Raw genomic sequence first — 112,709 nt, forward strand, 5'->3', positions numbered from 1 at the left:
TATTAAACGCCGATCGCGAGAACGAATAAGGCTGGAGATTCTAGCCGACGAGCCACATCGTTTGGTTGCTGCATTTTCCAGTTAATTCAAATGCGTGATGCCTATTGGTGGCGTTTGCTACCGAATGCCGGGTTTTTCCGATATGTTGTCAAAGCATGAGTACTTCGATCCTCGAAAGGGAACCTCCTCAGCTGAGAAGAGGCTATCGAAAAGCATTTTGTCTCTCGCCAAGGCGGCGTAGGCTTTATACGTTGGTTCATATCGACCGCGAGCGACGGCATAAAGCATCAAGTCTGCTATCTGCATCAGGCGCGTTTCCTTGTTCTTGAAGTCGAACTCCGAAATACGTTGCGAGAAGTCGGTAGGCTGCAGCGGCGCATATTTAACCGAATTGGACTTGTCGAAGGGCATACCTTTCACCTGAACCTCATCAACGTAGCGTTCAATCAGACGGTCTTCCTTTCCGCCGCTGCGCTCGACATAGATGTGAAGTTTGGTGTCCAGCTGAATAGCGTAACGAACCGCTCGTTCGACAAGGATTGGGAATACAGTTTGGCATAGTTTCCATTTACTGTCTGGAAATTTTTCCTTGTACCGGGCCACGTAACCAGGTCGATGCACAGTCGACGCAAGTGCGTGCAGCCCGGGAGAACGCATCATTTCATGAAGATCTGCAAAGAATTCTTCACGCCTCGCACCGAGCCTCGCAATCCACCGAAATGGACCGGATGCGTTTCTGATTTTTACGGAATGAAGTGGATAGTCGATGTTCCATTTCTTGCAGAAATGACCGTATTTCGATTTAGCAGCAGGTTTGTCGCTCTCCCGAATAATCACCCCGCCAAGCGCGAAGTAGTCGAATTTTGGGATGTCACCAGGGTGTCTCGTGACAAACCTGCTCCCTGAGTCATCTACGTATAGGTAGAGTTCGTTTTGATCAGTCAAGCGCTCAGCCCCGGCCCTGTCGTTGCCATCGGTAAAGACCAGAAAGTTTAACGTTCGGAAAACTCGACCGGAAATCGGTCGAGCGGCCGGACCTCGCAGACTACGCTGGACGGTCCCTGCCTTTCCACGTTCTCGGTCGTCCGCGAAGGCAAGCCGGACCTCCTGGCATTCGGTGGGGCAGTCTTTCGCGAGACGAGCGCAGATGCGTTGCAGACCGCCAGCGCTTTGCCCTCGACTTTCTGGTTGCAATGGGCGATGACTGACAGTGTCGGCGCGCGCGTGCTTGCGCGTAGGGGTGCTGTTGACGATCACTGCCAATTCCGGGGAGGCATTATATGCTACTCAGCCTCTTCTGCGGGGCAGGTGGACTCGACCTGGGATTCGAGGCCGCAGACTATGAAATTGGGCTGGCTTTTGACCTCCGTGTCGACAGCATCGGCTCCTACAATCACAACCGAACGGGCACGAAGCGTGGGCATGTCGGGGATGTCTCGAAGCTGACTCTCGATGAGCTCGACCGGCTGCACCAGGGCACCTTCGAGCCTGAAGGTGTGATTGGCGGCCCTCCGTGCCAGAGCTTCAGCCGCGCCAATACCGTCTATCTCGAGGCCGATCCGCGGCATTCTCTACCGTTGGCATACGCCCAGCTTCTGAAATCGCTCAATCAGCGCAAGCCAGTGAAGTTCTTCGTCATGGAGAACGTGACAGGCCTGATGAGCGACCGGCACGCGCATCGACTCCGACAAATAGAGACGGCTTTCGAGGATGCGGGCTTCTCACTAACCCGCACGGTCCTGCTGGCGACCGACTACGCCACGCCGCAGATACGCGAGCGGCTCTTCGTGGTCGGGCTGAACCGCGATCTATACGGAGAGGCGGCCTGGTCGCCACCAGCCAAAGTAGTCAGCGCAGAGGGGCGACGACCGGATGTCCGGGGTGCCATCGGTGATCTCCCGGATGCCACGTTCTTCGACCGCGACCTAAAGCCGGCCGATATTGCCCACCATCCCAACCACTGGTGCATGCGGCCGAAATCACCGAAGTTCACAACACCAGGTGCCCTTCGGCCAGGCGATGGCCGCAACCGCAGCTTTAAGACGCTAGACTGGCAATCACCAAGCCCAACGGTCGCATACGGCCATCGGGAGGTGCATATCCATCCGGACTGCCACCGCCGTCTGAGTGTTTACGAGGCGATGCTGCTCCAGGGTTTCCCCAAGAAGTACGAGCTCCTCGGCAGTCTCTCCTCCCAGATCATCCAGGTGAGCGAGGCGGTGCCTCCTCCGGTCGCCGCGGCCGTCGCAGCCTCGGTACGCGCGCAGGTCGCGGAGCTGGATGCAGAGATCGTGGGCAGCCGATCTGGGAAACAGCGCGCGCGGGGTTGAATCTGCTTCTCGCCACTTGAAAATCTAAGGCTCATTGCCGAGCTTTGGATAATGCAGGTGATCAAGAACGTGCTCGACGACCTGGCTCGTCGAAAGATGATGGCGCAGTTCAGATCGAAGGACACTAAGCCTGAGGTCATAGTGCGTCGCGCACTGCATAGGCTCGGATACCGCTTCCGGCTGCATCGCCCCGATCTTCCCGGCACACCGGACATAGTGCTCCCCAGACATCGGACCGTCATACTTGTGCATGGCTGCTTCTGGCATCAGCACAGCGGCTGCCGGGATGCTCGAATGCCCCGCACGAGGCAGGACTACTGGTCCGCGAAGTTCCAGCGCAACAGCGAGCGAGATGCCAAGATCGCCGCTGACCTCATGGCGCTAGGTTGGCGGGTCCTCGTCGTTTGGGAATGCGACGCAAGGAAGCCGGAGCTGGCAAGCTCCCTAGCCTCCGCGCTGGGAGGCACCTCATGCCACGCTGGATATGCCGTGCAAAAAGAGACTCCGACTGCTTGATGTGCTTCGCACTAAGCCGCATCGACTTCCAACCAGCCGCGGTATCCAGCGGCGCCATCCACTTCGTAATGCGCCGACCGTAGCAGATCTGCGGATTCGACCGTCAGAGACTCGAACAGCTGAGTCTCGCGCCGGAGCATCTCGTCGAGATCGAATAGTTCGCCGGTCGCCTCAAGCAGGCGTAGCCCATGGTCCACTTCGTTTGCGACGGCGATGTCAGTGCCCCCGCCGACCAAGCGATAGCGGTCGCGCGCAGGTGCCTGCACGACATCGCAGCGGAAGCCGAGCGACAGCATGTCGGGATGATCCGGAACAACCGCGTAGAAGCACCCCGGCAGCATTTGAAGGGTGCGCTCCGGATGAGCCGCTCCGACAAATCGCAGCAGCCACTTGCCGAACCCGAGGGCGAATAGGTGCATAAAGGACCGCGGGTCCAAGGTGCCTGGATCGGCGAGCACGGCACGCAGCCTGTCGCCCTCAGCCCGCAGCAGCTCTCCAGTCCGTCGTGCGAACTCGTCGCTCGCCTCCACATTGTCCAAGATGGCCTCGATCAGCGCGGCAAGGTTTTGGGCATCGATACGGTCCGGCACCACGCGTGTCGTGACAAACAGCAGCCATGGATGAATCGCATTGGTCAGCTGCAACTGGATGACCTCTGCGAGCGCGTCGATCACGGTCGTGCGTCCCGGACCGGCCGCGCGCAGCGCGATGTGATCGCACAGATCGATGTTCACCGCATGAAAGGGTCCGCCGCCGTGCACCTCAGCGTATGCAAGCGATTTCTGGTTCGCGATAGATTCGAACCGTTCGCGCAAGATCGTCGAGCCGCTGTGAATCCGCGCAAGACCGCGGACTTCACTTTCAGCGATGTTTAGCTGCACGTCGTCTGCCGACCCCCGCCGCACCGAGTTGAGGCCGGTGAAGCGGAGATCGAGGCCCGCCTGCTCGCATGCCTCGCGGAGCACGCGCACGTCCAGGAGATCCTCGCCAGGCAGGCTCAGGTAGCGCACGGTCCTCGCGTCGTCCGGAAAGTGGGTCTCGCGCAGCATGCGAAGAAGCGAGTCGTGCCACTGGTATCGCCGGACCCACTGCTTGCGCGGGCGGTGCCAGGGCTTGAAAGGACGCTGAGGAGGCTCCTCAACGGTCGGTCTGCGCAGGATTCGACCGAGAATTTCGTCGTCGTCGAACTCCTCCATCAGCGCTGGTCCCCGAATACTGCCATGATGTCGGCGACAAGCGACTGCTGTTCCTCCCACGAGAGGCTCTCTAGCAGGCCCCAGGCGGTCAGTACCTTCACCAGCGCTTCGAGCTTGGCATTCTCGATGACACTGCCGCGAGCCGCAGCCTCGGCCTCGAGCGTGTCAGTGTTGAACACCAGGATGCCGCGCTCCCGGTCCGAGAGGAGTGCTTGGCCGCCCGGCGCTAGCCTGATCTCAGGCGGAGGCTCGGCATCCGAGCCCTTTCGGTCGCGCCAGACCCGCTCGACAAGGTTCTCAAGGCGCGAGACACGATGACCGGCCGCGGCCGCTCGCCGAGCATCGAGCAGCTCCTTGTTGAGCTGCTTTAGCCTGTTCGTCGTCTGGCGGACGGCGAAATGCACCCATTTCTGGAGATATTGATAGTGCGGGTGGCTGTAGTTGAACGACTCGCGGTCAATGTTGAGCGCGGCATCGAGCCCCTCCGTGATGAAGACCTCCGACATGAGCTGACGCAAACGGGTCAGTTCGGAAACCTGGTAGCCCAGGAAGGACGGATCGAAAAGGACGCCGCTGGCGTTGTTCACGCGGACGAGGCAGCCGTTGTTCTCCTTAGGAGTGATTTTCTGGTTCCAGTATAAATACGCTTCGAAAGACAGCGCCCCTCCACCGATATCGGGCGGGACTGCTCCCAGACCGGATGTCACCTTGCCGAAGAACATCAGTGGGCGGCCGATCTCGCTCGTGCCGTGGAGATCCCTGTCGAAGGAGATCGGGCGCAACAGCTCAACATCGTCGAGGATGACCCGGAACGAGCCGACTGGATCAATGATGCTCGTCAGCCCAAGCCGCTCCCCGATTGTCTCCGTGCCCGTCAGCTTCACCGGCTCCGCCGACTTGCTTGTGAAACTGTAGAAGCCGATCCCATCGTCCGCCGTCAGCTCGAACGGATGCCGGTCAATGTAGCGGACGGGCACCGCCAGGCTAAGCAGCCAGATCATTCCGAGATAGTGATCGAGAGACTCTTCGATGTTGGGCGTAGCTTTGCGCGTGCGGACCTCTTGGCGGACCGCCGCATATAGCTTCCGGAACCTGGCATCCGGATCATCGGATGGGTCCCATGGCAGCTGCGGCTGCTCGAGATAGACATCGGCGTCGTCGCGTGCCACGCGCCCGATATGGTAGCTCGGTGGCATCGGCGGTGCGCCATCCACATCCCCGTCTTTTGCGCGGTCGAGCAAGGTCCAGCGGTCCAGGCCCTGGAGCAGCTCACGTGCCTGTGGCGTAAGCTCCATCAGGACGATCTCGGTGCCCTGCGTCTCGATGTCGGCCGCAGGTTCGCTTGTGATCGCGACGGTTCCCGTCTCGAAGACCTGGTTGTCGGAGTCGGCAGCGAGCATCTCGTCGGTGTGTGTCTTCAGCACGACGACCGCTGAGGTCCGGAAATCGTCGCCGCGACGCTTGGTGATCATCTGGAAATGCTGGGTCAGCTGTGCGACCGAGAAGAGCCCAATCCCGATCTTTCCAATGAGCCGCCGCCCACCGGGAGAGAGCGTTGGGTCTGATAGGTTCGCAGTCCCCAGGCGCTTGCCCTTGGATGTCCGCTTTGAGCTGCCGCCGATGTGGGTCACGAGATCGGCCAGGACCTCGGGCGACATGCCGAGGCCGTTGTCTCGGACGACAATACGCTCGAAGCGCGGCGCATCGGTCTGCAGGATGACCTCGGTGGCATCCGCGTCGTAGGCGTTCGAGATCAGCTCGCGGAACGCAGACGACGGCCGGCGATAGATGCCGTCAGTGACGCGTGCGAGCACGCGGTCGTCGACACTGAGCGTCGTCTTGACGACCTCTCCGCTCTCGCGGCCACGGCGTATATCAAGCGCCAGCTGTTCAGCGCGATCCTGCATCAGTCCCCCCATCCCGCTGGGCCGTGCGGCGGCCGCATGCGACCCGGCGGGTGCCGTTTTGACGCGCACCTCGCGCTGTGTCCAGCAGTATCAGATTGGCCTCCTGATCGCCATGAACGTCGAGCGGAACTCGACGGCCAGGCCGTTCTGCCTGCCAGCGGTTTCGGCTGCGCTCAGCGCAGGATGGGTCATGCCTTGACGGACATCCCAGAGCGGATGTCCGATCACGATCGCGCGGCTCCCGGCGACGACCGTCTCCAGCCCTGCGAGGGTCGTGCGCAGCGATCCCGGAAGCGCGCCATGCACTCGGTCTGCGGCATACTGCGCAACTCCGGCCCAATAGGAAGGCGAAAAGTCGATCGGAGCTCCCGCAACAAGGCAAAGCCGCGCAACATCTACCGCCAAACGCCAGTCCAAGATGCTATGGTAGGCTAGGTTTCCGTAGTCCCGCATGCACTCGTGACACGATGTCTGGCACACCGTGCCATGGTCGTGTGGGCCGGCCATGACTTGGAACCGGCCGAGGAGGCCGGGTCCAAGCACATCCTGCAGCACCGCCTCAAACTCGGCAGGGGCTCCCAGGAAGGTGCTGTAACCGGCGCCGTTCTCAAGCGTATCCGAGAGGAACACCTGGCCGACGACGTTTCCCGCCGCAACTGTTGTCCGCAGTCCGACCTTGAGCTCGCTATCGCTAACATCCAGGCGTACCGCCGCAGCCCGCCTCAGCAGGAACCCGAACGAGTATAGTGCCGCCCGGCCCTCGACACGCAGCGGATCGGCAAACACGCCGGATGGCCACACGTTGACCCCGGCCACGAGAACGTCGGTGCGGCTTATTGCAGCCAGAGCGCGGCGATCGGGGCCTCCCGTAGGGGTCCGAGGCGTTACGTTGACTTTGCTAAGTGCCTGACGCGTCGCCCAGGTCTCGTCCCAGAACCTCTCGAACTCGAAGAGCTGGCCGTTGTTGTCGTTGATCACGTGGACCGTCTGGCCGCCGCTGTGGATGCCGAAATTGCAGTGGGGCGCGAGGGGAGGGCCCGCCAGGCCAAGCTTCGGCCGCGTTGCGCGCGGTGTCCACTCGAAGGTCCCATCGTAATCGCGCTCGGACCCGAAATGGGTACGGAAGCCGCGGGGCTCCGAGAGATCTACAACTTGATACTCGGTGCCTCCCGCGCCGCAAACTATGCAGGTGAGCGCGGGGACGGCGGCTGCGTCGATCGACTGGCACCGGCGGCAGATGCCAGTCGGTATCGGCGGCCCGAGCGGATCCGGCATCTCTGTGGGAATTCCGCCCCTGAGCTGATAGTCGACCACGCCGATTGCCGTGTGGATCATTCCCTCCTTAACGGTCTCCGACCCGGGGGCGAACTGGCTGATCGCGAGATCGAGGGGACGATCGATGATGTCGGCTGGCGGAAACTGCCCCCGGCCAGGGCGGCCATGATAGAGGTAGCGCGTCCTAGTCGGGAAGCCGAACATCGGAAGGATGCCCGCGTTGGCCAGGCGCTCGCTGAGCTGCGTCTGCACGAGGTGCGGGCTAGCAACGGCAGCATCGATCTCCATGACGAGGCCCGTGGCCACCCATGCCACCAAGCTGCCCTGTTGCGTCTGAAGGGCGGGAGCGGCCTGAAGAAGCACGCTGCAGATCGCGGATATCCTGGCTCCGTTGGCACCGATCCAGGCGGAGACCTGGGCACGGACAGTCGAGCCAGCCCCGCCACCAAGTGCGGGCCGCATCCATGCTGCGGTTTCCCCAAACTCCCCATGGACGCTATCTCCGGATGCCGTCGGAAATAGTCGTAGCGCCGCGAACGCCTCGCGGAGAACTTCTTTCGCCAGGACGCGCCGGACTATCGGCTCCACCGTGAGGTCGACATATGGCTGGGGCGGCGGATCGGCCGTGATCTTCTCGGGCCGCTGGAAGTAGTAGTCGTCATGGCTCCGGCCGCGGCAGAGCGTCAGAGCGATGGAGAGCGCAGTGCCGCGGCGGCCGGCACGACCGACTCGCTGCTGATAGTTAAACCGCAGCGGCGGCATATTGGCCATCATGACTGCGAGCAGCGCTCCAATATCGACACCAGCCTCCATCGTCGTGGTCACGCTTAAAAGATCGATGGTGTCGACGAGCTCAATTTCCTCAGGAGCAGGAAGGCAGGCACCTTGGAAGAGCCGTTGACGCGTGCGCGCCTCGGCTTTTCCGGTCTGTCCCGTCATCTCTTCGCAATTGAGGCGGAAAAGGGGTCCCGCGTCCCGCGCCAGAAACAGATAATAATCCTCCGCCGTCGCGCCGGCCCCGAGAGGCTGGGGTCCTACCAGCCGGCCCTGGCAATCGGTGCATACCGATCCACTCGGATGGAGATGGATGCGTCGGCAGGCAGCGCATTCCCACGATCCTGCGACAGGACGGGCGATCCGCAGGCGGTTCGGCTGGATCAGCCAGCTTGTGACTAAGCCGCCATGGGAGAGGCGTGTCTCAACCGCCGTCACCAGAGCTGCCGCAGACCTGCCATTGACCCTTGCGACCTCGTCCAGATAATCCCGGACGAACCCCGGCGCGGCCGGTACACCCTGCGCGGTGTAGGGCTCGCCATCGATGCGGCGGCGCTCGCCAAGAAGCCGAAGCGTGCTGTCTGCCGCTTGGACGACAACTGCGTCGCCGTCTCCTGGCGCTCCCGATCCGACGGCCGCGTGAGCGATCTGAAGCGCTTCCAGTCCTCGGCGTCCCGAGGCAAATATCACGTTCAGCACCGCTGCATGGGCGTTGCGGCGCAGCCGCCTAAGATGGTCATCCTGCTCGACCGACAGGCCTCCAGGCAACGGCGAGGGCGGCGAGGTTGTCCAATCGAAGAGCTCCCGCCAGCTTCCCGTCTGCCGGCTGGGATCGGTCCAGAGGCTGTCCTGGGCGTATCCTCCCGGATTGATGCCTGCTGCGAGAAGACGGAGCTCTGCATCGCGAAACAGATCGCCCACGAGAAAAGGACCCGCAGTCAGGGCTAGGATCGCTGCCGCCGCCTGTGCGAAAGTGGAGCCGGGCGAATAGGGGCACTGCTGCCCCGCCAGCGGGCCAGCTGCGGACGCGATGATCATGGCATCGTGCGGCGAACTTAATAGGAAGGCAGCCGCCGCGGCCGCCTCCTGCGGCGTGAGGTTTCCGCCAGCGGCTTGTCTTTGGAAGGCTGGGGGTCCTTGGCCAGCCACTTCCAGCGCGTCCACTACGGCTTGGCGAACTGCGTCGAGATGGTGGGCTTGGCGCATGCCGGCTGAGAGCTTGGCCGCGTCCTGCCGGCTATCGGAGAAGACGACCAGCTTGCGGTTCTCCTCGCTGCCCGGAGGAGCGATGTCGCGCAGGAGCGAGTCTGCAAGAACTTGTGCGACCTTCTGGAAACCCGTCCGCTGACCTCGGATTGGTGAGCCCACGTTGCGGCCTGCCCAGTCCGCGTCGCAGCGCGGGCAGCGGGAGGGAAATGCTCCCGGTGTCGGCGGAGCTGCACCGCCAGCACGCTGCGGCCGGTGCTGGGAGGGAACGTAGTAGACATGCCCATTGCCGGTCACGCCCGCTGTCAAGATACCCGAAGCCGGATCCAGCCGTGCCCGCCGCCATTCCCGCGGGACGTTTCCCTGTCTCCATGCCGCCGACCGCGGGGTAAGCCCGGCGGAAGGCCAGAACACCGCGTAGTTGCTGTAGTCGCGCTCCGCGCCGGCGCGGTCCGGCACTTGCTCGAGATCGGGAAAGTCCGGTGTCAGCCGCCACTGGTTCGGATTGTTGGTGCCGCCGCGATATCCGCCCAGGAATACCTCGCCGCAGGGCTCGCAATAAAGGAGCTCAAGCACACGCGAACCGCATCCGCACCCGGAGGCCGGAACGTGATGGAGCGCTCCGACAGGTGGCGCGTCAGACCGAGGCGCGGTGTGTCCGCAGGCGGGATCGGCGCAGGCCCAGAGGCCTTGCACGTTCCTGAACATGATGTGGGCGCGAACCGGCAGTAATGGATCGCCGTTAGGGAGCTCGGCGCTGGCGAGTGCAGTCACCAAGCCCTCTGCCGCGGCCGCCGCTGTCTGCCGGGTCTCGGCAGGGAATAGCCGTGTGCCTACATCGGCGGTCTGTCTTGGTTCCAGTCTGCCAGAGCCATCGTCGGATCTACAGACCGATCGCAGAGCATCGGCCGCCTCGATGCGCGCGAGCGTGCGGCCAAGCCTTTCCCCGGCCTGGAGGTGGCCGTTCTGGCTGACCCCGATCGCGACTTCGAGCGCGCCGGCAGCTCCGTCGATCCCAATCGACGCGACTGCCGCAGGAAACGCGGCAAGCGCGGCCGCGTGTGGCGCGATGGATGATGCCGCCGTCGCTGATAGCGGCCGCCGTGAGCCGCCGATCACAGCGAATCGCGACCTGTCGCGGCCGAAGAATCCGTGTAGGTAGCCGCGCCCTGCGGCATCGTCAGAAAGAGAAGCGGATGACGCGATAATGCGGAGCTGATCGTGATTGGGATGAAGCCCGAGCCGATCGAGCAAGACCCGTAGAAGGTACGCGACCTCGGTTCCAGGGGTGCCGCGGTAAGTGTGCAGCTCGTCGATGACGAGATGGAACACGTTGCGCGCGTCGAGGCTGAGCCAGTCGCGGGTGGCATCGAAGATGGGTGCCTCGACACCTCTCATCAGCATGATGTTCAGCATGCTGTAGTTCGTGATCAGGATGTCAGGCGGGCTGTCTTGCATATCCCACCTCGACCACATCTCCGCCCCGTCCATGCTTTGGAAGAAACGGGCAGCTTTGGGTGATCCGGCGACGGCGAGTGCATCCCGCTCAAGCGATGCGAGCTCACGCCGCAGCTCCCCTTCTTTGCTCGCGGATGACGGATCGCCCGAGATTGGCGTGCGACCAGTGTAGCGGCCAAAATAGAAACGGTTGCCCCGGCGGTGACCGTCGAGCCAGCTTTTCGCATGGTCGCTGTCGAAGCCCAGGCGGAGGCGGACGAGCTGGTCCTCCGCCAGCGCGTTCAGAGGATACATGACCAATGCGCGCATCGCGGGCGGGCGCGTTGCAGGATTCTCGTGACCTCGCTGGGAGATCCGCGGGTGGTATCGCTGTCCTTGCGGGCCGTCGTGGTTCCACCAGTCGTGCTCGGCCGATGGGGTCCCGGGCGCTCCCCAGCCCGCGGATTCGGCAACAAGCGCGGTGGCGATCGGGAGGAGGAAGCATTCGGTCTTGCCAGAACCCGTACCGCTGGTGACGATGACATCCCTCTGCTTTCGCATCGACTCATCAAGCGCGTCGAATTGGTGCTGGAAGAGCTCGCGGTCGGCCCGGAAAAGGCCCTGTGACACGAAATCTGATATGTCGGTGATGAGTGCGGGCGGGAGGAGACCATCGAGAATCTCGGCCGCCGTGGAAGTGAAGTTGCGGCCGCTCATTGCGTATGGCGGTGCCGGCTCGATAAGCGGTCGGCGGTAGAGGCGCCCATCGGCATCGAGAAGCGCGCGGCGCTCGGCGACTAGGCTGTCATAGCGGAGGTCGAACGGGCTATCGAGGTAACGCAGATAGGTGTCGCGCATGCGCTCGAAAATCGAGACCGGGTTGGTCATCTACTTAGCTCCCTCTCCAATGTATCGCAGGGCGGCAGACACCGCCGCGGCAACCGGGGCGGTCACCCCAGTGTAAACAAGCTGTCGCTCGGCGACCGATGGCAGGGAGCCGGAGCAGATTGTCAGCGCGCGATCGATGAGGCCTGGCGGCCGAAGCGTGACAGGAAAGCTGGCGGTACCCTTGGACAGGTCGAGCCGCAAAGCTCGCTGGTGCCGGCCCAGGACCCAGAACTTCGCCACGGCGGGAGGCGCTTCGCGTGAGGTCCCGCCGTGCCTGAATATATGGCGGGTGCCGTAGTCGGAGCTAAATCGGAACAGGCCGCGGTGCGCGCTCCCGGCTTCTGCCGCTGTGGAGGCGGTCCACGCCATTTGTGATCGGGAGAAACGATACACCTTCCATCCCCCAATGGGCAGCGCCGTCTCTGGAAAGCTCGCAGGCGGAGGGGCGCGGAATGCCGCCAGCACCGCCAGCGGTGCGTTCCATTGCACGGGGATGCCGACTTCACGTGCCAAGCTGATCAGCTCTCCGGCCGATACCGCCTCGACGCGCACTAGATCGGGTGCCCCTCTCAGCGGAGTAGTGGACATCTTTCCCCCTGCTGCAGAAACCAGGCTCGCGAGGAGCGCGTCGCTGCGGGCGCCGCAGAGGATTGCGGTCGTCGGCATCGCGGGATCGCCCGCGGCAAGCGCGGGTGGTGTCATGCGCCATCCGCCTCCGGCCGCCGGGCCAAACTCGCAGTGTGCCAGGCTGCCGAACGCCCACATTGCCCGATAGTGCGCCGCAGGCCCGCCGCGCAGCGCGGGAAGCAGCTCTGCCGCTTTCCGCTTGAAAGTGCTATCGCTACCGGACGCAACCGCTGATGCCCAGAGAAGCAGATCGTTCATCGCGGCCGCCTTCGCTTTCTCTTGGCGACCGCCAGATATTGGTCCCACAGCCGCCGCTCCGCAGAACCATGCGCTCCAGCGCGTCCGACGGAGCACACGGTACGTGCCCACTGGATGATCGCAGCCGCCCCGGCATCGGCCGCCGCAGAGGGCGCTAGCGGCGCGCCGATCAGAGCAGGTTTTGAGTTTCGCATGCCTGCAGTGCGCGCCAGAAGCCATACCGGAGCGAATTCCGGCCGAGCGACGTAGATGCCTCCGACCGCCGGCCGGAAGCTGCAAATCTCGCCAGGCATCGCGCCGATGAGATGCGCGTAGGGATCCGTTTGGAAGTACTCCTTTCCGTTCGCCGAGGCGAGCGCGCCTGCCAGAGCTGTCTGGCCATCCCACGCGGGCCACCAATCCCAAGCCATGGTGCCCGGTTCGATCTCGTAGGCGGCGGTAATGCCGCCGTATTCAATTCGGTGACTGCCTAGGCGGTCCCAGCCCTCCGCGGTCCAGGTGCCATCGCCCTCGATCGACGCGGGACGGCCGTCGATACGCACGGATTCGCCAAACTCCAGGAGCCCCAGCAAACGGATTGAAGGCGGGTGTCCCTCCAGCCACGTTCCGCGAGCAAGCCGCAGTCCTCCCGGCAAATCGATCGAGACGGCGGGCAGCGGATCGAGTGCATGTAAGATCGCCAGGCCACCCTGGGGAGCTGAGGGCCGCGCAGGGCGGATCCCGCGCCAGCAGAGCCAGCCGGCCGGAACTCCCGGACCATCGATCCTAGTGGGAGCGTTCCCACCTGTGGCCGCGATCTGAGCGAGTGCCACGCCCGCGAGCTCGTCCCTGCAGACGACCACGTTCTCGCGCCCGATCGCTACACGAGGCTGGCTGACGAATCCCGCGACGCTCGGATGCTCCCCGAATATGTGGATCTCGCGTGATGAGCGGTGCCACCGAACGGGGAGCCCAATGGCCTCGATTGACAGCCCTTCCGAGAGGACACGGGCACCATCCGCTAATGCAAGCGGCTCAAGGAGGCGGTCGTCGAGCGCGCCCAGCCAAGTCTCTTCTCCGCCTTCCAGTACCTCGACTTCTTCAGCCCCGGCCGGCTGCCGTAGCAGCGCGCTCAGTTCGATCCCCCAGTCTCCTGGGCCGAACAATAGCCGAAGGTCCGCTTCCAGATCCTGATACTCCCGCTCCGTGTCGCCAGAGGGAAGCCGGGGCTCACGCCTGATCCGCGACCGCTCGAGTCTTGGGCGGTATATCGGCGGCCGGATAGGCCCGGGCTCCGGGCCATATTTTCCCACGCCAGGCGCAGGGGCGGACCGCTCGGGCCCTGAGGACGTTGCATCGTCGACATCTGAGCCTATCTGCACACGCGGGGCCTCGATGGCATCAGATTCGAGATCGAATGTCATCACGGCCGGAATACCGTCGTCCGGTGGGGCAGACGGGGCCAACGCGGTGATGCCGATCCGCTCATTGGGCGGGGCATCGGCATCTAGAGTATCCCCGGCCGTTCCCATTCCGGTGATCGCGGTTCCCCCGGCATCTCCGAGTATCAGTTGGCCTAGGCCGCTCGGGGGGATGATGGTGTCGTCCTCATTGGCTCCATCGGGCCAATTGCACCGGGATGCCGGGTCGCTCGCTGGTTCTTGGCCCGGCTCATTGGCGCACCCGTCCAGGTAGGCATCGGCCGTGTCCGGAGAGGGGGACAGGATTTCAGGTGCGTCAATGGTAGGCGGAGCGGCCGAGTCGACGGCCACAAGCGCGCCGAGGCAAGCCTCCTCGTTTGCGATCTCGGCTGTAACAAGAGGCGGGGCCCTTTCGGCGCATGCGGCCCGTGCGATGCCTGCAGACTCGGCTGGGGGCGGATGGGCTTCAACTGCAGGCCGGGGGCCCTCCGGCTCCTGTGGCAACAGGGATGCCGCGGCCTCGGCGGCATCACGTCCTTGCCTCCCAGTCTCTGCTTCCGCTGCCTGAGCCAGCTCCTCACCGGGCGCGCTGTGAGGGGATTTGTTGGGGACGTGCTCTCGGGCGGCATTTATCGGCTTCGCGTCGGTGGAAACGATGCTGGCCGATGCCATGTCTCCCATATTGGAGTGCGCGGTGGCGGACACGCCAGCGATCTCGGCGACATTGCCCATGCCGTCCGGTTCGCCCCGTGCCATCCCCATTGCTGATGGCGGCTCGAGCGGACCTTCAGGCCTCGCTGCCGCCGACACTTCGACCTTGCGGGCCGGATCCGGCGCTAGCGGCACCGTTCTCCGGCCGCGAAAGATAGTTAGCGTGCGACGTAGCAGCGCTCCAGCGAAACGGCTGGCCGAACGGAAGAACTCCAGCACCCGTTAGCTCCATGCCTCGGCGGGGCAGGACAGCGCGAGCTGCAGGATGGCAGGTGCCGGGTGGAATCGTCGAAGTTTTGTTGCGGCATTTCCCTCTGGCATCCTCGACGTTCCGGCAGCCTTCCCCCAAACCCGAAGCACAACCTAACGCAAACCTCCCATCGCGCAAGACTACTTGGACATTACTTGCTGGGTAAGCAGCCAAAACGCCCGTGAATTCGGTCTTCAATCCGTTCACCAGTCTTGGTGGAGCAAGGCGATTGGGTCGCGCGCGAGGCGATAGTTCACGCCGCACTTTTTGCATCGCCAGACTGCCCTGAAGCTGTTTCTGGCTGGACCCGGAGTAGAACTTGTGCAGTCTCAGGATCGTGGCAGGGGGAAGGGCGAGGGAATTAATGTCTACAACGATGTGCGATCTGGCTAAGACGCTGCCGCTGCTGATCGGCCGTCTCCTAGACCGGGAGACGAAACTTAAGCGGGGGCGGTTCCGCGAGGAGACGATGACCGACATCTTCACCGGCGCACTTGCGGCATTCGCCGGACCCGAGCTTATCATCCAGTATCCCGATGAGGCCATGACAGGCGGTGACCTTGATCTGCGGTTCTGGCACGTAGCTACTGGGCACGAGCTCCAAGTGAGGATACAAGCCAAACGCCTCAGCGCCGCCCGCTACGCCAAGAAGGCGGTGAATATTCTGCATCGCTCCTATCATGAGTTGCTGCACAAGCCCCCGCGGGCGGTCAAGTTCCAGTTTGAGACCCTTCTCGAGGCCCCCGCGCCTTGGGTGCCGCTTTACATGTTTTACAATCATCAATCTGCGGCGGATGACGGCTACTTCGCTAGTGCCGTCCCGGCGGTGAGCGGGGTGAACCTGGCCTTTGCAGCCGATATCGCGCAGGAACTGGCGGCAAAGCTCAAGGCCGCGAAAGCCACTCCGAAGTCGGTGAAGCATCACAAGCGGCTGAGCCATCTCCGCAAGCACCTGTTCGGTCTGGAGGCAATACTCTGTCCGAGTGGCAACTGGGAGGGAGCTGGCGTGCCTTCGCCGGACCTAGTCTTCGCCTCCCTTGTCAATCGCTGGGAGATAGGACGGACGAAGGACGAGGAAAGTGCCTTGCGCATCCGGTCAGACCCATCGCGTGCCTCTTTTGACGGGGGCACTGGACAGCGCATTTCCGATGGGCCTTCCATAAGGGTGGATCATACGCTCAAACGTCCGGTAGTGACCTTCATCTCTGGCCGGACCGGCGACAGCCGCACCCCCGTCATCACCGACCGCTCCAAGGGATAGCAAGGAGAGCGGCTACTTGTTGGAGCTTCGTCCCGATGAAGAGGACGGATATCTCCCCAATTGATTGCCGAGAGAGACCCGCACGTCAGCACGCTGATGGCAATGGCAGAACGAATTGCTGAGCGGAGAAGGCGAGAATCTGACCAGCCTCTCCCCGGTGGTCTCACGCCTTCCACATGGTTGAGCGTAGTAAGGTCTGCATGTGTTCCGGCAGGTCGAGTTCGCCTCGCGCCTCGATCTCCAATAGGTATTCGGCCTTTGCCAGGCGATCACCTCCCCTGACCGCCGGGTAAGCACACAGCGCCAGCAGGGCCTTTTCCTCTGCTTGGCTCGCTCTGTCGCGGTCGAAGATGCTTCCCCCGATTTCGTAAACAGCCTTGCCAAATACGGCGTATGCTACCTTGTGCGTCTCTATCGGGTCGCGCAATTCGCTGGACGGCTCCAGTTCTTGCCGCATGGCCTCTGAGGTGATCGCCGTTGCTGTGACCGTCGAGGCGACTACAGCGCTGCCGGAGTGGAACAGCAATACGCGGCGGCTGATCTTGGACGTGGTGGCTACTCCTTTTCGATCAACGGCAGTGAATCTGGTGTCACAGGAAATTGTAACACGAGGGCTCGCGCATTCACGTCAGGATGGTGAACATTGTCGCCCTCGGTCGTGCCATTCGACCAGTACCTCGGCGGGTGTTATTGGCTTCGGTCATAACCGGGCTTCCGGTTAGATACTCGACGAAGCCAAGGGTCCAGAATTGTCTCGCCCGACCCCAGCGCCTTATTTGTCATATTATCTCCGGCAGGAGGGTATCGGAGCGCTTCTGCCCACTTACAAAATGGTTGAAAGAACTTACTTGCGATTTCCAGGTCTGATCGCTTGCAATGCCTCGTCTTAGTCATTCGGAGCTTGATGCGCTTGGCAGCAGGTTGCGTTGAGCAAGAGATAGCTGGCGCACGAGTCTGACTGATGCAAAGAATGTCGATGAATTGTGCCGCAATTTGAGGGTCGATTTGCCGTCTCTAGTCATCGACAGCAGCATGCTGCAATCGCAGGAATTGCGATCGTATCTTCAGGGGAGTCCGCGCAACTTCGCGGTGCTCGCCGACTATGCCTGGATCGAGATCTACAAGCAGCAAACGGTGGAAGCCATCAAACACGGCCTGTCCGTCGTAGGCGACTTCCCCGATCAGCTGATCCTGCTGCGCGCCAACGGCCAGATAATCCAGCTCGACCCGACGGAGCCGTACTTGCGTGAGCGTATGCAGTTCAAGGGAGCAGCGGACAGCATTCGTGAGATGGACGCTATATTCAGAAGCGCCACGGTCGATGATGCTGCCGTCTTGAAGCAAGTCCACGGTCACTGGAATTTTGCGAACGGCCTGCTTCCCGAGCTGATTGAAGGTGCCGTCGAAATTGCGGCGTCTCTGCCCGAAATGGAAGAGCAGATGTTCACCAAGGCCGAAATCCGCATCATCAGGACGAGCAGGCAATATCCGGCCGCGATGATGGAAACCATTTACGGCGCCGCCATGCAGATGTGGGAGACTCTCGCACACGCATACGGCCTGCCATGGCAGGACCTTGGAGACAATCGCATCGCTCGATCCTATCTCTTTCGATATGCGCTCGGGCTCATCATTCATCTGCTTTGGTGGATCAGCAGCGGCAGCCAGCCCGTCAGGCGGATGGACAGGATGAGCAATGACATGATCGACCTGAGCTTCTGCGTCTATGCCTCTTACTTCGACGGCTTCATGACCGCCGATGAGAAAGCGCGTTGGATCCATGCAAACTTGGTCGCTGCCTTGGAAGCCATATCGCGCACAGATGACGCTACCTAATCGAACTTCGTCTAGGTGCGCCATCTTTCAGGCGCTGCCCCGTTCGCGCGCAGGCGGGAGCTAGTTCCGTGGCAGCTTGTGAATTTCAATTCGCACGGGCCCGCCGCGATCACAGCTGGTACAAAAGAGCGCTCTTTCGACCGTGCTCAACAACGCGCCTTTGCCGTACCGCCTAATGAGGCCTGCCGTCTTGACCTGCGCGTGATGGCCGCAGTTCTTGCACCACGCCCGGAGCGTGTGCCATTCCCGCAGGTCTCCAAGCGAAACGTCGAGACCAGCGTGGACACTGCCGTCGACAATCGCCTGGGGCTCGACGGGTGTGCCGCCTGGCGTCAGGAGCTTCTCCATTACATGGCGGCTGTTGTAATGGATCAGAAGCATGCCTGGCCGCCGCCGTATTGCCGCCTGCCAGGCGGCTTGGCTGACCGAAGAATCGGGAGAGCGGCTGATCGTCTCCACGAGCTCCTTTTCCTCGCGGTCCCAGACTTCGATCCGGAAATTGTCCTCTGCCGTCTTCGCCATGGCTTCGCCGATCGCCGTCTTTCAACGGGGTCCACATGTCCCTTTTCCGCTCTCCGAGATCGTGACGAATAAAGAACATTTTCCCGTCTGGTCAAGAGCCTCTTGACTCTTTTGTTCCGTTTTTGTTCACTGTCGGACGCACAGTCAAAGGAGGCGAAAATGCCGCTTCGGTTGGTCATTGAAAGTGCGTCGCATGAAGAACTCGCTCGCGGGGTAGCCGAGGCAGAGGCCGTTTTTCAAAGCTCTGGGATTTCCTACGAGGATGCCGCAAGCGGCATGCTCGCGGTCGAGCTATGGGACATGAGGGGATTTCCCGAAGACGCGGAGCCGACTGAGGAACAGGATGCGGCGGCCAGCGTCTGGTTCGAGGCCGAGCGCGCCGCCTGCGAGGCATGCTGCGCTGGATGGCCGGAGGACAAGGTCGTTCGAGCTCACAGGGTTTTAGGGATCGGTCCCGTCGAACCGAAGGTGAAAACTGTCAATCTCGCGACTTGGCCCGACAGACAGCGGCGCTACCGGGAGATCGTTCAACGCCTTGAAACGGCCACCGGTCCCGACCGGCAACTCGACGTCGACGTTTGCTATGTCATGGGGTGGATCAACGAACCGGGCACGCCGGAAGAAGCCGTTGAATTGGGTCTACCTTATCTCACGGGCAGTTTGCCCGATGTAGCCGAGATTACCGAGAAATCCCTTCCCGGGTGGAAGGTCGAGATCGACCAAGATCCCTGTGATGCCCGCATAGTCGAGCCCGAGCACGAAGAAGGCAACGATTACGATATGAGCGTTGCCGCGTGGCGCTGTCCGGATGGCTATCAGCACATGGAGAAGCCGCCGGCCAACACGGCGATCGCGCTCACGCTGGCGGCCATGCGCTTGCAGGCTGATAGCTTTCTGCCCCAGGCATGGTGAGACGAAGCCGCAGTATTCCGCCGCCGTCGATCATCGATCGAGACATGCCGCACCAGGTCGCCCTGCCGGACGACATCTGCACCGACCGCAACTACACCCTCATCACCCGCTTTCTACGGGAGCGCGGCCTGAAATGCCGGACCAGGGCGGTGATTGCGGCTTGGGAAGACGGCAAGCAGGAGCAATGAAGATTGCACTGCTTCGCTGATCGCGAAGCCGCGGCGGCCTTCCTTCACCACTTCGGGGGCATCATGTTCGATCCCAAGCGAGACAGGGAGAACGGGCGCGCCCGCGGCGTCTGGCATCGCAAGGGTGCCTACGAGCGCATTTTGGAAATCGGACCGCTCAGTGTGACGGAGGCTCTACGCAACTGATCTTAGGGACGTTCGGGCCGCACCGTCTCCACCGACAGCGACCCGGCCGGCAGTGGTCGCAACAGTTCGCTCTCCGATTTCGATAGATCAAGCCACGTCGACCAGTTTTCGGGCTGGAGGACCACAACTTGTCGATTGTGGTAAGGCGCGACATCCGGCCCCGGATCGATCGTCAGCATGGTGAACGTGGGCGGCTTGTTGCCGGTGGCCTCGCGCCAAAGGCCTGCGATCGCCAGGAAGGGCGCGCCGTTTAGCGTGAAGCGGTGCTTCGCCTTCGGATATTTCGTCCCGGTGAATTCAAAAAACGCCGATGCCGGCACCAGGCAGCGCTTGCTGTTGGCGAACTGACGTCCTTCTGAGCGGAAATTGAACACCGGGCTGCCTTTTGGGCCGGTCGGCGGAAACCCGAATGTCATTGATGCCAGTTCGATCGCATCGCCAGCTGCGCGCATGATCGGCGCCGGATCGTTGATGCGAATATCGTCGGCCTGAGGGAGATCGAGTTCGGTTTGATGTGCCGAAATCTTCAATGCCAGCGAGGCCATCATCCGGCAATATTCTGCCCAGGCGACGTGCTGCTCATAGTCATTGCACATGCTATCCCCTAACAAAGAAACACGAGCGGGCCCATTTTATCATGGTGAGCGCTGCAACTGCTAGGCGGATTTCCGTGCGTGCTTCGCCTTTGGCCGGCACTCTATGCCTGCCGCGGCGAGGCTCTTCTCGAGCACCGCAGGCAGATCGACAACGTTATTGTTGGGTTTCGGCGCCGGCTTAGGCGGCTCCTTGCCCTTGCGCTCGGCATCGATCATCGCGATCAGCGCATTCTCGTAGGTAGCCGACCAGCCGAACCGCATGTCGATGCCAGCGAGAAAATGAGGGGAGCGCTGACTCTGTTGAGTGGCAGATAGGCACTCACTGCGACAAGTGGCTCAAAGGCAGCCCCCGATGTAGGGTGCCGCCAGCAAGGCGACCTGCCTTCCCGAAAGGCTTCCCTTCGTGGCTGCGGCGATCGCGACAATCGCACTCCACACGTCCGCTATCGCGACGAGTTCAACCACCTTGGAGCCGATACAGTCCATTGCATCTACCAGTTCGTCCCCACAAAGACCAATAAGCCGCGCTGCGCGATTGAAGTCCATTCGATCCGCGACGCACGCATCGCTCAGGAAGACCTCCTGCCATGACGCGTCGGTCAGCCGCGATTCCGCTGCCGCCCCCATGGCCGCAATGATCATCTTCGCGCGCCCTGAAACGGTTCTCTGTTCGGCCGTGCCGACGCCTAACAGCCGAGCGTTGAGTTCATCCGCTGAAACTGGCCCGCGCCCCGGGTACGCCTGTTGGTAGGCCGATTGCAGTTCTCGAGACGCGGCTGGCCCATAGCAGATCGCCCCAGAGTTCAGCACGATCCTGCCGTCCGCGCTACGCCAACTGGGCCCGGTTCCGATTTCGATGCTGTGGACTGCTTGATCGAAAGTGAAGCCCATGTCCTCGGCGGTGAGCAGTCGGCCGACCGCATGGCCCGCTTCGTGCACCGCCGTGACACGATCAACAGTTCTCGTTCGCGCCTGCGCTTGCGCGGCGCGCCTGGCATTCCGGTTCATGGTGTTCTCCCGTGCTAGCGAGCCAAGCCGTTCTTCTGGTTTCTGACCGACTTGCCAAAAAAATGCTGACGTCGATTTCCAGAACGCGCAATCCCAAAGCTCCTTTTCGACAGCACGCTCGCTTAGTTGCGCGGCGTTCCGGCCCCTTCCTGGATGAGATAGTCGACGACGAAGATCGCGTCCTCGCGGATTCGGTGGACCGTCGCGGCGATGCCAAACGCGCGGGCGGCAAATCCGGATCGCTATCAGCGGCAGGATCGTGGTCGCTGTTGGCAGGCTTCCGCCATACCCGCCGCTAGCCGAGAACGAGCGCAATTGGGCCGACAATGCGGCCGCATTCCGTTTGAGCGTCTCGCATTCCCAAACCACGAGCACGTCCCAGCCTCCTGCCCGGAGTCTCTCGATACGGTCGAGGTCCCGCGCGACGTTGCGGCCGATCTTCGCATCCCAGTATTCGCTTCGGCTCGCCGGCCGTCTTCCCTTGCCGCAGTCGTGGCCGTGCCAGAAGCAACCGTGGATGAACAGCGCCTTTCGTCGCCCTCGAAACACGACGTCAGGCTTGCCTGGGAGTTCGGCCGCGTGAAGGCGATACGTGTAGCCCATCGCATGCAGGAGACCGCGTACCGCCATCTCCGGCTTGGTATCCTCCCGCCGCACGGCCCTCATGATCCGACTGCGCTGCTCAGGCGTGAACGTGTCCATCAACGTTAGATACATCCGTCCAGCGCGTACGCAACCGCATACGCAACCTCGGCCTGACGTCAATCCGCATGCCCATCCGGGATGGCGAGGTTGTCCCGCTTTCACCGATATCCGTACGATGAGCCGAAGGGGTGACGGCGCTTTCTCAGGCGTCCCATGCCATCTATAACCACCGTGCATGCGGGGGGCGGCTACAGCGTTATTTGAGTTACGCGCCGCCCCCCGCACACGCAGGTCGGTGTCGCCTAGGGGAGAAGGTGCCCAGATGGAATCCGTTGGTCTGCTTGGGTTTGAGGGGAGTCAGAGGCATAGGAGATGGGCGACAGATTCATGTAGGGGAGACAAGGCTTCGACACCAAGGCGATGCGCACCATCGTCCGCCTGCGCAAGAAGGACCAGGCCGAGCGCCAGGAGGAGGATGCCATCCTCGATCTGTACATGGCCGCGCTCGGCATGGTGTAAGGAGACCGTTTGGAAACTCTACTCCGGCGGCTACCTGATGGTGTTTTCCGCGCTCTGCAGCGCCGCGCGTCCTCCTGGACGCGCAAAGGACGCTGCAGTAATTTTTACTTGGCGCATGATCCTTTCCGAAAATCGACTTCGATTTTCGGGGTCATGCGCAGGCTCACGGACCCAAGTGTCCGCTGCGCTACGGTTCTCGAAACCACCACCATATGACTCGCCGGAGCGAATTTCGAAACGGTCTCGGCCAGGATGTGCGGGACACCCGGCCATGAGTGAGTTCGACTTCGGTGGCCGACGGGCCTCGGAGTTCCGCCACCGCGGCTTCTGGACGCAGTTCGCCGAGCGTCACCCGGAAGAGAGAGCCCGGCTGGCGCGGCGCGGGCCCTGGTTCTGGCAGCGCGGGCTGCCCGACTTCGCCCTGGTCCTTTCCATGTATGTCGCGCCGGCGCAAAACCATGTCGGCGTGTTCTTCGGCCGCAACGAGAAATTCGGCGCCACGCAAAGCTGGTCGCGGCTGAAGCCGTTCCAGCCGGCGATCGAAGGCCGGCTGAGGCTCAGGCCGGAGCAGAGTTGCGAGGGCCTCGGCATCAACTCGATGTGGCGGGTCAACTGCTTTGCCGAGGACAACTGGCCTGCGATGGCTGACTGGCTGGTTACGGAATGCTCGCGCGTCGAGCGCGCCGTCGTCGAGGTGCTGGGAGACGACGGGCGGCCGCAAATCTGACGACTCCGCTCGTGCCTTGCTGCCCGGCTTCAGTTTGATCGCTCATCATGGCCAATTTCGTCCAGCTCCTGCTGCAGAGCCAGTCGATCGAGAGATCCTATCGGCAGGTTTACGAACAGTGCGATGCGGTTGCTCATCATGCGAAAGGCCTCGGCGAAAGCAAAATGCCGCTCGGCTTCGGTGCCTTCGGCCTTGGCCGGATCCGGTACCGCCCAAAGTGCCGTCATCGGATGGCCGGGCCACACCGGACAGCTTTCATTGGCCGTGCTGTCGCAGACGGTGAAGACGAAGTTCATTTCCGGTGCGCCGGGTTTGGAAAACTCGTCCCAACTTTTCGACCTGGCGAAGGACGTGTCGTAGTTCAGGCTCTCCAGCAGCTGCAGCGCATGGGGGTTGACGGTTCCCTTCGGCCGCGAGCCGGCGGAATAAGCCTTGAAGCGGCCGGCACCGAGACGATTGAGAATGGCCTCGCCCATGATCGACCGGGCCGAGTTGGCGTTGCAGAGAAAGAGGACATTGTAGACATGGTCGCCCATTGCGAACTCCTCCGTGTTTGCGCTGCAAATGACAGAATATGATGAGTGTCACAGTTCTGTGATCGTACACGCTTTGACGGCAGATTTCTGCATTGTCAGCGCCGAATTTCGTGGCGTCCTGCCGTCGATACGCGGCCGAAACCTTCGGCGTTGCACTTAAGCGAGGCTCGATTGATGAACGAGGTTGATCCATCGGGCGCGGTGCCCAGGGGAATCGGCGACAAAACCGGTTTCTTCCGTTCGCGCTGGCGCGGCACCGTGCCGCTCGATCGCTTGTTCTGGCGCGACATGGTCTTCGTAGCCACCACTATCAGCATCGCCTCATCGGTGGCGGCACTTGTCCTGCTCAGCCTGAAGCTGCCGCTTGTCCTGGTGCTGGCGGTGCATTTCGCGCCGGTGCCTTACAACATCTTCCTGACATGGGCCGTGTGGCGGACGGCCGAGAAAGTTGGCGGCGCCAAGGCTTCGCTCGTCATGCTGGGGTCGGCGCTCTGGCTGATCGCGACAGTCGTCGTCTGACGCGGGCTGCCTGCCTATGAAAAAGGGCGGCCGGAGCCGCCCTTCGCAGGAAATGTCGACCGGGCCCTGTTCAGGCCGCCGGCTCGAATTTCAAGGCCACGCCGTTGATGCAGTAGCGCAGGCCGGTCGGCGGCGGGCCATCCTCGAAAACATGGCCGAGATGGCTGCCGCAACGGGCGCAGTGGCATTCGGTGCGGACCATTCCGTAGCTGCGGTCGACCGTGGTCTCCACCGAGCCCGGGACCGGGTCGTTGAAGCTCGGCCAGCCCGTGCCGCTCTCGAACTTCAACTTGGATTCAAACAGCGGCTGGTCGCAGCCCGCACAAGAAAAGGTGCCGGCGCGCTTCTCGTGGAGCAGGGCGCAGCTTCCCGGCTGCTCGGTGCCATGGCCGCGCATGACGGCATATTGCTCCGGTGTCAGCCGGGCGCGCCATTCGGCATCGGTGCGGGTGACGGGGTAGGTGTGGGTGTCCATTTGATCTCCTCAGCCTTGGCGGCTCGTTATTGGTTGCAGCCTCATATTCGCGTCAACATAGGCATTTGTTACACGCCTGCCCAGCACCGATGTGTCCCGAGGCTCAGTGCTTCCTTGAAAGCTGCTTCGTCGCGGCCTCAAGCCCGGCGAGCGTCAGCGGGAACATGCGGCCGCCGAAGATATCGCGGATCATGGCGATGGAATGGGTGTAGCCCCAGTTCTTTTCGCTCTCCGGATTGAGCCAAACCGCGTTCGGCCATTGCTGCAAGAGGCGGCCAAGCCAGACGGCGCCGGCCTCCGGATTCCAGTGCTCTACCGAACCGCCGGGGTGCGCGATCTCGTAGGGGCTCATCGAGGCATCGCCGACGATAATCACCTTGTAGTCCGGCCCGTATTTGTGGATGAGATCGAAGGTCGGAACCGTCTCGGCATGGCGGCGTCGGTTGTCCTTCCACACGCCCTCATAGAGGCAATTGTGGAAGTAGAAATATTCAAGTTGGCGGAACTCGGCGCGGGCGGCCGAAAACAGCTCTTCGACGCTCTTGACATGGTCATCCATCGAGCCGCCGACATCGAAGAACATCAGAAGCTTCACCGCATTGCGGCGCTCGGGCCGCGTCCGCACGTCGAGATAGCCGTGCTCGGCCGTGGCATGGATGGTGCCGGGCAGGTCGAATTCTTCCTCAGCACCCTCGCGCACCCAGCGGCGCAGCCGCTTCAAGGCGATCTTGATGTTGCGGGTGCCAAGCTCGACCGCATCGTCGAAATTGCGGAACTCGCGCTTGTCCCACACCTTGACCGCGCGGCGGTTGCGGCTTTCGTGCTGACCGATGCGCACGCCTTCGGGATTGTAGCCATAGGCGCCGAAGGGCGAGGTGCCGCCGGTGCCGATCCATTTCGAGCCACCCTGATGACGCCCCTTCTGTTCCTCGAGCCGCTGTTTCAGCGTCTCCATCAGCTTGTCGAAACCGCCAAGTGCTGCGACCAGCTTTTTCTCTTCCTCGGTCAGGTGCTTTTCAGTTAGGCGGCGCAGCCATTCCTCGGGAATGTCGGCGACATCGACGGCATCCGGGCCGCCCAAGGCCTCGACGCCCCTGAAAACATGCCCGAACACCTGGTCGAAGCGGTCGATGTGGCGCTCATCCTTCACCAGCGCGGTGCGGGCGAGGTAGTAAAAACCCTCGACATCGTAGTCGACCAGCCCGGCTTCCAGCCCCTCCAGCAACGACAGATATTCCCGCAGCGAAACGGGAACACGTGCGGCTTTCAGCTCGAGGAAGAAGGGGATGAACATAACCTATCCAACAAAGAGGAAAGTAGGCAGGACGCGAAACCATCGTCTGGCGGGCAATATGGGGAAGTCGATAAGGTCCTGGCGACCGAGCAGCAGGAGTTCCCGCAGGAAGCCGCCTCTCTCCTCCCGGTGGTTGCGATAGGCAGCCGCCAGCTCGTTCAGTTTAGCAGGCGTTTGCACCACCTCATCAGCTATGTTGTCACCGATTGCCCCCGCGACGGTGGAAACCGAGTTGGTCAGTTCGCTAAAATGTTCCGGGACGCAAAGAATCCGTTCGGTGTGCCCGAGTTCGTGCAGTTCGTAGTTCAACTGCCGACACAGACCATCCAGATGAGCATACTGATAGCGTGGATGAGCTGGGTCCAACAGGAATGCAACCTCCCTGCAATCAACGTCATGCGACAGATTGCCGAAGCTATACACCCAAGCCTCGGGATTGGCAGGTTCCCGTTGCCGCCACTCCTGCCAGAGAGGTCCAATCAGGCGCCGAAACGCTTGTTCGGGCAATTGCCAGTTGTCCGGTGCAGGCCAACTATGCCAACAGCCTTCAATTGCACCGATGAGATGCCGGACGACGGACAGTCGAATCTCGAATGGATCAGATACTATCTGTTCGATAAAGGCATCAAGTTGCGCGAAGGACTGCTTTCTTAGCCCGCGCTCCCGCAACTCGAGATATCCGATATAGCTGGCATAGAGCGGCTGGAACTCGCTTTCCTGCAAGACCGCGCTTATGTGTTTCAGAGCCTCAAACCGGTCAGCGTTCCAGATCAGCCTTGCGCGCTCTGCCGGCGATTTCATCAGAGCAGATCATACTCGATGAAGCCGGTGCGGCGCGCGACACGGTCGTAGAGCTTGCGCGCGGTGGCGTTGGTCTCGTGCGTCATCCAGTAGACGTTCTTGACGCCAATCTTGCCGGCCTCCTGCTTCACGGCTTCGATCAGGGCCGCCCCTATGCCCTTACCGCGCACATCCGGGTCGGCGAACAGATCCTGCAGGTAGCAGTTGTTTTTCTCCGACCAGCCGGAGCGATGGTAGAGATAATGGGTGAGGCCGACAGCCTTGCCGTCGAGCGTTGCGATAAAACCCTTCGGCTCGAATTCGCCTTCCGTGAACAGCCGTTTCCAGGTGAGGGCGTAAACCTCTTCCGGCAGCTTCGTCTCGTAGAAGGTCAGATAGTCGGTCCACAGGCGGCGCCAGTCGGCGTGGTCGGATTGCGCGAGCGGCCGGACGATGATTTCGGACATTTCTGGTTCCCTTCGATGCTTCGGCCCGAAGCTGCGTCAATGGCCGCTTGCCGGCAACGGTCCACAGCGTGGGAAAGCGCTGTTGCTGTCAGCCTAGCCCTGCCGTCTCGCCATGAAGGCAAGGCGCTCGAACAGATGCACGTCCTGCTCGTTCTTGAGCAGCGCGCCGTGCAGTTTCGGCAGGGCGTTCTTCGGGTCGGCGCGTAGATCCTCAGGCGCGGTGTCGTCGGCGACCAGAAGCCGGATCCAGTCGAGCGCCTCGGAGGTCGACGGCTTCTTCTTCAGCCCCGGCACCTCACGGATTTCGTAGAACTGGGTCAACGCCGCCCGCACCAGGTTCTGCTTGATGCCGGGATAGTGCACGTCGACGATTTTGTGCAGCGTGTCGACGTCGGGAAAGCGGATGTAGTGGAAGAAGCAGCGGCGCAGAAAGGCGTCCGGCAGTTCCTTCTCGTTGTTGGAGGTGATGATGACGATCGGCCTGACGGCGGCGCGGATGGTCTCGCCGGTCTCATAGACGAAGAACTCCATCCGATCGAGTTCCTGCAAGAGGTCGTTGGGGAACTCGATATCGGCCTTGTCGATCTCGTCGATCAGAAGCACGACCTTCTTGCCGGCGGCAAAAGCGTCCCAAAGCTTGCCGCGCTTGATGTAGTTCTTGATGTCGTTGAACCTGCCATCGCCGAGCTGGCTGTCGCGCAGGCGCGATACGGCGTCATACTCATAAAGGCCTTGCTGCGCCCGCGTCGTCGATTTGATGTGCCATTCGATGAGCTCCAGACCAAGTGCCGCCGCAACCTGGCGGGCAAGCTCCGTCTTGCCGGTGCCCGGCTCGCCCTTGACCAGTAGGGGCCGCTCCAGGGCGATCGCCGCGTTGACCGCCACCATCAGGTCCTTGTCGGCGACATAGGCCGCCGTGCCTTCGAAACGCATCTTTGCTCCTCGGTTCGTTCCGGGCGACCGTAAGGATGCGGCCCTGCCGGCGCAAGAGTGGGCAGGTGATGGCGAGCCGTGAGAACCGCAGGGAAAGAATGCCAACTCTCTGGTGCTCAGGGCACCATCGGCCTATATTGGACGAGACGGTCTGCGCTTCCCGGCAGGAGACACTTTTCCCCGGGGCCTTAACGATCCTTAGGGAGCTGTCCCTGGGAAGACCCGTGGGTTTTCTCACACGGCGCCCACCTACTTTGTAGGCACCCGGGATCGACCTCTCCACCGGTTGTGTGGATCGTCACCTACCGAAAAGGCCATATTGGGCGGATTTTGTCGTCGCGCCACTTTGTGCGGGCTCACGAATGAAAAAGTTCGCTCCGCTGTTTGTCGTTTGCGCATGATCTTGTCACCGAACCGCTGACACTTCGGTGGATCATGCGGTAGAAAACGTCGCTCCTAAAACTCCATCCAAATCTGACCTTTTCTACCGTGGTTACATGACATCCTTAAAAGACCTGAAAAAACAGCTGCGCAAGGAAGCACTTGGACGCCGCGATGCGCTCAATGAATTCTGGCGGGTGGAAGTCGCGCTGGAAATGGCCGAGACGGCGCGCGATCAGATTGCCTTCGAGCCCGGCCAGGTTGTTTCCGGCTTCTGGCCAATGCGCTCGGAGGTTGACGTGCGGCCGCTGATGTTCGCCATGCGCGAGAAAGGCGCGAGGCTTTGCCTGCCTGCCATTCTCGACAAGACCACCATCGTCTTTCGCGAACTGGTGCGCGGCGCGCCGATGGTCGAGATGGGCTTTGGCACGGTCGGCCCGCACGAAGAGGCCGAGGTGCTCGACCCCTCGGTGATGCTGGTGCCGCTCGCCGCTTTCGACAAGCGTGGCCATCGCATCGGCTATGGCGCCGGCTATTATGACCGTGCCATCGCCAGGCTGGTCGACAAGGGAAAGCCGCCGCGGCTGATCGGAATTGCCTTCGACTGCCAGGAGGTCGCTCTGGTGCCCGACGAAGACCATGATGTCATCATCCCGGAAATACTCACCGAGAGCGGGTTGCGCCGCTTCACGCCAGAATTGTAGATAGTTCTTTGGAACGCATGATCTTTGCCGAAAAGTCATGCAACTTTTCGGGATCAAGCGCAGATGAGACTTCTCTTTCTCGGCGACATGGTCGGCAAGACGGGCCGCACGGCGGTATGGGAACAGCTGCCCGGCCTGATCTCCGACTTCAAGCTCGATTTCGTCATCGTCAATGGCGAGAACGCCGCCGGCGGTTTCGGCATCACCGAAGAGATCTTTCGCGAGACCATCGCGGCCGGCGCCGATGTCGTGACCACCGGCAACCATGTCTGGGACCAGCGCGACGCACTCGCCTTCGCGCCACGTGAAGAGCGCTTCCTGCGGCCGTCCAATTTTCCCAAGGGCACGCCCGGACGCGGCTCCGGCGTTTACATCGCCAGAGGCGGCGCGCGCGTGCTGGTCGCCAACATCATGGGCCGGGTGTTCATGCATCCCGAACTCGACGATCCGTTCCAGGCTGGCGAGCGCGAGCTTGCCGCCTGTCCGCTCGGCGAACAAGCGGATGCGGTGGTCATCGACTTCCACGCCGAGGCGACCTCGGAAAAGATGTGCTTCGCGCATTTTGTAGACGGCCGCGCCAGCCTCGTCGTCGGCACCCACACGCACCAGCCGACCGGCGATCACCAGATCCTGAACGGCGGCACCGGCTACATCTCCGATGCCGGCATGTGCGGCGACTACGATTCCTCGCTTGGCATGGACAAGGAGGAGCCGCTCAACCGGTTCCTGTCGAAAGTGCCGAAAGGGCGTTTCGAGGCAGCGACCGGACCGGCGACATTGTGTGGTGTCGGCGTCGATATTTCCGACCGCACGGGACTGACCGAGCGGATCGCGCCGTTTCGTCGCGGGCCGCGGCTCGAAGAAACGGCTCCGTCCTTCTGGTCGTGATATTGATATGCTGGAGTATAGTACCTAACTGGCGACGAAACTGCTCTAGATCGCAGAGGGGACGACCTCCATGCAGCTCGTTGAATTCCTGGCGCCGCATTTTCAATTCATTTCTGATCCAACCGCCTGGGTCGCGTTATTGACGCTCGTGGTGCTTGAGATTGTACTCGGCATCGACAATCTGATTTTCATCTCGATCCTGACCAACAAGCTGCCCGAGGGGCAGAGGGCCCGTGCCCGCCGGCTCGGCATCTCGGCGGCGCTGATCATGCGGCTGGTGCTGCTCGCAACCATCTCGATCATCGTCCAACTGACGACGCCGGTGTTCACGGCGCTAGGCCATGGTTTCTCCTGGCGCGACCTGATCCTGATCGCCGGTGGCCTGTTCCTGGTGTGGAAGGCGACCAAGGAAATCCATCACACCGTCGATCCCGAGGATCACCAGGACGCGATGTTGGGCGAGACGCTCAAGATCTCGCTTGCCGGTGCGATCTTCCAGATCCTGCTGCTCGACCTCGTCTTCTCGATCGATTCCATCATCACCGCCGTTGGCATGACCGACGAGATCGTCATCATGTACGTCGCCGTGATCGCGGCAGTCACAGTGATGATGCTGGCCGCCGGGCCGCTGGCGGACTTCATCGCCAGGAACCCGACCATCGTCATGCTGGCGCTGGGATTCCTCTTGATGATCGGCATGACGCTGATCGCCGACGGCATGGGCTATCATGTGCCCAAGGGCTACATCTACGCGGCGATGGGTTTTTCGGCGCTGGTCGAAGGGCTCAACATGCTGGCGCGCAGCCGGAAGAAGTCGAAGTCCGGCGGCGGACACTGAGTTTTGAGTGGGTTGTACGCTCAGCATCATCGACCGGCTGAATCGCATCTCGAAGGCTGAACGCGACCGGAAAATCTCCGGATTGGGGGAATGTCGCGGGTTCTGTGCCCCCGCGCCATGGCGCGGCTGGACGAATTGAGCCGATTTATCTATAAGCCGGCCATTCCGAGATAGAGTGCCCTGCGTCCTGACGGACACGCCAGAGGCGTTCTGAAATTTGTATCAGAGCATTTTGCAAAACGCCCGGTGGAGTTCACCTGGCTGCCGATGCTCTAGCCGAACACGACAGGGGTGCCATGGCTGGCCATTCACAGTTCAAGAACATCATGCACCGCAAGGGCCGCCAGGACGCGGTGCGGTCGAAAATGTTTTCCAAGCTGGCGCGCGAAATCACCGTCGCCGCCAAGGCCGGTACGCCCGATCCGGCGATGAACCCGCGCCTGCGCCTTGCCGTCCAGAACGCCAAGGCTGTGTCGATGCCGAAGGACAACATCCAGCGCGCCATCAACAAGGCGTCGATGGGCGATGCCGAAAACTACGAAGCCGTGCGCTATGAAGGTTATGGTCCCGGCGGCGTGGCGCTAATCGTCGAGGCGCTGACCGACAACCGCAACCGTTCGGCCTCCAATGTGCGTGCAGCCTTCACCAAGGCCGGTGGGGCGCTCGGCGAAACCGGTTCGGTTTCATTCATGTGGAACCGGGTCGGGGAGATCTACTATCCGGCCTCCGCCGGCAGTGCCGACAAGGTCATGGAGGCGGCCATCGAGGCCGGTGCCGATGATGTCGAGTCGGACGAGGAAGGCCACACCATCTACTGTTCCTTCGAGAATCTCGGCGAAGTGTCCAAGGCACTGGAAGCTTCGCTCGGCGAAGCGGAATCGGTAAAGCCTATCTGGCAGCCGCAGAACAATGTTCCGGTCGACGAGGAACGCGCCCAGTCGCTGATGAAGCTGGTTGCCACGCTCGAGGACGACGACGACGTGCAAAGCGTGTACGCCAACTTCGAAGTCGACGACGAGACCTTGGCCAAGCTCAGCGCGGCGTGAGCGACCAGGTATGAGCGGAGCTCAACCTGGGATGAGCGAGAAGCCGCTGCCCGCCATCCGCATCACCTATTGCACGCAATGCCAGTGGTTGCTGCGCGCCGGCTGGATGGCGCAGGAGCTGCTCTCCACCTTCGGCACCGATCTCGGCGAAGTGACGCTGGTGCCCGGCACTGGCGGCATCTTCACCATCTCCTGCAACGAGGTGCTGGTCTGGGATCGCAAGCGCGACGGCGGCTTTCCCGATGCGGCGAAGCTGAAGCAACTGATGCGCGACGTCATCGACCCCGACCGCGATCTCGGCCATTCCGATCGCAAGGGCCACAAGTCAAAAGACCCCACTTAAGCTGCGTTGATATTCAGGCGATGCCGGCCTGCAAATTATGGTTTCCCGCGCTTCCGATGCTCGCGTACCCAAGTGACCTGAATCTCAACACACCTTTCTGCCCTCACTGCCATGCGAATATGAAGCAGCCCAGGGCGACGATGGCGGTGACGGCGCGGACGTGGTTCCACATCACCCAGTCCCTGAGATAGCCGGTCCAGACGGCGCCGCCATTGCTGCTGGCCGGATCGACAGCGGCCAACGCATCGTTGAGCGGTACGTTGAAGACCATGGTCACGATCGGATTGCCGACAAGATAGATCAGCGCGCCGGCGAGCAGCCAGGACGAGCCCGGCTGGCTCCAGCCGACGACCGCGCCGGCGATGAGCACGAGGCAGACCAGTCCGGTGCCGAAAAGTGCCGTCATGAAGGTTGGCGTGATGACGGTGATGTTGATCGAATTCATGGCGGCAATGCCGCCCGCCGCCGGGAGGCGGGCGAGCGCCGGCATGACGAAATTGGAAAAGGCGAAGAACACACCGCCGACGACGCCGGCGCCGATCGCGGCGATGAAGGTGAGGATGGGGAGAGATTTCGCGATCATGTCAGTTGCTCCAGATTTGGGTGGCGGCGGTTTCGGTTGCGTAGGCGGCGAAGTCTTTCCGGCGCGGCCGAGCACGCGCTGGACGCCATCGGTGAGTGTTGCGGTCACCGAGCATTTGCGCTTCAAAACATGAGCAGTCCTCATATTTGCAAAACGTGATAAACCCTCGTATTTTGCGAGTCAAGCGATCTCCGGTGATAGGCGTTTGTTGGAGACAGTCATGGAAGGCATACCGGCCAACGAGCAGATCGCTTCACCGCGCCGGGCGCCGAGCCAGCAGCGCAGCCGCGAGCGGGTCGAGCGCATGTTGGCCGCGGCCTCGGCGCTGATTGCCGAGCAGGGCAGCGATGCCATGCGAATGGGTGAAGTGGCTGAACGGGCAGGGGTATCGATCGGCTCACTCTACCAGTTCTTTCCAGACAAGCGGGCGATCGTCTGGGCGCTGGCCGAGCGCTACACCGCCGAAAGCCAGGCCTGCATCTCGGCGACACTCGCCGGCGTCAGTGACGCTGAAGGGTTGCGACGGGCGTTTTCGGAGTTGGTCGATATTTATTATCGGCTGTTCCTGGCCGAGCCGGTGATGCGCGACATCTGGTCGGGCACGCAGGCCGACAAGGCGCTGCGCCAACTCGGACTCGCCGACAGTCGAGCCAATGCCGAATTCCTCGTCGCGGTGCTGAAGCGCTTACGTCCCGGCGCCGATCCGGTCTCCCTGGAGACCACCGCGTTTCTGGTCTGGCAAATGGGCGAGGCGGCGATGCGGCTGGCGATCTCCGTCGACCGCGAGGAAGGCGACAGGCTGGTCGCCGCCTACAAGCGCATGGCACTCAGGGAATTGCTGGGCGAATAGACAGTTGAGCTTCCTATCGCGTTAACAGTTGGCGGAACCGCCAGGGGCGGCGCTCCTCTCCCCGTATAGTGACGGGGAGAAAGGAGTTCTGCCCAACAAAAAACCCGCCACGAGGGCGGGTTTCTCGAATTCTGCAGGCGCAACTGGCTTAGAGGCCGAAACCTTCGAAGCGCTTCTTGAACTTCGACAGGCGGCCGCCGCGGTCGAGCAGGGTCTGCTGGCCGCCGGTCCAGGCCGGATGGGTGGTCGGGTCGATATCGAGATTCATCGTATCGCCTTCCTTGCCCCAGGTCGAACGGGTGATGTATTCGGTGCCGTCGGTCATGACGACCTTGATGGTGTGGTAGTCGGGATGGATAGCGGTCTTCATGGCTCTGTTCCTGGCTTGCCGGCGCGGCGGACGGGCATAAGCCTGCGTCGATGCGCCCCTTTTTAAAACTCGAAGCCGCAGCTATTGCAGAGCCACGGCTTCTAAAACGGTCGGCGTGCCTATACATCAGCCGAAATTGAATCACAAGGCCGCGGCAAGCGCATATTGAGGCGCATGCATCACAAGGCGGCTAGAGGAAACACCGGTATGGCGCAAACCAGCAGCGCAGAGGAGCGCAGACGCTCGCTCAAGCCGCTCCGGCGCCTGTTCCCCTATATCGGGCACTATCGCACGCTGGTCGTCGGCGCCGTCATCTCGCTGGTCATCGCGGCGGCAACGACATTGACGCTGCCGCTGGCGGTAAGGCGGATGATCGATCACGGTTTCTCCTCGCCCAGCACCACCTTCATCGCTGAATATTTCGCCGCATTGGTGGCGATGGCCGCGGTGCTGGCCGCGGCATCGGCAGGCCGCTACTATTTCGTCATCACGCTCGGCGAGCGCGTCGTCGCCGATATCAGGCGCGATGTCTTTGCCCATGTGACGATGCTGTCGCCGTCCTTCTTCGACACCGCCCAGTCGGGCGAGATCGTGTCGCGGCTCGCCGCCGACACCACACAAGTCAAATCGGCGGTAGGCGCAACAGCGTCGGTCGCGCTGCGCAACGTCATCCTGGGCCTTGGCGCTGTGGGAATGATGGTGGTCACCAGCCCGAAACTATCCGGCCTGGTCATAGCAGCCATTCCCATCATCGTGCTGCCGCTGGTCGCCTTTGGCCGCTCGGTGCGGCGCAAGTCGCGGCAGGCGCAGGACACGCTTGCGGACGCGACAGCCTATGCCAGTGAGCAGATCGGCGCGGTGCGCACGCTGCAAGCCTTCACCAACGAAAATCTGGTCACCGGGCGCTTCTCCGGCGCGGTGGAGGCTGCGTTCGATGCGGCGCGCGCCTCGATCTTCGCGCGCTCGTTCCTCACCTTCTTCGCCATTTTCACCATCTTCTCGTCCGTCGTGGCGGTGCTGTGGTTCGGCTCGCGCGACGTGCTCGCAGGCAATCTGTCGCCGGGCACGCTCGGGCAGTTCCTGCTTTATTCGGTGTTCGCCGCCGGGGCGCTCGGCGCGCTGTCGGAAGTCTGGGGCGAACTTGCGCAAGCAGCGGGCGCGGCCGAACGGCTGACCGAGATCCTGGCCGAGAAGCCGGCGATCCAGGCGCCGGCCGAGCCGAAGCCGCTGCCGGCGGTCGCCAAGGGCGCGATCGTCTTCGACGACGTCTCCTTCTCCTATCCGGCAAGGCCCGACCGCGCAGCCGTCCACGGCCTGAGTTTTTCGGTCAAGCCCGGCGAGAAGGTGGCCATCGTCGGTTCCTCGGGGGCCGGCAAGAGCACGGTGTTCTCGCTGATCCTGCGCTTCTACGATCCCGAAACCGGCAAGGTCATGATCGATGGCGTCGACGTGCGCGAGGCCGCTCCGGTTGCGGTGCGCGAGCGCATCGCCATCGTGCCGCAGGATGTCACCATCTTCGCGGCCAGCGCGCGCGACAATATCGGCTTCGGCCGCCCGGGCGCCAGCGAGGCCGCGATCGAGGCGGCGGCCAAGGACGCGCTGGCCGACGAATTCATCCTCAAGCTCGAGAACGGCTACGACAGCCAGGTCGGCGAGCGCGGCGTGATGCTGTCTGGCGGCCAACGCCAGCGTGTGGCGATCGCGCGCGCCATCCTGCGCGACGCGCCGATCCTGCTGCTCGACGAAGCCACCTCGGCGCTCGACGCTGAAAGCGAGACGCTGGTGCAGATGGCGCTGGAACGGCTGATGCAGGGCCGCACGACCATCGTGATCGCGCACCGTTTGGCGACAGTGCTGAAGGCCGACAGGATACTGGTCATGGATGGCGGCCGTATCGTCGAGGAAGGCACGCACCAGAGCCTGGTCGCCAAGGGCGGCATCTATGCCCGGCTGGCCAAGCTGCAATTCGAGACCGGCGCCAGCGCTTTCAGGGGCGCGGCGGAATAAGGAATTTCCGATAACGCTCAGTTCGCCTCGGTTTCGGCGTAGCCGAAATTGTAACTCCAGGAGGCGTTGTCGGCCATCTTCCTGCGCGACTTCAGATAAGGGCCGATCTCCTTGGCGGGAACCCGGTCCCCGATCGCCTTGAAAAACCAGTCGACCTGAAACTCCGTCGGCGCGCTCGACCAGCGCGCCTTGAAGGCGACAAAGGGCGTGATCACGTCGTTGGACTTCTCGGGGCCGACAAACTCGGCCTTCAGGTTGTGGACGGTACACTGATGGCGCTTGAACATCGGACTGCCGAGCCAGACTGGGCCGGTCCTGCCGACCATATCCGGCTCCGGCAGATTGCTGATGCCGACATCGGCCTTGAGCGGGAAGTTCTTGATGAGATCATCGGCATCGAGATCGCCAGCGGAAAGCTCGTAGGATTCGACCGTCGTGACGATGTTGCGGTCGCGGTCGTCATCTGTCGACAACGGCGCCAGGCTGTTCATGCCTGGATACTGCCGGTTGTAATACTGGAGATAGTCATCGGCGAGCTTGGTGGCGGATGACGAAACCAGCCTGTAGCGCATGCTGTCGGCATCCGCGCCGCTATAGGTCGTGCGCACCGTCAGCTTCAGCGCTTCGCCCTTGAGTTTGGGAAAGTCGAACGCCTCGCTGACGAAGGTGGTAGGCTCGAAAAGCTCCTTGCGCTCCATCTTTTCCATCCGCGCGCTACCGGCGACAATCGGCAGGGCGAAGCCATAGTCGGGTGGAACGAGATTCTCGGCCCTGCCGCCCTGCAGGTAATTGTTCGCGTCGATCCAGTAGACCTGGCTTTTGATCGTTGCCCTGACGATGACGTGATCGAAGGCACGGATGGTCGGCACCATCTCGCCAAGTGCCAGCCCGCCGTCGAGATCGGTCAGGGCCGGATCGGCCTGAACGCCGAGGCGGCGCAGGCTGGAGGCGAGAAGCAAGGCCTTGTCCTTGCAATCGCCGAAGCCGCTGGCGATCACCGTGCTCGGACTGCGGGGAATGTAGGAGCCGCGGCCCATGGACAGGCTCACATAGTGGATGGTGTCCTGGACCAGCCGCATCGCATCGATCCGGGCGCCTGGGGTGCCCTTGTGGATTTCGGTGTCGGCCATGGCCGGCGCGCAGAAAATCGCCAAGGCAATCAAGACGAAAAGCCGTGTGATCGCAGAAGATGTCACCGGAAAGCACCCCAGCCCGCATGATCCGCAAGTCTCGCAAGACACTGTCGGATACCACCAGTGATAGAAAAGTAGAGGCGATCCCGCAAGGCTGCCGTCCTGCAAGGATGCCTCATTGCATTCCTGTTCGACGGCAGCCGCCGCAGGTCAGCGCAAGCGGGATGGCACGACGGCCGATCTTATCCGCCGTAGCGCTGCTTCAGATGATTGACGAAATACACGGCGTTGAGCCTTTCGCCGGTGGCGCGTTCGAGCAGGTCCGGCGTCGACCAGCGCGACCCCTGCGACCAAATCTTCCTGCGGCGCCAGTCATTGATGGCCGCGAAATTCCCCTTGGCAAGGTCGTCGTCGGCGGAAGGATGCTCCCGCCTCAGCGCGGCCCATTGCTGCGCCGCCATCATCGCCCCCAGCGTATAGGAGGGGAAGTAGCCGAAGGCGGCACCCGGCCAATGGACGTCCTGCATTGGCCCGTCGGCCGGATTGTCGATGGTGGAGAGACCGAGATAGTCGCGCATCTTGGCGTCCCAGGCTTCCGGCAGTTCGGCAACCTCCAGCCCGCCCGAGACCAGCTCCTGCTCAAGCTCGTAGCGCAGGATGACATGCAAGGGATAGGTCACCTCGTCGGCGTCGACGCGGATCAGGCCGCGCTCGACGCGATGCACATGCGGCAGGATGTCGTCGAGCGACCAGGCCTCGCCGAGATGCTTTTCCACCACCGGCAGCGCCCAGCGCCAGAAGGCAGGATTGCGGCCGATCTGCTTTTCGACGAACAGGCTCTGGCTTTCATGCACGGCCATGCCGCGTGCCTTGCCGAGCGGCCAGTGCGACCATGCTTTCGGCAGGTTCTGTTCGTAGAGCGCATGGCCGGTCTCGTGCAGCACGCCCATCAGAGCCGACAGGAAATCCGATGTCTTGTAACGGGTGGTGATGCGCACGTCGCTGGGCACACCGCCGCAGAAGGGGTGGTGCGACACAGACAACGAGCCGTGCGTGAGGTCGAAACCGACCGCCGCCATCATCGCAAGGCCGAGTTCGCGCTGGCGATCTAGCGGATAGGTGCCCGAAAGCGGCTTCAGCGGATGTTTGCGCAGCCGCGCGTCCTGTATCGCCAACGCCTCCGGCACGAACCCTTTGAGGAAGGCTTTCAGGTCGGCGAAGACGGGGGTGATGTCGGCGGTGCGGTTGCCGGGGTCGTATTGCTCCATCAGCGCGTCATAGGGGGCTAGGCCGAGCACGTCGGAGCGCAGGGCCGCTTCTTCGCGCACCAGCGCCACCACGCCCTCGAGCGCCGGCTGGAAGCCTGCCCAGTCGTTCTTGGCGCGCAGGTCGCGCCACAGTTGCTCGCAGCGCATGCGTGCGGTCGTGAGGCGTTCGACGAATTCGACCGGCAGGCAGGTCAGGTTGGTATATTGCCGGCGCAACTCGGCGAGAGCCGCGCGCTGCTCGTCGTCGAGCGCCTCGCTTTCGGCCGCGGCGATCCAGTCGGATATTTCCGGCGCGGTCGCCCTGGTGTGGTACATGCCGGCAAGTGCCGCCATCGCCTCGGCACGCTTCTCACCACCGCCGACCGCCATGTGGGTCGCTTCGTCGGCGCCGAGGATGGCAAGCGCGTGCTCGAGCGCTTCGAGCTTGTGGCCGAGGTCGTCGAGTTTGTGAAAGGACATGGCGGCTTCCGTGGTTGAGGACGGCGCGAAAAGACACCAACGCAAATGCGTTGGCAACCCTCAGATGCCGTCCGGCGGGTGCTCCTTGCACGGTCTATGCCGTGCATGAAATGCTGCCGGCAACACGGGAAGGGGAGCATATGATCGGCAACATAGTGGTCGGGCTGGTGGCCTTGCTCCATGTCTACATCGTCTATCTCGAAATGGTGCTCTGGGACACGCCGCGCGGGCACAAGACATTCCGCCTGACGCCGGAATTCGCCAGTGCCTCGAAGGTGCTCGCCGCCAATCAGGGCCTCTACAACGGTTTTCTCGCTGCCGGCCTGATCTGGGGGCTCTATCTCGGCGCCGCCGGCTTTCAGATCAAGGTTTTCTTTCTGCTGTGCGTGGCCATTGCAGGCCTCTACGGCGGCGCAACGGTCGGCCGCAAGATCCTGCTTGCCCAGACCGTGCCGGCGGCGATCGCCCTGATTGCGATCTGGCTCGGCTGGTGAGGAAAAGGACGCCCGCGGGATTGGGGTCCCGAAGGCGCCAGGTGGTCCCTTCCTCTTGGACCTTTGCGAACAAGGAATTCCTCAGCCGTTCGGATAGTTCCCGCCGTCGGCGCCGTCGCCGATCATGAAGCCGCTGCCGGTATCGACCCTCAGCCTCTGGTCGACATTGTCGAGACGGCGCAGCAGATCATGGTATTGGGCGGCCGGTATCCTGCCATGATCCGATGCGGCGATCCTCTCGGCCGCCTGGCTGATGCGGGCGGTGCGCATTTCCAGGCGTTCCGCCACGGCCGGGGTGATGCTGTTGGCGTCCCTGGCGTCCACAATGCCCTGGTGGACACCTTGTACCTGTCCGATAAGGCCCTCGATGCGCGGGCCGGTCATGTCGGTCGGATCGGTCGCGTCGAGCGCGCCCTTGTGATGGCCTGCGGCATAGGCGCCCGCCAGCGGGGCGGCGATGAGAATCGCGGTGAGGGTTGCAATCTTGAGAGATGCTGAAGAGCGCATGACGGCGCCTCCTTTTACATGGGAAGGGAGCGGTCTTGCCACTCCGCGTCCCGGACGCGGGCCGTCCGGTTCCGTCGCGTCGCGATGGGAGGCATCGCCGGCGGTTCTCGGCCCTGCGCAGCAAGCTAGGAGCGCTCCGGTGCGAAGTGTAATTAAAAAAAGATAATCTTTTCAGCCCTTGCCGGATTCAATGTGCGCGCTAGAGTTGAGGCGGTGAACAAGTTCGCGTGACTTTTAAGTGATGAGTAGTCACCGTTCGGTGAGCTTCAGTTCAATGCGGCGGTTCTTGTTGCGCGCCTCGTCGGTATTGGCGGGATCAAGTGGCTGGAATTCACCGAAGCCGGCGGCGACCAGCCGGTTGGCCGGCACGCCATTCTCGATCAGGAACTTGACCACCGAGGTCGAACGCGCCGTCGACAGCTCCCAGTTGTCGCGGTAGCGGCCAGTACCCGAGAGCGGCTTGTTGTCGGTATGGCCGTCGACACGCAGCACCCAGTTGATCTCGGGCGGGATTTCCTTCTGCAACTCGATGATGGCGTCGGCGAGTTTCTTCATCTCGACCTTGCCGGCGTCGTTGATCACCTCGGAGCCGGTCGGAAACAGCACCTCGGACTGGAAGACAAAGCGGTCGCCGACGATGCGGATATTTTCGCGGTCGGCGAGGATTTCACGCAGGCGCCCGAAGAAATCGGAGCGGTAGCGGTTCAGTTCCTGAACACGCTGCGCCAGTGCCACGTTCAGGCGGCGGCCGAGATCGGCGATCTTGGTGTTGGAATCGCGGTCGCGGGTCTCGGAAACGTTGAGCGCATCTTCCAGCGCTCCGATCTGCTTGCGGAGCGCGGCGATCTGCTGGTTGAGGATCTCGACCTGGCTCAGCGCCTGCTGACTGATCTGGCGCTGGCTGTCGAGTTCGCCCGACAGGGCGACCGCGCGCTGGTTGGCCGCGTCGCCGGCTCCCGCGCCTTGTGCCAAAAGCTGCTCGAGCCGGCTCTTTTCCGCCTGCGCCGCCGAAAGCGACGCCTGCAGGTTGGCCAGCGAATCCTCCTTGTCCTGCGTCGTCGACCGCTCCAGCGCCAGGAGCTGCGTCAGTTCGTTGATCTGCGAGTTGAGGCGGTTAAGCACGGCGTCCTTGCCGGAAATCTCGCGGCCGAGCAGGAACTGCGCCAGCACGAAAACGGTGAGCAGGAACATGATCGCCAGAAGCAGCGTCGACAGCGCGTCGACAAAGCCCGGCCAGTAGTCGATGCGGCGATCCGTACGCCGGCCCCTGGCGAGCGCCATGTCAGTGCACCCCGGGCTTCTTCAGGGCATCGGCGATCTTTTCCAGCGTGTTGCGCATCGCCTTCTGCTCGTCTGACTGGGCCTCGACCCAGTCGCGCATGATCTGCTGCTCGGACCGCATGTTCTTGACCAGGCCGGAAATGCCGTCGGCGAGATTGGCCATGGCGGTGGCGACGCGCGGGTTGGAGCCGCCGCCATTCTCCTGCAGGCTGCGCAGCCGCTCCGACAACAGACGGATTTCATCGGAAGGTTCGGCCTTGGCAGGATCGGAGACGACGATATCGGACGACAGATCGGTGACCGAGGACAGCCAGTTCTCAAGCTCGGTGTAGAAGCGGGTCTGGGCGCGGCCCGCCTGCAGGTCGAGGAAGCCGAGCACGAGGGAGCCGGACAGGCCGAACAGCGAGGACGAGAAGGCCGTGCCCATGCCGGCCAGCGGCGCCGACAGCCCCTGCTTGAGGGATTCGAGCACCGCGGCCGCGTCTCCGGTGCCGGGATCAAGCGATTCGATGGTCTCGCGGATCGAGCCGATCGTGTTCAACAGGCCCCAGAAGGTGCCGAGCAGGCCGAGGAACACCAGCAGCCCGACCAGGTAGCGCGAGGTGTCGCGGCTTTCGTCGAGGCGCGTGGCGATCGAATCGAGCATGGTGCGCATCGAAGAGGTCGAGAAGGCCATGGTCGCGGAGCGGCCGATCATCGCTTTCATCGGCGCCAGCAGCACCGGTTCGGTCGTCTCCGAGCCGGCACGGAAGGAGTTGACCCAGCGCACCTCGCGAAACAGCCGCCCGACCTGGGCGAAGGCGAGCAGGATACCGACCACCAGCACGCCGATGATCAGCCCGTTGAGCCCGGGATTGGTGACGAAAGCCGTCGAGACCTGCCGCGTCAGGATGGCGGCGATGAAGGCTACGATGGCAAGGAAGATGACCATGGTCAGCAGAAAAACCTGCGGACTCGACAATTTATGCGGATCGTAGATCAGTACGTCGGAGCGCCTGCCCATGCCGAAGGATCTGAGAAAAGCCATCCGTGCCCCGTTTCCGATGCCGCTGCCGCCGATCACGTAGTTCGCGACTCTAAACGGAATTGTGACCAAATTGAATGGCGCTTGGCAATATTGCCTTGGCGCAAGTTTGCAGCTCGGAAACCGAATTTGGTTTCCAGGATCAAAGGCGGTTGATGACCAGACAGTCGACCATGGCCGCCAGATGCAGGCCGGCGCCGGTGACGACGAAGCCGTGCCACAACGCGTTGTGGAAGCGTAGCCCTTTCCAGGCGAAGAAAATGACGCCGCAGGAATAGACGACGCCGCCGGCGGCGATGAGCACGATCGACGTGGCTGGCAACGTTTCGACCAGTGGCTTGACCAGAATGATGCCGCTCCAGCCGATGGCGAGATAGAAGCCGATCGCCAGCCGGTCGAAGCGGCCGGGGAAAAACACCTTTATGGCGATGCCTGTCGCCGCCGCGATCCAGACCAGCGCGATCATCCCGCTGGCCAGCGGCGAGCCACCGAGCTGGGCCAGAAAAGGCGTGTAGGTGGCGGCGATCAGAAGATATATCGCAGCGTGATCGAAGCGCCGCAGGACCCATTTGACCGGTGAGGACACCGGCCACAGATTGTAGATCAGCGACACCGACAGAACGGTGAGCAGCGAAACGACATAGAAGGCGGCGGCGATGTATTCGCCCGGCCCGACCCGAAACGCCGCCAGCGCCAGCAGTGCCGAGCCGGCCGCGATCGCCAGCACGATGCCGACAGCGTGGACGATGCCGTCGGCGATCATCTCGGCGCGCGAATAGTGCCAGCGTCCGATGAACGGAATATCGGGTTGCGGCGGTGTGTTGGTCATCTCACGTCCTGTGTCACCCCGTATCTGGGAAACCGCCGGACAGTATTTCAAGCTTTGTTTGCGGTTTTGCGACTGCGGCGCTTCAACGCGGCGGCAGCGGCTTTTTCACCGTCTTCAGCAGCGCGCGCTGGATGATCTCGTTGCCGGCGACGACCGAACCGTTGTCCAGCATGTCCTGCCCGCCATCCATGTCGGAGACGAAGCCGCCCGCCTCGCGGATCAGCAGCAGGCCGGCGGCGATATCCCAGGCCGACAGGCCGGTTTCCCAGAAGCCGTCCATACGGCCGGCGGCGACATAGGCGAGATCGAGCGAGGCTGAACCAAGGCGCCTGACACCGGAGACCTCGGCCATGACGTGGCGCAATTCAATCAGGAAATTGCCGTGCTGGCCGCGCCCCAGATGCGGCACGCCGCAGCCGATCACGGCGTCGACCAGCTTGGCGCGGCCGGCGACGCGCAGGCGGCGGTCATTCAGGAAGGCGCCGCCGCCGCGTTCGGTCGTATAGAGCTCGTCCATGGCCGGATTGTAGATGACGCCGGCAACGATCTGGCCCTGGCGCTCCAGCGCGATCGAGACGGCGAAAAGCGGAATGCCGTGCAGGAAATTGGTGGTGCCGTCGAGCGGATCGACGATCCAGCGGTGCTGACTGTCTTCGCCGGCGACCGTGCCACGCTCTTCCATCAGGAAGCCATAGCCCGGGCGCGCCTTCGACAATTCGGCGAAAACGATGTCCTCGGCCTTGCGGTCGGCCTGGCTGACATAGTCGCCCGGACCCTTCATCGAGACCTGCAGGTTCTGGACCTCGCCGAAGTCGCGCGACAGCGAGCGGCCGGCCTTCATTGCGGCCTGGACCATGACGTTGAGAAGGGCTGAGCGTGCCATAGAGTTTCTTCCTGCTGCCGCGCTTTAAACTTTGTCCTGATGCATGTCGGTGACCCAAAACCGGGGCCACTTTTGGGCGACATGCATCAGTCGGCGCGGCGCACGTAAGTGATTTCGTTGGTGTCGACGATGATGCGTTCGCCGGCGCCGATGAAGGGCGGCACCAGAACGCGGATGCCGTTTTCCAGCACCGCTGGCTTGTAGGAGGATGCCGCCGTCTGGCCCTTCACCACGGGATCGGCCTCGGTGATGGTCAGCGTTACATAGTCGGGAAGCGAAATGCCGATCGGCCTCTCCTCGTAGAGCTGCACCGTCACCATCATGCCGTCCTGCAGGAACGCGGCGCGGTCGCCGACGAAGTCCTTGTTCAGCTCGAGCTGTTCGTAGCTTTGGGTGTCCATGAACACCAGCGCGTCGTCCTGCTCGTAGAGGAAGGAAAAATCCTTGAGATCAAGCCGGATCTGCTCGACCGTCTCGGCTGAGCGGAAGCGCTCGTTAAGCTTGGTGCCGTTGATGAGATTCTTCAGCTCGACCTGGTTGTAGGCGCCGCCCTTGCCGGGCTTGACGGTGTTGGTCCTGACCGCCACCCAGAGTCCGCCATCGTGCTCGATGACGTAGCCGGGACGGATTTCGTTGCCATTGATCTTGGCCATGATGGGATGATCCGGGAATGAGACGGTCGCTGGGAAAAAGCGATTTCGGGCTCCCAAGACCACAAAACACCCGAAGAGGCAAGGGAGCGAGCGGGCAGGGAGCGGCGCCGTGCGGTGCACGGGCCGTCAGGGCAGGCGATTTGCCTTCTGCAGCGCCTGCTTGGTCTGGTCGTCGTCCAAGCCTTGCAGGAAATCGTCCATCTCGGAATCGATGAGGCCGGCGCGGCGGGCGACGATGTACCAGGCGCCGGCCAGCACCAGATCAGGATCGGTGCCGATGCCTTGCATGTAGAGTTTCGCCAGGCGGTTCTGGGCGGCGACATTGCCGCCCTCGGCGGCCTGCTTGGTCCAGCCGAAGGCAGACTTCAGGTCGCGCGGGCCGCCGCGGCCCTCGATCATCCAGGCGGCGAGATCGATCTGCGCGGTATCGTAGTTCTGCCGCGCGGCCTGCGCCAGCAGGCGCCTTGCCTGGGCGTCGTCGTGCGGCTTGCCGCCGACGCCGTTGGCATAGACCTGGGACATGGCATATTGGGCATCGGCGAGGCCGGTCGCGGCGGCGCGTTCATAATAGGAGACCGCCTTGGTCAAGCCAGCATCGCCGGGATCCTGCTGCACCAGCATCTGCGCGAAATTGAACTGCGCCAGCTGGTTGCCGGCTTCGGCGGCCGCCTGCATCAGCGCATAGGCCTCCTTCGTGTCCTTCTTAACGTAGCGGCCGTCGAGCAGCATCAGCGCATATTGGAACTGCGATTCCGGCACGCCCTGCTCAGCGGCGCGCGCATACCATTTCGCGGCTTCGGCCGCGTTCAGCGGGACACCCAAGCCACGCGACAGGATCTCGGCCACCAGCGTCTGTGCCGCCGGATCGCCGTTCTGCGCCCGCGTCAGCGCCAGATTGTAAGCGGTCTTGTAGAGCCCGCGCTGGAAAGCGCCATAGGCCGCGTCCGCGGGCTTCGCCCCGAAACGGTCGGGATTGATGCTGTCGGCCGAGGGCAGCGGTGCGGGCTCCGCCGTGGTGGCGGGCTGCGGCAGCTGCTTTTCGATCGGCTTGTCGGTGTGCACGCCGGTATCGGGCTTGGGCTGCGGCAAGGGAATCGTTTCGGCGGCGGCGGCCTGGATCATGACCGCCGCAAGCAGGGCCTGAAGGGAAAGCCTTGCCTGGGCCACATTAATCCTCGAAGCGCGGCGCGGTTTCGTCGAGCAGCGCATTGGCCTCGGCGATCGCCGCTTTCGGATCGACGCCTTCGGCGAACACCGCGCTCGACAACGCGACGAACTCGGCGCCGGTGGCGGCCACGGTCGCGACCGACGCAAGGTCGGACCCGGCCATGACGATGCAGGGGATCTGGATCATTTGCGCCCACCACTCACCCAGTGACAGGTTGCGCGGATGCGGCTCCGGCTTGTTGTCGTAGCCGAAGCGGCCGAAGAAGATGTAGTCGGGCCTGGCTTCGCCGAGCTCGAGCGCGTCGTCGCGCGTCTTGGCGCCGCCGGCGCCGACCATCATCTTCGCCTGGAAATGCCCGATCGTCTCGGCAAGCTCGGCCTTGGAGACCTCGACATGGATGCCGTCGGCCTGGACACGGCCGGCGATGCGGGTATCGCCGGCGATGATTACGGCCACGCCCGCGGCCTGTGCCGCCGGCACGATCCGTTCGGCGAAAGCCTGGAAGGAGGCTTCGTCCATGCCATTTTCGGGCAGGATCAGCGAGGCGACGTCGCCGCCGTCGAATGCCGTGGCGATGCGGTCGGCCGGCACGCCGGGCGGCGCGATCAGCACGATGCGGCAGCGATTTGGGGGCGTTGCGTCGTTCATGGTTCTTCGATCCCGGGTTTCGCCTATGCCGGGCGAAGATGGTTGGATTGCGGCATAGAGCAAACTGCCCGCTTTGAACAGGCGGACAGTCAGGATCGCGATCTTTGGTCCGCCGGGCAGCCGGCGTAGCGCCTTACTTGGCCGGCCCCCGGGATCGAGGTGGACGGTTTCGAAGCCCCTCAGGGTCGCGCGGCTGTTCGCGCGCTCGATCGGCGACCTCGACGGCATTTTCGATCGTATCGCCGACGAGGAGACCAGCACCGCCATCATCAAGGCGCAGCCGATCCGGCGGCGGCCGCCGCTTGAGGCGGCATCGGCCTCGCGGTCTTGACTCCGCACGGCCGTGGTGGAAATGGGCGACAGGTCCATCAGATGATTGTCTGAAGAACGAGGGAGACATGGCGCAGAATATCTACGACCAGCCGGATTTCTTCGCGGGCTACAGCCAGCTTGGCCGGTCGGTCGAAGGCCTGGACGGCGCGGCGGAATGGCCGGCGCTGCGCGCGATGCTACCTGACGTCGGCGGCCTGCGGGTCGTCGACCTCGGCTGCGGCTTCGGCTGGTTCTGCCGCTGGGCGCACGAGCATGGAGCCAAGGAGGTCCTGGGGCTGGACCTGTCGGAAAAGATGCTGGCCCGGGCGAGGGTGGCCGGCCCGGATGTCGGCATCACCTATGCGAGGGCCGACCTCGACCAGCTCAGCCTGCCACAAGACGGCTTCGATCTGGCCTACAGCTCGCTTGCCCTGCACTATGTCGAGGACGTTGCACGCCTGTTCGGCACGGTGCATCAGGCCCTGTCGCCCGGCGGCCATTTCGTCTTTTCGACCGAACACCCGATCTTCATGGCTCCGACCAATCCCGGTTGGTCGATCGATGCCGAAGGCCGCAAGACGTGGCCTGTCGACCGGTATCTGGTCGAAGGCCCTCGCGAGACCGACTGGCTGGCCAAAGGCGTCGTGAAACATCATCGCACCATCGGCACCACGCTCAACACGCTGATCCGGGCCGGATTCACGATCGCGCATGTCGAGGAATTCCGCCCGACGGACGCGCAGACCGCGGCAAGGCCGGAGTTGATGGAAGAGCTGGAGCGGCCGATGTTCCTGCTGGTGTCGGCTCGCCGATAGGACGGTCGGAGCATAAGGGCGTCACCGGTCCGGCGGGCCGCTACTTGCATTTGCGGTCGCCCGGCTCAAAATTCTCGGCTATTCAGGCGTTGACGCGCCTTCCCTCCAGACCAGTCCCTCCCATGTCAGGCCTGCTTCTCGATCCGTGGTTCTACGCGGCCGCCATTCCGGCGGTCATTCTGGTCGGCCTGTCCAAGGGCGGCTTCGGCGGCGCTGTCGGTTTCGTCGGCGTGCCCTTGATGGCGCTGACCATGCCGCCGGTGCAGGCGGCCGCCATCCTCTTGCCGATCCTGTGCCTGATGGACATCGTCTCGGTGTGGACATGGTGGGGCGTCTATGACCGCAAGATGCTGGTCGACATGATGCCGGGCGCCGTCATCGGCATCGGGCTCGGCTGGCTGACGGCCGCACTCGTCACCGAGGAGGCGGTGCGGCTCATCGTCGGCGGCGTCGCCATCATCTTCGTGCTGCGCTGGCTATATTTGCAGTTTCGCCATGGTGCCGACCATGCGGCCGAACCCAACCGGGTGGCCGCCGCTCTATGGGGGACGGTCGCCGGCTTCACCAGTTTCGTCGCCCATGTCGGCGGTCCGCCCTTCCAGGTCTATGCCTTGCCGATCCGGCTCGATCCCAAGGTCCTGTCGGGTACCGCCGCAATCTTCTTTGCCGCCACCAATGCACTGAAGCTCATCCCCTATTTCGCGCTCGGCCAGTTCGATACCGCCAATCTGACGGCGTCAGCGGTGCTGATGCCGTTGGCGCCGCTGTCGACGATCGCCGGTGCCTGGCTGGTGCGGCGCATGCGGCCGGAGATCTTCTATCCCTTCACCTACGCGACGGTGGCGGTCGTGGCTTTGAAGCTTTTGTGGGACGGGATCGCCGGCCTGCTTTAGACGTCCCGCGGCTATCAGGCGGCGCTTGGCACCATGCGCCGCGGCCGGCCAAGCGCCAGCGCGGCACCCCCGGCAAGGACCAGCACCATAGCCGCCAGGATGGCGACATCGTGCAAGGTCGGCTTCAGCACCATATCGGTAACGATGACCAGCATCACCGCATAGTCGAAGCGGGCGGCGCGCAGGATGCGCTGGCCATGGGCAAGTGCTGCCGGCGTGACGCCATCTCTGGCGATCATCGCGGCCATGCGGTCGGCGGTCGGCTTGAAGACGAACATGCCGATGCAGAAAGTCGTGGCGTAGCCGGCAAGACCGATCAGGACCCACAATTCGGAGAAGCCGACCCAGAACCCGCACATGGTCAATCCGAAGGCCAGCGTCAGCATCGACATCGGCGCGAAGAAGCGGTTGCCCAACTCGCCCGTGGCGCGCATCGCCTGCAGCGTTCCCTGGATGTTTCCCGCCCGATCCGCCAGCGTCGCCAGCACCATCAGCGTGAAGCCGCCCCCGACCCACAGGGTCGCCGAAACAATGTGCAGCAATTTGATAATGGAATACCAGTCCATGATTTTTCTCCCAGGTGCAAATGCAATGGTAAAGGGCGCCGCGCGCCATCGCGCTCGTCCGCCGCCCCCGATGGCCAAGCGTTTAGCGCCGCGCCTGTTTCGGAACGATGTCGTGAAAAAACTGGCTCTGTTTCAGCTTCGGCAACGTAAGAAGCGCCGATAGGGCGAACATGCCGCCCGCTTTCTGTTATTGTGAGAAGCATCGGGAGGGGTAGGCGCGACATCGTCCAGAAACATTGCCGATGCTAATGCGCCGATGCCGGCAGCCCGGTGGCGACAGAAGTCGCCTGACGATCAACTCATTCCCAGCTCGGGAAAAGGCAATTCGGGGGACTAAATGCAAGGGGTAGCACGGAATTTCTTCACGCTGGCCGTCATCTATGCGCTGTGCGGCATGGCGCTTGGCATCCACATGGCGATCAGCGAGGACCATGGCCAGATGCCGGCCCACGCCCATGTGATGGTGGCCGGCTGGCTGATGTCGGCGGTCTTCGCGTTCTTCTATCATCTGTTTCCGGCAGCCGGGCAAAAGACGATCGCCATCGTCCATTTCTGGCTGACCGCGATCAGTGGCATCGGGCTGATGATCGGCCTTTACATCCTGCTTGCCGGAAATCCGGGAATCGAGCCGCTGCTGGGAATCGCCTCGATCGGCTTCTATGCGGGCATGCTGCTGTTTGCCTTCATCGCCTTGCCGGTGGTCTGGAAGAAGGCCTGACCGGTGCCTGGCGGAGCCTTGGAATTGTGCTGTTACGGCACAGGAACCAGGCATTCGCTCAAAAAACATCAGTGCCGTTAAAGGTTCATTAAGCTTTACAGGCGTTTACTATGAGCATCCAGTGATCTGGATTCTTACCGAGTGGTTGGAGCCACTTTGTTTGACGCCTCCCTGTTAAACTCCTGAGAGCCGCCTTATCCGCGGCTCTTTTTTTGTCCGCCGTCCGGCGGCACCCAGCGCGGCCGATCACTGTTAACCTTCTGTTAAACATGTGCTTGCCTTCACCCCCGGTGAAGCGCATTTTCAAGCTTCAGTCATATAGGGTCCCGGGTGTATCGGCAGTGAGCCGTATCGGCCGGTTGCAAGTGCAGGGGCGTATCAATGAACGAGCCTTCGAAGGGCAGCGCGAAAACCGTGAAGCTGGCGGAGCGCCGGGTTTTTTCGCACTCCTTCAAACCGCTCTACCAGGAAGGCATGGGGCTGGTCGAACAGGCGGCGGAATATCTCGACGGCAAGGGTCGCGTCGAGGCCAAGAAACTGTCGAGGCTGGCTGCTACGCTCTACGCGGCCGAATCGATGCGGCTGACCACGAGGCTGATGCAGGTTGCCTCGTGGCTGCTTTTGCAGCGCGCGGCCAATTCCGGTGAGATGACCCGCGACCAGGTCGCTTCGGAAAAGTCCAAGGTGCGCCTCGACACGGCTTCCGCCCACGACGAAGCAGCCGGCTGGGCCGAATTGCCCAAGGATTTCCTCGACCTCGTCAACCGGTCGCTGCGCCTGCAGGCGCTGGTGCGCCGCATGGATGATGAAATCTATGGCGCGGGCGCCGTGATCGACATGCAGCCAATGGCTCGCCGGCCCAATCCGGTTTCGGACCAGATCAGCCTGCTCAACACCGCCTTCGCGCGCAACTGATACATCTCCGGAAACAGTCTCTACACTTTGGTTGCCGTTTCCGGTTTGTTCACATTTCGCTGGCATCGCTGTCCGCCCAAGGGGTAGATTGGTCGGATGGGGGACGCGATTCGCATCATCGGTATCGATCCGGGGCTCAGGCGCACCGGCTGGGGCATCGTCGAGAGCCTCGGCAATTCGTTGCGCTTCGTCGCGTCCGGCACCGTGCGGTCCGAAGACAAGGCGGCGCTGGCGACGCGGCTCTGCCAGCTGCATGACGGGCTTGCCGAGATCCTGCACCAGACCATGCCGCACGAGGCGGCAGTCGAACAAACCTTCGTCAACAAGGATGCGGTAGCGACGCTTAAGCTCGGCCAGGCGCGCGGCATCGCCATGCTGGTGCCGGCACGGGCCGGCCTTGTCGTCGCCGAATATGCGCCCAATGCGGTGAAGAAGGCTGTCATCGGCGTCGGCCATGGCGACAAGAAGCAGATCCATGTGATGGTGAAAGTGCTGCTGCCGAAGGCTATCTTCGATACCGAACATGCGGCCGACGCGCTGGCCATCGCCATCTGCCATGCGCATCACCGGCAGAGTGCCGCCTACCGATTGGCGGCATTGGCATCATGAGAGGCCATGGCCAATGATCGGCAAGCTCAAGGGGACGCTCGATGAGATCGACGAGGACCACTGCCTCGTCGACGTGCATGGGGTCGGCTATGTCGCCTATTGTTCGGCGCGCACGCTGGCCACGCTGCCTCCGCCCGGCGAAGCCGTGGTGCTGTTCATCGAGACCTATGTGCGAGAAGACATGATCCGGCTTTATGGTTTCCAGTCGGCGCTGGAGCGCGAGTGGTTCCGGCTCCTGATGAACAATGTGCAGGGCGTCGGCGCCAAGGTGGCGCTTGCCATCCTCTCGACGCTGACACCTGCCGATCTCGCCAATGCGATCGCCCTGCGCGACATCGCCATGGTCAGTCGCGCGCCCGGCGTCGGCAAGAAGGTGGCGGAACGCATCGTCACCGAATTGAAGACCAAGACGCCCGCTTTTACAGGTGCCGCCTCGGGCACGATCGGCCTGAAGCAGGAACTCGGCGAAGGCGTGGCGCCAGCGCCGATCACCGACGCGGTCTCCGCGCTGGTCAATCTCGGCTATTCCCGTGACATCGCAGCCAATGCGGTATCGGCGGCACTGAAGACGGCGGGCGAGGGTGCGGACGCATCCAAGCTGATCCGCTTCGGGCTGAAGGAACTGGCGCGGTGATTGCTTGAAAGGCAAATTCCAGCTAGAACGCATTTGGTAAGTAGTTTCTCGGAAAGTAAGAAAAATGGGCGCGTATGCAAGCCTGACATCGAAAGGCCAGCTTACCATTCCAAAGGATGTCCGTGACGCTCTGTCGCTCAAGACGGGTGACATGATCGCTTGGACGGTCATGGACGGCTATCTGATCGGAACGCCGCGCAATCTCGACTTTGCCGACCTCGCCGGATTCCTGGGGGATCCGCCAGGTGGCCCGGCATCGCTCGAAGAAATCGATGCCGCGGTGCGCGAGGCTGTCGGACGGCACGTTGTTGGAGATGAGCCGAAGGGCGGGAATGAGGGCGCGTGACGTCGATAGGTATCGATACCAACGTTTTGCTGCGAATGGTGCTGAACGATGACGCTGAGCAAAGGGCGAAAGCTCTCGTTTTCGGCAACGGTCTCAATGAAGACAATCCGGGTTTTGTCAGCCTGATCGTCCTTGTCGAGTTCAACTGGTCGTTGATTTCACGCTACAAGCTGCCCAAAGAGCAAGTTCTGACTGCGATCCAAAGGCTGCTAAAGATCAGGACACTGGTTTTCGAGGACTTCGATGCCATCGTGGTCGCACTCGAGAGATCCAACATGCCCCAGGTGGACTTTGCCGATGCGCTGATCGCCGAGCACAACCGGAATCTGGGCTGCTCTCACATGGTCACGTTCGATCCGCGGGCTGCAGGATCCATCGCGAGCATGGAGCTGCTGGGATGAGCCTTTCCCCCCGTCTCATTGCTCCGGAAAAACGCGGCGAGGATGCCGACCAGACGCTGCGCCCGCAGACGCTCGACGACTTTGTCGGGCAGGCCGCGGTGCGGGCCAACCTCAAAGTGTTCATCGAGGCCGCCAAGGGCCGCAAGGAGGCGCTCGACCATGTATTGTTCGTCGGGCCGCCGGGTCTCGGCAAGACGACGCTGGCGCAGATCATGGCGCGCGAACTCGGCGTCAATTTCCGCTCCACGTCCGGACCGGTCATCGCCAAGGCCGGTGATCTCGCCGCACTGCTCACCAATCTCGAAGAAGGCGATGTGCTGTTCATTGACGAAATCCATCGGCTGAACCCCGCGGTGGAGGAAATCCTCTATCCGGCGATGGAGGACTTCCAGCTCGACCTGATCATTGGCGAGGGCCCCGCAGCGCGCTCGGTCAAGATCGACCTCGCGCGCTTCACCCTGGTCGCCGCCACCACGCGGCTTGGCCTGCTCACCAATCCGCTGCGCGACCGTTTCGGCATTCCGGTGCGGCTCAATTTCTATACGGTCGAGGAACTGGAGCAGATCGTGCGGCGCGGCGCCCGCATCCTGCAGATGCCGCTCGGCGACGACGGCGCGCTTGAAATCGCGCGGCGGGCGCGCGGCACGCCACGCATCGCCGGCCGGCTGCTACGCCGCGTGCGCGATTTCGCTTCGGTGGCCGGCGATGGCCATGTCGACCGCCTGATCGCCGACGAGGCGCTGACACGGCTCGAGGTCGACGCGCTCGGCCTCGACGCGCTCGACCGCCGGTATCTGTCTATGATCGCGCGCAATTTCGGCGGCGGACCGGTCGGCATCGAGACGATCGCCGCCGGCCTGTCCGAGCCGCGCGACGCCATCGAGGACATCATCGAGCCCTACCTGATCCAGCAGGGCTTCATCCAGCGCACGCCGCGCGGACGCATGCTGACGGCCAATGCCTGGCGCCATCTCGGCCTCGAGGCGCCGAAGGACCTGACACAGCAGCAGATCAACCTGTTCCAGGAAGAATAGGCTCCGGCGGGTTTTCAGGCCGGGATCAAGCATCCGTGAACGTTCCTGCGCAAAATCTACGCGTCCTCGTCGATTTGCCGGCGCAATCTTGAATTATCTCGCTTCAATCCAGGCGCCGGGGCCTTAGAATGATAACCAGACGCGGGTTTCTGCGCTTAATCGGCGGGTCGTTCCTGACCGCGGCCGCGCTCGGCGCTTATGCGGTCGGCATCGAGCCGATGCTGCTGACACATGTGAAGCGCTACGCGCTGACGCCGCCGCACTGGCCGGCGGGGCTGAAGCTGCGGATCGTCGCGCTCGCTGACATCCATGCCTGTCGACCCTGGATGACGCAGGAACGAATTGCCTCGCTCGTCGGCGATGCGAATGCATTGCAGCCGGATCTGATCGTGCTGCTTGGCGACTACATCGCCGGCATGCCGCTGGTGACGGGACCGGTGACGCCCTCGCAATGGGCGTCAGCGCTGTCGGGTCTCAAGGCGCCGCTCGGCGTGCTGTCGATCCTTGGCAATCACGACTGGTGGAGCGATGGCTTCGCGCAGCGCGCCGGGGCCGGCCCGACGATCGCGCGCAAGGCCTTGGAGAAGGTCGGCATCCCGGTGCTCGAGAACGATGTTGTGCGCCTGGAGAAGGACGGACTTGGCGTCTGGATCGCGGGTCTCGCCGATCAACTGGCGCTGCTGCCCGCCAAGAAGGGCGACGGGTTCAAGGGGCTCGACGATCTCGACGGCACGCTGGCCAAGGTCGCGGATAGTTCTCCGATCATCCTTCTCGCCCACGAGCCGGATATTTTTCCGATCGTTCCCTGGCGGGTTTCGCTGACCCTGTCGGGTCATACCCATGGCGGGCAGGTGCGGCTGTTCGGCTATTCGCCTGTCGTGCCGTCAGATTTCGGCAACCGCTATGCTTATGGCCATGTCGTCGAGAACGACCGCAACCTGATCGTCTCGGGCGGGCTCGGCTTCAGCATATTGCCTGTCCGGTTCGGCGTGCGGCCGGAAATCCTGCAGATCGATCTCGGTTGAGTTCCTTAATGCATGTCGCCCAAAAGTGACCTCGGTTTTGGGAAAACGACATGCATAAAAACAAAGAATCTAAAGCGCGTCGCATGAATCCATTCGCGCCGACGCGTTTTAGACTGGCGCTTGTCAGACGCAGATCGCTCCCTCAACTCCTATCGATGAGACTTCCCCAGTCATAAGGCCATTCGTGCTTGGCAAGATAAAACGGACGATATCGAATCAGCTTTTTAAGACACGGTAGTGCAGGCGCAGCGTTGGACCACGCCTGTCGTCTACTCCCAAGAGACTCAAACGAAGATCGGATGCGTTCGGCGCTACCATCGGAATCCCTTTCGCAATGACAACAGGTTCGATCGCCAGGATCACTTCGTCGATTAGCCCCTCCTGAGCGAATGCGGCGTTAAGCTGCGAACCACCAGCGAGCAAAATTCTGTTCGACCCAGACCGCATGAGAAATGCAACCGCTTCCTGCGGCGACGATGCGCGGATCGAACCCGGCTGGGCGGCGAACATGCTATCCCGCGTCACGACCACCAATGGCAGTTCCGCAAACTGACGGCGTACGGATTGTTCGAAAAGCTGGTGTGTTACGCGGCCCCAAATGATGCCATCACAGGCGCCAGCGAGCTCGAGAAACATCTCCCAATCAGTCTTCGACAGGAAGTCTTCTGATTGATCCTCGCGCGCGGCCATCCCGTTAAGCGAGACGGCCATCCACAGCGTTACAGTCATGACGGGCACCTCTTCTTGAACACGACGGCTCCGAACTATCGCGACAGGTCGATCCGAAAGCCTCGTGCCATCACGTCACGACGTCAGCCTTGAACGAATGTGTTGCCTGGATTGAAGATATAATTAGAGGTTGCTGATGCCAAGCACGGAATCGAACTGGCGTCGCCTCACTGGCCCTCGCCGGGCCAGGGAACCCACAGGTCGAGATTGAGGCCGCGCTTCATCGAGAGGGTCGCCGCGTGGCTCGGCGAGGCCAAGGCCAGCAGCACGAGCAGTGCGGTATCCACGAGCAGTGCGGTATCAAAGTCTTGATCATCGCCCTCAACAGTGCCATCCGATGCCATGTCGCGCGCGGAGCAGGTGCCTTGCCGCGACTGAAAAAGGAAGCGCAATGGGCGATCATGGTGAATCGGCGGCGCTGCTGGCCGGCCTTTCCGGTGCGCTGACGGCATTCGGCCACCGGCTGCTGGCGCGGGTCTATTACGCCGACACCGATTTCTCCGGTGTCGTCTACCACGCACGCTATCTCGAATTCCTCGAGCGTGGCCGCTCCGATTATCTCAGGCTCACCGGCGTGCATCACACGGAACTTGCCGACGGCAAGCATGGCGAGAAGATCGTGTGGGTGGTGCGCCGCATGGAGATCGATTTCCGCATCCCTGCCCGCATCGACGACATTCTGACCATCGACACCCGCACGGAGGCCATTTCCGGCGCGCGCATCTTCATGGCGCAGCAACTCAAACGCGGCGACGAGGTGCTGGTCGAGGCCAAGGTCGAGGCGGCAATCATCGGCGAGAACGGCCGCCCGAGGCGCTTTCCCAGGGAATGGGTCGCGGCCTTCATGCCCAAGGCGGTTTCCGACAGCTGAACAGGCGGATAGGCCGGACAACTGCCCCTGGGGCGCGGCAATGCGCCGCGCCTTATATACTAACCCATCCTTAACCATAACGGTTCATGAAGAGAGTGGTGAAGATTGACGCTATCCAGCGCCTTCCTTTCACCAATATTTGCCCCGAAAAGGCCGGGAAAGGCACGGTTTGGGGTGTCCGGTAGCTTCGTGCGAACCGACCACAAGGGATGCCAGGGGCCAGCCGGCAGCTTCGCCCGGAAAATCTTAAGGACGTTACGATGGAAAATATCGCACTCGCCGAACCGGGCGCGCAATTGTCGATTTGGGCGCTGTTCATGCAGGCCAGCTGGGTGGTCAAGCTGGTCATGATCGGGCTGCTCTGCGCCTCGGTCTGGACCTGGGCGATCATCGTCGACAAGCTGGTTGCCTATGGCCGCATGCGGCTGGCGCTGAACCGCTTCGAGCAGATCTTCTGGTCGGGGCAATCGCTGGAAGAGCTCTACCGCACGCTCGCCGACCGCAAGACGTCAGGCATGGGCGCCATTTTCGTCGCGGCGATGCGCGAATGGAAAAAGAGCTTCGAGAAAGGCGCCAAGTCGCCGCTCGGCCTGCAGACCCGCATCGACAAGGCGATGGATCTGGCGCTGACCCGCGAGATGGAGAAGCTCGAGGGGCGCCTTGGCTTCCTCGCCACCACTGGCTCGGCCGCCCCGTTCATCGGCCTGTTCGGCACGGTCATCGGCATCATGACCTCGTTCCAGGCGATCGCCGGTTCCAAGAACACCAGCCTTGCGGTGGTCGCGCCCGGCATCGCCGAGGCGCTGCTGGCGACGGCCATCGGCCTGCTCGCCGCCATTCCGGCCGTCATCGCCTACAACAAGCTGTCATCGGATGCGAGCAAGCTCGCGGTGCGCATGGAAGGGTTCTCCGACGAGTTCTCCGCCATACTCTCGCGCCAAATCGATGAAAAAGTCGCGCCGAAGGCCTGAGGAGCACAAAGATGGGTATGTCGGTAGGCATGGCAGGGCGCGGCGGGCGCGGCCACCGGCGGCGCGGCCGTCACCATGGGCTGATGTCGGAGATCAACGTCACGCCGATGGTCGACGTCATGCTGGTGCTGCTGATCATCTTCATGGTCGCGGCGCCGATGCTGACGGTCGGCGTGCCGGTCGACCTGCCGGACACGCAGGCCAAGGCGATGAATGCCGACACGCAGCCGATCACCGTCTCGATCGATGCCGCGGGCAAGATCTACCTTCAGAATACCGAAATCCCGATGGACGATCTGGTGGCCAAGCTGCAGGCGATCTCCAAGACCGGCTATGATGAGCGCATCTTCATCCGCGGCGACAAGTCGACGGACTATGGCACCGCCATGAAGGTCATGGCTCGTATCAATGCGGCCGGCTACAAGAACATGGGCCTGGTTTCATTGCAGGAACAGGACCAATAGACGCGCGATGAGGACCGGCCTCACCACATCGGTGATCTTGCATGCCGCGGTGCTGGCCTTCGGCCTGTTCACGCTGTCGGCACCAGCCGCGCTTCCGTCGGCGGACGTCGAGTCGGTCGCGGTCGATATCGTGCCGATGGAGGCCATCGCGCAGACCTTGCAGGGCGACAAGAAGGCCGTGATGCATGAAAAGCCGGCGCCGCTGCCGACGCAGCGTCCGGACATCGTGCCGAACGCGCAGAAGGTCGGCGAAAACAGCGTCGATACCGACAAGCCGATAACGCCCGAAGCCAAGCCGAAGCCCGTCGACATGACCTCGGCTCCGCCGCCCGCCCCGACTCCGACCGAAAAGCCGAAGCCGGAGGATGTGCCGAAGCCGCAGGAGAAGCCCAAGCCGATACCGGCGACGGAAGTGGCGCCGGCGCCGCAGCCCAAGGAAGAGGTGAAGCCCGAGCCCGTCAAGCAGACGGAGCCCAAGCCGACGCCTGCCAAGGAGCCGACCCCGACGCCGCCGCCGGACAAGACCGCGGCCATCGAGCCGACGCCCGCGGTCAAGCCTGATGCCGTCGCCCAGGCGATCGCCAAGGACCAGCCCGACGACGCCCAGCTTCCGGACTCCGCGCCCGCGCCGCAGGCGCGGCCGAAGCCGCAACCGCAGCCGGCCCAGGCCGAAAGCGCCAAGGCGCCAGAACGCAAGGATGCCGAAAAGCCGGTCAAGGAAGCGTCATCCAAGCCGAAATCCGACGACAAGCAGTTCAACGCCAATGAAATCTCGGCCCTGCTGGACAAGCAGAAGCCCTCCGGCGGCGGCGCCAAGCGCTCGACCCAGCAGGCTTCGCTCGGCGGCGACAAGGATCAGGGTCAGAAGCTGTCGAAGTCGGAGCAGGGCGCTTTGGAAAGTCAGTTGGGTGCCTGCTGGACCTTGCCGGCCGGGCTGGAAGGTTCGGAGAATTTCGTCGTGATCGTCCGTTTCAATCTGGACACCTCCGGCAAGCTCAATGGCCGTCCTGCCGTCGAGAAATCGAGCGGCAACCGGCAGTTTGACGAAAGCGCGGTGCGCGCGGTTCAGAAATGCGACATGGCCGGCCTGCAGGTGCCCGCCGGCAAACAAGACATCTGGTCAGACATCAGGGTCACCTTCGACCCAAGGGAAATGCTCGGCCTCTAGGCCCGGCGTCCACACAGTCAAAGAAGAGAAGCGAGAAGATATGAGATCTTTCCTCAAGCCGCTCCTGACGATTGCAGCGATGGCGCTGGGCATGACGGCTGTCGTTCCCATGCCGGCATGGGCGCTCGTCGAGCTCAATGTCAACAAGGGCAATGTCGAGCCGCTGCCGATCGCCGTCACGGATTTCCAGGGCGGCGATGCGCTTGGCGCCCAGATTTCCCAGATCGTCACCGCTGACCTGAAGCGCTCGGGCCTGTTCGCACCGATCGACAAGAGCGCCTTCATCGAGAAGATTTCCAACCCGGACGCGGCCCCCCGCTTCGACGACTGGAAGGTGATCAACGCGCAGGCGCTGGTCACCGGCAGCGTCAGCAAGGAGGCCGATGGCCGCATCCGCGCCCAGTATCGGCTGTGGGACACCTTCGCCGGCCAGCAGATGGCCGGCGAGCAGTTCTTCGCCAATGATGCCAATCAGCGGCGCGTCGCCCACATCATCGCCGACGCCATCTATGAGCGGCTGACCGGCGAGAAGGGCTATTTCGACACGCGTGTCGTGTTCATCGACGAGTCCGGCGCCAAGAACGCACGCAAGAAACGGCTTGCCATCATGGATCAGGACGGCGCCAACGTGCGCTACCTCTCGGACGGCAGGTCGATCGTGCTGACGCCGCGCTTCTCGCCGAACCGGCAGGAAATCACCTACATGTCCTATGAAAGCGGCCAGCCGCGGGTCTATCTCCTGCAGATCGAGACCGGGCAGCGCGAACTGGTCGGCAACTTCCCCGGCATGACCTTCGCGCCGCGCTTCTCGCCCGACGGCCAGAAGGTGATCATGAGCCTGCTGCGCGACGACGGCAATTCCAACATCTTCGCCATGGATCTGCGCAGCCGCTCGACGACAAGGCTGACCAATTCGACGGCCATCGACACCTCGCCGTCCTATTCGCCCGATGGCAGCAAGGTGGTGTTCACCTCCGACCGTGGCGGCCGCGCACAGATCTATGTGATGGGCGCCGACGGGTCGGGCCAGACTCGCATCTCCTTCGGCGACGGCGTCTACTCGACGCCGGTGTGGTCGCCGCGCGGCGACCTCATCGCCTTCACCAAGCAGACCGGCGGCGAATTCCAGATCGGCGTCATGAAGACCGACGGTTCGGGCGAACGCATCCTGTCCTCCGGCTTCCAGCAGGAAGGGCCGACCTGGGCGCCGAACGGCCGCGTGCTGATGTTCTTCCGCGACTCCAATGGCGGCCCGAAGCTGGTTTCGGTCGATCTCACCGGCCGCAACGAGCAGCCGATCCCGACCTCGAACTTTGCGTCCGATCCGGCCTGGTCGCCGCTGCTGGAATGAGTTGCACAGGGAAACACTGCATTGTCGAAAAGGGGCTTCAAGGCCCCTTTTCACGCCTTGGTCGCGTTTTGGCCGCATTTCCGCCTAGGGTCCGCGCGCAATGTCGCCCCTGGTTCAGCGTTGGGCGTAACGGTCGCGGACGGCGGCCTAAACCAAATTTTAACCGTGTTTCTTGAATGCCGGTTAACCCAAACGTGGTTACTGGGTGATCAACGAAATCACTCGAATGCGAAGGAGAGGCGGCATGGGCCGTATCGCAGCACTGACCAGAAATCCCGTCATGATCGCGCTTGTGGCGATGCTCGCCATCGCCGGTTGCGCCTCGAAGAAGACGCCCAACAGCGCGGCTGACCTCGGCCTCAACGGCGCCGGCGCCGCAACGCCCGGCTCGGCGCAGGACTTCACCGTCAACATCGGCGACCGCATCTTCTTCGATACGGACTCGTCCTCGATCCGCGCCGACGCGCAGACGACGCTTGCCCGCCAGGCGCAGTGGCTGAACCAGTACAAGCAGTATGCCATCGTCGTCGAAGGTCACGCCGACGAACGCGGCACGCGCGAATACAATCTGGCGCTCGGTGCCCGCCGTGCCGCCGCCGCCCGCGACTTCCTGGTTTCCAAGGGCGTTTCCGCCAGCCGCCTGAAGACCATTTCCTACGGCAAGGAACGTCCGGTCGCGGTGTGCGACGACATCTCCTGCTGGTCGCAGAACCGCCGCGCGGTCACCACGCTCAGCGGTGCCGGTTCCTGATCGGCAAAAATACAACACAGGTTTGGGAAAGGCGGCCGGGAGGCCGCCTTTTTCATATCGGGGCCGCGGAAACAAAATTTGGCCGAAGTCTCGCGCCCTGCTATGAGCCGAGGGCGCTTGGCTGGTCCCACCCCGATTGGAAGGCGCGAACAGACTAACGACACACGCGAGAGGCACATGCATTTGAGATCGGTTCTGAGCGGCACGCTTGCGGCGCTACTCCTATCAGGCGTCACCGCCCTGGCTAGCGGCCTGGGGGCTGATGGCAAGGCGCAATCGACCGACAGCGGCTTTTCCTTCCATCTGCCCAGCATCGAACTGCCCAGCCTCTTCGGCGAGAAGAAGCAGCAGGACCAGGTTCAGCTCGCGCAACAGTCGAACAGCGCGGGCGCGACCGGCCTCGAGGACCAATTGCGCCAGATGAACGGCAAGATCGAAGAGCTCAATTTCCAGATCCTGCAGATGCAGGAGCAGATCCGCAAGCAGCAGGAAGACAACGAATTCCGCTTCCAGCAGCTCGAAGGCGGCGCGCAAGGCGGGCAGCCGGCCGGACAGAAGAAGTCGCAGGCGGCACCCGCCAATGGCGATAACAGCATGGCCGAGGCACCGGCCACGCAGGCGCCGGTCGATACCGGCAACCGGGCCGCCAGCCAGTCGTCCGGCGGCCAAAGCGTCGAAGACGTCATCGTCGAATCCTCCGATGGCGACCCGGGCAAGGTGATCCCTGGAAAGGGCGCGCCGGAAAAGAATTTCGGCACCATCACGGTCGACAAGAACGGCAATGTGGTCGATGCCGGCGGCAGCACCCAGGCGACCGCGCCTGCGCAGGATGCCGCTCCGGCCACCAGCGCTCCGGTCCCCAACGCTCCGGCCAGGTCCGGCAAGCCCAACGGCACGGTGGTTGCCGCACTGCCTTCGACAAAAGATCCGGAAGAGCTCTACCGCAATTCCTACCAGTTTATCCTGTCGGGCGATTACAGCACCGCCGAGCAGGGGTTCCGCGACCATATCTCTCGTTTCCCCAAGGACGCCAAGACGGCGGACGCGCATTACTGGCTGGGTGAATCCCTGCTCGGCCAGCAGAAATACCGTGACGCCGCCGAGGTCTTCCTCGCCGCCAGCAAGGATTATCCCAAGGCCAAAAAGGCTCCCGACATGCTGTTGAAGCTCGGCGTGTCGCTGGTTGGCCTCAAGCAGCACGATGTTGCCTGCGCCACCTTCAGCGAAGTCGGCAAGCGCTACCCCGATATCTCGAATGCGCTCAAGGACCGCGTCAAGCAGGAGAAGGCCCTGGCTGCCTGCTGATGCTCGATCCGGAGCCTGATCTTTCGACAAGACTTCTTTCGCATATCGATTTTACCAGCGGCGCCGTTGCGGCCGTGTCCGGCGGCAGCGACTCGACCGCCCTGCTTCTCCTCCTCAAACAGTATCTCGACCGAACCGCGCCGTCCGCCAGGCTGCTTGCGGTGACGGTCGACCATGGCCTGCGGCAGGGTTCGGCTGCCGAGGCGCAAGCCGTGGCGAAGCTTTGCGCGGAACGCGGCATCGCCCACCGAACCCTGGTCTGGTCCGGGCGCAAGCCATCGACCGGCCTGCCCGCCGCGGCGCGGGAAGCGCGTTACCGGCTGCTGGCGGAAGCGGCGCGAAGGGAAGGCATCGACCTGATGGTGACCGGCCATACCGCCGACGACCAGGCCGAGACAGTGCTGATGCGGGAAGCCCGCGAAGAGGGGCTGGCCCGTGAAGAGGGAGCGGGCCGCGAGGAGGGCCGTGGCCTTGCCGGCATGGCGCCGGCCACCCTTCACGACTGGCGCGAATGGATCGTGCGGCCGCTTCTGGGCACGCGGCGCGCGGCGCTTCGCGACTTCCTCAGGCGCCAGAATGTCGGCTGGGCCGACGATCCGACCAATGCCGACGAGACCTACGAACGGCCGCGTCTGCGCGCGGCACTTGACGGGGGTGCCGGCGCGCAACGCATGGATAGCGCCCTGGCACTGGCGGCGCGGGCGGCCTTGGACCGCACGCAGCTTGGTCTGGCCGCCGCCGAGGTCATCCTTCGCTTTGCCAGCCAGCCAGCAACGGGGCTCATCAGGCTCGATCCGGCTCTGCTGTGCGCCGGCGACGACCGTGCGGCCGTCTATGCCTTGCGCATTCTCCTGGCGGCGTCAGGCGGGATTGCCTTCCTGCCGGACAAGGCCCGCAGCGAGGCGTTGTTCGGCCGGCTTAGGGCTGGATTTCTTTGCGCCACATTGTCGCGGACCGTCGTCGATTTCCGTCGTGCTGGCATCTTCCTGCACCGCGAGATGCGCGGCTTGCCGCCGGCAGCCACCGTCCTTGACGCCGCCATCTGGGATGGCCGTCGCCAGATCACGTTGCACGACGGCAACGGCGCATTGTTGATCGCGCCGCTTGGGGCAGCAGCGGCGAAACGGCTGGCGACCGGCGAGGGCGAGACACCGCAAAGCCTGATACGCGCGGCGTTGGCGGCCGAGCCCGCAGCGCGGCAAGCCGTTGAGAATCCTGGTTCGGCGCCGGACTGGCCGGTATCGCCGGGGTTTGAGGCGCGGCCGGTCATTGCTCCCTTTGCGCGCTTCCTGCCGTCTTTCGATCTGGCGCCGGCGCGGGCCGCGGCCTTGCTGATCGGCACGCCACCGGTTCCAGCGCCGCCATTGGCCGGCCATAGTGCAGGCCGATCATGGGCGAAAGCTTAACCCACACGTGCTGTTATGCTTGGCAAGGGGAAGTGCTCTCCCTATGTTAGGCCCAAGTTTCCTCTCATGATGCGTGTCCGCCCGCGGACGCCAACGGGACAATTGATGAATCCGAACTATCGCAACCTCGCGCTCTGGGCGATCATAGCGGTCCTGCTCATCGCCCTGTTCAATCTGTTCCAGACGCCGCAGACGCGCGGGGCTTCGAGCGATGTGCCTTATTCGCAATTCCTGCAGGATGTCGCGGCGGGCCGGGTCAAGACGGTGACCATTGCGGGTGCCCGCATCAACGGCACTTACACCGACAATTCCAGTGGCTTCCAGACCTACTCGCCCGGCGATCCCTCGCTGGTCTCGCGGCTGCAGGACAAGAACGTCACCATCAATGCGCGTCCTGAGACCGACGGCTCCAATTCGCTGTTCGGCTATCTGATCTCGTGGCTGCCGATGATCCTCATCCTCGGCGTCTGGATATTCTTCATGCGCCAGATGCAGTCCGGATCCGGCCGCGCTATGGGTTTTGGCAAGTCGAAGGCCAAGCTTCTGACCGAGGCGCATGGCCGCGTCACCTTCCAGGACGTCGCCGGCGTCGACGAGGCCAAGGAAGACCTGGAAGAGATCGTCGAGTTCCTGCGCGATCCGCAGAAGTTCCAGCGGCTCGGCGGCAAGATTCCGCGCGGCGTGCTGCTGGTCGGCCCTCCCGGCACCGGCAAGACGCTGCTCGCCCGCTCTGTCGCCGGCGAAGCCAACGTGCCGTTCTTCACCATTTCGGGTTCGGATTTTGTCGAGATGTTCGTCGGCGTCGGCGCGAGCCGCGTGCGCGACATGTTCGACCAGGCCAAGAAGAATGCGCCCTGCATCATCTTCATCGACGAAATCGACGCGGTCGGACGCCATCGCGGCGCCGGTCTCGGCGGCGGCAATGACGAGCGCGAGCAGACGCTGAACCAGCTGCTGGTCGAGATGGACGGCTTCGAATCCAACGAGAGCATCATCCTGATCGCCGCCACCAACCGTCCCGACGTGCTCGATCCGGCGCTGCTGCGTCCGGGCCGTTTCGACCGCCAGGTGGTGGTGCCGAACCCCGACATCGTCGGCCGCGAGAAGATCCTCAAGGTGCATGTGCGCAACGTGCCGCTGGCGCCCAATGTCGACCTCAAGGTCGTCGCCCGCGGAACGCCAGGCTTCTCCGGCGCCGACCTGATGAATCTCGTCAACGAATCCGCGCTGATGGCGGCGCGGCGCAACAAGCGCCTCGTCACCATGGCCGAGTTCGAGGACGCCAAGGACAAGATCATGATGGGCGCGGAGCGCCGCTCGTCGGCCATGACGCAGGCCGAGAAGGAGCTGACCGCCTATCACGAGGCGGGTCACGCCATCCTGGCGCTCAACGTGCCGTCGGCGGACCCGCTGCACAAGGCGACCATCATTCCGCGCGGCCGCGCGCTGGGCATGGTGATGCAGTTGCCGGAAGGCGACCGCTACTCCATGAGCTACAAATACATGATCTCGCGCCTCGCCATCATGATGGGCGGCCGCGTCGCCGAGGAGTTCAAGTTCGGCAAGGAGAACATCACGTCCGGTGCCTCCTCCGACATCGAGCAGGCGACCAAGCTGGCGCGCGCCATGGTCACCCGCTGGGGCTTTTCCGACAAGCTCGGCCATGTCGCCTATGGCGACAACCAGGAGGAAGTGTTCCTCGGCCATTCGGTGGCGCGCACGCAGAACATCTCGGAAGAGACGGCGCAGATCATCGACGCCGAAGTGCGCCGCCTGATCGACGACGCCTATTCGACGGCCAAGTCGGTGCTGACCAAGAAGAAGAAGGAATGGATCGCGCTGGCGCAGGGCTTGCTCGAATACGAGACGCTGTCGGGCGACGAGATCAAGCAGCTGATCGCCGGCCAGAAGCCCGCGCGCGACCTCGGCGACGACACGCCGCCCAGCCGTGGCTCGGCGGTGCCGAAATCCGGCGGCCGCCGCAAGAAAGGCCCCGAGCCCGAAGGCGGCATGGAGCCGCAGCCGTCAAGCTGAGGAAGAGCAAACACCCACGACAAACGCCGCGGATCAAACCGCGGCGTTTTGCTTTTGGGGCGGGAGAAGATGTAGAGCTGTCCGGGAATCGCATCGCGGCGTTGGCGATTTGTGAAAGTCGATGTGACGTGCAATGCCCCTTGGTAGGGGAGATGCCCCGGCAGGGCAGAAGGGGCGCTGTCCCGTCGGTATGTCAAGGAAAGCCTTGCGCCCACGGGCTTTGGACTCCACCACGCATATTTTTCCTTCCTCAATCGCGGTTTCGCCGAACCACCGGTCCCGCCTGCGCGAAGGTGAACCCAAGCGGGATTGAAGCCGCGATCCCCCGCGCCCCTCTGTCCTGCCGGACATCTCCTCCAAAAGGAGTGAGATTGGCAGTGTCGCCGACGGCGCTTCCTTGCAGCGCCCATTGACCTCGAGCCCAACAAAAAGCCCGCGAACCTTGCGGTCCGCGGGCCTTCGTCAACCGTTGCGAAACGAGATCAGCTCTTCAGCTTGGCATTGCAGAGGCTGTAGAAGCCGCCACCCTTCTGGATCCACTTCAAGCCGCCAAGCGTCTTGGCATCCTTGTTGGCGTAGTACTGTTCAAGGCAGGTGTGCATGCGACCCTTGGCCGGGGTCTCGGTGGCGAATTTCGGCGAGATGGCGGTCGGGAAAGTCACGCCCTTCGGCGCGGCGACAGTCGGCGTTGCCGGTTCCTTGGTGTAATTTGCCTCGCTGGGAGCTGGCACGGTCTCGTCATCGGATGCGCCGGCACCGCATTCGCTCTTGCGGAAGTCGTTCCACTTCATGCCCTTCAGCGTATTCGCCGTCTTTGCAGCCTGGTACTTGGTGCTGCATTCGGCCATGGTCAGGCTCTTGCCACCGCTGGCGGCGGGAGCCGCGGCAGCCTTGGTGGCGGCCGGCTTGGTGGTGGCCGCCTTGGTGTCGACGGCAGCCGATGCTCCGGCGGCGCATTCGGTCTTGCGGAAGTCGTTCCACTTCATGCCGTTCAGCGTGCCGGCGGACTTTGCAGCCTGGTACTTGGCGCTGCATTCCTTGGCGGTCAGGCCCTTGGCCATGCTGTCGGCGGTCGCGGCGGCGGGTTTGGTGGTCTTCGTGTCTGCTGCCTTGGTGTCGGTGGCCTTGGCATCGGTCTTGGTGGCCGCGGCGTCGGTGCCGCACTGTGCCTTGCGGAACTGGTTCCAGGTCTGCCCGGCAAGTGTCCCCGCATCCTTGGCGGCGTTGTACTTCGTGCTGCACTCGGCCATCGTCAGTGCGTTGGCTGGCGCGGCCAGAAACAACGTCACGACGGCAAGGCCGGTCAGAGTGGCAAGTCGGTGGATGAGCATAGCGTTTCTCCGTTGCTGCAGCCCATTAATACGTCCCAGCAAATCAATAGCGCTCAACGGTCGGTTGCGCCAGATGCCAAGTGAGGTATATATCGGCGGAAGCTGGTTTTCCCGATAAGGTGATGAAATCATTGTCCCTTACCGGCCCGAAACAAGGTTTTCCGCGTGCATTTGCGCCGAATGGCTCGCAAAACTGGTATATTGCGGTGTCGGAGAGCCGCCATGCTGCGTTGCGGCCATGTTGTGTACGGTGCACAACAATGATTTTCTAAGGATCGTAACATATAATCACACAATGTGATCATGGCGCATCGGCCAATTGTGGCATGACGTGCCGGATAAGAACAATCGGGGATACCGACTGGCATGGCAGGAAATTACTTCGGAACGGACGGCATTCGCGGGCGCGCCAACAAGTTTCCGATGACCGCGGAAGTGGCCATGCGGGTCGGCATGGCCGCCGGCCTTTCATTCCAGCGCGGCAGCCACCGCCATCGTGTGGTTCTGGGTAAGGACACCAGGCTTTCCGGCTACATGATCGAGAATGCGATGGTGGCCGGGCTTTGCGCCGCCGGCATGGATGTGTTCCTGCTCGGCCCGATTCCGACGCCGGCAGTCGCCATGCTGGTGCGGTCGCTGCGCGCCGACATCGGCGTCATGATCTCGGCTTCACACAATCCCTACTACGACAATGGCATCAAGCTGTTCGGCCCCGATGGCTACAAGCTCTCAGACGAGATCGAAGAACGTATCGAGAGCATGCTCGACAAGGATATCGAACTGGCACTCGCCGATTCGGACGGGCTTGGCCGCGCCAAGCGTGTCGATGGCGTGCATGACCGTTATATCGAATTCGCCAAGCGCACCTTGCCGCGCTCGATGTCGCTTTCGGGCCTCAGGATCGTCGTCGATTGCGCCAATGGGGCGGCTTACAAGGTGGCGCCCGAGGCGCTGTGGGAACTCGGCGCCGAGGTCGTGGCCATCAATGTCGAGCCCAACGGCTTCAACATCAACAAGGAATGCGGTTCGACCCATTCGGCCGGACTGCAGAAGAAAGTGCATGAAGTGCGCGCCGACATCGGCATTGCGCTCGACGGCGATGCCGACCGCGTCGTCATCGTCGATGAAAACGGCGCCATCGTCGATGGCGACCAGATCATGGCGCTGATCGCGGAGTCCTGGCATCAGAGCGGGCGGCTTGCCGGCGGCGGCGTTGTCTCGACCGTCATGTCCAATCTCGGCCTCGAACGCTTCCTGGGCGACATGAAGCTGCAATTGCACCGCACCAAGGTCGGCGACCGCTATGTGGTGGAGCATATGCGCGCGCATGGGCTCAATGTCGGCGGCGAACAGTCGGGCCACATCGTGCTGTCGGATTTCTCGACCACCGGTGACGGGCTGGTGTCGGCATTGCAGGTGCTGGCCTGCATCAAGCGGCAGGGCCGCCCAGTCAGCGAACTGTCGAAGAAGTTCGAGCCGGTGCCGCAGATCCTGAAGAATGTCCGCATCGCCGGCGGCAAGCCGCTCGAGGAAGCCCCGGTCAAGGCCGTCATCGAGGATGCACGCCACCGTCTCGGCAAGGCCGGGCGGCTGGTCATCCGCCCGTCCGGCACCGAGCCGCTGATCCGTGTCATGGCCGAGGGTGACGATCCACAACTGGTCGAGGCGGTCGTCAACGACATCGTCGAGGTGATCTCGGAAACACGCAGCGCCGCCTGATCCCAATCGCGCCCGAAGGACGTCGCGTCCGGTGCGCCCGGAGTGCGTCACGCGCTCCGCTTGCATCGAAGCCCGCCCTCCCGGCGGGCTTTTCGTTGGCCGGAGAACCAGCCTCCGGCTTCGAAAACCTCGTCGAATTCCCTCGGATTTCAGAGATTCGTGGTTAATCGACAGGGTTAAACGGCTTTTAACCTTTGCAATTCATTATCCACGCCTGAAAGCCAATCTTATTCGGGCGCGATCGCGCTCCGGGGTTCCGAGGGGTGACAAGCATGTTCAATACAGCAAGAAAGGCCTTGTTTGCCGCGCTGTTCGCGGGCCTGGCCTGGCCGGTGTTCGCGGCCGACCTTCCAGAACCGGTGGTCGAAGAGGCCCCGCCACCGGTCTACGAGCAGCCGGTCGATGTCGGCGGCTGGTACATCCGTGGCGATATCGGCTATCACAAATCCGATGTCCGCGGCATCGACTATATGACTTACACCGTCGACCCCTGTAACTGTTCGGTCACGCCGGGCAGCAAGAGTTTCGACTATGGCAGGCTTAAGGGCGGTTTCTCGCTCGGCGGCGGCGTCGGCTACAAGATCAACGATCATTTCCGCACGGACCTGACCGCCGACTACTGGTTCAAGTCGAACTTCAACGGCGGTACCTCGGATATCAACGGGACTTCAACCGAAGTATCGAAGATGAGCGCCTTGCTGCTGCTCGCCAACGCCTATGTCGATATCGGCACCTGGCACGGCATCACGCCCTATGTCGGCGCCGGCATCGGCGGCGCGCGCGTCAAGTGGGATGATGTCTACGACCCGAACACCACCGAGCATAATCCCGGAGCATCGAACTGGCGCTTCGCCTATGCGCTGATGGCCGGCGCTTCCTACTGCCTGACCGATAAAATCATCCTCGATGCGGGCTATCGCTTCTCGCATATCCAGGGCGGCCGCATGTTCGAGTGGGACGTGACCAGCTCGGGCCCTGGCTTCGACCGTGGCATCAACACCCATGAAGTGCGCGGTGGCCTGCGCTATCAGTTCGGCGGCAACAACGGGTGCGCCGCACCTGTTGTGGCCTACCAGCCCGAACCCGAGCCGGTCTACACCAAATAGGACTTTCCAGCTCTGATGGTTACGAACCGCCCGGCTCAGCCGGGCGGTTTTCGTTCGTGCGCTAAGTTTCCGTTCGAAATCAATTCGCTAACGCTCTGTTAGCCTTAACCGTGACTTAACCACTATGGTTAACAATGCTTCCTGAAACGATGGCGGCCGCCGTGATTGCAGGCGCCAAATCCGGGAGTCGGGACCATGACACTCACATCGCGTATTGTGCTGGCGGTTGCCGGACTCGGCCTTTTGCCACTGACACCGGCACTCGCCGCCGACTACGATCCGCCGATCTATGTCGACCAGGCGCCTGATTACGTGCCGGTCGAAGTCGGCTCGGGCTGGTATCTGCGCGGCGATGTTTCGTATCTGGCGCAGAAGAGCTTCAAGAACGAGGATTTCGCCTTTACGCCTGCCAGCTTCGACGACAAGGAAGATCCGGTCTTTGCCAGCATCGGCTTCGGCTATCACTTCACCGATTATCTGCGCGCCGATCTCAATTTCGGCTATCTGCCCGGCAACAAGATCGGCATCGGCTATGACGATACGGCGATCGTAACGCCGCCGGCAACTTCGACCGTCGCTTCGGCGTCCCTGACGAATTACGCCTTCACGGGCATGCTCAACGGCTATGTCGATCTTGGCACCTATGTCGGGATAGCTCCCTACCTCGGCGCCGGCGTCGGCATCGTGCGCAGCACGCGCAAGCTCTCGGCGAGCTATTTCACCAACAATAGCGACCCCACCGACGATTTCGTCCAGAGCGACGACAAGACCCAATATTCGTTCGCCTATACGTTGAATGCGGGCCTTGCCTATCAGGTGACCAAGAACGTTTCCGTCGACCTGGGCTATCAGTACTTCTCCGCCCCCAGCGCCGAATATGTGACGGCAGCAAGCCTGACCTCCTTTCCCGTTCACAAGGGGATCAGCAATCACCAGGTCAAGCTCGGGCTGCGCTACGACCTCTGGTAGGCTCCGGACGCATCAGGACTTTGACGGCGGATCCGTGCGGTCCGCCGTTTGCGTTTGAAGTCACGACATCCTGATCGCAGAGTGCCAGTATCCTGGCAGCGACAAAAACTTTTCCCTTGACGCCTGAAGCCTGAACGCATATCGCCGTCCGTGGGCCACCCCTCCCCAACGAGGGGCCACTATCTGGAAGGATAGACCACGATGACGACTCCCGCGAAGCCCGGACTCCGTCCGGCAAATCCCAATTTTTCCTCAGGTCCTTGCGCAAAACGCCCCGGCTGGTCGGTCGAGGCACTTAAAAACGCTGCGCTCGGGCGTTCCCACCGTGCCAGGATCGGCAAGACCAAGCTCGAACAGGCGATCGAGCTGACACGGGAAATCCTCCAGGTTCCTGCCGGCTACCGCATCGGCATCGTGCCGGCGTCGGACACCGGCGCGGTCGAGATGGCGCTGTGGTCGCTGCTCGGCGAGCGCGGCGTCGACATGGTCGCCTGGGAGAGTTTTGGCTCCGGCTGGGTCACCGACGTGGTCAAGCAGCTGAAACTCGCGGATGTGCGCAAAATCGAAGCTGGCTACGGCGAATTGCCGGACCTGTCCAAGATCGATTTCGACCGCGACGTGGTCTTCACCTGGAATGGCACCACATCGGGCGTGCGCGTGCCGAACGGCGATTTCATCCCGGCGGACCGTAAGGGCCTGACCATTTGCGACGCCACCTCGGCGGCATTCGCGCAGAGACTCGATTTCGCAAAACTCGATGTCGTCACCTTCTCCTGGCAGAAGGTGCTGGGCGGCGAAGGCGCGCATGGCATGCTGATCCTCAGTCCGCGCGCCGTCGCGCGGCTGGAAACCTACAAGCCGGCCTGGCCGCTGCCGAAAATCTTCCGCCTGACCTCGGGCGGCAAGCTGATCGAAGGCATCTTCAAGGGCGAGACCATCAACACGCCGTCGATGCTGTGCGTCGAGGACTATCTCGATGCCCTTCAATGGGCGAAGTCGATCGGCGGTCTGGATGCGCTGGTCGCCAGGGCGGATGCCAATGCCGCGGTTCTCGACGGTTTCGTCGACAAATCCGCATGGCTCGGCCATCTCGCCGTTGAGCCCGCGACGCGGTCGAACACGTCCGTATGCCTGTCCTTCACCGACCGGCAAGTCGCAGCGCTTGACGCGGACGGGCAGGCGGCGTTCGCCAAGGCTCTCGTCTCGGTGCTCGACAAGGAAGGCGTCGCCTACGACATCGGCTCCTACCGCGACGCGCCTCCCGGCCTTCGCATCTGGTGTGGCGCGACGGTCGAGGCGTCCGACCTCGAAGCGCTATTGCCCTGGCTCGACTGGGCCTTCGCCGCGCAGAAGGCATCGCTGAAAGCGGCTGCCTGAGATTTCGGTGGCGGCCCGCGGGCCGCCCATTCCCCGGATCAATCCCATTTTCAAGGAGGCCGCCATGGCGCCCCGTGTTCTCGTTTCCGACAAACTCTCTCCCACCGCCGTGCAGATCTTCAAGGATCGCGGCGTCGAGGTCGACTATCTGCCCGATCTCGGCAAGGACAAGGAAAAGCTGCTCGAAGTTATCGGCCAGTATGACGGTCTCGCCATCCGCTCGGCGACCAAAGTCACCGAGAAGCTGATCAATGCCGCGACCAACCTCAAGGTCATCGGCCGCGCCGGCATCGGCGTCGACAATGTCGATATCCCGGCGGCCAGCCGCAAGGGTATCATCGTGATGAACACGCCCTTCGGCAATTCGATCACGACAGCCGAGCATGCCGTTGCGATGATCTTCGCGCTTGCGCGCCAGATTCCGGAGGCCAACGCCTCGACCCATGCCGGAAAATGGGAGAAGAACCGCTTCATGGGCGTCGAGATCACCGGCAAGACGCTGGGCGTCATCGGCTGCGGCAATATCGGTTCGATCGTCGCCACACGTGGCGTCGGACTGAAGATGCATGTCGTCGCCTTCGATCCGTTCCTGTCGGACAGCCGCGCCGAGGAGCTCGGCGTCGAGAAGGTCGAGCTCGACGAGCTCTTCGCCCGCGCCGATTTCATCACCCTGCACACGCCGCTGACCGACAAGACGCGCAACATCATCGACGCCGCCGCCATCGCCAAGATGAAGAACGGCGTGCGCATCATCAACTGCGCGCGCGGCGGGCTGATCGTCGAGGCCGACCTCGTCGCGGCGCTGAAGGGCGGCAAGGTGGCGGGCGCCGGCATCGACGTCTTCGAGGTCGAACCGGCGGAGCAGAACGCCCTGTTCGGCATGGACAATGTGGTGGCGACACCGCATCTCGGCGCCTCGACGGCGGAAGCACAGGAAAATGTCGCGCTGCAGGTTGCCGAACAGATGGCCGACTATCTGATCAAGGGCGCCGTCTCCAACGCCATCAACATGCCGTCGATCACGGCGGAGGAAGCACCGCGGCTGAAGCCGTTCGTCAAGCTTGCCGAAGTGCTCGGCGCCTTTGTCGGCCAGGTCACGGAAGATCCGATCAAGGAGGTCGAGATCCTGTTTGACGGCTCGACCGCGACGATGAACACACGCGCCCTGATCAGTGCCGCACTCGCCGGCCTGATCCGGCCGCAAGTCGCCGACGTCAACATGGTGTCGGCGCCGATCATGGTGAAGGAGCGCGGCATCATCGTCGCCGAGGTCAAGCGCGACAAGTCGGGCGTCTTCGACGGCTACATCAAGCTCACTGTCAAGACCGAGCACATGACGCGCTCGATCGCCGGCACCTGCTTCTCGGACGGCAAGCCGCGCTTCATCCAGATCAAAGGCATCAACCTCGATGCCGAGGTCGGCCAACATATGCTCTACACGACCAATGCCGATGCGCCCGGCATTATCGGCCTGCTTGGCACCGTGTGCGGCGAGAACGACGTCAACATTGCCAACTTCCAGCTTGGCCGTAACCGGCCGGGCGGTGATGCCATCGCGCTGCTCTATCTCGACGCGCCGTTCCCGGAAAAAGTGCTGGAGCAGGTGCGGGCGCACAAGTCGATCGACTCGGCCAAACGGCTGCAGTTCGACGTGAGCGCGGTTTAGGCCCACACCGTCGCAATCAGGCGCACGAGACGTCCCGTGTGCGGGCAAGCACGCGGGACGTTTCGTTTAGCCTCGGTTTCAGCCGGCGGACCGCATCCCGCGGCGGACGCTGCCTTACCCGATTCCTGCACAGTTCGGTCCTTCCCGGGCCGTGATTGACCGTGCGAGCTTGGCGCCTGGTCCAAGGATTACTTTTCAACTTCCTGATATATTAGCCGGCGCCGATAAGCATAAAGCCTGGCCTAATCTAACGATTTTGTGATCTGCTTGACGATGCGGATTTCTTTCCGCAGGCTGTCATCAATCGACCCGCCTGGCTTGAACTTAACGGTTTTGGTCATGATTTAACGCGCAACTTCCGGTGCGCGCTCGTTGCTGTCAAGGTGCCTTGGATGGATCATCGCAATACTGTCAGGCTGAATCGGCGCCTTTTCCTTTCATCGGTCGCGATGTTTACGGTCACGGCGACTTCGGCAAGCCTTGCCCGCTCTTTCTCCGGCTCCCTGCCTTGGGCACCCCTGTCGTCAGATCCGCCGATGCAGGTGGTCCCTGGCGGCTGGCAATTTTTCACACCGCAGGAAGCGGCTCTTGTCGAAGCCATCGTCGACCGCATCATCCCCGCCGACGATCTCAGCATGGGCGGCAAGGAGGCGGGCTGCGCCGTCTATATCGACAGGCAGTTGATGGGCGCGTTCGGAACCTCGAGCCGGCTTTATACGCAAGGGCCATTCCTGCCCGCATTGCCGACGCAGGGATATCAGGGTGAGGCCAATCCCGCCCAGCGCTACCGCGTCGGCCTCGCCGCCATCGATGCCTTCCTGAAGCAACGCGACGGCAAGACATTCGCAGAACTGCAGCCGGCCGATCAGGATGCGTTCCTGACGGCCATGGAGGCGGGTAAGATCGAACTGCCCAATGGCGTCAAGGGGCCCGGCTTCTTCGGACTTCTTCTGCAGAACACGATGGAAGGGTTCTTTGCCGATCCGGTCTATGGCGGCAACAAGGACATGGTGTCGTGGCGCATGCTCGGCTTCCCCGGCGCGCGCTATGACTACCGGGACCATGTCAGCAAGCACAATCAGCCCTATCCGCGGCCGCCCGTCTCCATCGAGGGCAGCCCGGAATGGCTGGGCAAGAGGAGCTGACCATGACGACGATACTGCCCCGAAAGGATGTCGTGATCGTCGGCCTCGGCTGGACCGGGTCCATCCTTGCGCATGAATTGACGGACCAGGGCCTCGACGTGCTGGCCATAGAACGCGGTCCATGGCGCGACACGGCCACCGATTTCAACATCGGCTATGCACAGGACGAATTGCGCTACAGCGTGCGGCGCGACCTCTTCCTGCAGCCCGCCGTCGAAACGATGACGATGCGCAACGACCCGTCGCAGACAGCGCTGCCGATGCGCGATTTCGGTTCCTTCCTGCCCGGCAACGGGGTTGGCGGCGCCGGCGTGCACTGGAACGGCCACACCTGGCGATTCTGGGATTCGGACTTCCAGACGAAAACCAACCTGACCAAGCGCTATGGCGCGGCCAGGATCGCGGATCTCCAAGTCGAGGACTGGGGCGTGACCGGCGCCGAAATGGAGCCTTACTACGACCAGTTCGAATATTTGGCGGGCATTTCGGGCAAGGCCGGCAACATCAAAGGCAAACTGCAGGAAGGCGGCAATCCGTTCGAGGATCCGAGGGCGCGGGACTATCCGAACCCGCCGATGGAGATGACCTACGCGCCGACCTTGTTCGCCGATGTCGGCCGGTCGATGGGGCTGCATCCTTTCCCGACGCCGTCAGCCAACATGTCTCGCACCTATGTCAATCCGCTCGGCATCACCATGGGGCAGTGCACCTATTGCGGTTTCTGCGAGCGCTTCGGCTGCGCCAATTATTCCAAATCAAGCGCCCAGACCACCATCCTCCCCGTCCTGATGAAGAAGGCCAATTTCGAGGTCCGGACCGACAGCGAAGTGCTGCATGTCGATCTTACCGCCGGCGGCAAGTCGGCGCGTGGCGTGACCTATGTCGACACGTCAGGGCAGGAATTCTTCCAGCCGGCTGATCTCGTGCTTCTGTGCGCCTACGGGCTGCACAATGCCCGCCTGATGATGCTCTCCGGCATCGGCAAGATCTATGATCCCAACACCGGCGAGGGCACGGTCGGCCGCAATTACTGCTATCAGACCAATGCCGGCGTGCAGGTGTTCTTCGACGACAAGAACTTCAATCCGTTCATCGCGGCCGGCGCGCTCGGCCAGACAATCGACGATTTCAACGGCGACGCTTTCGATCACGGTGCGCTGGATTTCGTCGGCGGCGCGGGCATCAACTGCATCCCCACCAACGGACGCCCGATCGGCACCAGGCCGACGCTGCCCGGCACGCCGAAATGGGGCGGGGCGTGGAAGAAAGCGACCGTCGAGGGTTACAAGAGCACGCTCGGCTATTCCTCGCAGGGCAGCAGCTACGCCACGCGCACCAACTATCTCGATCTCGACCCGACCTACAAGGATCGCTTCGGCCGGCCGCTGATGCGCATGACGTTCGATTTCCCCGACAACGACATCCGGATGTCGAACTATGTATGCGACCGGATGGAGGACATCGCCAAGGCGTTCGGCGGCAAGCAATACAGCGTCGGCCGCCGCAAGAAGGGCTGGGACAGCGTCCCCTATCAGAGCACCCACAATACCGGCGGCGCCATCATGGGGACCGACCCGAAGAGAAGCGCGGTCAACACCTTCCTGCAAAGCTGGGATGTGCCGAACGTCTTTGTCATCGGCGCGTCGGCCTTCCCGCAGAACGCCGGCAAGAACCCGACGGGAACGGTCGGCGCGCTTGCCTTCCGTGCCGCCGACGCCATCCGCAATCAGTATCTGCGCAATCCCGGCGCACCGCTGGTGCGGGCATGAGAACGCTCACCGCCATCCTCGCCACCGGCGCGGCACTCCTGGCGATCGCTCCGGCAATCGCCGCCGACCAGGCGGACCAGATCATACGCGGTCAGTACCAGGCCGTGCTCGGCGATTGCGCGGGTTGTCACACGAGGCCGGACGGCAAGCCCCTGGCCGGCGGCCTGCCACTGGAAACGCCGTTCGGCACACTGGTGCCGCCCAACATCACGCCCGACCACGAGACGGGCATCGGCAATTGGTCGGAAGACGATTTCCGCAACATGATGAAGACCGGCATCGGCCACAATGGCGTGCGGCTCTACCCCGCCATGCCATATCCCGCCTATACCAAGATGAACGAGCAGGACATTTCCGACCTCTGGGCCTATCTCACCACGGTCGAGCCGGTGCCGAACAAGGTGCAGGCCAACCAGCTGCCGTTTCCCCTGAACATCCGGCTGGCGATGTGGGGCTGGAATCTCCTCAACTTCACCGAAAGCACTTTCACGCCGGATCCCTCCAAGTCGGCGGAATGGAACCGCGGCGCCTATATCGTGCAGGGGGCGGGGCACTGCGGCACCTGCCATACACCCAAATCCTTCCTCGGAGCCGACCAGGACAGCGGTTTTCTGCAAGGGGCGTCGCTGCAGGGCTGGTTTGCGCCCGACATCACCAACAATGCCCAATCCGGCCTTGGGAAATGGTCGCAGGAGGATCTGGTTACCTACCTCAAGACCGGCGTCAACGCGCATTCGATCGCGTCCGGTCCGATGGCCGAGGCCGTCGAAAACTCGACCTCGAAAATGACGGATCCGGACCTCAAGGCTGTTGCCGTCTATCTCAAGAGCCTGGGCTCGGACACCGGCAATGCGCAAGCGCCAAAGCCGGACGAGGCGCGGATGGCCGCGGGCGAGGCGATCTACCATGACAATTGTTCGGCCTGCCATGGTGACGATGGTGCCGGGGCCGGAGCTCTGTTCCCGCCGCTCGTCGGCAACTCGATCGTGGCGCAAAACAATCCCGAAACGCTTGCCCGGGTGGTTCTCGCCGGAAGCCAGGCTGTCCATACGGCCGGCGCGCCGACGACACCTGCCATGCCTTCGCTCGCATGGCGCCTGAAGGACCAGGAAGTCGCCGACGTGCTGACCTATGTGCGCGGCAGCTGGGGCAATTCCGCTCCGGCGGTCTCATCCGACGATATTGCGGCGGTGCGCAAGGAATTGGTGCGGTAGCACTTTACCGGCGGGCCGGCACGGCCATCCTTCGCCCGCTATATTCGGCAAGCGCGATGCCGCCCAGCACGAGCACGAGTGCCAATGCCTGATAGAGCTGGAACGTCTCGCCGACGATCAGCACCGAAAGCAGCGTGCCGAAGATCGGCACCAGATTGATGAACAGGCCGGCGCGGTTGGCGCCGATCAGCTCGTTGCCCCTGATGTAGAGGATCTGCGAGATGACCGAGGCGCCGATCGCGGTGTAGACGATGACTGTCCAGCCGCGCGCATCGGGCACGATGACCTTGCCGGCGGCTATTTCCCACAGGACAAAGGGCAGCGAGGTGATCAGCGCCGCGACCGACAGGGACAGCATCAGGCTCTGCCAACGCATCACCGGCTTCAGGCGCAGGCCGACCGAATAGCCGCTGTAGAGGATGACGGCGACCAGCATGATGGCGTCGCCGAAATTGAGCTCCAGCGTCAGCAGCCGGCGCGGGTCGCCATGGCAGGCGGTCAGGATCACGCCGGCGATGGTCAGCACGACGCCAGCAATCTGCGCCCAGCTTACGCGCAGGCGGAAGAAGATGAAATTGGCTGTCATGATCAGGATCGGCATCGCCGCCTGTTCGATCGAAACGTTGATCGCCGTCGTGTAGTTGAGCGCCGTGTAGAAGATGGTGTTGAACAGAGTGAAGCCGCTGGCGCCCAGCGCCGCCAGGACGAGCCAGTGCCGGCGCACCACCGGCCAGTCCTCCCGGATTGTCCGCCAGCCGATCGGCAGCAGGATCGCTACCGCCAGCACCCAACGCAGGAAGACCAGCGTCATCGGCGAGACATGATCGACAGCCAGCTTGCCGGCCACCGAATTGCCGCCCCACAGCAAGGTGGTGAGCAGCAGGAATATGTAGGCGCTTCGATGCATGGCGGCATTCCGGCCGCGGCGGATGCGCCGCGGTGTTTGTCGGCCTATTGCCCCGGTCGGTCCAAGTAAATGATGTCAAAGCCGAAAATTGTTGTGCCTCAGGGCATTTTCGGCGGCAAAGAAAGGTCGCGCTCGCGAGGTCTTGACGCTATAGAGGCCTGTCGTTTCGAACCATATCCAAGCCGCTCGGCGGCGTTTCAAGGGAAAAGAAACATGGCCAATGTGGTGGTCGTCGGCTCGCAGTGGGGCGACGAAGGCAAGGGCAAGATCGTCGACTGGCTGTCGGAGCGTGCTGACGTCGTGGTGCGTTTCCAGGGCGGCCACAATGCCGGCCACACGCTGGTCGTCGACGGCAAGGTCTACAAGCTGTCGCTGTTGCCGTCCGGTGTCGTGCGGCAGGGCAAGCTGTCCATCATCGGCAATGGCGTGGTCTTCGATCCGCACGCTTTCGTGGCCGAAGTCGCCAAGCTCAAGGCACAGGGCGTCGAGGTGACGCCCGATCGCCTGAAAATAGCCGAAAACACAGCGCTTATCCTGTCGCTGCACCGGGAGCTGGATGGATTCCGCGAGGACGCCGCCTCAAATTCCGGGACGAAGATTGGCACGACCCGCCGCGGTATCGGCCCCGCCTATGAGGACAAGGTGGGCCGACGCGCGGTTCGGGTGATGGATCTGGCGGATTTGGAAACACTGCCCCTGAAGGTCGACAGGTTGCTGACGCACCACAATGCGCTGCGCCGCGGGCTCGGCCATGCCGAAGTCACGCATGAGGCGATCATGAGTGAATTGACATCGGTCGCCGACGAGATCCTGCCCTATATGGACCGTGTCTGGAAAGTGCTGGACGACAAGCGCCGCGCCGGCGAGCGCATCCTGTTCGAGGGTGCGCAAGGCACGCTGCTCGATATCGACCACGGCACCTATCCCTTCGTCACTTCGTCCAACACCGTGGCCGGGCAGGCGGCCGCCGGCTCCGGCGTCGGGCCCAGCGCCATAGGCTATGTGCTCGGCATCACCAAGGCCTACACGACGCGCGTTGGCGAAGGTCCGTTCCCAACCGAACAGAAGAACGAGATCGGCGAGTTCCTCGGCACGCGCGGTCACGAATTCGGCGTCGTCACCGGGCGCAAGCGCCGCTGCGGCTGGTTCGACGCGGTGCTGGTGCGCCAGGCCGTCGCCGTCAACGGCATCAAAGGCATCGCGCTGACCAAGCTCGATGTACTCGACGGGCTGGACGAGATCAAAGTCTGTACCGGCTACCGGCTCGACGGCGAGATGATCGATTATCTGCCGGCCAGCCAGGGCGCGCAGGCCCGCGTCGAACCGGTCTACGAGACGCTGGAAGGGTGGAAAGGCACCACCGCCGGCGCGCGCAGCTGGAACGATCTGCCGGCCCAGGCGGTCAAGTATGTCCGTTATATCGAGGAGTTGATCGGCGCGCCGGTCGCACTCCTCTCCACCAGCCCGGAACGGGACGACACGATACTTGTGACCGACCCGTTTCAAGACTAGTTTCTGAAGCCTTTCCGGGCATCGCGGCTGATTTGCGGGGGCCGGCGCGGGAGCAAAAATACAGGTCGACTGAAGCATGGCAGATTTCGTTGCTGTTCTGAAAAAGGCGCTCGACAGGCACGGCGACGAGACGCCTGACAAGCGCACGCGCATCTACGACAGCGTGCGTGCCATGCTGGTGAAGAAGCTTGCGGATTATTCGCCGCCGCTCGCCGCCGAGGCAATAGCCAGGCAGAAGCGCACGCTGGAGGACGCCATTGCGAGCGTCGAACGCGACTACGCCAAAAGCGTGCCGGAAACGGACCCGCTCGCCGAGCTGGAACACATCTTTTCCTCCATCGACCGCAACAAGAATCAACCGAGTCACACGCGCCAGCCGGCGAAGGCGGAGCCCGTCCGACCGGCGCCGCCCGCCGCCAGGCCGGAGCCTTATCGCCCCGCGCCACCGCCCGAGCGGCCCGCGCCATCACCCGCCGCCAAGGCCGAGCCAAGCTGGCAAAAGCCCCTACCGGCGCAGTCAGCAGCCCCGAACCTTGCCGACCCGAACCTTGCCGACCATGCCCTGCCTGGCATGGACGCGGACCAGGACGACGAGCACGCCGATGTCTTCCCGAACGACGAGGAGCCGGCGGAGGCTGACACCTTCCAGCGTCCGCGCCCGGCCGAGCGCAAGCGGAGCTATGGCGGGCTGATCGCCGCCGTCGTCGCGCTGCTGGTCATTGCTGGCGGTGGCTATGGCATCTGGCTGAACAAGGACGCCTTCGGCAAGATGCTGGGCCTGGGCGGCAGCAAGGTTGTTGCCAAGATCGAGCCGGTGAAACCGGCGCCGGCCAAGCCGGCCAAGCCGGCGACCGACGTCGCGCCGCCACCGGCGCCCGCGACAGGCGCCGAAGGGACGAAATTCACGCAACGATTGACGCCTGGAGGCGGTGAAACCGACCCTGGCCCGGCCGGAGGACAAAGCGGCGTAGGCGAGGGTGAATCCGTCGCCGCGCTGACGACGCCGCCCCCGGCGCCGCCGCCCCCGGCGACGACCGCGCCGGCAACACCGCCGCCGGCAATACCGCCACCGGCCAGTCCGCCCCCGGTCACGGGCGCGCCCGCCGCGGCGACGCCTGCCGCGACTCCACCTGCGGGCGGCACCGCGCCCGCGACACCCCCCGCCAACGGAACCGCACCCGCGGCCCCGGCCAATGCCGCCGCCACGCCGCCGGCACCGGCGGGCACGACACCAGCGGCGCCTGCTGCCGCTCCCGCTCCGGCGCAAGCCTCGGTGCCGGTCGGCCAGAAGGCGATCTTCTATGAGGAGCGCACCAGCACCGCGCAGGGTTCGGCCGAACCCGGCAGCATCGTCTGGTCGCTGGTGCAGGAATCGCCCGGCGGCGACCTGCCGCCCGAGCCGGCGATCCGCGCCGAGGCGACTATCCCGGGCAAGGATATCCAATTGCGCATGACCATCCGCCGCAACACCGACCGGACGCTGCCGGCCAGTCACATCATCGAGATGATCTTCCTGACGCCCGACGGCTTCGAAGGTGGTGGCGTCGACAACATATTGCGCGTCGCCATGAAGAGTTCGGAGCAGGACGCCGGCAGCCCGCTGATCGGAATCCCGGCCAAGATCGCCGACGGCTTCTTCCTCGTCGCGCTCAACGACACCAAGGCCGACGAGGACGCCAATATGACCTTGCTGCGCGGCCAGGACTGGATCGACGTGCCAGTGGTCTACAAGACCGGACGGCGGGCACTGCTGACCATGGAAAAGGGCATTCCCGGCGAGAAGGTGTTCGACGAGGCGATCAAGGCCTGGCAGGCCAAGACGGCGGGTTGAGAGGGCCGGGGATACGTAATCGTCGCCGTTCAGAAACCCTGAAATAGCATGTCGAGCGCGGCGATGATGTCGTCGTGGTGCTTTGCCAGGTTCATCCGACTTTCACCCAGTTCGCTCGCTGGAACGGTGGCGATCAGGTGAGTCGCCATTACCAGTTTTCGGCCATTGATCTCGAAAATCGGATGAAGTTTTCGCATCGGTGGCGGCACCGTCGCGACCGGGAGAAGCGGGACGACCGCCCGCGTCTTGAAGTTGTCGAGCAGATCGGATTGAACGTCCAGCAAATAGCTGCCTTCGACGCGACCGGCAAAGACATCATGGCGCGCCATCAGAACTGCCGATATTCTTCCAACGGCATGCCGTGCTTTTCGACGTAATCGTTCCACGCATCAATCGTGGCGCGGTTCTCGAGCTTCCACAGCCGCGTTTTTTCGGCTGCCACCGCTTCCGCGATGCCAGCTTCCGCAGCGCGCGAGACATTCACGTCTAGCCCTTTGGCTTCCCTCATGAGGTTCGAGTCGATCGACAGGTTTGCTGGCTGACGGATCGCATTCAAAGCAATCTTGCGCATAATAGCCTCCGCAACATGCGCATAACTTATGCGCACTCTCGTGCGGAAGCAATAATCAAGGGCTAGGTTGCAGGTGGCCTAGCCCTCCATCTCCTCGCGCAGCATCTCCAGTTCCAGCCATTCTTCCTCGAGCGCGGCGAGCGTCGCACGCTCCTTGTCGAGGGCGGCGATGGTCTTCTGGAACGAGGCCGGATCACGTTCGTAATAGGCCGGATCGGCAATGTTGTTCTCCAGCCGCGAGATCGATGCGGTCACGGCCTCGATCTTCTTGGGCAAGGAGTCGAGCGCGAATTTCTGTTTGAACGACAGTTTCTTCGCCGGTCCCTTTGGCATTGCCGGCTCGCTCTTGCCCGGTGCCGGCGCCTCGCCGGGCTCGGCCTTGGCCCGCGCCTTGCGGTCGTCGAGCCTGGTGCCGCCGCGCTGGGCCAACATGTCGGAATAACCGCCGGCATATTCGACCCAGCGGCCGCCGCCTTCCGGCGCGATGATGCTGGTGACGGTACGGTCGAGGAAATCGCGGTCGTGGCTGACGAGGATGACGGTGCCGGCAAAACCGGCGACCAGTTCCTGCAGCAGTTCCAGCGTCTCCATGTCGAGATCGTTGGTCGGCTCATCGAGCACCAGGAGGTTCGCCGGCCGGGCCAGCACGCGCGCCAGGATGAGCCGCGCCCGCTCGCCGCCGGAAAGCTCGCGCACCGGGGTGCGCGCCTGCTCCGGCTTGAACAGGAAATCCTTCATGTAGGAAACGACATGGCGCTGTTCGCCGTTGATGACCAGGTTTTCGCCGCGTCCGTCGGTGAGATATTGCGCCAGCGTCTGCTGCGGGTCGACCGCCTCGCGCTTCTGGTCGAGCGTGGCGATTTCCAGATTGGTGCCGAGCCGTACCGAGCCCGCATCCGGCGCCAGTTCGCCGGTCAGCATCTTCAGAAGCGTCGTCTTGCCGGCGCCGTTCGGCCCGACAAGACCGACGCGGTCGCCGCGCTGGATGCGGGTCGAGAACCCCTTGACCACGGTGAGGTCGCCGAAGCTCTTCTCGATGTTTTTCGCCTCGATGACCAGCTTGCCGGATTCGGCGGCGTCGCTCGCCACCATGGTCGCGGTGCCTTCGGCGCCGCGATGGCCGCGAAAGCGCTGGCGCATGGTCTGCAACTCGCCCAGTCGGCGCATGTTGCGCTTGCGCCGCGCCGTCACGCCATAGCGCAGCCAGTGTTCCTCGCGCACGATCTGGCGGCCGAGCTTGTGCTGCTCGCGCTCTTCCTCTTCCAACACCAGGTCGCGCCATTCCTCGAAATGGCCAAAACCCTTGTCCAGCCTGCGGGTCTGGCCACGGTCGAGCCAGACAGTGGCGCGCGACACGCGCTCGAGAAAGCGGCGGTCGTGCGAGATGACGATGAGCGCCGAGGAGGTGCGGACGAGTTCCTCTTCCAGCCATTCGATGACCGACAGATCGAGATGGTTGGTCGGCTCATCAAGCAGCAGAATGTCGGGCTCCGGCGCCATGACACGGGCAAGGGCGGCGCGTCTGGCCTCGCCGCCGGACAGGTCGCCCGGCCGCTCCTCGCCCGACAGGCCGAGATGCTCCATCAGGTAGCTGGCGCGGTAGGGATCATCGGCAGGCCCGAGCCCGGCCTCGACATAGGCCCGCACGGTGGCAAACCCTTCCATGTCGGGCATCTGCGGCAGATAGCGGACAGTCGCCGAAGGCTGGCGGAAGACCTCGCCGTCCTGGGGCTCGATGAGGCCGGCGGCGATCTTGAGCAGCGTCGATTTACCCGATCCGTTGCGGCCGACCAGCGCGATCTTGTCACCGGCCGAAGCGGTCAAGGCGGCGCCGTCGAGCAGCGGCGTGCCACCGAAGGTCAGTTTTATCCCGTCGAGATTGAGAAGAGGCGGGGCCATGTCAGCTTTCGGGCAAGGGATAGGGATGGGCGAGCAGCAGCGCTCGGCCGCGGCCGAGCGTGATTTCGAGGCGGCCCCCGGTCTTGTTGAGCTTGACCTCGTTGGAGATGGTCAGTGATGATCCGAAAGCGACTTCGACCTGGTTGAGCGGCCATTTGGCGCCGGTGACGGTCAGGCCAGCCAGTTCGGAAAAGCCAAGAATCGAAAACAGCGTGCCGTCGGCATAGTCGAAACCAGCCGTTGCGTTCAGCAACGGGATGCCTTCCTGTGCGCCGCTGGTCAGCAATACGTCCGTTCCTGCCTCGGCAAGGCGCAGGCCGAGCGCGAGATGCAGGAACGCGTGATCGGCGCGTTTGCCGCCGAAGGCGCCGGCCAGCACAAGGCGCGTTGCCCCGCGCTCGAGGGCCGCCGCGATCGCGAGTTCGCCGTCGGTCTTGTCCTTCTCCGCCGGGAAGGTTTGGCGGGTCACAGCGGCGAGGTTGGCGGGCAGATCGGCCGGAACCGAATCGAAGTCGCCTACCCACAGTTCCGGCACAACGCCCAGCATCCGTGCATGGCCGATGCCGGCGTCGGCGGCGATGACGCGCGAGCCTTCGACCTGTCGGTCGAGCCGGGGCGTGCGGATGAGATCGCCGCCAAGCAGGATGGTGAATGTGCTCATATCCCGTCGCCCTTACCAGCCCGGCACGGGAAACGGAAGGCGGCAAACTCCCACTTGCGCGGTTCGGCGGCCAGGCCTATGTGTCGAAATGCTCTAACGGGGTGCCGGCTGCGATGTTCGCGGACCGGCTGAGAGGCAGTCTCGCCAACCCGCTGAACCTGATCCGGTTTGTACCGGCGGAGGGATTAGACGTTTCGGACAGTCCGACGCCTCAATTCCTTGTCACGTGAACGAAGGAGGCGCCGATGCGCACGCTTTTATATTCTCTTTGCACAGCAATGGTCGTGGTGCTGTCCGGCCCGGCCGTGGCCAAGGACAAGCTCACCGTCTACACCTATGAGAGCTTCACAGCCGACTGGGGTCCTGGCCCAGTGGTGAAGAAGGAATTCGAGGCCGAATGCGGCTGCGATGTCGAATTCGTCTCGGTCGCCGACGGCGTGGCCCTGCTCAACCGCGTCAAGCTCGAAGGGGCATCCACCAAGGCCGATATCGTGCTCGGCCTCGACACCAATCTCACCGCCGATGCCAAGGCTTCGGGCCTGTTCGCGCCACATGGCGCGGTGAACGGCATCAATGTGCCTGGCGGCTGGAGCGACGATACTTTTGTCCCGTTCGACTACGGCTATTTTGCTGTCGTCTATGACACGCAGAAGCTCAAGACGCCGCCCAAGAGCCTGAAGGAGCTGGTCGAAGGCAGCGCCGACGACAAGATCGTCATCCAGGATCCGCGTACCTCGACGCCCGGGCTCGGCCTGCTGTTGTGGGTGAAGTCGGTCTATGGCGACAAGGCGCCGGAAGCCTGGGCCAAGCTCAGGACGAAGGTGCTGACCGTGACGCCGGGCTGGAGCGAAGCCTATGGCCTGTTCACCAAGGGCGAGGCGCCAATGGTGCTGTCCTACACCACCTCGCCGGCCTACCACATGGTCGCCGAGAAGACCGAGCGCTACCAGGCGGCGTCGTTCGAGGAAGGCGAATACCTGCAGATCGAGGTCGCCGGCGTCACCACGACGGGAGCCAAGAACCCGCTGGCGCAAAAGTTCATGGCCTTCATGACCGGGCCGAAGTTCCAGGACGCCATCCCGGAGACCAACTGGATGTTTCCGGCAGGCAGGACCGACAAGCCGCTCAACCCGGCCTTCGACAAGCTGGTCAAGCCGACCAAGACCTTGCTGTTCAGCCCCGAGGAGGTCGCCGCCAACCGCAAGGCCTGGGTGGATGAATGGCTGGCGGTGATGAGCAAGTAGTTTGAGGCAAACCGATCGAAGATGACCGCTCTACGGCGCCCCCCTCTGTCCTGCCGGACATCTCCCCCACTTGGGGGGAGATTGGCTGTCATCGGCGATTTCGCCAATCAACACCGCTGCAGGCATGAGCGAGGCGCGGAAACTGCCAGTCTCCCCCCAAGTGGGGGAGATGTCCGGCAGGACAGAGGGGTGCGCGAAGGATCGCAATTCTTTGTAAGTGTCGCGATCCTGAAACTGGCGGTCCAGCGTGCAACGCGCGTCTTCTGATCCCCGCGTCACCGCCGGCGTCGTCGCGCTTACGGCAATCGCCCTTTTGATCGGTGGCGCATTCGCCGGCCTGCTCGTCGAAGGCGCCGGTGACCTTTCGGGCGCCTGGGCAGCCTTCGATCCCTATCTGCTGCGCGTCGTGCGCTTCACGCTGTGGCAGGCAGGCCTCTCGACGCTTCTTTCGGTCGTCCCGGCATTGTTCGTGGCGCGGGCGCTGTCGCGGCATCCGCGCTTCTTTGGCCGCGCCTTCATCCTGCAGCTCTTCGCCGTGCCGCTGGCGCTGCCGGCGATCGTGGCGGCGCTCGGCATCCTGGCGCTCTACGGCCGCGCCGGCTATTTCGCCGGCCTGTTCAGCATGGCGGACGGCCAGGGCTGGCCAGGCATCTACGGGCTGTCAGGCATTCTCGTCGCCCATGTCTTCTTCAATCTGCCGCTCGGCGTGCGGCTGTTCCTCGAAGCGCTGCAGACCATACAGGCCGACCAATGGCGGCTGGCGAGCCAGCTCGGCATGGGCGCGCGGCCGGCATTCCGGCTGATCGAATGGCCGACGCTGCGCGCCGCCTTGCCCGGTGTCGCCGGGTTGGTGTTCATGCTCTGCATCACATCCTTCACCATCGTGCTGACGCTTGGCGGCGGGCCGGCGGCGACGACGCTGGAGGTCGGCATCTATCAGGCGTTGCGCTTCGATTTCGATCCCGCGCGAGCCGTTGCACTGACATTGCTGCAGATCGGCTTGACCTTCATCATCGTGCTGGCGCTCACGCGGCTCGGCGCCAATGTCGTCGGCGACACCAACCTGCCGGTCGCGCCGCGCCGCTATCTCTCGGTCAAGGCCACCGAGGCGTGGCTGAATGGAGTGCTCATCGTGCTGGCGCTGCTGTTCGTTGTCGGGCCAATGGCGGCCACTGTGGTCGCCGGACTTGGCGCCGATCTCGGCCGGCTGGCCGGCGAGGCCACTGTCCGGAAGGCGACACTGACCAGTGCCACGCTGGCCTTCCTGGCTGCACTGCTTTCGGTGATGCTGTCGCTGGCCCTGACCATGGCGCGCCGGGCGCTGGCGCTGGACCACAGCGCCGGCTCAAGAACAGTGCTCGAACATGCAACTGACACCGGCGCGGGGTTTGTCCTGGTCGTGCCGCCGATCGTCATCGGCGCCGGCTGGTTTCTGCTGCTGCGCCATGCCGGCGATGTCTTCGCAATCGCCCCGGCCATGGTCGTCACCGTCAATGCGGTTATGGCGATGCCTTTCGCGCTGCGCGCCGTCCGCCCTGCCTATGATGCGGGGAGCGAACGTCACGAACGGCTCTGCGCGCAACTTGGGATTTCCGGCTGGACCAGGCTGCGGCTGATCGACTGGCCATCGCTGCGGCGTCCGCTCGCCACCGCCTTTGCCTTCGCCATGGCGCTGTCGCTCGGCGATCTCGGGGTCATCGCGCTATTCGGCAGTGATTCCGTGCAGACCTTGCCCTACCTTCTCCTGGCGCGCATGGGCAGCTATCGTACCGAGGATGCCGCCGGCCTAGCGCTGCTGCTCGGCCTCGTCTGCCTGGCTCTGGTCATGACGGCCCACTGGATGGGCAGGGAGAAGAACCGGGATGCCTGACGGAGCGGCCAGCAGGCTTGAACGAGGCGCTTCGGTGCGGCTGGACAAGGTATCGTTCAGCTATGGCGAAGCGACGCTCGTCTTCGATGTCGATTTCGCCGCGACAAAGATCACCGCCATTATGGGACCGAGCGGCTCGGGAAAGTCGACGCTGCTCAACCTGGTCGCCGGGTTCGAGACACCACAGTCCGGCCGGGTGCTGATCGGCGGGACGGATGTCAGCGCCCAGCCGCCCTCGGCTCGGCCGGTGTCGATGGTGTTCCAGGAGAACAATCTCTTTGCTCATCTCTCGGTCGAGCAGAATGTCGGGCTCGGCCGCTCGCCGTCGCTGCGGCTGACCGAGGCCGACCGCACTGATATCGCGGAGGCGCTTCTACGCACCGGCCTTGCCGGCAAGGAGAAGCGGTTGCCGCGCGAACTTTCCGGTGGCGAACGGCAGCGCGTTGCCCTGGCGCGCGTGCTGGTGCGCGATCGCCCGGTGCTGCTGCTCGACGAGCCGTTCGCTTCGCTCGGGCCGGCCTTGCGCGACGACATGCTCGACCTGGTTGCCGGGGTTCATGCCGAGCGCGGCATGACGGTGCTGTTCGTGACGCACCAGCCGCAGGATGCCCGCCGTATCGGCCAGAATGTGGTGTTTCTGGACAATGGCGCCGTTGTGGCGACCGGTAAGGCGGACGATTTCTTTGCCGGGGCTGGTCCGGACGCATTCCGACGCTATATCGGTTCAGGTGCTGGGGATGCCGTATCACAAGATATTGCCCGGAAGCGGACATAATTTACGGTCAAACCAGCTCAGGGCGATGGGGCGCTTGCTTGCCATGGTCAAAGTAGTGTGGCTAGGTCCGCCCTACTGGTCCGGCACACGCCGTGATTTGCCTACACCATCCGCCGCGCGCCTCGAGGGACGCGTGACGGATGGTGTAGCAGTTTGTTTTTTGCGCATGACACGTTCCGAAGATCGCCTCCGATTTTCGTGGTCATGCGCCGGGACCTGAAAGGAAGCCGTTCTGGCGATCGGCGTTGACAGACCAAGAAGGAATCCGCTGGTGCGCTTTCTGGCGCTGGCCGGCTTTGCCGTGGCCTTGGCAAGCTGCCAGATGTTCACGCCTCCGGAAGTCCAGGAATCCGGCTTCCAACCATCCGACAAGCCGATCACGGTCGACAATGTCGCCGCCAACAACAAGCTTGCCGAACTGGCCAAGGCACAGCATCCGCGCATCCTAGCGACCTATGGCGGCGAATATTCCGATCCCAAGCTCGAGCGCATGGTCGCCAAGGTCGTAGGCAATCTGACCGTGGTGTCGGCGAACCCGACCCAGACCTATCGCATCACCATCCTCAATTCGCCCAATGTCAACGCCTTCGCGTTGCCGGGCGGCTATCTCTACGTCACACGCGGCCTGCTGGCGCTGGCTAATGATTCGTCCGAGCTCGCCGCTGTCATCGCCCATGAGATGGGCCACGTCACAGCCAATCACGGCTTGCAACGCCAGCAGCTGGAGGCCGAGGAAGGCCTGGCGACAAAGGTGGTCTCGGATGTGCTTGGCGATAGCCCGACCGCCAAGGCGGCACTCATCCGTGGCAAGCTCCGGCTGGCGCAGTTCTCGCGCAACCAGGAGCTGGAAGCAGACGCCATCGGCATCAAGTCGATCGGCGAGGCCGGCTATGACCCTTACGCCGCCGGCCGATTCCTGCAGTCGATGTCTGCCTACACCGATTTCCGCTCGATCAGCGGTGCCACCGACGCCAGTCTGGATTTCCTGGCCACGCATCCCAACACGCCGCAGCGCATCGACCTGGCGCAGCGCCACGCCCGTCAGTTCGGCGCGCCGGGTGTGGGCACGCGCGACCGCGATTCCTTCCTCGCCGGCATAGACGGCCTGCTCTATGGCGACACGCCGGAGGAAGGCTATGTGCGGGGCGAGACCTTCCTGCATCCGGGCCTCGGCGTGTCGTTCACGGTGCCGGATGGGTTCATCATCGACAATTCGGCGGCGGCGGTGACGGCGACCGGACCAGGCGACATAGCGATCCGCTTCGATGGCGTTTCGATCGACAAGAACCGCTCCTTGACTGACTACATCAGAAGTGGCTGGGTGGCTGGCCTCGACGACAGCACCGTCAAGCAGGAAACGATCAACGGCAATGACGCCGCGACCGCGCATGCCGGCGCGCAAGGCTGGCAGTTCGACATCGCGGTGATCCGTGCCGGCGGCCAGGTCTATCGGCTGCTGACAGCGGCCCCCTCGGCCAGCACTTCGCTGGATTCGGTGGCGCGGTCGGTCAGCGGGTCGTTCCGGACCCTGAGTGCCGCGGAAAAGGCGGCGCTCAAGCCGCTGCATATCCGCGTGCTCACCGTGCAGCCCGGACAGACCATGGGCTCGCTTGCCGCGCAAATGGTGGGCGTCGATCGCAAGCTCGACCTGTTCCGGGTGCTCAATGCGTTGTCACCGGGGGCCGCGGTCTCGGCCGGTGACAAGGTCAAGATTGTCACCGACAAGTAGCCCGTTGTTGCCGGGATATTAGAGCGGTTCAGCGTTTGGTTTCTACCCAGTTCCGAACGGAAAACCGCTACGCGCTTTTCCTTGAATTGCTTTAGGCTGCTGTCGCCAGAAATTCTGGATTCTGCTTCACCAGCGCGACTTTGAGCTTTTCCATGGCGCGCGCCTCGATCTGGCGGACGCGTTCCTTGGAGATGCCGAGGGTCTCGCCGAGTGCCTCGAGCGTCGCGCCCTCGTCGGTCAGTCGCCTTTCCTCGATGATGCGCAGTTCGCGGGCGTTGAGGGCGGCGAGAGCGGCTTTCAGCCAGAGCGAGCGGCGCGCGACGTCGATCTTGTCGCCGACGATCTCGTCGGGCAGCGGGTCGTCCGAGACCAGGAAATCCATCCGTTCGGTGGCGCCTGAATCATCGGCAAGCGGCACGTTGAGCGAGGAATCCGGCGCCGACAGCCGCGAATCCATCATCGCCACATCAGCTTCGGAAACGCCGAGCGCCACCGATACTTCGCGATAGAGGGTTTCGTTGGAAAGCGGCTCGGCGCCGTTTGCCAGACGGGCACGCAAGCGCCTGAGATTGAAGAACAGCGCCTTTTGCGCCGAACTCGTGCCGCCACGCACGATCGACCAATTGCGCAGGATGTAGTCCTGCATCGAGGCGCGAATCCACCAGGTCGCATAGGTCGAAAACCGCACCTCCCGTTCCGGCTCGAAGCGGGCGGCGGCTTCCAGCAGGCCGACATGCCCTTCCTGGATCAAATCGCCGAGTGGCAGGCCGTAATGGCGGAATTTGGAGGCCATGGAAATGACCAGCCGCATATGGGCCACGGTTATGCAGTGCAACGCGTTCTGGTCGTTGTCCTCCTTCCAGAGCAAGGCCAGCCGATGCTCTTCGTCCCGTTCGAGGTAGGGAGCCTTCATTGCCGCGCGGACCATTATCCGTCCTGCCGTGTCTTCCATCATGAGGCGCTCCCTGGCTCAGGCGATGCGAATGACGTCTGCTTGGAGACACCGGGTTGAAATCACGGCGTCGTGCCCTACAACAGCCAAAACTGCCACGCGCGAGAAAGGTTCCGCTGGCGCGGGCAGCGAAGCTATCCTGCGCGCGCGATTTCAGCACAGTTGCCCTTTTGAATGCGCGAAGAAATCCATTTTGGAGAATATGGTTTCGGAAATTCGTTATTTTTGAAATTAGATTCCTTATTCTTTCTGCTGACATCTGGCATTTTCCAGCCCTCACAACATGCCTGACATCAGGCCAAGGATGGGATCACAGAAAAATGAAATGGCTCAAGTCGCTTATCGTCGCCGGAACGCTGCAGGCCCTGGCCGTCGCATCGGGCCATGCCGGTGCCAATCTCGACCAGATCAAGCAGGCTGGCGTCATCAAGGTCGGGACGGAAGGCACTTACGCGCCCTTCACCTATCATGATGCGTCCGGCGCGCTGGTCGGCTTCGACGTCGAAATCGCCAAGGCGATCGGGGAAAAGCTCGGGGTCAAGGTCGAGTTCCTCGAAGGCAAGTGGGACGGGCTGATCGCCGGTCTCGACGTCAAGCGCTACGACGCCGTCATCAACGAGGTCGGCATTACCGATGCACGCAAGGCCAAGTACGATTTCTCCGATCCCTACATCGCCTCCAAGGCGGTGCTGATCGTGCGCGGCGACAATACCGACATCAAGACCTTCGCCGACCTCAAGGGCAAGAAGTCGGCGCAGTCGCTGACCTCCAATTTCGGCAAGCTGGCCGAGGCGAATGGCGCAGAGCTTGTCGGCACCGATGGCTTCGACCAGTCGATCCAGCTGCTTCTGACCGGCCGTGCCGACGCCACCATCAACGACAGCCTGTCCTTCCTCGACTTCAAGAAGCACAAGCCCGACGCCAATGTGAAGATCGCAGCGCAAGAGGAAAACGCCGATTATTCCGGCGTCATCGTGCGCAAGGGCGATCCCGAGCTGGTCGCGGCCATCAATAAGGCGCTGGCCGACATCAAGGCCGACGGCACCTATCAGAAGATCGCCGACACCTATTTCGGCCAGGACGTTTCGAAGTAAATCACGCAGCGGGGCCGGTTCGGTCCCGCAACCCATCCAGCGCGGCGGGCCGTCTTTGACGGCTCGCCGCTTTTGTCGTGGTATGGCGCCTGCATTCGCACTTCGGTCACACTGCCTCGTCTAAAGCGCGTCGCGTCGAAACGGATTCATGCGACGCGCTTCAGGTCTTTGTCTATATGCATGTCGGTCCCCCAAACCTGGGGTCACCTTTGGGCGACACAGCGGTTCAGCGTTTGATAGAATCGGTGATCCGCTCTAACTCTTTGTTTCTACGCAATTCCGGACGGAAAGCCGCCACGCACTTTTCCTGGAATTGCTCTGGTCTGGAGGGTCTTTCGTGCTGCACTGGCTGCAACTGATGCTGGAGTCGCTGCCTTCGCTGCTCTGGGCTGCCCTGATCTTCACCGTGCCGCTGACGCTGCTGTCTTTCGTCCTTGGCCTGACCGTCGGCCTCGGCGCGGCACTCGGCCGGCTGTTCGGGCCAAGGCCGTTGGTCGCGCTGGTGCGCTTCTATGTCTGGATCTTCCGCGGCACGCCGCTTCTGGTGCAGCTGTTCCTGATCTTCTATGGCCTGCCGTCGGTCGGCATCCTGCTCGACGCCTTCACGGCGGCACTGATCGGCTTCACGCTCAATATCGGCGCTTATACGTCGGAAATCATCCGCGCGGCCATCGGCTCGGTGCCGAAGGGCCAGTGGGAGGCCGCCTATTCGATCGGCATGACCTGGAGCCAGGCGATGCGGCGCACCATCCTGCCGCAAGCAGGCCGCGTCGCGGTGCCGCCGCTCTCCAACACCTTCATCTCGCTGGTCAAGGATACCTCGCTGGCCGCCGCCATCACCGTGCCGGAGATGTTCCAGGCGGCGCAGCGCATCGTCGCCACCACCTATGAGCCGCTGATCCTCTATGTCGAGGCGGCGATCCTCTATCTGGCGATGAGTTCGGTGCTGTCTGCCCTGCAGACGCGGCTGGAAGAACGGCTCAACCGCTATGGCGGCTTCCTGGAGGCACGCTCATGATCAGCCTCACCGACATAGAAAAGCGCTTCGGCGACAATCTGGTGCTGAAGGGGGTAACGGTCGCCATCGCCGAAGGCAGCGTTACCGCGCTTGTCGGCCCGTCGGGCGGCGGCAAGAGCACGCTCTTGCGCTGCATCAACCTTCTGGAGATCCCGACATCGGGCACGGTGCGGATCGGCGACGAGTCTCTCGCGTTCCGTCCGGGCGTCAAGGTGCCGGCCGCGGACATAAGACGCCTGCGCCTGCAGACCGGCATGGTGTTCCAGAATTTTCAGTTGTTTCCGCACCGCACCGCAATGGAGAATGTCATGGAAGGACTGGTGACGGTGCTCAAATGGTCGCCCGAGAGGGCCCGCGAGCGAGCGCTCGCCCTGCTGGAAAAAGTCGGGATGGCGCACAAGGCCGATGCCTGGCCGGCGACGCTGTCAGGCGGCCAGCAGCAGCGGGTGGCGATCGCCCGGGCGCTGGCCCCGTCGCCGAAAGTGCTGCTGTGCGACGAGCCGACCTCGGCGCTCGACCCGGAACTGGCGCAGGAGGTGGTCGATGTGCTCGGCCAGCTTGCCAGCGAAGGCACGACCATGGTGATGGCGACGCATGATTTGCGCTTGGCTTCCAAGATCGCGCGGGAAGTGGTTTTCCTCGACGCCGGTGTTGTGGTCGAAAAGGGGCCGGCGGCTGTACTGTTCGGCAATCCGGAGCGTGAGCGGACCAAGCGGTTCATCGCCACGCTGAAGCAGGAGGCGGAGAGGGAAGGCGGAGGCGAGGGTTAGGCGAGAGATTTCCGCAGATCAGACGCCCTCTGACGCCCCGCAACAAAAAACCCGGCGCGAGGCCGGGTTTTTCGAATTCAAAGGCGAAAAGGCTCAGGCAGCTTCTTCCTGCTCGGCTTCCTCATTGTCGGCCTTGGCGCCGCGCTTAGGGCCCTTGTTGAGATTGACCTCGATCAGGCGGACGGCTTCGGTTTCCGACATGCGGTTGACAGCCGCGATCTCGCGGGCCATGCGGTCGAGCGCCGCCTCGTAGAGCTGGCGTTCGGAATAGGACTGCTCCGGCTGGTTGTCGGCGCGATAGAGGTCGCGCACGACTTCCGAGATCGAGATCAGGTCGCCCGAGTTGATCTTGGCATCGTATTCCTGGGCGCGGCGCGACCACATGGTGCGCTTGACGCGGGCGCGGCCCTGCACGACCTTCAGCGCGCGCTCGACATAATCCTCTTCCGACAGCTTGCGCATGCCGATGGAGGTCGCCTTGGCGACCGGCACCTTCAGGCGCATCTTGTCCTTCTGGAAGTCGATGACGAACAGTTCCAGCTTGTGCCCGGCCACTTCCTGCTCGTCGATCGAGATGATCTGGCCGACGCCGTGCGCCGGATAGACGATGTACTCGCCGGTCTTGAAACCGTGACGTGCTCCAGTGGGCTTTTTCTGCGGGGTGATCGTTGCCATTACGCCCTGAACTCCTTGTTGTGGAACCGGCGTCCTGCCGGCCCGAACTGGTGTGACCGGGAAATCCCGATCATTAGCCGCACAACAGATGAACCCACCGGAAAGGCTGGGACCGGCAAACCGCACGATTGCGACCGCCTGGCCCAGATCGCTCTGGTCCGGATTGGGATTTTCACCTTTCAGTGATTTGGGGCGTCTGCGCCATAAATCGACGTTGTGTCACCGGCATGGTTCGCTGATGTAACACAAAAAGTCGGAAGAATCAAGGTTTTGCTACGCAAGCGAAGCCCACAGATCACCGCCGCCTGTCAAGGCGGTTCATGTGCCGTGCCTCTTACGCAGCGTCATACCAGTCTGAACAGTAGCGCTGTCAGTCGCCTTCGCCAGGTTCGGCGGAGAAATATTTCTCGAACTTGCCGGCCTCGCCGTCGAAGGTCTTGGCGTCGACCGGCGGTTCCTTCTTGGCGGTGATGTTAGGCCATTTCTCGGCATATTCGGTGTTGATCTGCAGCCATTTGTCGAGACCGGGCTCGGTGTCGGGCTTGATCGCGTCGGCGGGGCATTCCGGCTCGCAGACCCCGCAGTCGATACACTCGTCGGGATGAATGACGAGCATGTTCTCGCCTTCGTAGAAACAGTCGACCGGACAGACCTCGATGCAATCCATGTATTTGCATTTGATGCAATTGTCGGTCACGACATAGGTCATCGGTCGGCTCCGGAACGTCCCAGCTTTATTGGGCTTTTTCCGTCACGTAACGCCTTTGCCCGCCGCTTGCAAGGGCGGCCATACCCGCTTGGGCCGGGGTTTTCGGAATGAAATTCCAGACTGCGGAGCACAGCAGGGGGCGGTGACGTCTCGCGGAGCGTCTGTTTGCCGGGTTCCGTTCCGTCCTGCGTCCGTCGCGCCCGAAAACCGCCAACCGCGCTCCCGGCGGCAAGCCTCAATCCTCGCCAAGCAAGCGGTCGGTCTGGCGGCGCTCTCTTTTGGTCGGACGGCCGCTACCGGCCTCGCGCAGCGCCGGAATCGCATCCGGAAGCGCCTCGCCCTTCGGTGCGGGCGGTGGCGACATGTCCTCATAGAGGGTGCGGGCCTCTTCTGCCGGGCCGCGCCGCACACCCGCGCCGAGCACCCTCCAGACGAAAATGCGCTGGTCGAGCGTGATGGTCAGCACATCGCCGGGCTTGACCAGATCGGAGGCCTGCGCTGCTTTGTCGCGATTGATCCGCACGCGGCCGGCGACGACCAGCTTGGCCGCCAGCGAGCGCGATTTTACCACGCGCGAGAAGAACAGCCATTTGTCGATGCGCTGGCGACCTTCAGCAACCATCGCGGCGCCGAGCTTATTTCTTCAGTTGGTCGCGCAAGGCGGCGAGCTTGGCGAAGGGCGAGTCCGGATCGAAGCGGACCGGACGCTCCTCGCGCGGCTTCGGCTGGAAGGCGGGCTTGCCGCCCCTGTTCCCGTCGGCACCGCTCTTGCCTTCCGGCCTGCCGCCCTTCCAGTCCGGTCGGCCCTCGCGGCGGTCGGGACGCTCGCCCTGCGGACGGCTGTCACGGCGCTGTTCGCCTTCGCCCTGCGGCTTGGGCTTGAACTTGGAACGATCGAAGCGCGGCTTGCCGGCGCCGTCACGCCGCCCTTCATGGGCAGGGCGCTCGCCAGGTGCGCCTGGTGTCTGTGCGGCGGCACTCGCCGGTGCATCGCGCCGGCCCCGCGCCTGCCCATTTTGCGGGCGATTGCCGCGGCCCTCACGATGACGCGGGCGCTGGTCGAAGCGAGCCTGCCGCCACAGCAGGATCGGCTTGGGCGCTTCGGCTTCCGGCGCGGCCTCGGCGGTCTCACCCTCCCCCTCTTGGGGAGGGTCGGCGCGCAGCGCCGGGGTGGGGACAGCGCCAGCGCTTTCAGCACTGCCGGCATCGTCGGCGCTGTCACCCCCGCCCGCGTCGCTTCGCGCCGCGACCTCCCCCATCGAGGGGGAGGTAAGGGCGTCGGCGCTTTCGGCGGCGGCAACAGGCTGGTTTTCTACGATCTCCGCAGATTCTGCCTGTGCGGACTCGGCAGGCAACACAACCACGGCCTCGGCTGTCGGAGCTTCTTCGTGCGTTGCCTCAACTGGTGCGGCCACGGGCTCTTCCGCGGCGGGTTCGGCCTCGACGGTATCGGCGGCAGGGGTTTCGGATGCCGGACCCACAGCGATCGCCATATCAGACGCAGGTTCCGAACCTTCGACGGACGCTTCCGCTGCAACATCTATAGCCGCGTCTTCCGCCGCCTTTGCGCGGGCGGCTTCCTCCGCCGCGAGCTTGGCGGCTGCGGCTTCCCGCGCTGCATTGTCCTGTGCCTCGATCCGTGCCTTGACTTCCGCCGCCGGCTTCGGCTCGGCACGATAGCCCAAACCCTTCAGGATCTCTTCCATGTCGTCGGCGGTGGCGCCGAGGATCGACATCATTGGCGGTGTCACCATGAAGGACTGGCCGTCATAGGCCCCATCCGGACGCTGGCCGAGGCCAGGCTTCCAGTTGGTCGCCGGGCGGATCAGGTCGGCCAGCCGCTCCAATATGTCGATGCGTACGGCGCGGCGGCCGAGATTGCGGTAGCCGGCGAGCTTGTAGAAGGCCTTGTCGAAGGCCGGGTCGATGACCACCGAGGTGCGGCCCGACGCCAGCGCGTGGACGACGTCGCCAAAGCCGGGCTTGTCCTTACCGTCATTCTTCAGCGCCCACAGCAGCGTCACCAGCCCGGCGGGTGCCGGCTTGATCAGCGCCGGAACGAAGACATGGTAGGCGCCGAAGCGCACGCCCAACCGGCGAAGGGCGGCTCGGCCCTCCTGGTCGAGGGACTTCATCTCCTCGGCGATGTCGCGGCGGTTGATGAGGCCGAAATTCTCGACCAGCTGGAAGGCAATGCCGCGGCCGATGCCGGAAATCTGGTCGGCATTCTTCAGATCGACCAGCGGCTTCAACAGCGACTCGATCTGGAAATTGACGAAACGTTCGGCACGCGCCGCGACCTTGTCGCGCGCCGGCCCGGTCAGCTGTTCGTCGGCCAAAAGCACGAGGCGCGGCCTCAGCGCATCCTCGCCGGAGACCAGTGTGCCGATCGGCGCGCCGATCCAGCGCAGCGTGCCGTCCGAGCCAAGCGCGAGGTCGCCATTGGCGCAGGCGCCGAAGCGTTCGGCACGCGCCTCGAACTCGGCGGCCAGCGCCTTCTGGGCGGCCGTGCGCACGGCCTTGGCGTCTTCGCCGCCGGCGCTCTGGTCGGCGGTGAAGCGGAACCCTTGCAACTCGCCGACATGGTGGCCTTCGACGAGGACGGTTCCGGTAGGACTAATTTCGGCTTCAGGCATGGTATTTTCTCTAAGGCGCCGCATGAGGACGGAAGTCCTGCGGTCTACGAAGCGTTTCGTCAACCGCTCATGCAGCGCATCCGACAATCTGTCTTCGATTTCACGCGCCTTTTCCTGCCAGTGTGCCTGATCGGCCAGCCAGCCGGGCCGGTTCGACACGAATGTCCAGGTGCGGATCTGGGCAATGCGGTGCGACAGCGTGTCGATGTCGCCCTCGGTGGTGTCGGCGCGGCGCACCTGCTCGGCCATGTAATTCTCGTCGACATGGCCATGCCGGGCGAGGTCCATGTAGATCGACGCAATGAGGTCGGCATGCTGGGCCGGGGCGATCTTTCGGTAATCGGGAAGCGCGCAGGCCTCCCACAGCAGCGCCACGCGTTTGGCGTCTGTGGCTAGCGCGCGGATGTCCCCGTCGCGCGACAGATATTCTAGCGCCTGGGCATCCACCGCCGGCAGCGCGCGCGTCAACCCTTCGACTGGCGCGTTGGTCTCGATCGAGCGCTTCAGCGCATCGAGGCTGGCAAAGTCGAAATGCGCGGTGCGCCACTGCAGCACCTTCACCGGATCGAAATCATGGCTCTCGATCTTGTTGACCAGCTCCTCGTCAAGCGGATCGACCTGGCCGGTGACGCCAAAAGTGCCGTCGCGCAGATGCCGGCCGGCGCGCCCGGCGATCTGGCCGAGTTCGGCCGCTGTCAGGTTGCGATACTGGTAGCCGTCGAATTTGCGGTTCTGGGCGAAGGCGACGTGGTCGAGATCGAGGTTGAGGCCCATGCCGATGGCATCGGTGGCGACGAGATAGTCGACATCGCCGGACTGGAACAGCGCCACCTGGGCATTGCGGGTACGGGGCGAGAGCGCTCCGAGCACAACGGCCGCACCGCCCTGCTGGCGCCGGATCAACTCGGCGATGGCATAGACCTCGTCGGCGGAGAAGGCGACGATGGCGGTGCGCCGGGGCAGGCGGGTCAGCTTCTTGGAGCCGGCATAGGCCAGATGCGACAGCCGTGGGCGTGTCACCACCGAGACGCCCTTCAGCAGGCGCTGGAGGATACCGTGCATGGTGGCCGCGCCGAGGAGCAGCGTTTCTTGGCGGCCGCGCAAATGCAGGATGCGGTCGGTGAAGATGTGGCCGCGCTCGAGATCACCGGCGAGCTGCACCTCGTCGATGGCGACGAAGGCAGCGTCGGTCTCGCGCGGCATGGCTTCGACGGTGCAGACCGAGTATTTGGCGCCTGGCGGCTGGATCTTCTCCTCGCCGGTGACCAGCGCGACCTTGTGGGCGCCAACTTTTTCGCAGACGCGGCTGTAGACCTCGCGCGCCAGCAGCCTGAGCGGTAGGCCGATGACGCCGGTTTCGTGCGCCACCATGCGCTCGATGGCGAGATGGGTCTTGCCGGTGTTGGTCGGCCCAAGCACGGCGGTCACGTCGCGGCCTGACAGGATCAGCGGCTGGGTGTGTTTCGGCTGGATGTTCATCGGCTCGGAAATAGGGCTTTCTGGCCTCTCATTGTCGGGAGCGTGCCCTGGACGGCGCGTATGACAGGCGACACATAGGGATTTCGAGCGCGAAGCGAAAGCGGAATGTTCCGCCGGCGGCTCGAAGGTGTCTGTGTGAAACTCCCGGTCGGTCGCTGATTAACGGATGGAACGAGTCTGGAACGAATCAGCGACGAATCGCTGACTCTTCCAGATTCAGCTTTTGTTCACGGCTACATATGGATTTTGTGACCATGAGTCTCACCACATGCTGAATCGTCGAACTGGCCCATTTTATGCAAGGCGAGCTTTGCCGTTAACCTTTGCCAGGAAACGAACAAAGCGGTGCGACACGCTTCGCTCAAGATCGTGAAATTGTTAATCTTTCTGAACCTGGCATTAAGGAACCGCAGGCGATTCCGGCCCTATTAACATTAACTTCCGCTCAAACCCGGAACGAATCGGCGACAAACCGGCGCCAGCGGTATTTTCCCTTTTTGTTCCGCTAATATCGGTGTTGTGAACAGCTTATCCACCGGGAATCCACAGGCTTGGCCACCGGTTTCGCACCGAGGGTCCCCCCCGCCATTAAGCTTGCGGACTGGGGATTGCGCTGCGGCGAAGACAGGCCTCAGCGTCAATTCGCAAACGGACCGGTTTCCCGATCCGTTTGTCGCCAGTGCGAGGCCGTTGGCCTCTGCGACGTGTCAGACGAAATACTGGCCGCCGTTTGCGGTGAGGGTCGAGCCGGTGATGAAACCGGCCTCTTCCGAAGCGAGGAAGACGACGCAGCGCGCGATCTCTTCCGGTTCGCCGAGGCGGCCGACGGGGATCTGCGGCAGGATGCGCTCGTTGAGCACCTTCTCGTCGATCGCCTTGACCATTTCGGTGGCGATGTAGCCGGGGCAGATGACGTTGACGGTGATGCCAGCGCGAGCCCCTTCCTGCGCCAGCGCCTTGGAGAAACCAATGTCGCCGGCCTTGGCGGCAGAATAATTGACCTGACCGGCCTGGCCCTTCTGGCCGTTGATCGAGGAGATGGTGATGACGCGGCCGAACTTGCGGTCGCGCATGCCGCCCCACAGCGGGTGCGTCATGTTGAAGACACCAGACAAATTGGTGTCGATCACCTCTTTCCACTGCTCACGCGTGATCTTGTGGAACATGGCGTCGCGGGTGATGCCGGCATTGTTGACCAGCACCGAGACCGGGCCGAGGTCGGCCTCGACTTTTTTGATGCCGGCGGCGCAACCGTCATAGTCGGCAACCGACCATTTGTAGACCGGAATGCCGGTCTCGGCCTTGAATTTCGCCGCCGCGTCGTCGTTGCCGGCGTAGTTCGCGGCGACCGAATAGCCGGCGGTCTTCAAAGCGATCGAGATCGCCGCACCGATGCCGCGCGACCCACCCGTGACGATTGCAACCTTGGTCATGCTTTTCCCCTTTTTGGATATCGCCCTGTTGGCGGGCTTGGCAGGCACTGGATATGGAACGGGCGGCTAAAGCGCGTCGCCTGAAGTAAATTCAGGCGCTGCGCTTAGCTCTTTTTCTTGATGCATGTCGGCCTCCCAAAACCGCTGCGCACTTTTGGGCGACGTGCATTGACGCCGCCCGTTCGTTGATTTATCAGAGCGCTTCCAAGCACATGGCGACGCCCATGCCGCCGCCGATGCACAGGGTGGCAAGACCCTTCTTGGCGCCTCTGCGGCGCATCTCGTAAACCAGGGTGTTGAAGATGCGGGCGCCCGAGGCGCCGATCGGATGGCCGATGGCGATAGCGCCGCCATTGACGTTGACGATCGAGGGATCCCAGCCCATGTCCTTGTTGACGGCGCAGGCCTGCGCCGCGAAAGCCTCATTGGCCTCGACAAGGTCAAGATCACCAACCGACCAGCCGGCCTTTTCCAGGGCCTTGCGCGAGGCGGGAATGGGTCCGGTGCCCATGATCGCCGGATCGACGCCAGCGGTTGCCCAGGACGCGATGCGCGCCAGCGGAGTGATGCCGCGCTTGACGGCTTCCGCTTCGCTCATCAGCAGCGCGCCGGCCGCACCGTCATTGATGCCGGATGCGTTGGCGGCGGTCACGGTGCCGTCCTTGTCGAAGGCCGGCTTCAGCTTGGTCATGGCGTCGAGCGTCGCGCCGTGGCGAATGTATTCGTCCTGGTCGACGACGGTGTCGCCCTTCCTGCCCTTGATGGTGAAGGCGACGATCTCGTCCTTGAACTTGCCGGCCTTCTGCGCGGCCTCGGCCTTGTTCTGCGAGGCCAACGCGAACTGGTCCTGATCGTCGCGGGTGATCTGGAACTGGCGGGCGACGTTTTCGGCGGTGTTGCCCATGTGATAGCCGTTGAAGGCATCCCACAGCCCGTCCTTGATCATGGTGTCGATCATCTTGTAGTCACCCATCTTGACGCCGGCGCGCAGGTGCTCGGCGTGCGGCGACAGCGACATCGATTCCTGGCCGCCGGCGATGATCACCCTGGCGTCGCCGGCGGCGATCTGCTGCATGCCGAGCGCAATGGCGCGCAGGCCCGAGCCGCACACCTGGTTGAGGCCCCAGGCGGTGGTCTCCTTGGGCAGGCCGGCGATGATCGAGGCCTGCCGGGCCGGGTTCTGCCCCTGAGCGGCGGTCAGCACCTGACCGAGGATGACCTCGTCGACCTCGGCCGCTTCGACGCCGGCACGCGACAGCAATTCCTTGATGACGATGGCGCCCAGTTCATGGGCGGGCGTGGCGGCGAAAGCGCCGTTGAAGGAACCGACGGCCGTGCGCGCGGCACTGGCAATGACGATGGAATCGGACATTTTGTTCTCCAGACCTCAAGCTGATGTTCTGTCGTTGAGGACTTTTCTTGCCCTTTCCCAATCTCAAGTCAAACCGGAAATCGGCATGGCGCCCATGCGTCGCAAGCAGGGCGCGCGCCGCCGCGCCGCTGGCCTGGCCGCTGCTGCGCAGCATATTTTGCCCGCTATGCAGCATTATGTGATCCCGCACTGCACAAACTGCTTGGAATTATGAGGCTTTTGCGCATATCCTCAAAAAGGGCGCAATCGTTACCGGCTGCTTACTCAGGCGCGCCGGTGTCCGGGGAGGATGCAGATGGCCGCGAAAGACGATCCGATCATTATCAAGAAATACGCCAATCGCCGCCTCTACAATACGGGGACGAGCACGTATGTGACGCTCGAGGATCTGGCCGAGATGGTCAAGAAGGGCGAGGAGTTCACCGTCCAGGACGCCAAGACCGGCGACGACATCACGCATCCGGTGCTGACCCAGATCATTTTCGAGCTGGAGAACAAGGAGGGGCAGAACATGCTGCCGATCCCGTTCCTGCGCCAGCTGATCGCTTTCTACGGCGACCAGATGCAGATGATCGTGCCGAGCTTCCTTGAACAGTCGATGATCGCCTTCTCCAAGGAGCAGGAGCGGTTCCGCGAGCAGATGAAGGGCGCCATCGGCAAATCGCCATTGGACGTGATGAAGATGGCGACGCCGATGAAGGCGCTGGAGGAACAGACGCGCCGCAACATGGAAATGTTCCAGAACGCAATGCGGCTGTTCACGCCATTTCCGCCGGCGGGCTCGGCACCGGCCGCGGCCCCCGCCGAACCGGCGAGGAAGGAAGCGCCGGAAAAACCCGACGATTTGCAGCAGCTGAAGGACCAGATCGCGGCCATGCAGCGCAAACTCGACACGATGTCGTAAGCGCATAGCGTCACGCGTTTACGGCAACAATCCCTCATAGCGGCCGCGCGGTCGGATGATGCTGCCGCTCACGATCTGTTCGACCATATGCGCGGCCCAGCCGACGCTGCGTGCGAGCGCGAACAGCTGAAACGGTGCATCGCGCGGCAAGCCGAGGCCGCGCGTCAGCACGGCCAGGGCAAAATCGATGTTCGGTCGGGCGCCGGTCGCGGCAATGGCGGCGCCTACCAGCGACCGCAATGTCTCATCGGTGTTGTCGATGGCCGCCAGCAGTGCCGTAGCTCGAGGGTCGCCCTCGGGATAGAGCTGGTGGCCGAACCCCGGCAGCGGCCGGTCATGGCCGAGCCAGCGCCGGATCGCGGCATCGGCGCCGTGTCGTGCCGCATCTTCCGCGAGTTGCATCACCGCCTCGCCGGCGCCGCCGTGGCGCGGGCCGGACAGTGTCGCCAGGCCCGCCAGCAGGCAAGCGGCGGGCGAGGCCCCCGTGGATGCCGCGACGCGGGTGGCAAAGGTCGATGCGTTGAGTTCGTGGTCGGCGAGCAGGACAAGGGCACGGCGGATCGCTTCCGCGCCGCCATCATCGACCGACCAGCCCCGCGCCAATCGCCGATGGACCGGATCCGGCCCCGCCGAGGCACCGAGGGCGCCGGCCAGCACGCCGATCGCGTGCGCGGCATCCGTGCACAGCGAGGCGGCGCTGCGTCCAAGCGAAGGCCGCCCTTGGCCGGCCAGCACGGCAAGCTGCGCAAAGGCCGGGGCTCGACCGAGCTGGCCTGACGCGTCTTGCGCCGGTGCTTCGAAACGGACCGGTTCAGGCAGGGCCCAAAGCAGGGCGGCGGTCTCTTCGAGCGTAGCATGGTCGGACAGCGCAACGGCGTCCCGGCCCCGATAGATGAGGTGACCGTGCCACACGGTGGAGATCGAGGTGACGACCGACGGCTCGCCCCAGGCGATGGCGCTTTCGGCGATGGCCGAGGGGCTGCGCCCGCGCGCCCGGCGGGTTGCCAGCGCTGCGATATCGTCGGCGCGATATTGGCTGCGGCGCGGATCGGCGCGGTCGGGGCGCATGCCGATGCGCCCGCGGCTGACATAGGCGTAGAGCGTCTGCGGTTTCACCCGAAGCCTTTCCAGCGCCTCTTCCCGCGACAACCATTCGGACATATCCAGCCCTGATATTGATTCTATTGATCAAGATTGATGCTTATGCCGCCCATCCTTATCTCCCATCGGGAAAAGCTTCAAGGAGACAAGGCCATGGCGAATGGGCTCGATGATGTGGTGGCGGCTGAAACCGTGCTGTCCGACGTGGATGGCCTGGGTGGCCGCCTGACGATCCGGGGTCATTCCCTGCCGGAACTCGCCGGGCGATGGAGCTATCCGCAGGTCGTGCATCTGCTGCTGGACGGGTTCTTCGACGATTTACCTGGTGACGCCGATCTGGCGGCGAGACTGGGCAAGGCGCGCATCGAGGTGTTCGACCGGCTCCTGCCTTCGCTGCCCCTGCTGGCCCCGCTTGATGTCTATAGCGCCATGCGCGCCGGCATGGCGCTGGTGCCGGATGGCGAGACGCTGGCGGATGCCTTGCTGCTGATCGCGGCACCCGCCGTGCTGACGCCAGCGCTCCTGCGTCTGGGACGCGGCGAGCAGCCGATCGCTCCAGACAGCAAGGCCGATCATGCCGCCGACATGCTGCGGATGCTGAGGGGTTCCGATCCTTCGCCTGATCTTGCCAAGGCGCTCGACACCTATCTGGTGACCGTCTGCGACCACGGCTTCAATGCGTCGACCTTCGCCACCCGCGTCGTCGCTTCGACATTGGCCGGCCTGACATCGTCGGTGCTGGCAGGCCTAGGCGCGCTGAAGGGGCCGCTGCATGGCGGCGCGCCCGGCCCGGTGATCGAGATGCTCGATGCCATCCAGGCGCATGGGGACGCGGCCGTCTGGCTGCGCGACGAGATCGCGCGTGGCGAGCGCATCATGGGCTTCGGCCATCGCATCTACCGCGTGCGCGATCCGCGCGCCGATGTGCTGAAGGCGGTCGTTCGCCAGCTTGGCGGAGAGGGCGAAACCGGCCGCCGGCTGGCCTTCGCGGAGACGGTCGAGCAAACGGCGCTCGAGGTGCTTCGGATCGCCAAGCCGCAGCGCTCGCTGCAGACCAATGTCGAGTTCTATACAGCGCTGGTGCTGGAAGCGGCGGGTTTCCCGCCGCGATCCTTCAGCAATGTCTTTGCCGCGGGGCGCGTGGCCGGCTGGGTCGCGCATGCGCGCGAGTAGCAGACGACCGGACGCCTGATCCGTCCGCAGTCACGCTATGTCGGCCCGGTGCCGGATCTCGTCGCCTAGGCTCCATGTCGGTTTCGAACAGAACGCCTCTTCGCGTTGAAGCGGAGGGGCTTTTCCGCATGGCTGAAAATTTCATGTGATCACGCGACCGTGTTCGTGTTCTTGCCTTGGTCCATCCTTATATGCTGCACTGCAACATAAACTGCCGGCAACCGCATCCTTCGACGACGTTGGGGCATGCTGGATCATCAGGATGACAGGGACGCCATGACGAAGAACGGCAAGGCGGAGGAAAAGAAGAAGATCAACATCGCCCTTCAGGGCGGCGGCTCGCACGGGGCCTTTTCCTGGGGTGTGCTCGACCGGCTGCTGGAGGATGGGCGGCTGGAGATCGCGGCTGTCTCCGGCACCAGCGCCGGCGCCATGAACGCGGTGGCGCTGGCCGATGGTTTTGTCAGAGGCGGGGTCGAGGGCGCGCGCAAGAAGCTTGACGATTTCTGGCGCGCGGTGGCGGCGAAGGGCCGCTTCAGCCCGGTGCAGCGCATGCCCTGGGATGTCGCCTGGGGCAACTGGTCGATCGAGAACACGCCCGGCTATGTCTTCTTCGACACCATGTCTCGAGTGTTCTCGCCCTATGTCGCCAATCCGCTCGGCCTCAATCCGCTGCGCGATGTGGTGGCGCGAGAGATCGATTTCGGCAATGTCCGCGCCTGCAAGTCGATCGAACTGTTCATCTCCGCCACCAATGTCGAGACAGGACAGTTGCGGGTATTCTCCGACGGCGAGATCGACCTCGACACGGTGATGGCCTCGGCCTGCCTGCCGCAACTGTTCCGCGCCGTGGAGATCAAGGGTGTGCCCTATTGGGATGGCGGCTATGGCGGCAATCCGGCGCTTTACCCGTTCTTCAAGACGGCGGCGACCGAGGACGTGCTTCTGGTGCAGATCAACCCTGTGGTGCGCGAGGGGACGCCCAAGAGCGCCAACGAGATCCAGAACCGAATCGACGAGATCACCTTCAATGCCGGGCTGCTGCGCGAATTCCGCTCGATCGCCTTCGTCAAGGAACTGATCGCCGCCGGCCGGCTGCCGCATGGCGAATATCGCGACATCCGCATGCACCGCATTGATGCCGATGAGGCGTTCAAGGACCTGTCGGCCTCGTCCAAGATCAACGCCGAATGGGCGTTCCTGACCTATCTGCGCGACCTCGGCCGCACCGCCGCCAGCGACTGGCTGGAGGAGAACTACGATGCCGTCGGCAAGCATGCAACGCTCGATCTCTCGGGCGAACTGGACGACGGTTTCAAGCCGGTGCGCGGCCCGGCGCCTGGTCGGCGGGTCAAGGAGTTTCTTGCCGCACGCAAGACCCCGGAAGCAGAACGCCGCCGGGCCTGAACCCATCAGCCGCCAAAGAGCGCGATAGCCGGGCCGCCGTCCGGCACTGCCCGGTTGTCGCGCGAGGGGTGCCGCATCGATCAGGACCATCGGCGAGTTTTTCCGGATCCGCGTAGCGTCCATGGACAATGGGCAAGTGACAACCAGCGCGTGTGATGATCACATCATCATGCTGACGCCTGCTGCCACCGACACGCCAATGCTGCCGCGCACCGTCACGCACTGCTGCCGGGAAATGATGAGCGGATCGGTCGACACCAGGCTTGCGAATGGCACGGAGTTTCCGCAGCCGCGCCGTGGTCAACGCCATGTCGCTGGCTTCGGGCCGCGGTGATCCGACACACCCCATTGCCGGGCGCGTTGACGTTCTTGATGGTAGGCTAAACGTTGACGGACGGCTTGGCGCAAATCCCAACTTGAGTGGCATGTCCCGCCATTTTTGCGAGCAATTCCAATTTGTTGGTTGGGATCGCCGTTGCCGAAATCTGATAGCGTTCGCCGATCGGAAATGATCCGGCCCGTCGACCGAAATCCACATCCCGATCAAAAGCCCGCGCAAGATGGCGACGGTTCCGCGGGAATGCGGTGCTGCCCCGTTGGCAATGACAGAGCGGTCATTCGGGGCAGGAGATGAGGGGCGGACCGTGAGCCGACTGTGTGTCGGCCGAGCAGGTATTTTAGCGGATCAAGAACAGTATCGCGGCGGTCACACCTTTGTCCGGCTACGCAATGCTGCTGCAACTTTCGCACTATATCGCGGTGCGACTTTGATGTAGAAAGCGCGCTCGCCGTTCACGGCAAATTGAACAGGGTCAGGCGCGCACCCATATCGGCGATGCGCCCGCGCTGCGGAGGCGCGGTGCTGGCCGAACCCGCAACGGAAAAATGACGATGCCGAGAATCAGGTTTCACAAGCTTGCAGCCATTGTTGTGCTCATTGGCTTCGCAGCCTGGATGGCGACAGGCGAGTTCTCGTCGGTCGGCAGCGTCGCGGCGAACAAGGCCAAGGCAGCCGAAGTCGAGCAGGGCAAGGCGCCGGACGCAGGCAAGCCGAAGACGGTAGCCGAGCCGAAGGCGCCGCTTCGCACGGTCGCCGTGGTGACGCCGCCGCGCAAGACTTATGCACGCGCCATCCGTATCTCCGGGCTAACCGAGGCCGACAAGCGCGCGGTGCTTGCAACGCGCGTCGCCGGCGTCATCGACAAGCTGCCGGTGAAGCAGGGCCAGCACGTCAAGACAGGCGATCTGGTGCTGATGCTGGCGGCGGAGGAGAAGATCTCGATGGTCGACAACGCCAAGCAGCTTGTGGCGCAGCGCAAGGCAGAGCTCGATGCCGCCGAGCGGCTGGCCAAGACCGGCAATTTGCCCAAGCTGCAGCTTGACACCGCTCGCTCGAACCTCACCCAGGCGCAGTCCCAGCTCGATACCGCGCAGGCCGAACTCGACCGCAACGAAGTCAAGGCGCCGTTCGACGGCGTCATCGACCGGGTGCCGGTGGAACTCGGCAGCTCCGTCATGCAGGGCGGCGAGGTGGCAACCATCCTCAAGCTTGATCCGATCATCGCCCGTGGCGAAATCAGCGAGCGCGATCTCGGCTACCTCAAGCTAGGTGACAAGGCCAGCGTGCGGCTGGTCAACGGCCAGACCGTCGAAGGCACCGTGCGCTACATCAGCCGCGATGCCTCGTCGGCGACCCGCACCTTCCGCGTCGAAATCGCCATCCCCAATGCCGATGGCAGCGTTCCCGCCGGCATGACCGCAGAGATCGGTCTCAGCGCCTTGCCGACCGACGCGATCATGCTGCCGCGTTCGGTAGTGACGCTCGGCGACAAGGGCGATCTGGGCATCCGCGCCGTGGGCAAGGACAACAAGGTGGCGTTCTTCCCGATCGACCTGGTCGACGACACGCCGACCGGGCTCGTGCTTGGCGGCATCCCGGCCGATGCGCGCATCATCGTTGCCGGTCAGGAACTGGTGAAGGAAGGCGATGAGGTCAATCCGGTCGAGGCAGACCAGGCGACCATCAACAAGCTGATTGGCGAAGCCACCGCCGGTACCCAGTAGCGCGACGTCAGCGCGGCGGACTTGTCCGGCGCCTGGTCAGTTCGCCGCTCCGAAGAAAACAGCAGGTCCAATTCATGGATATCGTCAGACTCGCAATCAACAATGCCCGCCTGACCATCTCGGTGCTGGTCTTCCTTCTGCTTGCCGGCTGGGTCGCTTATCAGTCGACGCCGAAGGAAGCGGAACCCGACGTTCCGATTCCGATGATGTATGTCAGCCTGGTCTACCAGGGCATTTCGCCGGAGGATTCCGAACGGCTCCTCTTGCGCCCGATGGAAAGCAAGCTGAAAAGCCTGAAGGGCCTCAAGGAAATGCGCTCGGCCGCCTTCCAGGGCGGCGGCTATGTGCTGGTCGAGTTCCAGCCACAGACCAACCTGGCGACGGCGCTGCAGGATACACGCTCCAAGGTGCAGGACGGCAAGGCCGACCTGCCGCAAGCGGCCGAAGAACCTGTCGTCACCGAGGTCAACGTTTCCGAATTCCCGGTGCTCGTCGTCACGCTATCCGGCGAACTGCCCGAGCGCGTGCTGGCCGCCGCGGCGCGCGAACTGCGCGACCGCATCGAGGAAGTGCCCGGCGTTCTCGAAGGCTCGCTGCAGGGCTCGCGCGACGATCTTGTCGAGGTCGTCATCGATCCGATGAAACTGTCTTCCTACGGCTTGCAACTCGACCAGCTGATCGGCGCCGTCGGCGCCTCGAACAGCCTCGTCGCCGCCGGCAACATCGAAGGTTCGCAGGGTAAGTACGCCGTCAAGGTGCCATCGCTGATCGAAACCCCCGAGGATGTGGCGGCACTGCCCGTGGTCGCCGGTCCCAATGCCGTGGTGCAGGCCAAGGACATCGCGATGATCCGCTCGACCTTCGCCGACGCCACGACGATCACGCGCCTCAATGGCAAGCCGGCCATCGCCATCGAAGTCAAGAAGCGCATCGGCGCCAATCTGATCGACACGCTGACCAAGGTGAGGGAGGTGTCCGACGCCTTCGTCAAGACGATGCCCGAGGGGATGCACGTCACCTACACACAGGACAAGTCGGTCTTCGTCAACCAGCTGCTCGGCGATCTGCAGAATCACGTGATGATCGCCGTGATCCTGGTGTTCATCGTCATCCTCTACGCGCTGTCGGGCCGTGCCTCGCTGCTGATTGGCCTCGCCATTCCGTCGTCCTTCCTCATCGGTATCCTGCTGCTCGCGATGATGGGCTACACGATCAACATGATCGTGCTGTTCAGCCTCATACTGGCTGTCGGCATGCTGGTCGACGATGCCATTATCGTCACCGAATTCGCCGAACGACGGATGAGCGAAGGCATGCCGAAACAGGAAGCCTTTGCGCTTGCCGCCAAGCGCATGGCCGGTCCTGTCATCGCAGCGACCATGACGCGCATCGCCGCCTTCTCACCGCTGCTGTTCTGGCCAGGCATTATCGGCGACTTCATGAAGTATATGCCGATCACGCTGATCGTCACGCTTTCGGCCTCGATGCTTTATGCACTGGTTTTCGCGCCGACGCTGGGCGCGATCTTCGCCAAGGCGCCGGAGCATCACGAGGACGACAGCCGCGACGGCTGGTATATGGCTGTCGTCAAGCAGGCGGTGCGCTTCCCCATTACGGTGATGGTGCTCACCGTCGTTCTTCTGGCCAGCATCTTCGTTGGCTACTCGAAGTACGGCGCCGGAGTCGAGTTCTTCCCGAGCGTCGAACCGGATTACGGACTGCTCTATGTGCATGCCCGCGGCAACCTTTCGCTCGCCGAAATGGATACGGCGACCAAGATCGCGGAAAACAGGCTGCTCGGCTGGCCGGGTGTGAAGTCCGTCTACACCCGGGTCGGCAAGTCCCAGGGCGGCGGTCAGGATGTGCCCGAGGACGTCGTCGGCGTCATCCAGTACGAGTTCATCGACTGGCGCGAGCGCAAATCGGCCAACCAGATCCTGAATGATCTGCGCGGCGTCATGGCCGGCATTCCCGGCGTCGACGTCGAGGTTCGCGTGCCGGAAGCTGGCCCGCCGACCGGCAAGCCGATCCAGATCAGGCTTTCGGCCGTCGATCCGAAGGGATTGGACGAGAAGGCGCGCGCGGTGGCGGCGCGCATCGCCAAGGTGCCCGGCGTCATCGACATTTCCGACGGCTTGCCGCCGCCCGGCGTCGACTGGGCGCTCGAGGTCGATCGTGCCAAGGCTGCCCAGTATGGCATCAGCCCGACCTCGGTTGGCACCGTTGTGCAGCTCGTCACCAACGGTCTGAAGCTGTCGGAATACCGGCCCGCCGGCGCCGACAAGGCGGTCGACATCCGCCTGCGCTTGCCGGAGGATCGGCGCACGCTGTCGACCCTCGACGAGCTCAGGGTGCAGACCTCGCAAGGATCGGTGCCGATCTCCAACTTCGTCGTCCGCAAGGCGAAGCCGAGCGTCGGCGTCCTCCATCGCATCGACGGCGCGCGCACCGTGGTGGTGCAGGCCAACGTCGCCGCCGGCGCCCAGGTCGCCGCCGTACAGCAGGAGGTCACCAAGGCCGTCGCCGACATGGGTCTGGGCAGCGGCATCCGCTGGAAGCTGGCGGGCTCGAACGAGGACAGCGCGGAGGCCAGTGCCTTCCTAAGCAAGGCTTTTGGCGCAGCGATCTTCCTGATCTTCCTGGTGCTGCTGGCGCAGTTCAACAAGTTCACCAGCGTCTGGCTGGTGCTGTCCTGCGTGGTCATGGCGACTATCGGCGTGTTCCTCGGGCTGCTGATAACAGGCGAGACATTCGGCATCGTCATGTCGGGCAT

The 112,709-nt window shown here is 63.2% G+C and carries 104 protein-coding genes, 1 other RNA gene, 3 pseudogenes and 1 riboswitch (1 of these 109 running past the window's edge); of the genes and pseudogenes, 62 read left to right on the forward strand and 46 right to left on the reverse strand.

What is annotated here, in order from left to right; genetic code table 11:
- Positions 1 to 117 precede the first annotated feature (117 nt).
- Positions 118 to 1,257: a DUF3800 domain-containing protein gene (locus tag FJ548_RS11280; RefSeq protein ID WP_181168771.1), complete on the reverse strand. Its 1,140-nt coding sequence runs from the start codon at positions 1,255 to 1,257 to the stop codon at positions 118 to 120.
- Positions 1,258 to 1,280: 23 nt separating this feature from the next.
- Here FJ548_RS11280 and FJ548_RS11285 point away from each other — a divergent pair, with 23 nt between their 5' ends.
- Together FJ548_RS11285 and FJ548_RS11290 are read left to right on the forward strand one after the other, a co-directional pair.
- Positions 1,281 to 2,330 carry a DNA cytosine methyltransferase gene (locus tag FJ548_RS11285; protein WP_140777905.1) on the forward strand — a complete coding sequence of 350 codons (1,050 nt, stop codon included), beginning with the start codon at positions 1,281 to 1,283 and terminating at the stop codon, positions 2,328 to 2,330.
- A 51-nt stretch (positions 2,331 to 2,381) separates the two neighbouring features.
- Positions 2,382 to 2,846 carry a very short patch repair endonuclease gene (locus tag FJ548_RS11290; protein ID WP_140777906.1) on the forward strand — a complete coding sequence of 155 codons (465 nt, stop codon included), beginning with the start codon at positions 2,382 to 2,384 and terminating at the stop codon, positions 2,844 to 2,846.
- 11 nt (positions 2,847 to 2,857) lie between these two features.
- Here the strand turns inward: FJ548_RS11290 and FJ548_RS11295 are convergent, their stop codons facing one another.
- The 5 genes from FJ548_RS11295 to FJ548_RS11315 form a co-directional block, all read right to left on the reverse strand.
- A complete protein-coding gene (locus tag FJ548_RS11295) occupies positions 2,858 to 4,042 on the reverse strand; it encodes a hypothetical protein (RefSeq protein ID WP_140694758.1) in 1,185 nt (394 codons plus the stop codon).
- Positions 4,042 to 5,949, reverse strand: coding sequence for an ATP-binding protein (locus FJ548_RS11300; RefSeq protein WP_181168772.1), 1,908 nt, complete (start codon positions 5,947 to 5,949; stop codon positions 4,042 to 4,044). The genes FJ548_RS11295 and FJ548_RS11300 overlap by 1 nt, the downstream gene beginning before the upstream one ends.
- 90 nt (positions 5,950 to 6,039) lie before the next feature.
- Positions 6,040 to 11,529 carry a DEAD/DEAH box helicase gene (locus FJ548_RS11305; RefSeq protein WP_140777908.1) on the reverse strand — a complete coding sequence of 1,830 codons (5,490 nt, stop codon included), beginning with the start codon at positions 11,527 to 11,529 and terminating at the stop codon, positions 6,040 to 6,042.
- Entirely contained in the window at positions 11,530 to 12,414 is an 885-nt protein-coding gene (locus FJ548_RS11310) for a hypothetical protein (protein ID WP_140694767.1), read from the reverse strand. It abuts the gene before it with no gap.
- Positions 12,411 to 14,744: a hypothetical protein gene (locus tag FJ548_RS11315; RefSeq protein ID WP_140777909.1), complete on the reverse strand. Its 2,334-nt coding sequence runs from the start codon at positions 14,742 to 14,744 to the stop codon at positions 12,411 to 12,413. The genes FJ548_RS11310 and FJ548_RS11315 overlap by 4 nt, the downstream gene beginning before the upstream one ends.
- A 407-nt stretch (positions 14,745 to 15,151) precedes the next feature.
- Here FJ548_RS11315 and FJ548_RS11320 point away from each other — a divergent pair, with 407 nt between their 5' ends.
- Positions 15,152 to 16,036 carry a DUF6615 family protein gene (locus FJ548_RS11320; protein WP_348640933.1) on the forward strand — a complete coding sequence of 295 codons (885 nt, stop codon included), beginning with the start codon at positions 15,152 to 15,154 and terminating at the stop codon, positions 16,034 to 16,036.
- Between the two features lie 163 nt (positions 16,037 to 16,199).
- On the opposite strand, the gene FJ548_RS11325 is transcribed toward FJ548_RS11320, so the two are convergent.
- Positions 16,200 to 16,493, reverse strand: a complete 294-nt coding sequence (locus tag FJ548_RS11325) for a hypothetical protein (protein WP_246678626.1) — start codon at positions 16,491 to 16,493, stop codon at positions 16,200 to 16,202.
- A gap of 575 nt (positions 16,494 to 17,068) precedes the next feature.
- Here FJ548_RS11325 and FJ548_RS11330 point away from each other — a divergent pair.
- Positions 17,069 to 17,872 (forward strand): hypothetical protein, encoded by an 804-nt coding sequence (locus FJ548_RS11330; RefSeq protein WP_246678627.1) that lies wholly within the window; start codon positions 17,069 to 17,071, stop codon positions 17,870 to 17,872.
- Positions 17,873 to 17,932: 60 nt separating this feature from the next.
- Here the strand turns inward: FJ548_RS11330 and FJ548_RS11335 are convergent, their stop codons facing one another.
- Positions 17,933 to 18,394: a hypothetical protein gene (locus FJ548_RS11335; RefSeq protein ID WP_181168773.1), complete on the reverse strand. Its 462-nt coding sequence runs from the start codon at positions 18,392 to 18,394 to the stop codon at positions 17,933 to 17,935.
- Positions 18,395 to 18,553: 159 nt separating this feature from the next.
- On the opposite strand from FJ548_RS11335, the gene FJ548_RS11340 reads away from it, so the two are divergent.
- Both FJ548_RS11340 and FJ548_RS29825 read left to right on the forward strand, forming a co-directional pair.
- Complete coding sequence (locus FJ548_RS11340) at positions 18,554 to 19,306, forward strand: hypothetical protein (RefSeq protein ID WP_140777911.1); 753 nt, start codon at positions 18,554 to 18,556, stop codon at positions 19,304 to 19,306.
- A gap of 44 nt (positions 19,307 to 19,350) precedes the next feature.
- Positions 19,351 to 19,494, forward strand: a complete 144-nt coding sequence (locus FJ548_RS29825; protein ID WP_181168774.1) for a hypothetical protein — start codon at positions 19,351 to 19,353, stop codon at positions 19,492 to 19,494.
- A gap of 188 nt (positions 19,495 to 19,682) precedes the next feature.
- On the opposite strand, the gene FJ548_RS11345 is transcribed toward FJ548_RS29825, so the two are convergent.
- The 3 genes from FJ548_RS11345 to FJ548_RS30820 all read right to left on the reverse strand — a co-directional run bounded on the left by FJ548_RS11345 (position 19,683) and on the right by FJ548_RS30820 (position 21,986).
- Complete coding sequence (locus FJ548_RS11345; protein WP_140777912.1) at positions 19,683 to 20,276, reverse strand: SOS response-associated peptidase; 594 nt, start codon at positions 20,274 to 20,276, stop codon at positions 19,683 to 19,685.
- A gap of 60 nt (positions 20,277 to 20,336) precedes the next feature.
- Positions 20,337 to 20,537 (reverse strand): hypothetical protein, encoded by a 201-nt coding sequence (locus FJ548_RS11350; protein ID WP_246678628.1) that lies wholly within the window; start codon positions 20,535 to 20,537, stop codon positions 20,337 to 20,339.
- A 75-nt stretch (positions 20,538 to 20,612) separates the two neighbouring features.
- Complete coding sequence (locus FJ548_RS30820) at positions 20,613 to 21,986, reverse strand: very short patch repair endonuclease (protein WP_140777913.1); 1,374 nt, start codon at positions 21,984 to 21,986, stop codon at positions 20,613 to 20,615.
- A gap of 345 nt (positions 21,987 to 22,331) precedes the next feature.
- On the opposite strand from FJ548_RS30820, the pseudogene FJ548_RS11360 reads away from it, so the two are divergent.
- Together FJ548_RS11360 and FJ548_RS11365 are read left to right on the forward strand one after the other, a co-directional pair.
- Positions 22,332 to 22,448 (forward strand): annotated as a pseudogene (locus FJ548_RS11360) (GapR family DNA-binding domain-containing protein); the annotation flags it as partial.
- A 271-nt stretch (positions 22,449 to 22,719) separates the two neighbouring features.
- Positions 22,720 to 23,175: a hypothetical protein gene (locus FJ548_RS11365; RefSeq protein ID WP_140761004.1), complete on the forward strand. Its 456-nt coding sequence runs from the start codon at positions 22,720 to 22,722 to the stop codon at positions 23,173 to 23,175.
- 29 nt (positions 23,176 to 23,204) lie between these two features.
- On the opposite strand, the gene FJ548_RS11370 is transcribed toward FJ548_RS11365, so the two are convergent.
- Positions 23,205 to 23,711 (reverse strand): arsenate reductase ArsC, encoded by a 507-nt coding sequence (locus FJ548_RS11370; RefSeq protein WP_140694816.1) that lies wholly within the window; start codon positions 23,709 to 23,711, stop codon positions 23,205 to 23,207.
- A gap of 174 nt (positions 23,712 to 23,885) precedes the next feature.
- Here FJ548_RS11370 and FJ548_RS11375 point away from each other — a divergent pair, with 174 nt between their 5' ends.
- Entirely contained in the window at positions 23,886 to 24,230 is a 345-nt protein-coding gene (locus FJ548_RS11375) for a hypothetical protein (protein WP_140761001.1), read from the forward strand.
- 70 nt (positions 24,231 to 24,300) lie between these two features.
- Here FJ548_RS11375 and msrB read toward each other — a convergent pair whose 3' ends face one another.
- The 5 genes from msrB to FJ548_RS11400 all read right to left on the reverse strand — a co-directional run bounded on the left by msrB (position 24,301) and on the right by FJ548_RS11400 (position 28,179).
- Positions 24,301 to 24,705 (reverse strand): peptide-methionine (R)-S-oxide reductase MsrB, encoded by a 405-nt coding sequence (gene msrB, locus FJ548_RS11380; RefSeq protein WP_140777914.1) that lies wholly within the window; start codon positions 24,703 to 24,705, stop codon positions 24,301 to 24,303.
- 103 nt (positions 24,706 to 24,808) lie between these two features.
- On the reverse strand, positions 24,809 to 25,999 hold the full coding sequence (locus FJ548_RS11385; RefSeq protein ID WP_140777915.1) for a VWA domain-containing protein: 1,191 nt from the start codon (positions 25,997 to 25,999) through the stop codon (positions 24,809 to 24,811).
- Between the two features lie 3 nt (positions 26,000 to 26,002).
- Positions 26,003 to 26,800 carry a hypothetical protein gene (locus FJ548_RS11390; protein ID WP_140777916.1) on the reverse strand — a complete coding sequence of 266 codons (798 nt, stop codon included), beginning with the start codon at positions 26,798 to 26,800 and terminating at the stop codon, positions 26,003 to 26,005.
- On the reverse strand, positions 26,800 to 27,246 hold the full coding sequence (locus FJ548_RS11395; protein ID WP_140608360.1) for a GNAT family N-acetyltransferase: 447 nt from the start codon (positions 27,244 to 27,246) through the stop codon (positions 26,800 to 26,802). Before FJ548_RS11395 ends, FJ548_RS11390 begins: the two co-directional genes overlap by 1 nt.
- A gap of 93 nt (positions 27,247 to 27,339) precedes the next feature.
- Positions 27,340 to 28,179 (reverse strand): MoxR family ATPase, encoded by an 840-nt coding sequence (locus FJ548_RS11400; protein WP_140777917.1) that lies wholly within the window; start codon positions 28,177 to 28,179, stop codon positions 27,340 to 27,342.
- A gap of 145 nt (positions 28,180 to 28,324) precedes the next feature.
- On the opposite strand from FJ548_RS11400, the gene ssrS reads away from it, so the two are divergent.
- The 6 genes from ssrS (at position 28,325) to FJ548_RS11430 (ending at position 32,379) form a co-directional block, all read left to right on the forward strand.
- A non-coding RNA gene (gene ssrS, locus FJ548_RS11405) (6S RNA) lies at positions 28,325 to 28,480 on the forward strand.
- Between the two features lie 196 nt (positions 28,481 to 28,676).
- Entirely contained in the window at positions 28,677 to 29,264 is a 588-nt protein-coding gene (locus tag FJ548_RS11410) for a 5-formyltetrahydrofolate cyclo-ligase (protein ID WP_140777918.1), read from the forward strand.
- A 63-nt stretch (positions 29,265 to 29,327) separates the two neighbouring features.
- Positions 29,328 to 30,152 (forward strand): YmdB family metallophosphoesterase, encoded by an 825-nt coding sequence (locus tag FJ548_RS11415; RefSeq protein WP_140777919.1) that lies wholly within the window; start codon positions 29,328 to 29,330, stop codon positions 30,150 to 30,152.
- Between the two features lie 70 nt (positions 30,153 to 30,222).
- Positions 30,223 to 30,990 (forward strand): TerC family protein, encoded by a 768-nt coding sequence (locus FJ548_RS11420; RefSeq protein ID WP_140777920.1) that lies wholly within the window; start codon positions 30,223 to 30,225, stop codon positions 30,988 to 30,990.
- Between the two features lie 296 nt (positions 30,991 to 31,286).
- Positions 31,287 to 32,036, forward strand: coding sequence for a YebC/PmpR family DNA-binding transcriptional regulator (locus tag FJ548_RS11425; RefSeq protein WP_140777921.1), 750 nt, complete (start codon positions 31,287 to 31,289; stop codon positions 32,034 to 32,036).
- Positions 32,037 to 32,067: 31 nt separating this feature from the next.
- Positions 32,068 to 32,379 (forward strand): SelT/SelW/SelH family protein, encoded by a 312-nt coding sequence (locus tag FJ548_RS11430; RefSeq protein WP_140694837.1) that lies wholly within the window; start codon positions 32,068 to 32,070, stop codon positions 32,377 to 32,379.
- 103 nt (positions 32,380 to 32,482) lie between these two features.
- Here the strand turns inward: FJ548_RS11430 and FJ548_RS11435 are convergent, their stop codons facing one another.
- Positions 32,483 to 32,962, reverse strand: coding sequence for a DUF1772 domain-containing protein (locus FJ548_RS11435; protein WP_181168776.1), 480 nt, complete (start codon positions 32,960 to 32,962; stop codon positions 32,483 to 32,485).
- 220 nt (positions 32,963 to 33,182) lie between these two features.
- Between FJ548_RS11435 and FJ548_RS11440 the strand changes: the two genes are divergently transcribed.
- A complete protein-coding gene (locus tag FJ548_RS11440; RefSeq protein WP_140777922.1) occupies positions 33,183 to 33,812 on the forward strand; it encodes a TetR/AcrR family transcriptional regulator in 630 nt (209 codons plus the stop codon).
- 148 nt (positions 33,813 to 33,960) lie between these two features.
- Here the strand turns inward: FJ548_RS11440 and rpmE are convergent, their stop codons facing one another.
- Complete coding sequence (gene rpmE / locus FJ548_RS11445; protein ID WP_140777923.1) at positions 33,961 to 34,182, reverse strand: 50S ribosomal protein L31; 222 nt, start codon at positions 34,180 to 34,182, stop codon at positions 33,961 to 33,963.
- 207 nt (positions 34,183 to 34,389) lie between these two features.
- Here rpmE and FJ548_RS11450 point away from each other — a divergent pair, with 207 nt between their 5' ends.
- Positions 34,390 to 36,189: an ABC transporter transmembrane domain-containing protein gene (locus FJ548_RS11450; protein WP_140777924.1), complete on the forward strand. Its 1,800-nt coding sequence runs from the start codon at positions 34,390 to 34,392 to the stop codon at positions 36,187 to 36,189.
- A 17-nt stretch (positions 36,190 to 36,206) separates the two neighbouring features.
- On the opposite strand, the gene FJ548_RS11455 is transcribed toward FJ548_RS11450, so the two are convergent.
- The gene (locus FJ548_RS11455; protein WP_181165546.1) at positions 36,207 to 37,319 is read right to left on the reverse strand and encodes a hypothetical protein; all 1,113 of its coding nucleotides are present in this window, start codon (positions 37,317 to 37,319) and stop codon (positions 36,207 to 36,209) included.
- On the opposite strand from FJ548_RS11455, the gene FJ548_RS30725 reads away from it, so the two are divergent.
- Positions 37,318 to 37,449, forward strand: coding sequence for a hypothetical protein (locus FJ548_RS30725; RefSeq protein WP_264296484.1), 132 nt, complete (start codon positions 37,318 to 37,320; stop codon positions 37,447 to 37,449). The two genes, FJ548_RS11455 and FJ548_RS30725, sit on opposite strands and share 2 nt — an antisense overlap.
- Positions 37,450 to 37,564: 115 nt before the next feature.
- Here FJ548_RS30725 and FJ548_RS11460 read toward each other — a convergent pair whose 3' ends face one another.
- Positions 37,565 to 39,049 (reverse strand): carboxypeptidase M32, encoded by a 1,485-nt coding sequence (locus FJ548_RS11460; protein WP_140777925.1) that lies wholly within the window; start codon positions 39,047 to 39,049, stop codon positions 37,565 to 37,567.
- Between the two features lie 140 nt (positions 39,050 to 39,189).
- Here FJ548_RS11460 and FJ548_RS11465 point away from each other — a divergent pair, with 140 nt between their 5' ends.
- A complete protein-coding gene (locus FJ548_RS11465; RefSeq protein ID WP_140608338.1) occupies positions 39,190 to 39,543 on the forward strand; it encodes a DUF1304 domain-containing protein in 354 nt (117 codons plus the stop codon).
- Positions 39,544 to 39,624: 81 nt separating this feature from the next.
- Here FJ548_RS11465 and FJ548_RS11470 read toward each other — a convergent pair whose 3' ends face one another.
- The 8 genes from FJ548_RS11470 to FJ548_RS11505 all read right to left on the reverse strand — a co-directional run bounded on the left by FJ548_RS11470 (position 39,625) and on the right by FJ548_RS11505 (position 46,536).
- Positions 39,625 to 40,050, reverse strand: coding sequence for a hypothetical protein (locus FJ548_RS11470; protein ID WP_140608336.1), 426 nt, complete (start codon positions 40,048 to 40,050; stop codon positions 39,625 to 39,627).
- A gap of 249 nt (positions 40,051 to 40,299) precedes the next feature.
- Entirely contained in the window at positions 40,300 to 41,331 is a 1,032-nt protein-coding gene (locus tag FJ548_RS11475) for a peptidoglycan -binding protein (protein ID WP_140608334.1), read from the reverse strand.
- A gap of 1 nt (position 41,332) precedes the next feature.
- A complete protein-coding gene (locus FJ548_RS11480) occupies positions 41,333 to 42,358 on the reverse strand; it encodes a MotA/TolQ/ExbB proton channel family protein (protein ID WP_140608332.1) in 1,026 nt (341 codons plus the stop codon).
- A 139-nt stretch (positions 42,359 to 42,497) separates the two neighbouring features.
- A complete protein-coding gene (locus FJ548_RS11485) occupies positions 42,498 to 43,184 on the reverse strand; it encodes a hemolysin III family protein (RefSeq protein ID WP_140608330.1) in 687 nt (228 codons plus the stop codon).
- Between the two features lie 82 nt (positions 43,185 to 43,266).
- Positions 43,267 to 44,067 (reverse strand): inositol monophosphatase family protein, encoded by an 801-nt coding sequence (locus FJ548_RS11490; RefSeq protein WP_140608328.1) that lies wholly within the window; start codon positions 44,065 to 44,067, stop codon positions 43,267 to 43,269.
- 86 nt (positions 44,068 to 44,153) lie between these two features.
- Positions 44,154 to 44,720 carry an elongation factor P gene (gene efp / locus FJ548_RS11495; RefSeq protein ID WP_019861758.1) on the reverse strand — a complete coding sequence of 189 codons (567 nt, stop codon included), beginning with the start codon at positions 44,718 to 44,720 and terminating at the stop codon, positions 44,154 to 44,156.
- A 126-nt stretch (positions 44,721 to 44,846) separates the two neighbouring features.
- Complete coding sequence (locus tag FJ548_RS11500; RefSeq protein WP_140608326.1) at positions 44,847 to 45,887, reverse strand: tetratricopeptide repeat protein; 1,041 nt, start codon at positions 45,885 to 45,887, stop codon at positions 44,847 to 44,849.
- Between the two features lies 1 nt (position 45,888).
- Complete coding sequence (locus FJ548_RS11505; protein WP_140694864.1) at positions 45,889 to 46,536, reverse strand: thiamine phosphate synthase; 648 nt, start codon at positions 46,534 to 46,536, stop codon at positions 45,889 to 45,891.
- 184 nt (positions 46,537 to 46,720) lie between these two features.
- On the opposite strand from FJ548_RS11505, the pseudogene FJ548_RS11510 reads away from it, so the two are divergent.
- The 3 genes and pseudogenes from FJ548_RS11510 to FJ548_RS11520 all read left to right on the forward strand — a co-directional run.
- Positions 46,721 to 46,867 (forward strand): annotated as a pseudogene (locus tag FJ548_RS11510) (Lrp/AsnC family transcriptional regulator); the annotation flags it as partial.
- 67 nt (positions 46,868 to 46,934) lie between these two features.
- A complete protein-coding gene (locus tag FJ548_RS11515; RefSeq protein WP_140777926.1) occupies positions 46,935 to 47,663 on the forward strand; it encodes a class I SAM-dependent methyltransferase in 729 nt (242 codons plus the stop codon).
- 122 nt (positions 47,664 to 47,785) lie between these two features.
- A complete protein-coding gene (locus FJ548_RS11520; protein ID WP_140608322.1) occupies positions 47,786 to 48,556 on the forward strand; it encodes a sulfite exporter TauE/SafE family protein in 771 nt (256 codons plus the stop codon).
- A gap of 14 nt (positions 48,557 to 48,570) precedes the next feature.
- Here FJ548_RS11520 and FJ548_RS11525 read toward each other — a convergent pair whose 3' ends face one another.
- Positions 48,571 to 49,122 carry a DUF2269 family protein gene (locus FJ548_RS11525; protein WP_140694873.1) on the reverse strand — a complete coding sequence of 184 codons (552 nt, stop codon included), beginning with the start codon at positions 49,120 to 49,122 and terminating at the stop codon, positions 48,571 to 48,573.
- Positions 49,123 to 49,459: 337 nt separating this feature from the next.
- Here FJ548_RS11525 and FJ548_RS11530 point away from each other — a divergent pair, with 337 nt between their 5' ends.
- The 8 genes from FJ548_RS11530 to FJ548_RS11565 all read left to right on the forward strand — a co-directional run bounded on the left by FJ548_RS11530 (position 49,460) and on the right by FJ548_RS11565 (position 54,804).
- Entirely contained in the window at positions 49,460 to 49,840 is a 381-nt protein-coding gene (locus FJ548_RS11530; protein ID WP_140777927.1) for a hypothetical protein, read from the forward strand.
- A 381-nt stretch (positions 49,841 to 50,221) separates the two neighbouring features.
- Positions 50,222 to 50,755 (forward strand): DUF1465 family protein, encoded by a 534-nt coding sequence (locus FJ548_RS11535; RefSeq protein WP_140694876.1) that lies wholly within the window; start codon positions 50,222 to 50,224, stop codon positions 50,753 to 50,755.
- Between the two features lie 96 nt (positions 50,756 to 50,851).
- Positions 50,852 to 51,364, forward strand: coding sequence for a crossover junction endodeoxyribonuclease RuvC (ruvC, locus tag FJ548_RS11540; protein WP_140608314.1), 513 nt, complete (start codon positions 50,852 to 50,854; stop codon positions 51,362 to 51,364).
- A 13-nt stretch (positions 51,365 to 51,377) separates the two neighbouring features.
- Positions 51,378 to 51,998, forward strand: coding sequence for a Holliday junction branch migration protein RuvA (gene ruvA, locus FJ548_RS11545; protein ID WP_140608312.1), 621 nt, complete (start codon positions 51,378 to 51,380; stop codon positions 51,996 to 51,998).
- Between the two features lie 64 nt (positions 51,999 to 52,062).
- The gene (locus FJ548_RS11550) at positions 52,063 to 52,344 is read left to right on the forward strand and encodes an AbrB/MazE/SpoVT family DNA-binding domain-containing protein (RefSeq protein ID WP_140777928.1); all 282 of its coding nucleotides are present in this window, start codon (positions 52,063 to 52,065) and stop codon (positions 52,342 to 52,344) included.
- Positions 52,341 to 52,745, forward strand: coding sequence for a type II toxin-antitoxin system VapC family toxin (locus FJ548_RS11555; RefSeq protein ID WP_140608308.1), 405 nt, complete (start codon positions 52,341 to 52,343; stop codon positions 52,743 to 52,745). The genes FJ548_RS11550 and FJ548_RS11555 overlap by 4 nt, the downstream gene beginning before the upstream one ends.
- On the forward strand, positions 52,742 to 53,779 hold the full coding sequence (ruvB, locus tag FJ548_RS11560) for a Holliday junction branch migration DNA helicase RuvB (protein ID WP_140608306.1): 1,038 nt from the start codon (positions 52,742 to 52,744) through the stop codon (positions 53,777 to 53,779). Before FJ548_RS11555 ends, ruvB begins: the two co-directional genes overlap by 4 nt.
- 128 nt (positions 53,780 to 53,907) lie before the next feature.
- Positions 53,908 to 54,804, forward strand: coding sequence for a metallophosphoesterase (locus FJ548_RS11565; RefSeq protein WP_140608304.1), 897 nt, complete (start codon positions 53,908 to 53,910; stop codon positions 54,802 to 54,804).
- Between the two features lie 216 nt (positions 54,805 to 55,020).
- On the opposite strand, the gene FJ548_RS11570 is transcribed toward FJ548_RS11565, so the two are convergent.
- Together FJ548_RS11570 and FJ548_RS11575 are read right to left on the reverse strand one after the other, a co-directional pair.
- Positions 55,021 to 55,533, reverse strand: coding sequence for a dihydrofolate reductase family protein (locus FJ548_RS11570; protein ID WP_140694888.1), 513 nt, complete (start codon positions 55,531 to 55,533; stop codon positions 55,021 to 55,023).
- A gap of 167 nt (positions 55,534 to 55,700) precedes the next feature.
- Positions 55,701 to 55,925 (reverse strand): hypothetical protein, encoded by a 225-nt coding sequence (locus FJ548_RS11575; protein WP_181168777.1) that lies wholly within the window; start codon positions 55,923 to 55,925, stop codon positions 55,701 to 55,703.
- On the opposite strand from FJ548_RS11575, the gene ybgC reads away from it, so the two are divergent.
- From ybgC to ftsH, 9 genes are all read left to right on the forward strand, one after another.
- On the forward strand, positions 55,925 to 56,404 hold the full coding sequence (gene ybgC, locus FJ548_RS11580; protein ID WP_140777929.1) for a tol-pal system-associated acyl-CoA thioesterase: 480 nt from the start codon (positions 55,925 to 55,927) through the stop codon (positions 56,402 to 56,404). The genes FJ548_RS11575 and ybgC overlap by 1 nt on opposite strands.
- 260 nt (positions 56,405 to 56,664) lie before the next feature.
- On the forward strand, positions 56,665 to 57,375 hold the full coding sequence (gene tolQ, locus FJ548_RS11585; RefSeq protein ID WP_140608298.1) for a protein TolQ: 711 nt from the start codon (positions 56,665 to 56,667) through the stop codon (positions 57,373 to 57,375).
- Between the two features lie 11 nt (positions 57,376 to 57,386).
- Complete coding sequence (gene tolR / locus FJ548_RS11590) at positions 57,387 to 57,839, forward strand: protein TolR (RefSeq protein ID WP_140608296.1); 453 nt, start codon at positions 57,387 to 57,389, stop codon at positions 57,837 to 57,839.
- Between the two features lie 7 nt (positions 57,840 to 57,846).
- Positions 57,847 to 59,007: a TonB family protein gene (locus FJ548_RS11595; protein ID WP_140777930.1), complete on the forward strand. Its 1,161-nt coding sequence runs from the start codon at positions 57,847 to 57,849 to the stop codon at positions 59,005 to 59,007.
- Between the two features lie 79 nt (positions 59,008 to 59,086).
- A complete protein-coding gene (gene tolB / locus FJ548_RS11600) occupies positions 59,087 to 60,358 on the forward strand; it encodes a Tol-Pal system beta propeller repeat protein TolB (RefSeq protein WP_226890710.1) in 1,272 nt (423 codons plus the stop codon).
- A 244-nt stretch (positions 60,359 to 60,602) separates the two neighbouring features.
- Positions 60,603 to 61,109: a peptidoglycan-associated lipoprotein Pal gene (pal, locus tag FJ548_RS11605; protein WP_140694897.1), complete on the forward strand. Its 507-nt coding sequence runs from the start codon at positions 60,603 to 60,605 to the stop codon at positions 61,107 to 61,109.
- Between the two features lie 177 nt (positions 61,110 to 61,286).
- On the forward strand, positions 61,287 to 62,414 hold the full coding sequence (ybgF, locus tag FJ548_RS11610) for a tol-pal system protein YbgF (RefSeq protein ID WP_140694900.1): 1,128 nt from the start codon (positions 61,287 to 61,289) through the stop codon (positions 62,412 to 62,414).
- Positions 62,414 to 63,820 carry a tRNA lysidine(34) synthetase TilS gene (gene tilS / locus FJ548_RS11615; RefSeq protein ID WP_140777931.1) on the forward strand — a complete coding sequence of 469 codons (1,407 nt, stop codon included), beginning with the start codon at positions 62,414 to 62,416 and terminating at the stop codon, positions 63,818 to 63,820. The genes ybgF and tilS overlap by 1 nt, the downstream gene beginning before the upstream one ends.
- A gap of 105 nt (positions 63,821 to 63,925) precedes the next feature.
- Positions 63,926 to 65,854, forward strand: a complete 1,929-nt coding sequence (gene ftsH / locus FJ548_RS11620) for an ATP-dependent zinc metalloprotease FtsH (RefSeq protein ID WP_140608284.1) — start codon at positions 63,926 to 63,928, stop codon at positions 65,852 to 65,854.
- A gap of 482 nt (positions 65,855 to 66,336) precedes the next feature.
- Here the strand turns inward: ftsH and FJ548_RS11625 are convergent, their stop codons facing one another.
- Complete coding sequence (locus tag FJ548_RS11625; protein ID WP_140694906.1) at positions 66,337 to 67,185, reverse strand: hypothetical protein; 849 nt, start codon at positions 67,183 to 67,185, stop codon at positions 66,337 to 66,339.
- 366 nt (positions 67,186 to 67,551) lie between these two features.
- Between FJ548_RS11625 and glmM the strand changes: the two genes are divergently transcribed.
- From glmM to FJ548_RS11665, 8 genes are all read left to right on the forward strand, one after another.
- Entirely contained in the window at positions 67,552 to 68,904 is a 1,353-nt protein-coding gene (gene glmM, locus FJ548_RS11630; RefSeq protein WP_140608280.1) for a phosphoglucosamine mutase, read from the forward strand.
- Positions 68,905 to 69,176: 272 nt separating this feature from the next.
- Positions 69,177 to 70,010 carry an outer membrane protein gene (locus tag FJ548_RS11635; RefSeq protein WP_140608278.1) on the forward strand — a complete coding sequence of 278 codons (834 nt, stop codon included), beginning with the start codon at positions 69,177 to 69,179 and terminating at the stop codon, positions 70,008 to 70,010.
- Positions 70,011 to 70,205: 195 nt separating this feature from the next.
- Positions 70,206 to 70,979, forward strand: coding sequence for an outer membrane protein (locus FJ548_RS11640; RefSeq protein ID WP_140777932.1), 774 nt, complete (start codon positions 70,206 to 70,208; stop codon positions 70,977 to 70,979).
- A gap of 201 nt (positions 70,980 to 71,180) precedes the next feature.
- A complete protein-coding gene (locus FJ548_RS11645) occupies positions 71,181 to 72,356 on the forward strand; it encodes a phosphoserine transaminase (RefSeq protein ID WP_140608274.1) in 1,176 nt (391 codons plus the stop codon).
- Positions 72,357 to 72,420: 64 nt separating this feature from the next.
- Entirely contained in the window at positions 72,421 to 74,022 is a 1,602-nt protein-coding gene (gene serA, locus FJ548_RS11650) for a phosphoglycerate dehydrogenase (RefSeq protein ID WP_140608273.1), read from the forward strand.
- A gap of 536 nt (positions 74,023 to 74,558) precedes the next feature.
- Positions 74,559 to 75,167 (forward strand): gluconate 2-dehydrogenase subunit 3 family protein, encoded by a 609-nt coding sequence (locus FJ548_RS11655; protein WP_226890429.1) that lies wholly within the window; start codon positions 74,559 to 74,561, stop codon positions 75,165 to 75,167.
- 2 nt (positions 75,168 to 75,169) lie between these two features.
- On the forward strand, positions 75,170 to 76,936 hold the full coding sequence (locus FJ548_RS11660) for a GMC family oxidoreductase (RefSeq protein WP_140694913.1): 1,767 nt from the start codon (positions 75,170 to 75,172) through the stop codon (positions 76,934 to 76,936).
- Positions 76,933 to 78,150 (forward strand): cytochrome c, encoded by a 1,218-nt coding sequence (locus tag FJ548_RS11665; RefSeq protein ID WP_140694916.1) that lies wholly within the window; start codon positions 76,933 to 76,935, stop codon positions 78,148 to 78,150. The genes FJ548_RS11660 and FJ548_RS11665 overlap by 4 nt, the downstream gene beginning before the upstream one ends.
- A gap of 4 nt (positions 78,151 to 78,154) precedes the next feature.
- On the opposite strand, the gene FJ548_RS11670 is transcribed toward FJ548_RS11665, so the two are convergent.
- Positions 78,155 to 79,057, reverse strand: coding sequence for a DMT family transporter (locus FJ548_RS11670; protein ID WP_140694919.1), 903 nt, complete (start codon positions 79,055 to 79,057; stop codon positions 78,155 to 78,157).
- A 213-nt stretch (positions 79,058 to 79,270) separates the two neighbouring features.
- On the opposite strand from FJ548_RS11670, the gene FJ548_RS11675 reads away from it, so the two are divergent.
- Complete coding sequence (locus FJ548_RS11675) at positions 79,271 to 80,569, forward strand: adenylosuccinate synthase (protein ID WP_140608267.1); 1,299 nt, start codon at positions 79,271 to 79,273, stop codon at positions 80,567 to 80,569.
- A 76-nt stretch (positions 80,570 to 80,645) separates the two neighbouring features.
- Positions 80,646 to 82,400, forward strand: a complete 1,755-nt coding sequence (locus tag FJ548_RS11680) for a hypothetical protein (protein WP_140777933.1) — start codon at positions 80,646 to 80,648, stop codon at positions 82,398 to 82,400.
- 29 nt (positions 82,401 to 82,429) lie between these two features.
- On the opposite strand, the gene FJ548_RS11685 is transcribed toward FJ548_RS11680, so the two are convergent.
- From FJ548_RS11685 to FJ548_RS11700, 4 genes are all read right to left on the reverse strand, one after another.
- Positions 82,430 to 82,729, reverse strand: a complete 300-nt coding sequence (locus tag FJ548_RS11685; protein ID WP_140777934.1) for a CcdB family protein — start codon at positions 82,727 to 82,729, stop codon at positions 82,430 to 82,432.
- Entirely contained in the window at positions 82,729 to 82,971 is a 243-nt protein-coding gene (locus FJ548_RS11690) for a type II toxin-antitoxin system CcdA family antitoxin (RefSeq protein ID WP_140777935.1), read from the reverse strand. Before FJ548_RS11690 ends, FJ548_RS11685 begins: the two co-directional genes overlap by 1 nt.
- Positions 82,972 to 83,049: 78 nt before the next feature.
- Positions 83,050 to 84,870 (reverse strand): ABC-F family ATP-binding cassette domain-containing protein, encoded by a 1,821-nt coding sequence (locus FJ548_RS11695; protein ID WP_140777936.1) that lies wholly within the window; start codon positions 84,868 to 84,870, stop codon positions 83,050 to 83,052.
- 1 nt (position 84,871) lies between these two features.
- Positions 84,872 to 85,531, reverse strand: a complete 660-nt coding sequence (locus FJ548_RS11700; protein ID WP_140777937.1) for a thiamine diphosphokinase — start codon at positions 85,529 to 85,531, stop codon at positions 84,872 to 84,874.
- An 87-nt stretch (positions 85,532 to 85,618) separates the two neighbouring features.
- A riboswitch (TPP riboswitch) is annotated at positions 85,619 to 85,733 on the forward strand.
- Between the two features lie 43 nt (positions 85,734 to 85,776).
- On the opposite strand from FJ548_RS11700, the gene thiB reads away from it, so the two are divergent.
- From thiB to FJ548_RS11720, 4 genes are all read left to right on the forward strand, one after another.
- On the forward strand, positions 85,777 to 86,775 hold the full coding sequence (gene thiB, locus FJ548_RS11705; RefSeq protein WP_140777938.1) for a thiamine ABC transporter substrate binding subunit: 999 nt from the start codon (positions 85,777 to 85,779) through the stop codon (positions 86,773 to 86,775).
- A 247-nt stretch (positions 86,776 to 87,022) separates the two neighbouring features.
- Positions 87,023 to 88,645 carry a thiamine/thiamine pyrophosphate ABC transporter permease gene (gene thiP / locus FJ548_RS11710; protein ID WP_140777939.1) on the forward strand — a complete coding sequence of 541 codons (1,623 nt, stop codon included), beginning with the start codon at positions 87,023 to 87,025 and terminating at the stop codon, positions 88,643 to 88,645.
- Positions 88,638 to 89,420: a thiamine ABC transporter ATP-binding protein gene (thiQ, locus tag FJ548_RS11715; protein WP_140777940.1), complete on the forward strand. Its 783-nt coding sequence runs from the start codon at positions 88,638 to 88,640 to the stop codon at positions 89,418 to 89,420. The genes thiP and thiQ overlap by 8 nt, the downstream gene beginning before the upstream one ends.
- 322 nt (positions 89,421 to 89,742) lie before the next feature.
- Complete coding sequence (locus FJ548_RS11720; protein WP_226890428.1) at positions 89,743 to 91,149, forward strand: M48 family metalloprotease; 1,407 nt, start codon at positions 89,743 to 89,745, stop codon at positions 91,147 to 91,149.
- A gap of 91 nt (positions 91,150 to 91,240) precedes the next feature.
- Here the strand turns inward: FJ548_RS11720 and FJ548_RS11725 are convergent, their stop codons facing one another.
- Positions 91,241 to 92,104 carry an RNA polymerase factor sigma-32 gene (locus FJ548_RS11725; protein ID WP_140694934.1) on the reverse strand — a complete coding sequence of 288 codons (864 nt, stop codon included), beginning with the start codon at positions 92,102 to 92,104 and terminating at the stop codon, positions 91,241 to 91,243.
- 317 nt (positions 92,105 to 92,421) lie between these two features.
- On the opposite strand from FJ548_RS11725, the gene FJ548_RS11730 reads away from it, so the two are divergent.
- From FJ548_RS11730 to FJ548_RS11745, 3 genes are all read left to right on the forward strand, one after another.
- Positions 92,422 to 93,195 (forward strand): amino acid ABC transporter substrate-binding protein, encoded by a 774-nt coding sequence (locus FJ548_RS11730; protein WP_140760922.1) that lies wholly within the window; start codon positions 92,422 to 92,424, stop codon positions 93,193 to 93,195.
- A gap of 337 nt (positions 93,196 to 93,532) precedes the next feature.
- Positions 93,533 to 94,213 (forward strand): amino acid ABC transporter permease, encoded by a 681-nt coding sequence (locus FJ548_RS11740; RefSeq protein ID WP_140608243.1) that lies wholly within the window; start codon positions 93,533 to 93,535, stop codon positions 94,211 to 94,213.
- The gene (locus FJ548_RS11745) at positions 94,210 to 94,983 is read left to right on the forward strand and encodes an amino acid ABC transporter ATP-binding protein (RefSeq protein ID WP_140777942.1); all 774 of its coding nucleotides are present in this window, start codon (positions 94,210 to 94,212) and stop codon (positions 94,981 to 94,983) included. The genes FJ548_RS11740 and FJ548_RS11745 overlap by 4 nt, the downstream gene beginning before the upstream one ends.
- Positions 94,984 to 95,076: 93 nt before the next feature.
- Here the strand turns inward: FJ548_RS11745 and FJ548_RS11750 are convergent, their stop codons facing one another.
- From FJ548_RS11750 to FJ548_RS11775, 6 genes are all read right to left on the reverse strand, one after another.
- Positions 95,077 to 95,658, reverse strand: a complete 582-nt coding sequence (locus FJ548_RS11750; RefSeq protein ID WP_140608237.1) for a CarD family transcriptional regulator — start codon at positions 95,656 to 95,658, stop codon at positions 95,077 to 95,079.
- Positions 95,659 to 96,028: 370 nt separating this feature from the next.
- Positions 96,029 to 96,367, reverse strand: coding sequence for a ferredoxin FdxA (gene fdxA / locus FJ548_RS11755; protein WP_140608235.1), 339 nt, complete (start codon positions 96,365 to 96,367; stop codon positions 96,029 to 96,031).
- A gap of 235 nt (positions 96,368 to 96,602) precedes the next feature.
- Positions 96,603 to 96,989: an RNA-binding S4 domain-containing protein gene (locus FJ548_RS11760; RefSeq protein WP_140777943.1), complete on the reverse strand. Its 387-nt coding sequence runs from the start codon at positions 96,987 to 96,989 to the stop codon at positions 96,603 to 96,605.
- A 13-nt stretch (positions 96,990 to 97,002) separates the two neighbouring features.
- Positions 97,003 to 100,482, reverse strand: coding sequence for a helicase-related protein (locus FJ548_RS11765; RefSeq protein WP_140777944.1), 3,480 nt, complete (start codon positions 100,480 to 100,482; stop codon positions 97,003 to 97,005).
- 707 nt (positions 100,483 to 101,189) lie between these two features.
- Positions 101,190 to 101,915 carry an acetoacetyl-CoA reductase gene (gene phbB, locus FJ548_RS11770; protein WP_140694949.1) on the reverse strand — a complete coding sequence of 242 codons (726 nt, stop codon included), beginning with the start codon at positions 101,913 to 101,915 and terminating at the stop codon, positions 101,190 to 101,192.
- A gap of 193 nt (positions 101,916 to 102,108) precedes the next feature.
- Entirely contained in the window at positions 102,109 to 103,287 is a 1,179-nt protein-coding gene (locus tag FJ548_RS11775) for an acetyl-CoA C-acetyltransferase (protein WP_140777945.1), read from the reverse strand.
- Between FJ548_RS11775 and FJ548_RS11780 the strand changes: the two genes are divergently transcribed.
- Positions 103,274 to 103,501, forward strand: coding sequence for a hypothetical protein (locus tag FJ548_RS11780; protein ID WP_140777946.1), 228 nt, complete (start codon positions 103,274 to 103,276; stop codon positions 103,499 to 103,501). The genes FJ548_RS11775 and FJ548_RS11780 overlap by 14 nt on opposite strands.
- Positions 103,502 to 103,582: 81 nt before the next feature.
- The gene (gene phaR / locus FJ548_RS11785) at positions 103,583 to 104,191 is read left to right on the forward strand and encodes a polyhydroxyalkanoate synthesis repressor PhaR (RefSeq protein ID WP_140608223.1); all 609 of its coding nucleotides are present in this window, start codon (positions 103,583 to 103,585) and stop codon (positions 104,189 to 104,191) included.
- Between the two features lie 18 nt (positions 104,192 to 104,209).
- Here the strand turns inward: phaR and FJ548_RS11790 are convergent, their stop codons facing one another.
- A complete protein-coding gene (locus FJ548_RS11790; RefSeq protein ID WP_140777947.1) occupies positions 104,210 to 105,352 on the reverse strand; it encodes a citrate/2-methylcitrate synthase in 1,143 nt (380 codons plus the stop codon).
- A 93-nt stretch (positions 105,353 to 105,445) separates the two neighbouring features.
- Here FJ548_RS11790 and FJ548_RS11795 point away from each other — a divergent pair.
- The 4 genes and pseudogenes from FJ548_RS11795 to FJ548_RS11810 all read left to right on the forward strand — a co-directional run.
- Positions 105,446 to 106,462, forward strand: a pseudogene (locus FJ548_RS11795) (citrate synthase/methylcitrate synthase); the annotation flags it as partial.
- Between the two features lie 279 nt (positions 106,463 to 106,741).
- Complete coding sequence (locus tag FJ548_RS11800; RefSeq protein WP_140608404.1) at positions 106,742 to 107,872, forward strand: patatin-like phospholipase family protein; 1,131 nt, start codon at positions 106,742 to 106,744, stop codon at positions 107,870 to 107,872.
- 891 nt (positions 107,873 to 108,763) lie between these two features.
- The gene (locus FJ548_RS11805; protein WP_140694961.1) at positions 108,764 to 109,936 is read left to right on the forward strand and encodes an efflux RND transporter periplasmic adaptor subunit; all 1,173 of its coding nucleotides are present in this window, start codon (positions 108,764 to 108,766) and stop codon (positions 109,934 to 109,936) included.
- Between the two features lie 74 nt (positions 109,937 to 110,010).
- Positions 110,011 to 112,709, forward strand: the 5' portion of a protein-coding gene (locus FJ548_RS11810; protein WP_140777948.1) for an efflux RND transporter permease subunit. 478 nt of this gene lie beyond the right edge of the window; only the first 2,699 of its 3,177 coding nucleotides appear in the window; its start codon is at positions 110,011 to 110,013; the stop codon falls past the right edge of the window.

The sequence above is a fragment of the Mesorhizobium sp. B2-4-17 genome, assembly GCF_006441275.1.
In the GTDB taxonomy this organism is placed as follows: domain Bacteria; phylum Pseudomonadota; class Alphaproteobacteria; order Rhizobiales; family Rhizobiaceae; genus Mesorhizobium.

Bases quoted from the DNA above. Each gene is read 5' to 3' on its own strand.
- FJ548_RS11285 (WP_140777905.1), top strand. From the start codon at position 1,281: ATGCTACTCAGCCTCTTCTGCGGGGCAGGTGGACTCGACCTGGGATTC.
- FJ548_RS11290 (WP_140777906.1), top strand. From the start codon at position 2,382: ATGCAGGTGATCAAGAACGTGCTCGACGACCTGGCTCGTCGAAAGATG.
- FJ548_RS11295 (WP_140694758.1), bottom strand. From the start codon at position 4,042: ATGGAGGAGTTCGACGACGACGAAATTCTCGGTCGAATCCTGCGCAGA.
- FJ548_RS11300 (WP_181168772.1), bottom strand. From the start codon at position 5,949: ATGCAGGATCGCGCTGAACAGCTGGCGCTTGATATACGCCGTGGCCGC.
- FJ548_RS11305 (WP_140777908.1), bottom strand. From the start codon at position 11,529: ATGACCAACCCGGTCTCGATTTTCGAGCGCATGCGCGACACCTATCTG.
- FJ548_RS11310 (WP_140694767.1), bottom strand. From the start codon at position 12,414: ATGAACGATCTGCTTCTCTGGGCATCAGCGGTTGCGTCCGGTAGCGAT.
- FJ548_RS11320 (WP_348640933.1), top strand. From the start codon at position 15,152: ATGTGCGATCTGGCTAAGACGCTGCCGCTGCTGATCGGCCGTCTCCTA.
- FJ548_RS11325 (WP_246678626.1), bottom strand. From the start codon at position 16,493: ATGCGGCAAGAACTGGAGCCGTCCAGCGAATTGCGCGACCCGATAGAG.
- FJ548_RS11330 (WP_246678627.1), top strand. From the start codon at position 17,069: ATGCTGCAATCGCAGGAATTGCGATCGTATCTTCAGGGGAGTCCGCGC.
- FJ548_RS11335 (WP_181168773.1), bottom strand. From the start codon at position 18,394: ATGGCGAAGACGGCAGAGGACAATTTCCGGATCGAAGTCTGGGACCGC.
- FJ548_RS11340 (WP_140777911.1), top strand. From the start codon at position 18,554: ATGCCGCTTCGGTTGGTCATTGAAAGTGCGTCGCATGAAGAACTCGCT.
- FJ548_RS29825 (WP_181168774.1), top strand. From the start codon at position 19,351: ATGCCGCACCAGGTCGCCCTGCCGGACGACATCTGCACCGACCGCAAC.
- FJ548_RS11345 (WP_140777912.1), bottom strand. From the start codon at position 20,276: ATGTGCAATGACTATGAGCAGCACGTCGCCTGGGCAGAATATTGCCGG.
- FJ548_RS11350 (WP_246678628.1), bottom strand. From the start codon at position 20,537: ATGCGGTTCGGCTGGTCGGCTACCTACGAGAATGCGCTGATCGCGATG.
- FJ548_RS30820 (WP_140777913.1), bottom strand. From the start codon at position 21,986: ATGGACACGTTCACGCCTGAGCAGCGCAGTCGGATCATGAGGGCCGTG.
- FJ548_RS11365 (WP_140761004.1), top strand. From the start codon at position 22,720: ATGAGTGAGTTCGACTTCGGTGGCCGACGGGCCTCGGAGTTCCGCCAC.
- FJ548_RS11370 (WP_140694816.1), bottom strand. From the start codon at position 23,711: ATGGGCGACCATGTCTACAATGTCCTCTTTCTCTGCAACGCCAACTCG.
- FJ548_RS11375 (WP_140761001.1), top strand. From the start codon at position 23,886: ATGAACGAGGTTGATCCATCGGGCGCGGTGCCCAGGGGAATCGGCGAC.
- msrB (WP_140777914.1), bottom strand. From the start codon at position 24,705: ATGGACACCCACACCTACCCCGTCACCCGCACCGATGCCGAATGGCGC.
- FJ548_RS11385 (WP_140777915.1), bottom strand. From the start codon at position 25,999: ATGTTCATCCCCTTCTTCCTCGAGCTGAAAGCCGCACGTGTTCCCGTT.
- FJ548_RS11390 (WP_140777916.1), bottom strand. From the start codon at position 26,800: ATGAAATCGCCGGCAGAGCGCGCAAGGCTGATCTGGAACGCTGACCGG.
- FJ548_RS11395 (WP_140608360.1), bottom strand. From the start codon at position 27,246: ATGTCCGAAATCATCGTCCGGCCGCTCGCGCAATCCGACCACGCCGAC.
- FJ548_RS11400 (WP_140777917.1), bottom strand. From the start codon at position 28,179: ATGCGTTTCGAAGGCACGGCGGCCTATGTCGCCGACAAGGACCTGATG.
- FJ548_RS11410 (WP_140777918.1), top strand. From the start codon at position 28,677: ATGACATCCTTAAAAGACCTGAAAAAACAGCTGCGCAAGGAAGCACTT.
- FJ548_RS11415 (WP_140777919.1), top strand. From the start codon at position 29,328: ATGAGACTTCTCTTTCTCGGCGACATGGTCGGCAAGACGGGCCGCACG.
- FJ548_RS11420 (WP_140777920.1), top strand. From the start codon at position 30,223: ATGCAGCTCGTTGAATTCCTGGCGCCGCATTTTCAATTCATTTCTGAT.
- FJ548_RS11425 (WP_140777921.1), top strand. From the start codon at position 31,287: ATGGCTGGCCATTCACAGTTCAAGAACATCATGCACCGCAAGGGCCGC.
- FJ548_RS11430 (WP_140694837.1), top strand. From the start codon at position 32,068: ATGAGCGAGAAGCCGCTGCCCGCCATCCGCATCACCTATTGCACGCAA.
- FJ548_RS11435 (WP_181168776.1), bottom strand. From the start codon at position 32,962: ATGATCGCGAAATCTCTCCCCATCCTCACCTTCATCGCCGCGATCGGC.
- FJ548_RS11440 (WP_140777922.1), top strand. From the start codon at position 33,183: ATGGAAGGCATACCGGCCAACGAGCAGATCGCTTCACCGCGCCGGGCG.
- rpmE (WP_140777923.1), bottom strand. From the start codon at position 34,182: ATGAAGACCGCTATCCATCCCGACTACCACACCATCAAGGTCGTCATG.
- FJ548_RS11450 (WP_140777924.1), top strand. From the start codon at position 34,390: ATGGCGCAAACCAGCAGCGCAGAGGAGCGCAGACGCTCGCTCAAGCCG.
- FJ548_RS30725 (WP_264296484.1), top strand. From the start codon at position 37,318: ATGGCCGGCGCGCAGAAAATCGCCAAGGCAATCAAGACGAAAAGCCGT.
- FJ548_RS11455 (WP_181165546.1), bottom strand. From the start codon at position 37,319: ATGGCCGACACCGAAATCCACAAGGGCACCCCAGGCGCCCGGATCGAT.
- FJ548_RS11460 (WP_140777925.1), bottom strand. From the start codon at position 39,049: ATGTCCTTTCACAAACTCGACGACCTCGGCCACAAGCTCGAAGCGCTC.
- FJ548_RS11465 (WP_140608338.1), top strand. From the start codon at position 39,190: ATGATCGGCAACATAGTGGTCGGGCTGGTGGCCTTGCTCCATGTCTAC.
- FJ548_RS11470 (WP_140608336.1), bottom strand. From the start codon at position 40,050: ATGCGCTCTTCAGCATCTCTCAAGATTGCAACCCTCACCGCGATTCTC.
- FJ548_RS11475 (WP_140608334.1), bottom strand. From the start codon at position 41,331: ATGGCGCTCGCCAGGGGCCGGCGTACGGATCGCCGCATCGACTACTGG.
- FJ548_RS11480 (WP_140608332.1), bottom strand. From the start codon at position 42,358: ATGGCTTTTCTCAGATCCTTCGGCATGGGCAGGCGCTCCGACGTACTG.
- FJ548_RS11485 (WP_140608330.1), bottom strand. From the start codon at position 43,184: ATGACCAACACACCGCCGCAACCCGATATTCCGTTCATCGGACGCTGG.
- FJ548_RS11490 (WP_140608328.1), bottom strand. From the start codon at position 44,067: ATGGCACGCTCAGCCCTTCTCAACGTCATGGTCCAGGCCGCAATGAAG.
- efp (WP_019861758.1), bottom strand. From the start codon at position 44,720: ATGGCCAAGATCAATGGCAACGAAATCCGTCCCGGCTACGTCATCGAG.
- FJ548_RS11505 (WP_140694864.1), bottom strand. From the start codon at position 46,536: ATGAACGACGCAACGCCCCCAAATCGCTGCCGCATCGTGCTGATCGCG.
- FJ548_RS11515 (WP_140777926.1), top strand. From the start codon at position 46,935: ATGGCGCAGAATATCTACGACCAGCCGGATTTCTTCGCGGGCTACAGC.
- FJ548_RS11520 (WP_140608322.1), top strand. From the start codon at position 47,786: ATGTCAGGCCTGCTTCTCGATCCGTGGTTCTACGCGGCCGCCATTCCG.
- FJ548_RS11525 (WP_140694873.1), bottom strand. From the start codon at position 49,122: ATGGACTGGTATTCCATTATCAAATTGCTGCACATTGTTTCGGCGACC.
- FJ548_RS11530 (WP_140777927.1), top strand. From the start codon at position 49,460: ATGCAAGGGGTAGCACGGAATTTCTTCACGCTGGCCGTCATCTATGCG.
- FJ548_RS11535 (WP_140694876.1), top strand. From the start codon at position 50,222: ATGAACGAGCCTTCGAAGGGCAGCGCGAAAACCGTGAAGCTGGCGGAG.
- ruvC (WP_140608314.1), top strand. From the start codon at position 50,852: ATGGGGGACGCGATTCGCATCATCGGTATCGATCCGGGGCTCAGGCGC.
- ruvA (WP_140608312.1), top strand. From the start codon at position 51,378: ATGATCGGCAAGCTCAAGGGGACGCTCGATGAGATCGACGAGGACCAC.
- FJ548_RS11550 (WP_140777928.1), top strand. From the start codon at position 52,063: ATGGGCGCGTATGCAAGCCTGACATCGAAAGGCCAGCTTACCATTCCA.
- ruvB (WP_140608306.1), top strand. From the start codon at position 52,742: ATGAGCCTTTCCCCCCGTCTCATTGCTCCGGAAAAACGCGGCGAGGAT.
- FJ548_RS11565 (WP_140608304.1), top strand. From the start codon at position 53,908: ATGATAACCAGACGCGGGTTTCTGCGCTTAATCGGCGGGTCGTTCCTG.
- FJ548_RS11570 (WP_140694888.1), bottom strand. From the start codon at position 55,533: ATGACTGTAACGCTGTGGATGGCCGTCTCGCTTAACGGGATGGCCGCG.
- ybgC (WP_140777929.1), top strand. From the start codon at position 55,925: ATGGGCGATCATGGTGAATCGGCGGCGCTGCTGGCCGGCCTTTCCGGT.
- tolQ (WP_140608298.1), top strand. From the start codon at position 56,665: ATGGAAAATATCGCACTCGCCGAACCGGGCGCGCAATTGTCGATTTGG.
- tolR (WP_140608296.1), top strand. From the start codon at position 57,387: ATGGGTATGTCGGTAGGCATGGCAGGGCGCGGCGGGCGCGGCCACCGG.
- FJ548_RS11595 (WP_140777930.1), top strand. From the start codon at position 57,847: ATGAGGACCGGCCTCACCACATCGGTGATCTTGCATGCCGCGGTGCTG.
- tolB (WP_226890710.1), top strand. From the start codon at position 59,087: ATGGCGCTGGGCATGACGGCTGTCGTTCCCATGCCGGCATGGGCGCTC.
- pal (WP_140694897.1), top strand. From the start codon at position 60,603: ATGGGCCGTATCGCAGCACTGACCAGAAATCCCGTCATGATCGCGCTT.
- ybgF (WP_140694900.1), top strand. From the start codon at position 61,287: ATGCATTTGAGATCGGTTCTGAGCGGCACGCTTGCGGCGCTACTCCTA.
- tilS (WP_140777931.1), top strand. From the start codon at position 62,414: ATGCTCGATCCGGAGCCTGATCTTTCGACAAGACTTCTTTCGCATATC.
- ftsH (WP_140608284.1), top strand. From the start codon at position 63,926: ATGAATCCGAACTATCGCAACCTCGCGCTCTGGGCGATCATAGCGGTC.
- FJ548_RS11625 (WP_140694906.1), bottom strand. From the start codon at position 67,185: ATGCTCATCCACCGACTTGCCACTCTGACCGGCCTTGCCGTCGTGACG.
- glmM (WP_140608280.1), top strand. From the start codon at position 67,552: ATGGCAGGAAATTACTTCGGAACGGACGGCATTCGCGGGCGCGCCAAC.
- FJ548_RS11635 (WP_140608278.1), top strand. From the start codon at position 69,177: ATGTTCAATACAGCAAGAAAGGCCTTGTTTGCCGCGCTGTTCGCGGGC.
- FJ548_RS11640 (WP_140777932.1), top strand. From the start codon at position 70,206: ATGACACTCACATCGCGTATTGTGCTGGCGGTTGCCGGACTCGGCCTT.
- FJ548_RS11645 (WP_140608274.1), top strand. From the start codon at position 71,181: ATGACGACTCCCGCGAAGCCCGGACTCCGTCCGGCAAATCCCAATTTT.
- serA (WP_140608273.1), top strand. From the start codon at position 72,421: ATGGCGCCCCGTGTTCTCGTTTCCGACAAACTCTCTCCCACCGCCGTG.
- FJ548_RS11655 (WP_226890429.1), top strand. From the start codon at position 74,559: ATGCAGGTGGTCCCTGGCGGCTGGCAATTTTTCACACCGCAGGAAGCG.
- FJ548_RS11660 (WP_140694913.1), top strand. From the start codon at position 75,170: ATGACGACGATACTGCCCCGAAAGGATGTCGTGATCGTCGGCCTCGGC.
- FJ548_RS11665 (WP_140694916.1), top strand. From the start codon at position 76,933: ATGAGAACGCTCACCGCCATCCTCGCCACCGGCGCGGCACTCCTGGCG.
- FJ548_RS11670 (WP_140694919.1), bottom strand. From the start codon at position 79,057: ATGCATCGAAGCGCCTACATATTCCTGCTGCTCACCACCTTGCTGTGG.
- FJ548_RS11675 (WP_140608267.1), top strand. From the start codon at position 79,271: ATGGCCAATGTGGTGGTCGTCGGCTCGCAGTGGGGCGACGAAGGCAAG.
- FJ548_RS11680 (WP_140777933.1), top strand. From the start codon at position 80,646: ATGGCAGATTTCGTTGCTGTTCTGAAAAAGGCGCTCGACAGGCACGGC.
- FJ548_RS11685 (WP_140777934.1), bottom strand. From the start codon at position 82,729: ATGGCGCGCCATGATGTCTTTGCCGGTCGCGTCGAAGGCAGCTATTTG.
- FJ548_RS11690 (WP_140777935.1), bottom strand. From the start codon at position 82,971: ATGCGCAAGATTGCTTTGAATGCGATCCGTCAGCCAGCAAACCTGTCG.
- FJ548_RS11695 (WP_140777936.1), bottom strand. From the start codon at position 84,870: ATGGCCCCGCCTCTTCTCAATCTCGACGGGATAAAACTGACCTTCGGT.
- FJ548_RS11700 (WP_140777937.1), bottom strand. From the start codon at position 85,531: ATGAGCACATTCACCATCCTGCTTGGCGGCGATCTCATCCGCACGCCC.
- thiB (WP_140777938.1), top strand. From the start codon at position 85,777: ATGCGCACGCTTTTATATTCTCTTTGCACAGCAATGGTCGTGGTGCTG.
- thiQ (WP_140777940.1), top strand. From the start codon at position 88,638: ATGCCTGACGGAGCGGCCAGCAGGCTTGAACGAGGCGCTTCGGTGCGG.
- FJ548_RS11720 (WP_226890428.1), top strand. From the start codon at position 89,743: ATGTTCACGCCTCCGGAAGTCCAGGAATCCGGCTTCCAACCATCCGAC.
- FJ548_RS11725 (WP_140694934.1), bottom strand. From the start codon at position 92,104: ATGATGGAAGACACGGCAGGACGGATAATGGTCCGCGCGGCAATGAAG.
- FJ548_RS11730 (WP_140760922.1), top strand. From the start codon at position 92,422: ATGAAATGGCTCAAGTCGCTTATCGTCGCCGGAACGCTGCAGGCCCTG.
- FJ548_RS11745 (WP_140777942.1), top strand. From the start codon at position 94,210: ATGATCAGCCTCACCGACATAGAAAAGCGCTTCGGCGACAATCTGGTG.
- FJ548_RS11750 (WP_140608237.1), bottom strand. From the start codon at position 95,658: ATGGCAACGATCACCCCGCAGAAAAAGCCCACTGGAGCACGTCACGGT.
- fdxA (WP_140608235.1), bottom strand. From the start codon at position 96,367: ATGACCTATGTCGTGACCGACAATTGCATCAAATGCAAATACATGGAT.
- FJ548_RS11760 (WP_140777943.1), bottom strand. From the start codon at position 96,989: ATGGTTGCTGAAGGTCGCCAGCGCATCGACAAATGGCTGTTCTTCTCG.
- FJ548_RS11765 (WP_140777944.1), bottom strand. From the start codon at position 100,482: ATGAACATCCAGCCGAAACACACCCAGCCGCTGATCCTGTCAGGCCGC.
- phbB (WP_140694949.1), bottom strand. From the start codon at position 101,915: ATGACCAAGGTTGCAATCGTCACGGGTGGGTCGCGCGGCATCGGTGCG.
- FJ548_RS11780 (WP_140777946.1), top strand. From the start codon at position 103,274: ATGGAATCGGACATTTTGTTCTCCAGACCTCAAGCTGATGTTCTGTCG.
- FJ548_RS11775 (WP_140777945.1), bottom strand. From the start codon at position 103,287: ATGTCCGATTCCATCGTCATTGCCAGTGCCGCGCGCACGGCCGTCGGT.
- phaR (WP_140608223.1), top strand. From the start codon at position 103,583: ATGGCCGCGAAAGACGATCCGATCATTATCAAGAAATACGCCAATCGC.
- FJ548_RS11790 (WP_140777947.1), bottom strand. From the start codon at position 105,352: ATGTCCGAATGGTTGTCGCGGGAAGAGGCGCTGGAAAGGCTTCGGGTG.
- FJ548_RS11800 (WP_140608404.1), top strand. From the start codon at position 106,742: ATGACGAAGAACGGCAAGGCGGAGGAAAAGAAGAAGATCAACATCGCC.
- FJ548_RS11805 (WP_140694961.1), top strand. From the start codon at position 108,764: ATGCCGAGAATCAGGTTTCACAAGCTTGCAGCCATTGTTGTGCTCATT.